This is a genomic window from Pseudonocardia sp. ICBG601 (genome assembly GCF_020496245.1).
Window position 1 is genome coordinate 742,948 of record NZ_JAHLJA010000002.1, and the last position, 111,543, is coordinate 854,490.

Genomic DNA, 111,543 nt, shown 5'->3' on the forward strand with positions numbered 1-111,543 from the left:
CGCGGGGCGTCGGTGCCGCTGTTGTAGACGAACACGTCGACCGGCTCGACCGTCCCCAGCCGCTCGGCGACGGCGTCGAGCCGCGTGCGCAGGGCGTCGACGCTCTGCCCGGCCCGCTCCGGCACCCCGAAGATCGCCCCGATGCGGGTCATCTCCCCGAACAGGTCCTCGAACCCGGAGCGTCCCTCGCGGCAGGACTCGGGGTTGAGGTGGGTGTCGATCCCCAGCTCCGCGAGCCGGGCGCGGGTGTGTCCGTTCGACTCGGAGAAGCCGTCCGGGTAGCCGGAGTAGACGAAGTCGGGCTCGGCCGCGAGCAGCTGCTCCAGCGCCGGCTGACCCGGCGCGAGCACCGGGACGGAGGCGTACGCCTGCGCGTAGCGCTCGCCGATCGGCCGGTTCTTCAGGTACGCGGTGCCGACCATCGACCGCTCCACGCCCAGCTCGAGCAGCAGCTCGGTGGCGTTCGAGGTCAGGGTGACCGCGCGGGTGGGCGGCGCCTGGTAGGTCGTGGTGACGCCGCAGTTGTCGTCGACGACCGGGAACCCGGCGGCCGGGGCGCCCGCGGTGGGGGCGTCGGTGACCGCGGCGCCGCAGCCGGTCAGCAGGAGGGCGGTGAGCGCGGCGGTCGCGGCGCGAAGTCGGGGGCGGGACACCGGACCAATGTATGAAAACCTGCTCAGATGTCCACAGTGTCTGGTGTGAGATGGGGCGTACTCACCCACGGCGCGGGCCCCCGCGACGCCGCGTCCGAGCTGGACGACACCGTCCGGCTCGCGGTGCTCGCCGAGGAGCTCGGGTTCTCCTCGTTCTGGGTCGCCCAGCACCATCTCGGCGCCCAGCAGGGCCACGTGTCCTCGCCGCTGGTCGTCCTCGCCGCGGTCGCGGCCCGTACCGCGCGCATCCGGCTGGGCACGGCCGTCGTCGTCGCGCCGCTGGAGCACCCGCTACGGCTCGCCGAGGACGCGGCCACGGTGGACGTGCTCAGCGGTGGCCGGCTGGAGCTCGGGCTGGGTGCCGGGTCGGACCCGGGGGTGTCGGAGGCGTTCGGGGCCGACCCGGCGCAGCGGCACGCCCGGCTCGACGAGGCCCTCGACGCGCTGACCGGTGCCGTCACGCCGGCGGCCCCGGGGCTGCGGGACCGGGTGTGGCTGGCGACGTCGTCGGCGGGTGGGGTCGACACGGCGGTCCGGCACGGCCTGGGGCTGCTGTCCGGTCGCCGTTCCGGGCCCGCGGGCCCCGACGACCACCGCTCGGCCCGGCTGCTCGGGCGGTTCCGCGCGGCCGGGGGAGCCCGGGTGGGACTGTCGCGGCCGGTGCTGCCCGGCGCGTCCCGTGCGGCCGTCCACGCCCTGCTCGCCCCGCACGTCGCCCGGCGCGGGCACGACCCGTCGGCCTGGTTCGCCGCCGGGAACGTCCACGCCGGGACCGGCCCCGAGGTCCTCGCCGCGCTCGCCGCCGACCCGTGCCTGCCCCACGCCACCGAGCTGCTCTGCCACGTCCAGCCCGCCCGCCTGACCCTCGACGAGCTGCGCCCCGTCCTGCGGGGGCTGGCGGCGGTGGCGGCCCGGGCCGCTCAGCCGCCGGTCGACACCGGATAGGGCACGAAGGTGCTGCGGTCCTCCAGGATCTGGGTCGCGTGGTCGAGGCGCGGGAAGGCCCGCTGCGGGCAGCGGGTCCGGCTGCAGACCCGGCACCCCGCGCCGATCGGGGTGGCCGCCGCCGGGTTGTCGAGGTCGAGCCCGTCGGAGTAGACGAGCCGGTGGGCATGGCGCAGCTCGCAGCCCAGCGCGATCGCGAACGTCTTGCCCGGCCGCCCCCACCGGCGCTGCGAGCCGGTGACGGTGCGCGCGACCCAGAGGTAGCGGGCGTCGTCGGGCATGGCTGCGACCTGCACGTCGATCTCGCCGGGGGAGGCGAAGGCGCGGTAGACGTTCCACAGCGGACACGTCCCGCCGCCGCGGGAGAAGTGGAAGCCGGTCGCGGACTGGCGCTTGGACATGTTCCCCGCCCGGTCCACCCGCACGAACGAGAACGGGACCCCGGGCTCCGACGGGCGCTGCAGCGTCGACAGCCGGTGCGCGATCGTCTCGAAGCCTTGTCCGAAGTGGTCGGACAGGCGCTCGATGTCGTAGCGGAAGGTCTCCGCCGTCGTGCGGAACTCGCCGTAGGGCAGGGTCAGGGCGGCGGCGAAGTACCGGGCCAGGCCGATCCGGGTCAGCGTGTGGGTGTCGGCGTCGACGGGCTCCTGCGCGGCGAGGGCCTCGATGGTGTCGTCGTGCTCCAGCAGGGCGAGCTGGGTCGCCATCCGGAACGCCTGCTGCCCGGCACGCAGCGTGGGCGAGAGCCGCAGCACCCGGTCGACGGGGTCGTAGCGGTGCAGCTCGCCGGCGCCGCCGCGGTCGTCCTCCAGCCCGGCGATGCCGACGCCGTGCACGCTGCGCAGCCGCTCCGCCAGCGCGCGCCGCACCTCGCCGCGCCGGACCCCGATCCCGGTGGCCAGGGACTCGGCGGCGTCGTCGAGCTCGGCGACGTGGTTGCGGCGCCGGTAGAAGTAGTCGCGCACCTGCTCGTGCGGGGACGCCGACCGGATCCGGTCGCTGCCGTCGCGCGGGCCGTCGGCCGCCGCGGCCAGGTGCTCGTCGGCGCGTCGCCAGCGCCGGTACAGCTCCAGGACCGCGTCGGCGGCCGAGGGCAGCTCCGCGGCGAGCCGTTCGATCTGGCCCACCGGGACCGACCCGGCGGCCGAGGTGGTCTCGGCGAACACCTCGTGCAGCTCGGCGACGAGTCGCTCGGGCCGCCGGGCCGCGAAGAACGCCGCGTCGACGCCGAACACCTCGGTGATCCGTAGCAGGACCGGCACGGTCAGCGGGCGCGAGCCGTGCTCGATCTGGTTGAGGTAGCTGGGCGAGATCTCCAGGGTGCGGGCCAGCTGGGCCTGGCTCATCGAGCGGGTCTCGCGCAGCGCGCGCAACCGGGTCCCCGGGATGCCTGAGGTCGCCATGCTGCGGACTGTAGCCGAGGACACCCTTCGCAACCTTCGCAGAATCCGGCCGGAAGATGCGCAGGAGTTGGCAGGTCGCCACCGTCGCCGGACCCCGGTCCCGGCTCCGATGCTGGTCGCACCCCGTTCGAGAGATCGCCACACCCGCCGGTCACCACCGGCCGGGCCGTGAGCGCGGACACGGACGAGACCTTCGCAGAGGAGCACGACATGACCGGGACCCATCGCCAGGAGCGGATCGACGAGCTGGAGCGGCAGTGGGCGCAGGACCCGCGCTGGGCCGGGACCACCCGCGGGCACTCCGCACAGGACGTGGTGGCGCTGGCCGGCAGCGTCCGCGAGGAGCACACCCTGGCCCGTCTGGGCTCCGAGCGGCTGTGGCGGCTGCTGCACGAGCGCGACTACGTGCACGCACTCGGCGCGCTGACCGGCAACCAGGCGGTGCAGAGCGTGCGCGCCGGGTTGGAGGCGATCTACCTGTCCGGCTGGCAGGTGGCGGCCGACGCCAACCTGGCCGGGCAGACCTACCCCGACCAGAGCCTCTACCCGGCGAACTCGGTGCCGTCGGTGGTGCGCCGGATCAACAACGCGCTGCTGCGGGCCGACCAGATCAGCACCCTGGAGGGCCGTGCCGCCGCCGACGGCGGGGACGACCCGCACTGGCTGGTGCCGATCGTCGCCGACGCCGAGGCGGGCTTCGGCGGTCCGCTCAACGCCTTCGAGCTGATGCGGGCCATGATCGCCGCCGGGGCGGCGGGCGTGCACTGGGAGGACCAGCTCGCGTCGGAGAAGAAGTGCGGGCACCTGGGCGGGAAGGTGCTGGTCCCGACCTCGCAGCACGTCCGCACGCTGAACGCGGCGCGGCTCGCGGCCGACATCGCCGACGTGCCGTCGGTGATCGTCGCCCGGACCGACGCCCAGGCCGCCAACCTGATCACCTCCGACGTCGACGAGCGTGACCGGCCCTACCTCACCGGCGAGCGCACCGCGGAGGGCTTCCACCGGGTCACCGGCGGCATCGAGCCCTGCATCACCCGCGGTCTGGCCTACGCGCCGTACTCCGACCTGCTGTGGATGGAGACCTCGGTGCCGGATCTGGAGCTGGCGCGCAAGTACGCCGAGGCGATCAAGGGCCAGTTCCCGGACCAGCTGCTCGCCTACAACTGCTCGCCGTCGTTCAACTGGCGCAAGCACCTCGACGACGACACGATCGCCCGCTTCCAGCGCGAGCTGGGCGCGATGGGCTACGCGTTCCAGTTCATCACCCTCGCCGGCTTCCACGCGCTCAACCACTCGATGTTCGACCTGGCCAAGGGCTACGCCGCGAACGGCATGACCTCCTACGTGGCGCTGCAGGAGCGTGAGTTCGCCGCCGAGGCCGACGGCTACACCGCGATCAAGCACCAGCGCGAGGTCGGCACCGGCTGGTTCGACGCGGTCTCCACCGCGGTCAACCCGGAGTCGTCGACGACGGCGCTGGCCGGGTCCACCGAGTCCGAGCAGTTCCACGGCTGAACGGGTGCGCTGATGCTGCAGACCGACGTCCCCCCGGTCCGCAGGCGGACCGGGCTGCGCGCGGCGCTCGGCCGTGCCCGGCCGGGGGCGCGACCGCTGCGCTTCCAGACCGTCACCACCACCGCGGCCGCGCGTCAGGTCGCCGCACTCGGCCTCGACGGCGTCCACGTGACGGCGGCGACCGCGGGCATGGAGGAGCCGGTCGCGCTGACCGCGCGGATCGTGCGGGCCACCCCGCTGCCGGTCCTCGTGGACCTGGGCGGTGACGGCGACGCCGACGACGTCGCCCGGTTCGAGTCCGCCGGCGCGTCCGGTGTGCACCTCGACGACACCGATCCCGCCGACTACGCGGCCGACGACGTCGCGGCCCGGGTCCGCGCCGCCGTACGGGTCCGCCACGACCCGGACCTCCTGATCGGGGTCCGCACCACCGCCGGCGCCGCCGGCGGCCTGATCGAGACCATCGACCGTGCCCGCGCCTGTGTCGGCGCCGGTGCGGACGTGATCGTCGTCGAGGCGCCCGTGTCGCGGACCGCGTACACGGTCCTGCGCGAGGCCCTCGCCGTCCCGCTGCTCGTGACCGCGACCACGGTCACCGGCGGCGACCCGACCCCCGTCCTGCTGCCCACCGTCACGCAGCTCGCCGCCCTCGGCATGGACGTCGTGATCCACCCCGTCACCGGCCCGCGGGCCCCGGCCGCCACCGACCGTGGCCGCCGGGACCCGCGCGACGCAGGAACACCACGAGGTCCCGCCGGCGTGCTCCCGCCCGGAGCCCACGGCGGCGACCGCACCCGGGACCGCGCCGCGGCTCCCGCCGGAGGAGGACACCGATGACCGAGAACCCGAGGGACACCCACGTCCGGCGCGGCCTGGTGGGGGTCGTCGCCGACACGACGTCGATCTCCGACGTCGACCCCTGCCGCAACGTGCTGCTCTACCGCGGCTACCCGGCGCCCGGGCTGACCGAGCGCCACACCTTCCTCGACGTGGCGCACCTGCTGTGGACCGGCGAGCTGCCGGACGCGGCCGAGCTCGCCGCGCTGGAGCGGCGCGAACGGTCGCTGCGGGCGCTGGACCCCGCGTGCGAGGCGATGCTGCTGTCGCTGCCGACCGACTGCCACCCGATGGACGTGCTGCGCACCGCCGTGAGCCGGATCGGTGCCGCCGACCCCGCGACGGCGGACCGCTCCACCGACGCGAGTGCGGACAAGGCCGTGGAGCTGCTCGCGGTGCTGCCGACGGTCGTCGCGCTGGACCAGCGGCGTCGCCGCGGCCTGGACCCCATCCCACCGGACCCCGGCCTCGGCCACGCCGAGAACGTGTTCCACATGACCTTCGGGGAGGTCCCCGAACCGGAGGTCGTGCGGGCGTTCGAGATCGCCATGATCCTCTACGCCGACCACGGCTTCAGCGCCTCCACCTTCGCCGCCCGGACCGTCACCTCCACCCGGTCGGACCTCTACAGCGCGGTCGTCGCCGCGCTCGGAGCGCTCAAGGGCGAGCTGCACGGCGGGGCGAACGAGGCCGTGATGACCCAGTTCGCCGAGATCGGCGACCCCGACCACGTCGACGACTGGCTGGCCGCCCGGCTCGAGGCCGGCGAGCGGGTGATGGGCTTCGGGCACCGGGTCTACAAGCGCGGTGACTCGCGGGTGCCCGCGCTGCACGCGCAGATGCGTCGGGTCGCGGAGCTGCGCGGCGGCCGGGACCTGATGGCGCACTACGAGGTCCTCGCCGGCGCGATGCTCCGCGAGAAGGGGCTGCGCCCCAACCTCGACTACGCCGCGGGTCCGCTGTTCCACCTCATGGGGTTCGACACCCCGCTGTTCACCGCGCTGTTCGCGATGTCGCGGATCAGCGGCTGGACCGCGCACGTGATCGAACAGGCCGCACACAACGTCCTGATCCGTCCCGTCGCGCAGTACGACGGGAAGTCCCGGCGGGAGGTGGACGCCATTCGATGACACCCTGAATACGCGTCAGAGAACCGGACGGGTCCGATGCCCCGTCCGGTTCTCGGCATGCCCGGAATTCGACGAAGAATGGTGTTCCGGAACACATCCACGCAGGCAGTGGACATAGATGGACGTCCGACTTTATGGTCATAGGGCCAAGGCGGACGCTGTCGCGGACGCCGTTCCGGCTCCTTTTCCATCTCGTCGAACGGGGCACTCCCATGTCCGAGGTCATCGACCATTTCGTTTCCGGAAAACCGTGGACGGGTGCGTCCGCGCGATTCTCCGACGTCTTCGACCCCAACCACGGAACCGTCCGCAGCCGGGTCCGGCTCGCCGGTGCGGGCGACGTCGACGACGTCGTGCGCACCGCGGTGGCCGCGCAGCGGGAGTGGGCGGCGTGGAACCCCCAGCGCCGGGCGCGGGTCCTGCTCCGCTTCCTGGCGCTGGCGAACGCCCACGCCGACGAGCTGGCCGCGCTCCTGTCCTCCGAGCACGGCAAGACGCTCCCCGACGCCCGCGGCGACCTGCAGCGCGGGCTCGAGGTCGTCGAGTTCGCCGCCGGGGCCCCGCACCTACTCAAGGGGGAGTACTCCACCGACGCCGGACCGGGCATCGACGTCTACTCGATGCGCCAGCCGCTCGGCGTGGTCGCGGCGATCACGCCGTTCAACTTCCCCGCCATGATCCCGCTGTGGAAGGCGGCACCCGCGCTGGCCTGCGGCAACGCGGTGATCCTCAAGCCGTCCGAGCGCGACCCGTCGGTGCCGGTCCGGATCGCCGAGCTCTTCGCCGAGGCCGGGCTGCCCCCGGGCGTGCTCAACGTCGTGCACGGTGACCGCGAGGCCGTCGACGCCCTGCTGGTGCACCCCGACGTCGCCGCCGTCGGGTTCGTCGGATCCACCCCGATCGCCCGGCACGTGTACGCGACCGCCACCGCGCACGGCAAGCGCGCGCAGTGCTTCGGCGGGGCGAAGAACCACCTCGTCGTGCTGCCCGACGCCGACCTCGACCAGGCCGCCGACGCGCTGTCCGGCGCCGCGTTCGGCTCGGCCGGGCAGCGCTGCATGGCGATCTCGGTGGCGGTCCCGGTGGGGGAGGAGACCGCCGACCGGCTCGTCGCCAAGCTCGCCGAGCGTGCCCGTGGCCTGGTCCTGGGCCGCTCGGACTCCGAGACCGCGGACCTCGGGCCGCTGGTCGGGGCCGACGCGGTCGAGCGGGTCACCGGCGCGATCGACGCGGGCGTCGACGAGGGCGCGGAGCTCGTCGTCGACGGGCGCGGGGTGCCCGCACCGGAGGGCGCCGAGGGCGGCTGGTTCGTCGGCGGGACGCTGTTCGACCGGGTCACCACCGACATGGGCCTCTACCACGACGAGATCTTCGGCCCGGTGCTGTCGGTGGTCCGGGCCGCCGACTACGCCGAGGCGCTGCGGATCGCGAACTCCCACGAGTACGGCAACGGCGTCGCGATCTTCACCCGCGACGGCGACGCCGCCCGCGACTTCGCGGCGAAGGTGGAGACCGGCATGGTCGGCGTCAACGTGCCGATCCCGGTCCCGATCGCCTACCACACCTTCGGCGGTTGGAAGGCCTCCGGATTCGGCGACCTCAACCAGCACGGCCCGGACGCGTTCCGCTTCTACACCCGCACCAAGACCGTCACCTCGCGCTGGCCCTCCGGGATCAAGGACGGCGCCTCCTTCGTGATCCCGACGATGTCGTGACCGCCCGGTACGCCGAGACCGCCGAGCTGACCGACCTCCAGCGGGACCTCGTCGCCACGGCCGAGACCTTCGCCGCCGAGCGCCTCGCGCCGCACGCGGTGGCGTGGGACCGCGACAAGCACTTCCCGGTCGACGTGCTCCGCGAGGCCGCGAAGCTGGGCATGGCCGCGCTGTACGTCGCGGAGGACCACGGCGGGACGGGACTGTCCCGGCTGGACGCCGCGCTGGTGTTCGAGGCGCTGGCCACCGGCTGCCCGTCGCTGGCCGGGTACCTGTCGATCCACAACATGGTCACCGGCATGGTCGACCGGCACGGCACCGCCGCCCAGCGCGAGCGGTACCTGCCCGCGCTGTGCGCGATGGACGAGCTCGCCTCCTACTGCCTCACCGAACCCGACGCCGGCTCCGACGCCGCGGCCCTGCGCACCACCGCCGTCCGCGACGGCGACGACTGGGTCCTCGACGGCGTCAAGCAGTTCATCTCCGGTGCGGGCACCTCCGACCGCTACCTGGTGTTCGCCCGCACCGGCGGGCCCGGCGCCGCCGGCATCAGCGCGTTCCTCGTCGCCCGAGACCTGCTCGCGTTCGGCCCGGACGAGCCCAAGATGGGGTGGAACGCCCAGCCCACCCGGCAGGTCGTGCTGCGCGGGGTGCGGGTGTCCGACGACGACCGGCTCGGGGCCGAGGGCGAGGGCTTCCGGATCGCGATGGGCGGGCTCGACGGCGGCCGGCTCAACATCGGCGCCTGCTCGCTCGGCGGGGCTCGCGCCGCGCTGGACCGGGCCGTCGCCCACCTCACCGACCGCACCGCGTTCGGGGCGCCGCTCGCGCGGCGCCAGGGGCTGCGGTTCCGGGTCGCCGACGCCCACACCGAGCTCACCGCGGCCCGGCTGCTGCTGCACCGCGCGGCCCGGGCCCTCGACGCGGACGAACCCGGGGCGACCCGGCTCTGCGCCATGGCCAAGCGGCTGGCCACCGACACCGGCCACGACGTCGCCGACACCGCCCTGCAGCTGCACGGCGGCTACGGCTACCTCGCCGAGTACGGCATCGAGAAGATCGTGCGGGACCTGCGCGTGCACCGGATCCTCGAAGGCACCAACGAGGTGATGCGCGTGATCGTCTCCCGCGGACTGATGGGAGCGGACCAGTGACCACCACCTGCAGCGACGTGCGCCTCACACGCACCGGCCGGATCGGGCACATCGAGCTCGACCGCCCCCGGGCGATCAACGCCCTGACCCACGACATGGTCCGCGCGATCGCCGCGGCCCTCGACGACTGGGAGCACGACGACGGGATCGGCGCGGTGCTGCTGACCGGCGCGGGCGAGCGCGGCCTGTGCGCGGGCGGCGACATCCGCGCCATCCACGACGACGCGCGGGCCGGCGGCACCGCGACCCGGGACTTCTGGCGCGACGAGTACCGGCTGAACGCCCGGATCGCCCGCTACCCGCGGCCGTTCGTGGCGGTCATGGACGGGCTCGTCATGGGCGGCGGGGTCGGGGTCTCGGCCCACGCGAGCCACCGGATCGTCACCGAACGCACGCAGATCGCCATGCCCGAGACCGGGATCGGGTTCGTCCCGGACGTCGGGGGCACCTGGCTGCTCGGCCGTGCCTCCGGTGAGCTAGGCACGCACGCCGCGCTGACCGGGTGCCGGCTCGGCCCGGGCGACGCCCTGGCCATGGGCCTGGCCGACTGGTACCTGCCGACCGACACCGTCCCGGCGCTGCTCGCCGCGCTCGGCGACGTCCGGGTGACCGGCACCGCGTTCGACGAGCACCTCGGGCACCTGCTCCAGCACCTCGCCGCCCCCGAGCCCGAGGCCGGGCTCGGCGCGTCCCGCTGGTGGATCGACCGCTGCTACGCCGACGGCACCGCCGAGCAGATCGTCGCCCGGCTCTCGGCGTCCGGCGTGCCCGACGCCGAGGACACCGCCAAGACGATCGGGCAGCGCTCGCCGTCGTGCGTGAAGGTCGCGCTGGAGTCGGTCCGCCGGGCGCGCCGGCTCCCGTCGCTGGAGCACGCGCTCGACCAGGAGTTCCGGGTGTCGCTGCGCTGCCTCACCGAACCGGACATGGTCGAGGGGATCCGCGCGCAGGTCGTCGACAAGGACCGCAACCCGCGCTGGAACCCACCGGTGCTCGAACAGGTCGACGACACCCTGGTGGACGGCTTCTTCGCGCCGCTCACCGACACCGACGAGCTGGGACTGGGGGAGGACCGATGAGCCGGATCGCCGTCGTCGGACTGGGGAACATGGGCGGCCCGATGGCCGCCAACCTGGTCGCCGCCGGGCACGAGGTCACCGGGTACGACCCGGCCCCGGCGGCCCGCGACACCGCGGCCGCCGCCGGGGTGACGGTGCGCCCCACCGGCCCCGACGCCGTCCGCGACGCCGAGGTGGTGATCACCATGCTGCCCACCGGAGAGCACGTGCTGGCCGTCCACGACGAGCTGCTCCCGGCCGCACCGGACGGCGCGCTGTTCGCGGACTGCTCGACCATCGACGTCGCCTCCGCCCGGGCGGCCCACGCGCGGGCCGCCGCGACCGGGCACCCGTCGGTCGACGCCCCCGTCTCCGGCGGCGTCGTGGGTGCGGAGGCCGGGACGCTCACCTTCATGGTGGGCGGCGAGCAGGCCGCCGTCGACGCGGCGGGGCCGGTCCTCGCCGTGCTCGGGAAGCGCACCGTCCACTGCGGAGGGCCGAGCGCGGGCCAGGTCGCGAAGATGTGCAACAACATGGTGCTCGGCGCGTCGATGGTGGTGGTCGCCGAGGCGTTCGTGCTGGCCGAGCGCCTCGGGCTGGAACCGCAGGCCCTCTACGACGTCCTGTCCACCTCGTCCGGCCGGTGCTGGGCGGTCGACACCAACTGCCCAGTGCCCGGTCCGGTGCCCACCAGCCCGGCCAACCGGGACTTCACCGGCGGGTTCGCCGCCCAGCTCATGCTCAAGGACCTGCGGCTCGCCGACGCCGCGGCCGCCGAGGCCGGCGTCGACACCGCGGTCGGCAGGCGCGCCACCGAGCGCTACGCCGAGTTCACCGCGCGCGACCCGCGCACCCAGGACTTCTCGGCGATCATCACCGACATCCGGAGGGACCAGTCGTGACCGGGTACACCACCATCGTCGTCAGCACCCCGGCCGAGGGGGTCGGGCTGGTCCGGCTGGACCGGCCGAAGGCGCTCAACGCGCTGAACCAGGAGCTCATGCACGAGGTGATCACCGCCGTGCGGGCCTTCGACGCCGACCCGGCCGTCGGTGCGGTGGTGATCACCGGCTCGGACCGGGCGTTCGCCGCCGGGGCCGACATCGCCGAGATGGCCGGGCTGTCGCACGCCGAGGTCGTCGCGACCGACCTGTTCGCCGGCTGGGACGGCCTGACCGGGCTGCGCACCCCGCTCGTCGCGGCCGTCGCCGGGCACGCGCTCGGCGGTGGGTGCGAGCTCGCGATGCTGTGCGACGTGCTGGTCGCCGCCGACACCGCCCGGTTCGGGCAGCCCGAGATCCGGCTCGGGGTCATCCCCGGGATCGGCGGCTCGCAACGGCTCACCCGCGCGGTGGGCCGGGCGAAGGCGATGGACCTGTGCCTCACCGGGCGCACCATGGACGCCGCGGAGGCCGAGCGGTCCGGCCTGGTCAGCCGGGTGGTCCCGGCGGACACCCTGCTCGACGAGGCCCTCGCCGTCGCGTCCACGATCGCGGGGATGTCGCGGACGGCCACCGCCGCGGCGAAGGAGGCCGTGGCCGTCGCGCTGGAGACCTCGCTGGCCGAGGGGCTGCGGTTCGAGCGCCGGGCCTTCCACGCGCTGTTCGCCACGCCGGACCGGGCGGAGGGGATGGCGGCCTTCCTGGAGAAGCGGCCCGCGGTGTTCAGCCGTCCGGAGCGCCCGGGGGCAGCGCCGGATCGGCCTTGAGCGCGACCCCGGACAGCTTCAGCCGCCGGGCCTCGCTCATCAGCAGGGCGAGGGTGGTCGCGGCGGCGGCGTAGCCGGTGCCGTGCGGCGGGCGGACGTTGGAGATGCAGTTGCGCTCGGAGTCGCGGCGGCCCCGGTGGGCGTCGTAGGTGAAGTACAGCCCGAGCGAGTCGACCGAGCTCATCCCCGGCCGCTCCCCGACGAGCACGACGACGTGCCGCGCCCCGACCGCGGTCGCGATCTCGTCGCCGAGCGCGACCCGGGCCTGGGTGGCGACGACGACCGGCGCCACCCGCCACCCGTCGAGCCGGTCGAGGATCTCGGCCAGCATCCCGGGGGCGTGCTCGGCGACCGCGCGGGGCGAGAGCCCGTCGGCGACGACGAGCACCACGTCGTGCTCCCCGCGCGGCAGGTCGGTGCCGTCGGCGAGGCGGCGGCCCAGGTCGGGCCGGGTCAGGTACTCGGTGCGGTCGGCCGGGGCCCCGGCGGCGCGCAGCGTGTCCACCCCGAGCGCGGCGATCCGGTCGGCGAGCGCGTCGACGTCGAGCGGGATGTGCACGGCGTCGCGGGCCGCGGCGTGCGCCGCCCGCAGCTCCAGCAGCCGCGCGGTCGGCAGCGCGTCCCCGGCCCGGCCGAGCGCGACCCGCGCCCGGGTGGAGGCCCGCAGCAGCTCCAGCGGGTCGGACCCGCTCACCGCACACCTGCCGTGAGCGCCCGGACCGCGGACGGCGCGAGCTCCTTGAGTCGCCCGTCCGGCGCCAGCATGTCCATCGTGGACAGCCACGTCCCGAACTCGGGCGCCGGGCGCAGACCCAGCACCTGCCGGGCGTAGAGCGCGTCGTGGAAGGACAGCGACTGGTAGTGCAGCATCACGTCGTCGCCGCCGGGCACGCAGATGACGAACGAGCAGCCCGCCGCGCCGAGCAGCGTGAGCAGGGCGTCGGTGTCGTCGGCGTCGGCCTCGGCGTGGTTGGTGTAGCAGACGTCGACACCCATCGGGACACCCAGCAGCTTCCCGCACAGGTGGTCCTCCAGCCCGGCGCGGGTGATCTGCTTGCCGTCGTAGAGGTACTCCGGCCCGATGAACCCGACGACGGTGTTGACCAGCAGCGGGTCGAATGCGCGGGCCACGGCGTAGGCCCGCGCCTCCAGCGTCTGCTGGTCGACGCCGTGGTGGGCGTCGGCCGACAGCGCGGAGCCCTGCCCGGTCTCGAAGTACATGCAGTTCGTGCCGACGGTGCCCCGGCCCAGCGACAGCGCCGCGTCGTGCGCCTCGCGCAGCATCGCCAGGGTCACCCCGAACCCGGTGTTCGCCGCCTCGGTGCCGGCGACGGACTGGAACACCAGGTCCACCGGGGCGCCGCGCTCCATGATCTCGATGGAGGTCGTGACGTGGGCGAGCACGCAGGACTGGGTGGGGATGTCGTAGCGGGTGCGCACCTCGTCGATCAGGTGCAGCAGGTCGGTGGTGCGCTGCGGCGAGTCGGTCGCCGGGTTGATGCCGATGACGGCGTCGCCGCAGCCGAGCAGCAGCCCGTCGACGATGGACGCGGTCACCCCGGCCGGGTCGTCGGTGGGGTGGTTGGGCTGCAGCCGGGTCGCCATCGTGCCGGGCAGCCCGACCGTCGAGCGGAACGCGGTGACGACCGGGGTGCGCCGCGCGACGGCGATCAGGTCCTGCAGCCGCATCAGCTTGGCCGTCGCCGCGACCATCTCCGGGGTCAGGCCGGGCGCGAGCGCGGTGGTGTCGGTGGACGGGTCCAGCAGGTGCTCGCGGAACCCGCCGACGGTCATCGACGCGACCGGGGCGAACGCCGCGCGGTCGTGCGAGTCGACGATCAGCCGGGTCACCTCGTCGTCGTCGTAGGGGACGACCTGCTCCTCCAGGAACGTCGCGAGCGGCAGGTCGGCGAGCACCGTCTGGGCGGCCACGCGCTCGGACTCCGAGCGGGCGGCGACACCGGCCAGCACGTCCCCGGAGCGTTCCGGGGTGGCCGCGGCCAGCAGCGCCCGCAGGTCCGCGAACTCGTGGGTGTGCCCCCCGACGGAGGCCCTGCGGGTCGTCACGTGAGCTCGGCCTCCGCCTGTGCCAGCGCCGCGAACTCCTCGTCGGGGGCCGCGGCGACCAGGTGGTGTCGGGAGTAGAGCGCGAAGTACAGCATGAACAGGGCGAAGGCGCCGAGGGTCGCGCCCGCCGCGACCGGGTCGACGAGGAACGTCGCGATGACCGCGAGCACGGCGACGACCAGCGCGAACCCGGTCGTGACGACGCCGCCGGGGGTCCGGTAGGGCCGCGGCATCTCCGGCGCGGTCCGGCGCAGCACGATGTGGCTGACCATCATCAGCACGTAGGACAGGGCTGCGCCGAACACCGCCATGTTGAGCAGCACCGCGCCCTGCCCGGTGAGCGAGAGCAGGAAGCCGATCGCGCCGGGGACGATCAGGGCGAGCGTGGGGGCCTTGCGGCCGTTGGTCACCGACAGCACCCGCGGCAGGTACCCGGCGCGTGACAGCGCGAAGGTCTGGCGGGAGTAGGCGTAGATGATCGAGAAGAAGCTCGCGACGAGCCCGGCCAGCCCGACGTAGTTGACCACGACCCCCGCGGTCGACCCGCCGAGCGCCTCGACCAGCGGGTTGCCCGACTCCGACAGCGCCTGCGCGCCGAGCGCGCCGGTCGCGAGCACCAGCACCAGCGCCCCGGTGACGAGCAGGACCAGCATCGCGGCGACGATCCCGCGGGGCACGTTCCGCTCGGGGTCGCGTGCCTCCTCCGCAGCCAGCGGGACGCCCTCCAGCGCGAGGAAGAACCAGATCGCGAACGGCACCGCCGCCCAGATCCCCAGGTAGCCGAACGGCAGGAACGGCGACGCTCCGGCGGCCGCGGTCGGCGCGATGTCGACGAGGTTCGCGGTGTCGAACAGCGGCACCGCGGCGACGGCGAACACCACCAGTCCCAGCACGGCGACCGTGGTGATCACGAACATGACCTTGAGTGCCTCGCCGACACCGGCGATGTGGATGCCGATGAACAGCAGGTAGGCGGCGAGGTAGACCCACCACCCGTCGGTGATCCCGAACAGGCCCAGCGACTCGACGTAGGCGCCGATGAAGGTGGCGATCGCCGCGGGGGCGATGGCGTACTCGATGAGGATCGCGGTGCCGGTGGCGAACCCGCCCCACGGGCCCAGCGCGCGGCGGGCGAAGGTGTAGCCGCCGCCCGCGGCGGGCAGCGCCGAGGACAGCTCGGCCATGCCCAGCACCATCGCGAAGTACATGCCCGCGATGACGACGCCGGCGATCAGCAGCCCGCCGAACCCGCCCTGGGCGAGGCCGAAGTTCCAGCCCGAGTAGTCGCCGGAGATGACGTAGCTGACGCCGAGCCCGGCGAGCAGGACCCAGCCCGCCGCCCCGGTCCGCAGCCGGCGTCGCTCCAGGTAGTCCGACGGGTCCTGGGCCATGTCGTCCTCCTGGGCGCGTCCGCACCGGCGGGGACCGCCGGGTGTGGGGACAAGCTAGGGAGTACGGGCCGGACCGGGGTAGGGCCGCGCGGGGTAACCGTGTGAAGAGTGTGTGTCCGCCGCGGGGTGCGGGGCGGTGCGGCAGTGGCGCCCGCACCGCCCCGCACCGGGGTGCTCAGTCCGCGAGCTTGCTGATCGCCTGCGCCCAGAGGAAGAACTTGTTGGTGCCCAGGTCACGGACGGTCGTGATGTTGAACGCCTCCTTGAGGAGCTTCGCGTCGCCCTCGGAGACGCCCTTGAGCGCGTCCACGGGGGCGTCGGCCAGCTCGGCCACGCTCTTGTCCTCGTACGCCTTGTCGACCTTGCCGGCGATGTCGCCCACGGTGGTCCCTTCTCACTGCGGCCCCACGGCCGCGTCGGACGGTTGGCGGGATTCACCCTGGCAGCGATCGGTGCACGGTGGAACGATCGCCACCGGCGTCTCGGCGAACGGGTCGGGTGGTCCGACGAACGTGACGGCCGCTCAGTGCTCCAGCGCCGCGTCCACCATCCCGAGCAGGTCCGCCTCCAGCCGGGCCCGCGCCGGCGGGGCCAGGTCCGCCGCCCACAGTGGGCGGCCGCCGATCCCGTCGGCGGCGGCGAGGACCAGCGTGCGCGTCGCCTCCGGCACCCCGTCCGCGGCCAGCGCGGCCTGCCAGCGCTCGTCGTCGGCCCGGGCCAGGTGGAGGACCTCCGGCACCGCCAGCAGCTGCGCGATCAGCGTGAACCGCTCCAGTGCCTCGCCCTCGTCGACCGGGGCCAGGCTCGCCCGCACGTAGGCGCGCACGAGCCGGCCCGGTGTCCCCTCGGGTCGGTCGAGATGGGCGTGCACGGCGTCGCGGAAGGTGTCGAGCTCCGCCTGTGCCAGCGCGACGAGCAGCGCGGTCTTGCTGGGGAAGTGGTAGACGAGCCCGCCCTTGGAGACCCCCGCCTCGCGCGCGACGCGGTCGAGGGTCGTGCCGATTCCGCCGCGGCGGATGGCGGAGCCCGCGGCGTCGAGCACCAGCCTGCGGGTGTCCTCGGGGGACCGTCCGGACGTGCGACCCATCGGTCCATCCTCCCGTCCCGGGTCGGCGAGGCGGACACCACGTCGAAACTTCACCGACCAGTCGGTACAGTTTTCTGCATGTCCGATGTCGTCGCTCCCCGGGAGCTCCCGCCCCGCCGCCGCTGGGCGGCCCTCGCGGTGCTGTCGATCGCCGTCCTGGTCCTGGCGATCGACAACACCGTGCTCTATCTGGCGGTGCCCTCGCTGACCGCCGACCTGTCGCCGACGGCGAACGAGGTCCTCTGGATCGGCGACGTCTACTCCCTCGCCCTGGCCGGGTTGCTCGTCGTGATGGGCTCGCTGGCCGACCGCGTCGGGCGCAAGCGGCTGCTGCTCGTCGGCGCCGCGGCGTTCGGTGCGGCGTCGCTGTTCGCGGCGCTGTCCACCAGCCCCGCCATGCTGATCGCGGCCCGGCTGCTGCTCGGCGTCGCCGGGGCGACCCTGATGCCCTCGACGCTGTCGCTGATCCGCACCGTGTTCACCGACCCGGCCGAGCGGGCCCGGGCCATCGCGGGCTGGGCCGCCGCGGCGAGCGGCGGCGCCGCGGTCGGGCCGCTGGTCGGCGGCGCGCTGCTGGAGCACTTCTCGTGGGGCGCGGTGTTCCTGATCAACGTGCCGATCATGGTCGTGCTGATCGTGGCCGGGATGTGGCTGCTCCCCGAGTCGCGCGACCCCGAGCCCGGCCCGTTCGACCTGCTCTCGGCGCTGCTGTCGATGGCCGCGATCGTGCCGGTGGTGTGGGCGGTCAAGCACACCGTCGCCGCGGGTGTCGACGTCACCGGGGTCGCCGCACTGGCCGCCGGGCTCGCACTGGGGGCGCTGTTCGTCCGTCGTCAGCGACGCCTGCCGGTCCCGCTGATCGACGTGTCCCTGTTCGCCCGCCCCGCGTTCGCCGGGTCGGTGTTCGCCGGGTTCATGGCGGTGTTCGCCCTGATCGGGACACTGTTCTTCTTCTCCCAGTACCTGCAGCTCGTGCGCGGGTTCTCGCCGCTGCAGGCCGGGCTCGGGGAGCTGCCGACCACGCTGTCGGCGATCGCCGTCGTGGCCGTCGTGGGGAGGTTTTCGCGTGCGCTGGGGCTCGGCCGGGCGATCGCGGTCAGCCTCGCGCTGGTCACCGCGGGGCTGGTGGCCGTCGCGGTGACCGAGGGGTTCACCAGCTACCTGTGGCTGGCGCTGGCGCTGGTCCCACTGGGGCTCGGCGTCGGCCTGACCCAGACGCTCACCACCGACGCGGTCGTGTCCTCGGTCCCGCCGCGCAAGGCGGGCGCGGCCTCGGCCATCTCCGAGACGGCCCTGGAACTGGGGGTCGCGATGGGCGTCGCCGTGCTCGGGTCGGTGGTCTCGCTGGTCTACCGCGGGCACCTCACGCTGCCCGACGGGCTGGACCCGGCGGCGCGGGCCGCGGTGACCGACTCGCTCGCCGTGGGCACGAACGCCCTCGACCCGGCCTCGCCGGTCCTCGACGGCGCCCGCGCGGCGTTCACCACGGCGATGCAGACGACGTCGCTGATCGCCGCGGCCGTCACCCTGGCCGCCGCGGTCGTCGCCTGGCGGACCATCCCGGCGACGGCCGGGGACGGTCACGGTGCCGGGACCGTCCCCGGGGCGCGCACGGCCGCCGACCGCGCCCGGTGAAGCAGGATGCCGGTGCTCAGCGGCGGAACATCCGCCGGAGGTGGCCGCCCGCGTGCAGCGCGACCGCCCACATCAGCGGCTCGGCGGCGAGCCGCACGATCCGCTTGCGGTCGCTGTCGAGCCCCGCGCCGTCGTGGCCGTGCCGGAACTGGGAGATGTTGCCCGGGAAGATCCCGACCAGGAACGCGGTGAGCAGCGCCGACATCCGGCGGCGCTCCTTCGGCAGCGCGATCAGGCCCAGCCCGGCCGAGAGCTCCACCCCGCCGGAGACGAGGACGGTGGCGTCGGCGTCGAACGGGATCCAGTGCGGGACCTGCGCCCGGAAGCCCTCCCGGGCGAAGGTCAGGTGGCCGACGCCTGCGAGCAGCATGCCGGCGCCGGCGACGTACCGGGCGATCTCCTCGGTGCTGGTGGGCGGGGTGGGACGGCGCGTCGTGACAGTCATGATCACGGACTTCCCCGTCCGCGATCGGTCATGCACAACCGAATACCCCGTTCCGCGGTCGACGCCGGCACCCGCGGTCCGGTAGGAGATCAGGGGCCGATCCCGGTCGGCCGACGACACACACCGGACACCACGCAGGGAGACCCGACGATGGGTGCACTCGAGGGCAAGGTCGCGCTGATCACCGGAGGGGAGAGCGGCATCGGCCTGGCGGCCGCCCGGCTCTTCGTCGCCGAGGGGGCGCGGGTGCACCTGGTCGGGATCGACGAACCGCGGCTGAAGGCCGCCGCCGAGGAGCTCGGCGCCGACCACGCGATCGCCACCGTCGCCGACGTCGCCGACGAGGCGGCGGTCGCCGAGGCGGTCCGGGCCGGTGCGGCCCACTACGGCCGCTACGACGTGCTCTTCAGCAACGCGGGCAACTCCGGGGAGCTGGCGAGGATCACCGACTACCCGTCGGAGGTGTTCGCCCGCACCCTGGCCATCCACGTGCTCGGCGCGTTCCACATGCTCAAGCACACGACCCCGCACATGAACGACGGCGGCAGCGTCGTCATCACCTCCAGCGTCGTCGGGCTGGTCGGCTTCGGCGACCTGTCGGCCTACGTCGCGGCCAAGCACGGCCAGGTCGGGCTGATGAGGTCCGCGGCCAAGGAGCTGGCGCCGCGCCGGATCCGGGTCAACACCCTGCACCCGGGCCCGACCTCGACCCCGTTCCAGGACGACATCGAGATGCGCGCGACCGGCAAGGACCAGGCCGCCGCGGCGCTCGACTTCGACGCGATGATCCCGCTCGGGCGGCACACCACCACCGAGGAGATCGCGCGCGCGGCGCTCTACCTGGCCTCGGACGCGAGCGCGATGGTCACGTCCTCGACCTTCGCGATCGACGGCGGCATGAGCGGCTGACCCCGCACCGGCGGGTCAGTTCCCGCCCGCTCCACCGCCGCCGCCGGGACGTCCCGGCGTCGCCTCGACGGTGGCCTGCGGCAGCAGGACCTGCTGGCCGTCGTCGAGGCCGGACCGGACCTCGGTGAACTGGTCGCCGACCAGGCCGGGGACGAACTGCCGGGTCACCGCGGCGCCGTCGTCGCCGGGCACGTCGACGACCGAGCGGCCGCCCTCCTGCCGGACGGCGGTGTTCGGCACCCGCAGCACCCCGTTGCGGGCCTCGGTGCGCACGTCGGCCTGCGCGGTCTGGCCGTCGCGCAGCTGCGGGTCGGTGCGGTTCAGCACGACGGTCGCGTAGTAGCTCACGACGCCCGACAGCTGCGTCGCGGTCGGCGCGACGGCCACCACGGTCGCCGGCAGGCTCACCCCGGGCAGCGCGTCGACGGTGACGTCGACGGTCTGGTTCGGGGCGACCCGGGCGGCGTCGCTCTCCTCGAACGGGACGACCAGCTGGTAGGTCTGCAGGTCGTTGAGGGTGAGGAACGGTGCCCCGCCGGCCGCGGACGCGCCGCCCCCGGTGGCTCCCGCGCCGCCCGAGGCCGCCGAGGCCGACCCGACGGCCTGCGGGATCCGGGCGTCGGTGCCGGGGGCGAGCGCGGTCGCGGCGTTCGCGGCGGGCACGACGTCGCCCACCGCGCCGTTGATCGCGGACACGGTGCCGGCGACCGGGGCGCGCAGCAGGGTGTCGTCGAGGGCGCGCTGGGCGTCGGCGAGGGTGTTGCGGGCGTCGGCGACCACGGCGTCCTGCACCGCGACGTCGGCCGGTGCGTCGTTGTTCGCCCCGGTGAGCTGGGAGCGGGCGTCGGACACCGCGCTCTCGGCGTTCGCGATCGACACCCGGCCGGAGGCGGCACCGGTGTCGCGGCTGCCCTCGGCCTGCGACAGCGCCGTCTGCGAGGTGATGACCTGGCCCTTCGCCGTCGTCACGGCCTGCTCGTCGGCGGCGACGGCGGTGCAGGCCGGGTCGGTCGCGGCCGCGCCGAGGCCGGACCCGCCCGACGCGCCGGACCCGCCGGACAGGCCGCCGAGCAGCCCGCCGCCGGACGGGTCGGTGGTGGGCTCGGGGGTGGCGGTCGCGGTGCTGCCACCGGAGCGCTTGCAGGCCCGCCGGTCGGTCTCCAGCTGCTGCTGGGCCGCGGCGAGCTGCTTGCGGTCGAAGGCGAGCTGGACCTTCGCCCGCTCGACGGCGGTGTCGTTGGCCGCGTTCTGCGCGCCGACCTGGTCCCGGGTCGCGGCCAGCACCGACTCGGCCGAGGCCAGCGACGCCTGCGCGGCCTCGACGGTGTTCGCGCCGGTCAGCTTGCCCAGCGACGCCTGCTGCTGGTCCAGCCCGGCCTGCGCGGAGGCGACCTTCGACCGGGCCTCGGCGTCGTCGAGCCGGGCCAGCGGCTGCCCCGCCGCGACGGTCTCGCCGACCTCGACCAGCAGCTCGGTGATCCGGCCGCCGTCGGTGAACCCGAGGTTCTGCTGGGTGATCGACACCAGCGAGCCCGACGCCGACACCCCGGTGGAGACCACACCCCGGTCGACGACGGCCGTCGGCGGTGGCTGGTCCCCTCCGGTGCAGGCCGTGAGGCCGACGAGTCCGGCGAGCAGCAGGCTGCCCGCGAGCCGCAGTCGGGTCATGAAGTGCTCCTCAGCTGCTGTCACTGGTGCCGCAGGGCGTCGATGGGCCGCATCCGTGCGGCCCGGTTGGCGGGGAAACCGCCCGCGAGCAGCCCGATCAGCAGGCTCACCCCGAAGGCGAGCACCACCGATCCGGCCGACACCGTCGGGGCGGGGAAGTCGGGTACGAGGCGGGGCAGGACGATCCCGGCCAGCACGGACACGCCGACGCCGACCAGGATCCCGATGACCCCGCCGATGCCGGTCAGCACCATCGCCTCGATGAGGAACTGCTGCAGGATCGCGCGGCGGCGCGCGCCGATGGCCTTGCGGATGCCGATCTCGCGGGTCCGCTCGGTCACCGTGACCAGCATGATGTTGGCGACGCCGATGCTCCCGACCAGCAGCGAGATGCCCGCGACTGCCGCGACGAAGATCGTCACGAAGCTCAGGACCTGCGAGGACTGGTCGAGCAGGCTCTGCAGCGCGGTGACGGTGTAGTCGCGGTCCTGCGGGTCGTCGATGCGGTGCCGGTCGTCGAGGACCGTCGTGACCTGCTCGACCGCCTGCGGCACCGCGTCGGTGGACACCGCGCGCACGGTGATCTGGTCGACGACGTCGCCGCCACCGGTCAGGTAGGCGCGCGCGGCGCCCAGCGGCATGACGGCGATGTCGTCCTGCTGGCCGTTGGCGGCGAGCACGCCGATCACCCGGAACGAGGTACGGCCGATCCGCACCTCCGAGCCCAGCGCGTCGCCGGCGCGGCCGCCGAACAGCGTCGCCACCGGGTTGGGGCCGAGCACGACGACCTTCGCCCGGGTCGTGGCCTGCCGGTCGTCGAAGAACGACCCGACGACGAGCTCCCGGTTGGTGATGTCGAGGTAGTCGGCGTCGGCGCCGGTCACGCCGCTGCGGACGCTCCCGCCACCGGCCAGCTGCAGCTGCGCCGAGCCGGTCACCGTCGGGCTGACCGAGGCGACCGCGGGTGCGGAGGCCCGGTCGCGCAGGGCGCGCACGTCGGCGTCGGTGAGGTCGCGCGGGGTGCCGCTGCCGCTGATGCCACCGCGGTCCGGGGTGATCTGGATCTGGTTGGCGAGCGGGCCGAACGCGTCGGCGACGAAGCGCTGCAGACCGTTGCCGAACGCGACCAGCACGATCACCGCGGCGACCCCGATGATGATCCCGAGCATCGTCAGCAGCGACCGCAGCGGCCCGGCCCGCAGGCCCCGTACCGCGATCCGCGCGGACTCCCAGATCGTCATCGGCGCTCGTCACCCACGATCCGGCCGTCGCGCAGGGTCACGACCCGCTTGGCGAACTCCGCGACCTCGGGCTCGTGGGTGATCAGCACGACGGTGCGGCCGCTCTCGTTCAGCTCCACGAACAGGTTCATGACGTCGGTGGTCGAGGCGGTGTCGAGGTTCCCCGTCGGCTCGTCGGCCAGGATCATCGACGGGTCGGTGACCAGGGCACGGGCCACCGCGACGCGCTGCTGCTGGCCGCCGGAGAGCTCGTTGGGCCGGTGGTCGCCGCGGTCGCCGAGCCCGACCCGCTCCAGCGCGCGCCGCGCCCGGCCCCGGCGGTCGCGCCCACCGGCGTAGACCAGCGGCAGCTCCACGTTGGCCAGCGCCGAGGTGCGCGGCAGCAGGTTGAACGACTGGAAGACGAAACCGATCTTCTGCAGCCGGACGTCGGCGAGCCGGTTGTCCGACATCCGTCCGACGTCGATGCCGTCGAGCCGGTAGGCGCCGGAGCTCGGCACGTCGAGGCAGCCGAGGATGTTCATCATCGTGGACTTGCCCGAGCCGGAGGGACCCATGATCGCGACGAGGTCGCCGTCGTCGACGTGCAGGTCCACGGCGTCGAGTGCGCGCAGCTCGAGGGCTCCGGTCCGGTAGACCTTGGAGACCCCCTCCAGCTCGATCACGATTCCGGAGATTACGCACGGTGCGGTTCCGGGAAATCGTCGGGTCGTCGTCGGGAATGGTGCGCAGAAATGCGTCGTCACCCGATCGGGTGGATGGTCGCGCAGGGCCGTCACCTGCGGGTCGTCGATCAGTTAACGCGGAATCATCCCCATTTCGCGGTGGCGAGCGGGGAGTCGTCCCCGGGTCGGCGTCGCGAATTCGTGACCAGCTCGTGACCGGTCCCGTCGCGGATGCGGCCGGGCCCGTCCGGATACGGTGCCGTGGACCGACGCCGGGAGGCCGCATGGGCGAGCGACGACACCTGCTGGAGGGGCTCGCCGGCCCGACCGTCGCGCTGGAGGCGGTGAACCGGGCGACCCACGAGTTCACCGGCAGGCAGGCCCGGCGGGCGGGGCTGCACCCGACCGACCTGTGGGCGCTGCGGCTGCTCGACGTGCACGGCTCGCTCGGGCCGACCGAGCTGGCCCGGCGGCTGGACCTGCGGCCGGCCTCCACCACCGCGCTGATCGACCGGCTCGAGGCGGCCGGCCACCTCGAGCGGGTGCCCGACCCGCACGACCGCCGCCGGGTCACCGTGCGCTCGCGGGAGGAGTCCTTCCGCGCGCGGCTCGCGCAGTGGGAGCCGGTCGTGCGGGCCCTCGACGACGTCGCCCGCCGCCTCTCCGACGACGAGGGCGCGGTCGTCGAGCGCTACCTGCGCGCGGTCGTCGCCACGCTCGACGAGCTCGGCGCCGGATAGTCCGGGAGCCGGAACGCGTCGACCGCGCCGGTCGGCGTGGCCCCGAGCAGTCCGGTGACACGCTTCCCGACCGGGCTCGCGACGGCCCGGAACGCGGTGCGCAGCGTCCGGATCCCGGCCCGGGTCCGCGGGTTGGCCAGCGTCAGCGGCGGCAGCTTCTGCGCCTGCTCGGTCGCGGGCCGCAGCAGCTCCTCGTAGCGGCGCAGCGCACCCGCGGTGTCGCCGGGGCGCGAGGCCAGCTCCCCGGCCAGCACGTAGGCACCGATCAGGGCCAGGCTCGTGCCCCCGCCGCCCAGCGGCGACGGGCAGTACGCGGCGTCGCCGAGCAGCACCACCCGTCCCGAGCTCCAGTGCGGGGCCATGACCTGCCCGACGGCGTCGAAGTACATCGGGGCCCCGTCCGGCCCGTCGCCGAGCTCGCGCAGGATCCGCGGGGCGACCCAGCCCGCGTCGGCGAAGGTCTGCCGCAGGACGGTGCGGACGTCGGCGTCGCCGAGGGTCTCCAGGCCGCGCACCCCCGACAGGAAGGTCAGCATGGCGCGGGTGGTGCCCAGGTTGTCCGGGCGCAGGTGCACCCCGCGCGAGCCGGTCTCGTGGAACCAGTTCCACCAGGCGTCGTCGTCGGCGGTGCGGGGGATCGTCAGGTAGGCGCCGTACAGACCGGTCTCGCGGACGGTGACGTCGTCGAACACCAGGTCGCGGGTGCGCGACCGCAGTCCCTCGGCGACCACGACGAGGTCGGCGGTGACGGTCGTGCCGTCGTCGAGGGCGACCCGGGCCGGGCCGTCGCCGGTGCCCCGGTCCTCGACGCCGGCGATCCGGGTGCCGAACCGGAACGTCGTGGACCCCGGCGCGGCCTCGATCAGCACCCGGGCCAGCTCGCCGCGCAGGATCTCCAGCTCGGCGGTCGGACCGTCGGTCGACCCGGTCGGGTCCATCGGGATCTCGGCGACCGGGCGCCCGTCGTCGCCGATCACGCGGAAGCCGACCTCCCGGGTGCCGGCGGCCCGCACGGCGTCCTCCAGGCCCATCCGGCGCAGGACCTCGCGGGCGGTGCCGCGGACGTCGATGTTGTGCCCCTCGTCGCGCTGCCGCGGCGCGCGCTCCAGGACGGTCGTCCGCCAGCCGTACGCGGCCAGGCGCAGGGCGAGCGCGGAGCCGGCGATGCCGGCGCCGGAGATCAGGGCGTGCCGGGAGGAGGTCATGGTAGTTAGATGACCGAACTACCCGGTCGGCTAAACCTGCGCGACGATCTCGTCGGCCACCCAGCGGGCGGCGCCCTCCGGGAACGGCGCGGGCAGCCCGAGGACCACGTGCCCGAACCCCGCGGCGACGGCGGCGGAGACCCGCTCGCGGGCGTCCTGCGGATCGTCGTAGGAGACGCCCAGGTGGATCGACCGGGTGATCTCCGCCGGGTCCCGGCCGATGTCGGCGCACAGCCCGTCGAGCATCGCGCTGCGGGCGACGGCGTCGTCGAGGTCGCCGCCGGGGATGTTCCAGACGTCGGCGTGCCGTGCCGCGATCCGCAGCGTCGCCCTGGCCCGCCCGCCGATCACGATCGGCGGGTGGGCCTGCACCGGTTTCGGGCTGCCGAACGCGCCGGTGAGCCGCACCTGCTCGCCGTCGACGTCGAACGGCTCGGTCTCGGTCCACAGCCGCCGGATCACCGTGCAGGCCTCGTCGAGCGCGGTGACGGCGTCGGCGGTGGCGGCGAAGGGCAGGCCGTGCGCCTCGTACTCGCGGCGGGCGAGCGGGTGGTCCGGGCGGGACCCGACGCCGATGCCCAGGTCGAGCCGCCCGCCGGAGACGACGTCGACCGTCGTCGCGATCTTGGCCAGCACCGCGGGCGGGCGGAACCGGTTGCTGGTGACCAGCAGGCCCAGACGCAGCCGTCGGGTCCGCGCGGCCAGCGCGGACAGGGTGGTCCAGCCGTCGAGGGCCGGCCCCAGCGGGTCGCCGCCGATCGGCATGAGGTGGTCGAACAGCCAGGCGTGCTCGATGCCGGGCAGCTCGTCGGCCTCGAGCCAGACGCGCAGCAGGTCGTCGTAGGTGGTCTGCATCTGGGCGGTCATGATGCCGATGGACGCTCGGGACACGGGGGCTCCTGCGGGAGATGAAACGGAACAATGTTCCGGGTACGATACGGAACAGTGTTCCGGTCGGCAAGGGAGTGTGCGGTGGGTGTGCAGCGGGAACCGGTCCGGTCCGACGCCCGGCGCAGCCGTGCCGCCCTGCTCGAGGCCGCCGCGGCCGAGTTCGTGACCGCGGGCGTCGACGCGCCGGTCCGGGCGATCGCCGCCCGTGCCGGTGTCGGCGTGGGGACGGTCTACCGGCACTTCCCGACCCGGCCCGACCTGGTCGTCGCCGTCTACCGGCACCAGGTCGAGGGGTGCGCGGCGGCCGCACGGACCTGCCTCGACGCCGGTCCGACGCCGTTCGACGCCCTCACGGCCTGGGTCGGGGAGTTCGTCGACCTGCTCGTCACCAAGCACGGGCTGGTCGCGATGCTCGTCCACGACGACGGCCGCTCCGCCGCCCTGCACGAGCTGTTCCTGGAGCGGCTGCTGCCGGCGGGGGAGGAGATCGTCCGGGCGGCGCGGGAGGCCGGGCAGCTGCCGTCCGACGTCACCGCCTACGAGGTGCTGCGGGGGATCGGCAACCTGTGCTTCGGTGCCGAGGCCGACCCCGCCTACGACGCCCGCCGCGCCGTCGGCTTCTTCCTCGCGGGCCTCCGGGTTGCGTAACCGGAACATCGTTCCTATATTTTCCGGAGGAGGCTCCGTTTCAAGGTCTCCACTCCGTCTCCCGAAGGAGCGCACCATCGTGGACTCCACGATCTCCCTCACCGTCGACGGCCGTCGCCACGAGCTGACGGTCGACACCCGGACCACCGTCCTCGACGCGCTGCGTGACCGGCTCGGCGTGACCAGCGCCAAGAAGGGCTGCGACCACGGCCAGTGCGGTGCGTGCACCGTCCTGCTGGCCGCACCCGGTGAACAGGGGCCGGGCCGCCGCGTGCTGTCCTGCCTCTCGCTCGCCGTCGCCCACGACGACGCCGCGGTCACCACCGCCGACGGCCTCGGCACCGGCGCGGACCTGCACCCGCTCGCCGAGGCCTTCGTCGCCCACGACGCCTACCAGTGCGGCTACTGCACCCCCGGCCAGATCTGCTCGGCCGTCGGGATGCTGGACGAGGCCCGCGCCGGGCACCCCAGCGCGGTCACCGCCGACCTGTCCGGCGACGGACCGGCCGTGCTGGACCGCGCCGAGATCGCCGAGCGCCTGTCCGGGAACCTGTGCCGCTGCGCCGCCTACTCCGGCATCGTCGACGCCGTCGGTGCCGTGGGCACCGGGACGGGGGCGTCGCGGTGAAGCCGTTCGCCTACACCCGTCCCGGCGACGCAGAGGCCGCGGTCGCCGCCGTCTCCGCCGACCCGTCCGCCGCCTACCTGGCCGGCGGGACCAACCTCGTCGACCACCTCAAGCTGGGCCTGGTCGAGCCGGGCACGCTCGTCGACGTCACCGGCCTGCTGCCCACCGGGATCACCCCGACCGCCGACGGCGGCCTGTCCATCGGCGCGGGCGCCCGCAACACCGACGTCGCCGTGGACCCGCGGGTCCGACGCGACTACCCGGCGCTGTCCGCGGCGCTGCTCGCCGGGGCCTCGGGGCAGCTGCGCAACATGGCGACGACCGGCGGGAACCTGTTGCAGCGCACCCGCTGCTCCTACTTCGCCGACCTCACCGCGCCCTGCACCAAGCGCGACCCCGGGCAGGGCTGCTCCGCGCAGCACGGCTGGGCCCGCCACCACGCGATCCTCGGCGCACCCGAGGGCGGCTGCATCGCGACCCACCCGTCGGACATGGCGGTCGCGCTGGCCGCGTTCGACGCCCGCGTGCACGTCCTCGGCCCGGACGGGGAGCGCACCGTCGCCGCCACCGAGCTGCACCGGCTGCCCGGCGACGACCCGGGCCGCGACACCGTGCTGGAGCACGGGGAGCTGATCACCTCGGTCGAGCTGCCCGCGCTGCCGGTCGCCGCGCACTCCACCTACCGCAAGGTCCGCGACCGCGCCTCGTACGCGTTCGCGCTGGTGTCGGTCGCCGCGGCCCTCGACGTCGCCGACGACGGCACCGTCCGCGACGTGCGGATCGCCCTCGGCGGGGTCGCGCACCGGCCGTGGCGGGCGCACCGCGCCGAGCAGGCGCTGCTCGGCGGGCCCGCCACCGACGAGGCGTTCCGCGCCGCCGCGGCGGCCGAGACCGCCGACGCCCGCGCCGTCGACACCGCCGTCGGCGGCAACGCCTTCAAGATCCCGCTGGTGGCCGGCACGGTCACCGCCACCCTGCGCGGCCTCGCCGCGCACCGGACGGAGGCCGCATGACCAGCACCGTCACCCCCGGCACCACGACCGACGGCGCCGCAGGCACGTCGCACACCCGGATCGAGGGCCCCGCCAAGGTCACCGGCAACGCCGTCTACGCCTACGAGCAGGACGCCGCCGCACCGCTGCACCTGCGCGGCGTCGGGGCGACGATCGCCCGCGGCCGGGTCCGCTCGGTCGACACCACCGCCGCGGCCGCGGTCCCCGGGGTGGTCGCCGTCCTGACCCCGGACACCGCGCCCCGCCTCGACGACGGCGCGAACACCGAGCAGGCCGTCCTGCAGACCGGCGCCGTGCACCACCGCGGCCAGTACGTCGCCGCGGTGCTCGCCGAGACCGCCGAGGCGGCCCGGGAGGCGGCCGACCTCGTCGTCGTCGACTACGACGCGGAGCCCGCCACCACCGCGTTCGACCCGGAGTCGGCCGAGGCCTACACCCCCGAGGTCGTCGTCGCGTTCCCGCCGGACACACGCACCGGCGACCCGGAGACGGCGTTCGACGAGGCCCCCGTGCAGGTCGACGCCACCTACACGACGCCGATCGAGTACCACCACCCGATGGAGCCGCACTCCACCGTCGCGCGCTGGGACGGCGGGCACCTCACGCTGTTCGAGTCCTCGCAGGCCGTCTGGGACGCGCGACGCCAGGTCGCGGCCCTGTTCGGGATCGGCGACGACGCCGTCACCGTCGTCTCGCCGCACGTCGGCGGCGGGTTCGGCACCAAGGGGGCGCTGCACGCGGGGTCGGTCCTGGCGGTGCTCGCCGCGCGCGCGGTCCCCGGCCGGTCGGTGAAGCTGTCGCTGACCCGCCGCGAGATGACCGACACCACCGGGTACCGCCCGGCGACGGTGCAGCGCATCCGGCTCGGCGCCGGGACCGACGGGCGGCTGCACTCGCTCGGCCACGACGTCGTCGAGTCCGGGGCGCGGATGGCCGAGTTCGGCGAGCCGACCGCGGTGATCAGCAGGCACCTGTACGCGTCGCCGCACCGGCGGACCTCGCACCGGGTCGTGCCGCTGGACCTGTCCACGCCGACGTTCATGCGCGCACCCGGCGAGGCGCCCGGCAGCTTCGGCGCGGAGTCCGCGCTCGACGAGCTCGCCGTCGCCCTCGGGATCGACCCGGTCGAGCTGCGGATCCTCAACGAGCCCGACGTCGACCCCGACACCGGCAGGCCGTTCTCCAGCCGCAACCTCGTGGCCTGCCTGCGGCGCGGCGCCGAGCGGTTCGGCTGGGCCGACCGGGACCCGCGCCCGCGCACCCGGCTCGTCGACGGCTGGTGGCACGGCACCGGCGTGGCCGCCGCGTTCTTCCCGTCCTTCGCGATGCCCGGCTCCGCCGCCGCGATCCGGTTCGACGCCGGCGGTGCCGGTGCGCCCGGCCGCTACCGGGTGGACATCGCCGCGGCCGACATCGGGCAGGGCGCCCGCACGGTGCTCACCCAGATCTCCGCCGAGGCACTCGGGGTGCCACCCGCGCAGGTCGACCTGAACCTGGGCGACACCGGTCTGCCGCACGCGACCGTGGCCGGCGGCTCCGCGGGCACCGCGTCCTGGGCGACGGCGATCGTCGACGCCGCCGACCGGTTCCGCGACAAGTGGGGCACCGACCCCGAGGACGCGGCGGAGGCCGACGGCGTCGCCGGGCACAACCCGGCGATGGCCGAGTACGCGATGGGCGCGCACGGGGCGCACTTCGTCGAGGTCGCGGTGCACGCCGACACCGGGGAGATCCGGGTGCCGCGGATGCTGGGGGTGTTCGCCGCGGGCCGCATCCTCAACCCGCTGACCGCGCGCTCGCAGTTCCTCGGCGGGATGGTGTGGGGGCTGTCGATGGCGCTGCACGAGGAGGGCGTCGTCGACCCGGCCCGCGGGCACGTCGTCAACCACGACCTCGCCGGCTACCACGTGGCGGCTAACGCCGACGTCGGCGACATCGACGCCGAGTGGGTCGACGAGGACGACCCGCACGTCAACCCGGTGGGCGCCAAGGGGATCGGGGAGATCGGGATCGTCGGGGTGGCCGCGGCCGTCGCGAACGCCGCCCACCACGCCACCGGCGTGCGGGTCCGGTCGCTGCCGATCACCCTGGAGCACTTCCTGGGGGCCTGAGCGCGAGCGCCAGGACCCGCTCGGCCCGTTCGGCGAGCCGCTGCGGGTCCTGCGCCGCCGTCGCCGCCCGGAGCGCGTGGGCGTCGAGACCGTCCGGCACGCCGAGGGAGTACCAGCGCTCCAGCAGGTCCACGGTCATCTCGGGGTGGAACTGCACGCCCACGCTGCGACCGGCCACGAACGCCTCGTGCCCGGCCCCGCTGGTGGCGAGCAGCTCCGCCCCGGGCGGCGCGACGAGCTGCTCGGCGTTCCAGCAGAACCACGGCCCGGCCGGGAGGCGGCCGTCGACCGGGTCGACCGGGTGCCATCCGATCCGCGCGGCCGGCAGCGTCGTCCGGGAGCCGCCGAGGGCCTCGGCGAGGAGCTGGGCGCCGAAGCAGACCGCCAGCACCGGCACCCCGGCGTCGTGCGTCCGGCGCAGGAAGGCGACCTCACGGGCCGCCCACCCTGCGATCCGCTCCCTCGGCCACGGCGCGCCGAGCGTGACCACCAGGCCGGCCCCGGTGGGGTCGGGGAACCCGGCGTCGACGTCCGGGGTGTCGTACCGGTCCGCGGGCACCACCGTCGTCCACTCCGGACGGATCCCGCGTCGTTCCAGGGCACGGCCGAGCAGCCCGAGCCCGGCGACGTGGTCGTGGCCGATCACGATGGCGCGCACCGGCACACCCTGCCACCACCCGGGTTTGTCCCGCGCGGTCGCGGGTAGTGCGCGCCCTTCGCGGTCGAACAGCCGGCCCCGCTCCCGCACCACCTGCACGACCGACGGAGCCGTCGTTGATCCCGCACCACCCGAACTCCCCGGCCTCCCCGTTCACCGAGGGACTGCGCCACCGCATGCGGCTGGCCTGGCGCGCCGGCGCCGCGGCCGGCGCCGCCTGGTATCTCGCCACCCTCGTCCCCGGTGTCCTCGGCCAGTACCCCTACTACGCGCCGCTCGGTGCCCTGCTCGTCTGCTACCCGACCGTCTTCGACTCGCTGCGCCAGAGCCTGTACGCGGTGCTCGCGACCGGCCTCGGCGTCGGCCTCGGTGCCGCCGCCCTGCACCTGGGCGGCGCGCAGTGGTGGGCGGTGGCCGCGGCCGTCCTCGCCGGCATCGCGGTGGGTGCCGTCCCGATCCTCTCCGCGGCCCGCGACCTCGTCCCCACCGCGGCGCTGTTCACGATCCTCATCGGTGCGACGGACCCGTCCGGCTTCATGGCGGGCTACCTCGGCCAGACCCTGCTCGGCGTGCTCGTCGGGGTCGCGGTCACCCTGGCCCTGCCGCCTCCGCCGCAGAACGCCCGCGCGCACCGAGTGGTGGCGCGGCTGCGCGACGGCATCGCCGACCACCTGCAGGAGATGGCGGAGGTCCTGGCCGAGCGGTGGCCGCCGGAGCGCGAGGAGTGGACCCGCCACCGCCACGACTTCGAGCCGCTGATCGACGCGACCCGGGAGGCGGTCCGCTCCGCCGACGCCGGCCGGCGGGCCAACCTGCGGGCGCGTGCCTACCGGGCCCGCGGCCAGCAGCTCTACGAGGCCGCGCAGACCCTGGAACAGCTCGCGGTGCTCGTCCGCGACATCAGCACGGTCCTGGCCCAGACGGCGTGGGCCGAGCGCACCGTGCTCGTCCTGGACCCGGAGCTGCGCACCCCGGTCGCGGAGGCGATGCGTGACCTGGCCACCGCGATCCGGTCGGCGGAGCTGGCGCACCTCACCCGCGGCCCCGCACCCGCCGGGCTCGACGGGCACCGCCGCCACCTGGCCGCCGCCCGGGAGGCGCTGGACCGGGTCACCGACCGGCTCGACTCCCAGCGCGCGGGCTGGGAGTCGAGCCTCGCCGCGTCGGGGATCGTGCTGCACCTGCGGCGTTGCCTGGACCACCTGCACGCCGGACCGGCCGACCGCAGCCCGGATCTGCATCCGGCGGACCGGTGACGTGTGGGCGGCCGCCGACGGGGTACGTCAGGTCCATGTCGGCACTCGTACCCGGGGCGTACGCCGGCCCAGGTCCTGTCGGTTGAGATCCTGCAGCCGGCGGGGCCGCCCCGAACCTCACCTCGATCACCGCGAACGGACGAGGAGCGCCTGATGCCGGGACGCCGGACCTCCTGGACCGAGGACCTGTCCGAGGGGGCGTCGTCGGAGTTCCGCGCCGACGACGACGCCGGGCGCGCGCCCGAGGAGCTGGCCCGGACGATGGCCGGACTGTCGCGTCACCTCTACGCGGCCCGTGACGCGGCCGACGCGTGCGACCGTGTGCTCGAGGCGTGCACCGCGCTCGTCGAGGGCTGCACCCACGCCACGCTCACGCTGACCTCCGGCGGAAAGGTCGCCACCCCGGCGTGCACCGGTCCGGGCGCCCGGACCGTCGACGATCTGCAGCGTGAGCTGGGCGAGGGCCCCTGCCTCCAGGCGATCGGCGCGGACCGCAACGTCGTGTCGGCCGACCTGGGGCACGACGGGCGCTGGCCCCGGTTCGGCCCGGCCGCGGCGCGCCGCGGCATCGGCTCGGTGGTGGCCTCCCGGCTGTTCACCGACGAGCGCACCACCGGCGCCCTGAACGTCTTCGGCGCCGCCGGCGCGTTCGACACCGCCGCCCAGGACCGGATCGCGGTGCTGGCCGCGCACGCCGCCGTCGCGATCGACGCGGTGCGTACGCGGGAGAACCTGCAGGAGGCGGTCCGCAGCAGGCAGGTGATCGGCGAGGCGATCGGCATCCTGCGGGAGCGCTACGGGATCTCCTCGGAGCAGGCGTTCGACCGGCTCACCCGTGCCTCGCAGCACCTCAACATCAAGCTCCGCGCGATCGCCGAGCACCTGAGCCGCGACCCGACGGCGGAGGGGGTCAGTCCGCCAGCGGGCGGAACCGGCGCAGCCGCAGGCTGTTGAGCACCACGCACACCGAGCTGAACGCCATCGCCGCTCCCGCGATCATCGGGTTGAGCAGCCCGAACGCGGCCAGCGGGATCGCGGCCGTGTTGTAGGCGAACGCCCAGAACAGGTTGCCCCGGATCGTGCCCAGGGTGCGCCGGGACAGCCGGACGGCGTCGGCCGCGGCCCGCAGGTCACCCCGGACCAGGGTGATGTCCGACGCCTCGATCGCCACGTCGGTGCCGGTGCCCATGGCCAGGCCCAGGTCGGCCCGGGCGAGCGCGGCCGCGTCGTTCACGCCGTCGCCGACCATCGCGACGACCCGGCCCTGCTCCTGCAGCCGCTCCACCACGGCGAGCTTGTCCGCGGGCAGCACGTCGGCGATGACGGTGTCCGGGCCGGGCTCGATGCCGACCTCACGGGCGACGGTCTCGGCGACGGCCCGGTTGTCCCCGGTGAGCAGCACCGGACGCAACCCGAGCCTGCGGAACTCCGCGATCGCCTCGGCCGAGGTCGGCTTGACGGTGTCGGCGACGACGAGCACGGCACGCGCGGCCCCGTCCCACGCGACGGCGACCGTCGTACGGCCCCGCGCGGCCTCGTCCGCGGCGACCGCGGCGAGGTCGTCGGACAGCGGGACCGACCACTGCTCGAGCAGCCGCGGACGGCCGACGAGCACGGCGTGGCCGTCGACGACGCCCTGCACGCCGAGGCCCTCGTGGTTGGTGAAGTCCGTGACGGCGGGCAGGTCACCGACCCGCTCGGCCGCCGCCCCGGCGATCGCGGCGGCGACCGGGTGCTCCGAGGCGCGCTCCAGCGCCCCGGCGAGGCGCAGCACGGTCGCCTCGTCGGTCCCGTCGCCGGTGTGCACGCCGGTCAGCGCCATGGTGCCGGTGGTGACGGTGCCGGTCTTGTCGAGCACGACGGTGTCGACCCGGCGCGTGGACTCCAGGATCTCCGGCCCCTTGATCAGGATGCCGGTCTGGGCGCCGCGCCCGGTGCCGACGAGCAGCGCGGTCGGCGTGGCCAGCCCGAGCGCGCACGGGCACGCGATGATCAGCACGGCGACGGCCGCGGTGAACGCGGTCGAGGCGACGGCGCCGGTGAGGATCCAGACCAGCAGCGTCGCGGCGGCGATCACGGCGACGACGGGCACGAACACCGCGGAGATCCGGTCGGCGAGGCGCTGCACCTCGGCCTTGCCGTTCTGCGCCTCCTCGACCAGCCGCGCCATCTGTGCGAGCGCGGTGTCCGAGCCGACCCGGGTGGCCCGCACGACGAGCCGCCCGCCGGAGTTCACGCACCCGCCGACGACGGTGTCCCCGGCCCGGACCTCGACCGGCACCGACTCGCCGGTCAGCATCGAGACGTCGACCGCCGAGCGGCCGTCGACGACCTCGCCGTCGGTGGCGACCTTCTCCCCGGGGCGCACGACGAACTCCTCGCCCACGGCGAGCTCGTCGACGGCGACGCGCACCTCGGCGCCGTCGCGGAGCACCGTCACGTCCTTCGCGCCCATCTGCAGCAGCGCGCGCAGCGCGGCACCGGCCCGGCGGCGGGAGCGGAGCTCGACGTAGCGCCCGGCCAGCACGAACGTGACGACCGCGGCGACGACCTCCAGGTAGATGTTCCCGCTGCCGTCGGTGCGCGAGATCGTCAGCTCGAAGGGGTGCACCATGCCGGGCATCCCGGCGGTGCCGAGGAACAGCGCGTAGAGCGACCAGGCGAGCGCGGCCGTCGTCCCCATCGAGACGAGGGTGTCCATCGTGGCGGCGCCGTGGCGCAGGTTGGTCCAGGCGGCGCGGTGGAACGGCGCGCCCGCCCAGCCCCAGACCGGCAGTGTCAGCAGCAGCGAGACCCACTGCCAGCCGACGAACTGCCATGCGGGCGTCATCGCGACGACGACGACCGGCACCGACAGCACGGCGGCTCCGATGAGCCGGTTCCGCAGGTCGCGCAGGTCGCGCTCGGGGTCCTCGTCGGCCTCCGCGCTCGGCGGGGTGGCGGTGTAGCCGGCCGCCTCGACGGTCCCGACGAGCGTGTCGATGCCGATCCCACCGGGCGCGCTGACCCGGGCCTTCTCGGTGGCGTAGTTGACGGTGGCGGTGACGCCGTCGAGCTTGTTGAGCTTGCGCTCGATGCGGTTGGCGCAGGACGCACAGGTCATGCCGCCGACGGCGAGCTCGATCTCGGTGACGGTGCTGCCCGCGCCGTTCTCGGCGACGGTCCCGGTCGCGGCTGCGCGGGGCAGGGCGGTGACGGGTCCGTGGGCCGGGGACGTGTCGCTCATGGTCGGTCCTCCGGGGGTGACCCGGCGCGGGTGGCGGTGGCGACCCGCGCCGGGTGGGTGGTCAGGGGTGCTCAGACGAGCTGGTAGCCCGCCTCGTGCACGGCGTCACGGACGGCGTCGGGGGAGATCTCGTCGTCGCTGGTGACGGTGACGGCGCCGGTCGGCAGGTCGACGGCCACGTCGGTGACGCCGGCGATCTCGCTGATCTCCTCGGTGACCGAGGCGACGCAGTGCTGGCAGGTCATGCCGGTGACGGTGTAGCTGGCGGTGCTCATCGTGCTCTCTCCCGTTCGGATGTCAGGATCGGACCAGCCGGGCGATCGCCGCGCTGGCCTCCCGGATCTTCTCCTCGGCGACGGGGCCACCCTCGGTGGCGGCGTCGGCGACGCAGTGCTTCAGGTGTTCGTCGAGCAGACCCAGCGCGACGGCCTCGAGGGCCTTGTTGACCGCGGCGACCTGGGTCAGTACGTCGATGCAGTACTTGTCGGACTCGATCATCCTGGTGATGCCGCGGACCTGGCCCTCGATCCGGCGCATCCGCTTGACGTGCGCGTCCTTGGTGTCGGCGTAGCCGGGCATCGCGTCCTCCTCGGGGTCCACCGTCACCATACCCCTAGGGGGTAACGGTATCCACCCGGGCTGTAGCGTCCGGGGTGTGACGGACCGGACCCGGCTGCTCGTGCTCGTGCTGCCGGTGCTGCTCGGGCTGCTGGGGATGCACGCGCTCGCGGCGCCACCCGCGCCCTCCGGTGTACACCACGCTCCCGCGGTCGCCGCACCCTCGGTCCCGCACGGGTGGAGGGGTCGTCGACTCCCGACCCGCACGGCATGCCCCACGACGGGGCGTCGCACCTGCTGCACCTGTGCCTGGCCGTGCTCGCGGCCGGGGTCGTCCTGGCCGCGGCGGTGCTGCTGTCCGGGTTCGCGCCGCTGCCGTCGTCGCGCCGGCCGGCCGGTCCGGGGCGCCCGCGGACCGCACCGACGGCCCGCCCGCCCCCGGTCCCACGGCGGCTCGCGCTGCTCTGCGTGTCGCGGACGTGACCGGCCTCCGGCGCGGGAGAGCGCCGGAGCCGCCGAGCACCCACGACACGGGAGTACCGACACATGACACGCACTAACGTGGCGCTCGCCGCCACGGCGCTGGCCGCTGCCCTCGTCCTGACCGGCTGTGCCGGCGGGGGAGCGTCCGCCCCGCCCGCGGCCTCGTCGAGCAGCGCCGACGTCGCCTTCGCCCAGGGCATGATCCCGCACCACGAGCAGGCGGTCGCGATGGCGCGGCTCGCCGACGGCCGCGCCGGAGCCCGGGTGCGCGACCTCGCCGCCCGGATCGAGGCGGCCCAGGGCCCGGAGATCGGCCGGCTCCAGGGGTTCTTGGCCGACTGGGGCGCCGCACCCGCCGCGGACCATCACGGCGGTCACGGCGACATGGCCGGGATGATGTCCGACGAGCAGATGGCCGGTCTGGGACGCGCGTCCGGCGCCGCGTTCGACCGGTCGTTCCTCGAGATGATGATCGCCCACCACGAGGGGGCGGTGACCATGGCCCGCGCGGAGCTCGATACCGGGGTGGACCCGCGGGCCCGGGAGCTGGCGCAGCGGATCGTCGACGCGCAGCAGGCGGAGATCGCGGAGATGCGGGCGCTGCTGGGCTGAGGTGGGCTCGGCCGCCGCACGGCTCGGGCCGTGGGCAGCGTCGGCGGGGCGCGGTCGGTTCGGTCGACCGCGCCCCGCCGTTGTCCCAGCTCAGCAATTCGCACTAGCGAACGGAAACTAGCGATCGAACACACGTTCGAGTATCGTTGATGGTGTGACCGCGACCCAGGAACCACCCGCCCACGCCACCGGCGTGCCCGGCGACGGGTTCTCCTCCGGTGACCTCACCCTGCTCCGGTTCCATGTCGAACAGGCACTCGCCACTGACACCGAAGGGCTGTCCGAGGCCGAGCTGGTCGACCAGATCCAGGAGATCGAGTCGCTCCAGGCCTCCCTCGCCGCCCTGCAGGCGAGCCGGATCCGTGCCTTCGCCCAGGCCCACGTCGAGAACCGGCGCGTCGACGACCGGAGCGACTTCGACAAGATCCACCGCAGCGTGGTCGCCCAGATCCAGCTGGCCTGCCGGGTCTCCACCGCCGAGGCCCGCACCCGGGCGGCGAACGCCCGCGACCTGCACTCCGGGCTCGACCGGATCCGCGGCCTGCACCGAGCCGGCGAGCTCAGCGCGGCGAAGGTGTCCGCGATCGCCGTCGAGTGCCGCGACCTGAACACCACCCAGCGGGCGCGGGTCGACTCCCGGCTCGCCGCCGTGCGTGACCTGACCCGGTACGGGATCGGGCGGCTGCGGGCGATGACCCGGCGTCTGGTCGCCGAGATCGCCCCCGACCGGTTCCGCGCCCGCGTCCACGCCGCCAAGGCCGAGCGCCGGGTCACCCTGCGGCCCGCGCCGGACGCGATGAGCTACCTGACCGCCTACGTCCCGGTCGAACAGGGCGCCGCCTGCCTCGCCGCGCTGCAGAGGGCGTTCGTCGAGGTCCAGGTCGACCCGCAGCCGCTGACCCGCACCCGCGGGCAGGTGATGGCCGACACCCTCGTGGAGCGGGTGACCGGTCAGGCCACCGCGACCGCGGTGAACCTCGAAGTGCAGGTCACCGTGCCCGTGCAGGCGTTGCTCGACCCGCAGTCCCCGATCCCCGCGGAGATCCCCGGCTTCGGACCGGTGCCGGCCGATCTGCTCGCCACATCCGAGGGGACGAAGTCCCTGCGCCGGCTGCTCACCGACCAGGGCATCGTGATCGGCGGGGACTCCCGACAGCGCACCTTCACCGGCCTGCTCGCCACCCTGGTCAAAGCCAGGGCGCAGAACCGGTGCACCGAGCCCTACTGCGACGCACCCGTCCGTCACGTCGACCACATCCAGCGGGATGCCGACGGTGGGCGGACGGAGCTGGAGAACGGGCGCGGAGTCTGCGAGTTCCACAACCACGTCCGCGAACAACCCGGATGGCACATCGCCCGGGCCCCCGACGGGGCCGTCGTCACCACCACGCCGACCGGGCACACCTACCGCGGACCGGACTGACACTTGCGGTTGACGCTACGTCAACTTCTACCGTCGCTCCCATGACGGACGAGCCCTGCTGGAGCACCGACGACGTGGTTCGCCTGGCCGGGGTCAGCTCACGCACCCTGCGCCACTACGACCACATCGGACTCGTGCCCCCGGCCGGGACCGGCCCGGGTGGACGGCGCCTCTACGGCCGGACGCAGCTGCGTCGGCTGCAGCACGTGCTGTTGCTACGGGAGCTCGGACTCGGCCTGCCGCAGATCACCGCGGTGCTCGACACCGGGTCGGACGCCGCGGAGGTGGACGCCTTGCGTGTCCACCACGGGCGGCTCCTCGACGAGATCGCGCGCCTGCGCCGGCTCGCCGACACCGTCGCACGATCCATCGGAGAACGAGAGGGGAGAGGCGAGATGACCGCCGAGGAGATGTTCGAGGCATTCCGGGACGACCCGCACGGGGCCGAGGCCCGGGACCGCTGGGGCGCCGACGCCGTCGCCGTCCAGGAACGCGTCGCCGACTGGACACGCGCCGACGCAACGGAGCTGACCGCGGACTGGGAGTCGGTCCTGCGCCGGCTCGCCACGGCACGCTCCGCCGGGGACCCGGTCGACGCGCCGTCGGTGCAGGAGATCGTCGCCGACCACCATCGCTGGGTGAGCCGGTTCTGGGTGCCGGCTCGCGAGGCCTACACCGGGCTCGGCGAGCTCTACGCCGACGACCCGCGCTTCGCCGGGCAGATCGACGCGCACGGCGCCGGGCTGAGCGGCTACCTGCGCGACGCGATCGCCGTGTACGCGGCGGAGCGCCTGGAGCAGCCGTGACTCAGGTGAACGAGATGTGCACGTGGTCCATGTGGTTCGCCGTCGCCCCGCCCCGGTCCTCCTGGGCCTTCCAGCCGCTGCCGGTGTCGATGCGCTGCTGCCAGATGATGTAGGAGATCCCGAGGTCGTCCCAGTTCTGCTTGGCGTAGGCGGCGAGCCGGTCGCCGGTCGCCTTGTCGACCATGAAGTCCAGAGCCTTGCCGCTGGGGTGGTCGGAGGCGTTGCCGCGGCTGCCGATGCCCAGCACGGAGTCGACGCCGAACAGGCAGCGCAGCTTCTCCCCGGCCGTCGCCACGTTCGCGGCGACGCCCTCCATGCCCGCGGTGCCCAGGGCGCACGTGGTGGACCCGGTCGGGCCGCCGCCCGAGGGGGCGCCGGAGCTCCCGGCCGAGGACCGCGCGGAGTCGGCGGCGCGCGCGGCCGCCTCCCGTGCCTCGCGGGCGGCGGCACGGGCGCGCTCGCGCGCCTCGTCGCGGGCCTTCACCGCGGAGCCGACCGCACCGTCCGCAGCGCCGACGATCGCGTCGACGTCGACCGGGGGCGGCGGCTCGGCCAGCGACCGGGCCGCGCCGGCGTGCGCCGACGGCGTGGCCGAGGCCGCCTCGGTGAGCGAGGCGTCCGCGGCCGGGGTGCTGAACGCCTGCAGGGCGAGGTCGTCGACCCGGGGGAGTCCACCGCCCGTCGCGGCGTGCGCGGCGACGAGGCCGCCACCGGCGAGCGCGGAGGTGAGTGCCTGCAGGGTGCGGGCCCGCCCCGCGCGGCGGTGCCTCCCGCCCCGCTCCGGGCCGACGTCACGGGTGACGACGGTCGTCGACGGCAGGGGTCGGCTCGGGTCGGTCCGGCTCGGGGAGCGCCGGGCCGCCACGGAGCCGGGGATGTTCCTCGGCACGCAGGGCGTCCTTCCTCGTCGGAGACGGCTGCGCCCGTGTGCCTGGGGAGCGGGGCGCGCGGGTCCTGCTGGGGATCAGGACCGTGACCGTTCCGTGATCGACCGTACGGATCGGGTTGTCCGCGTGGGGCCGGTCCGCGACCACCGGCCGTCGCGGTGCTGCGAGTGGCGGGCCGCTCGGCCGGAAGGATCAACCGTGATCCACCTGTTGCCGAGGTGGTCAGGCGTCCTGGACGTCCCAGGTGCCCGCGGCGTAGTCGAGGGTGACCCGCAGCGCGCCGCCGTCGCCGTGGCTGACGTAGACGAGCCGGTCGTCGGTGGCCTCGGCCACCTCGGTCCGCGCGTCGTACAGCCAGGGGTGGCGCCTGCGCAGCCCGATCAGCTCCTGGTGCACGGCCAGGACGTGCGGGTCGGCGCCGGAGGGGAGGGACCCGTCGGCGGGGAACTCGGGGCGGACCGCGTCGTCGCCGCCGGCCCGCTCCTCCTTGACCCCGGTGAGGCCGAGCTCGTCGCCGGCGTAGACCGAGGGGGTGCCGCCGACGGTGCAGAGCACGGCGACGGCCAGCTCGATGTGGCGGCGGTCGTGCAGCTGCGACGCGAGCCGGGTGACGTCGTGGTTGCCGACGAAGGTGTTCGGCACCGCGGCGGCGACGAACCGGTCGTGGCGCTGCAGCGCCCACGCCAGCTCGTGCGGGTTGCCGTCGTTGAGGCTCGACCAGATCGCCTTCCACAGCTCGTACTGGGTGAGCGCGTCGATCGTGGTGGCGGCGGTGATCGCGTCGTGCTCGCCGTGGATGACCTCGCCGAGGAACCAGGCATCCGGGTGGCGCTCGCGGACGCGGGGGAGCACGTCGGCCCAGAAGTCGTCGGGAACGGTGTAGGCGGCGTCGAGCCGCCACCCGTCGGCGCCGCGGTCGAGCCAGTGGCAGAGGATCTCGACGACGTGGTCGCGGACCGCGGGGTTGTCGTGGTCGAGGGTGTGCAGGCCGGGGTGGCCCTCGAAGACGGCGATCTCCCCGTCGTCGGTGTGCCGGAACCAGGCGTCGTCCGGCCCGCCGGGGTCGGCGCGGGCGGCGAGCAGCCGCGGGTGCTCGGGGCCGACGTGGTTGAACACGCCGTCGAGCAGGATCCGCAGGCCGCGTCCCTTCGCCTCGGCGACGAGCGCGTCGAAGTCGGCGTCCGAGCCCAGGCGCGGGTCGATCCGCAGGTGGTCGGTGGTGTCGTAGCCGTGGGTGGCCGAGGCGAACACCGGGCCGAGCAGGAGCCCGTTCGCCCCCAGCGCGACGGCGTGGTCGAGCCAGCCGATGATCCGCCGCAGCGAGTGGTCCGCGCCGTCGCCGCGGTCGGGGTGGGCCCCGGTGAACCCCAGCGGGTACACGTGCCACCAGATCGCGTGCCGTACCCAGTCCATCCGCGCGACCCTAGTCGTCGAACGGGTCCCCGGCCCGCGCCCCGCCGAGCGCGCGGAGCAGCGAGGCGAACCCGCCCGCCACGTGCTCCTCGGTCGCGGCAGCGGCCCGGTCGGCGTCGCCGTCGGTCACCGCGTCGAGGATCGCCCGGTGCTCGGCGGCCGAGGCTGCGGCGCGGTCGTCGTCGTGCAGGGTCAGGTCCCACGGGAACGCCTGCCACAGCGCGGCGATCCGCTCCGGCAGCGCGGGCACGCCGCACCGGTCGTAGAGCAGGAAGTGGAACTCGCGGTTCCGCTCGCGGGCGGCGGCCGGGTCGTCGGCGGGGTGGTCGAGGACGGCGCGGGCCCGGGCGAGGTCGTGCCGCGAGACCCGCGGCGTCGCGCGGCGGACCGCGTAGGCCTCGGTGAGCCGGCGCACCACGTAGGTCGCGGTCACCCGGTCCACGTCGACGCCGGCGACCCGCACCCCGCGGTGGTGCTCGGCGACGACCAGCCCCTCCGCGGACAGCAGGCTCAGCGCCTCGCGGACCGGGGTGATGGACGCGCCGAACCGGCGGGCCAGCTCGTCCTGACGCAGCGGCGTCCCGCGGGCGAGGCCGCCGCCGAGGATGTCGCGGCGTAGCTCGTCGACGATCCGGTCCCGCTTGGTGCTCACCGCTCGTCGAGCCAGGCGAGGACGGCCGCGGTGTGCTCGCCGACGGCCGGGACCGGGTCCATCCGCGCGGTCCGTCCGGCGACGGTGATCGGCGGCTGCAGTGCGCGCAGCGGCCCGACCGGGCTGCCGACCTCGGTCCACCGGTCGCGCGCGGCGAGCTGCGGGTGCTCCAGGACCTCCCCGACCTCGCGCTGCCGGGCGTGCGCGACCCGCGCCTGGACCAGCCGCGCGACGAGCTCGTCGCCGGTCAGGCCCGTGAGCACGGTGTCGATCTCGGCGTGCAGGTCGGGGCGGTTCTCCACCCGGGCCCGGCCGCTCGCGAACCGCGGGTCGGTCGCGACCTCCGGGCGGCGCAGCACGACCTCGCAGAACGTCGCCCACTCGCGTTCGTTCTGGATCGACAGGACGACGTCGGTGCCGTCGCCGGCGGAGAACGTGCCGTACGGGGCGATCGCGGCGTGGCTGGTGCCGGTCCGCTTCGGGGCGGTGCCGCCGTAGCCGGCGTAGTAGAGCGGGTAGCCCATCCACTCCACCAGCGAGTCGAACAGGCTGACCTCGAGGTCGGTGCCCTGCCCGGTGCGTTCCCGCTCGTAGAGCGCGGACAGGATGCCGGAGAAGGCGTACATGCCGGCACCGATGTCGGCGGCCGGGATGCCGCTCTTCGCCGGCGCGTCCTCGGTCCCGGTGATCGAGACGAGCCCGGCCTCGGACTGGATGAGCAGGTCGTAGGCCTTGGCGTCGCGGTACGGGCCGGACGAGCCGTAGCCGGAGATCGAGCAGGTCACCAGCCGCGGGTACCGCTCGCGCAGCGCCGCGGCACCGAGCCCGAGCCGCTCGGCGGCACCCGGGGCGAAGTTCTGCACGAACACGTCGGCCCGTTCCAGCAGCCGCAGCATCGTGGCGCGGCCGTCGTCGGACTTGAGGTCGAGGGTGACCGACTCCTTGGATCGGTTCAGCCACACGAAGTGGCTGGACATGCCGTGGACGGTCTCGTCGTAGTCGCGGGCGAAGTCGCCCGAGCCCTCGCGTTCGATCTTGATGACGCGGGCGCCGAGGTCGGCGAGGTGCCGGGTCGCCAGCGGTGCGGCGACGGCCTGCTCGCAGGACACGACGAGCAGTCCCTCCAGGGGGAGTGTCATCAGATGCTCCGCCCGCCGTCGACGGGCAGGACGACGCCGGTCAGGAACGCGGCGGCGTCGGAGGCGAGGAACACCGCGGCGTCGGCGACGTCGCCCGCCTCCGCGAGCCGGGCCAGCGGGATGCCCGCGACGAAGCGCTCGCGAGCCGCCTCGGGGTCGTCGGTGCCGAGGAACTTCGGCAGCATCGGGGTGTCGGTGGCGACCGGGGCCAGGCAGTTGACCCGGATGTCGGGCGCCAGCTCCAGGGCCAGGGTGCGGGCGAGGTGGTTGGCGGCTGCCTTCGACGAGGCGTAGGCGCCGAACCCGGGACGGGTCCGCTCGCCCATCACCGACCCGGTGATCGTGACCGCGCCGCCGCCGGTGCGCCGCATGGCGGGCACCGCGGCGCGCACACCGAGCCAGACGCCCTTCACGTTGACGTCGAAGATCGCCGAGAACTCCTCGGGGTCGGCGTCGAGCGCGGGGACGGGGAAGCCGGTGAGCCCGGCGTTGCAGGACAGCAGGTCCAGACGGCCGAACGCGGCCTCGGCCCGCTCGACGGCAGCGGCGTTCGCCGCGGCGTCGGTGACGTCGACCCGGAGTCCGACCGCCCGCTCACCGAGCTCGGCGGCGGCGCGCTCCGCCGCCTCCCCGTCCAGGTCGGCGACGACGACCGACGCCCCCTCCTCGACGAACCGCCCGGCCGTGGCCCGGCCGATGCCGGACGCCCCTCCGGTGACGATCGCGACCTTGCCCTGCAGTGCGCCCGCGGCCATGACGGCTCCTCGACGTCGAGACGATGCCTGATCCTCACGGATCATGCATCATCCGTGAGGATCGTGCATCACGCCCGGGCGGCGGCGACGAAGTCGCGGATGCGGGCGTGGTCCTTCACGCCGCGGGACGACTCGACGCCGCTGGAGACGTCGACGCCCCAGGGACGGACCCGGCGCACCGCGGTGGCGACGGTGTCCGGGTCCAGCCCGCCCGCGAGCAACCACGGCCCGTCCGGCTTCGGGTCGAGCGCCTCGGCGTCCCAGCGCTCGCCGGACCCGGCGACGGGGGAGTCGAGCAGCAGCACGTCCTCGCCGTACAGGCCCACGGTGAGGTCGGGGTCGTGGGCCAGCGAGGTCGCCCGCCACAGGGTGATCGGCGCGCGGGCGGCCGCGGTGAAGTCGTCGCGGGTGTAGCGGCCGTGCAGCTGCAGCACGTCGGCGCCGGCGTCGGCGGTCACCGCCGCGGCCCGGTCGGCGGGCAGGTCGGCGACGACGACCACCGACCGCACGCCGTCCGGCACCCGGGCGACGAGCGCGCCGAGGTCGGCCGGGTCGACGTGGCGGGGGCTCGGCGGGTACACGACGAACCCGACCGCGTCGGCGCCGGCGGCCACGGCCGCGTCGACGTCACCGGGGGTCCGCAGCCCGCACACCTTGACGAACACGCGCCCGACCCTACGGGGCGCCCGGGCTCAGAGCTCGAGCACCAGCCGCGGCGACCGGGACCGCGACACGCACAGCATCATCACCTCGTTCGACGCCTGCTCCTCCTCGGTGAGCAGCGAGTCGCGGTGGTCCGGCTCGCCGGCGAGGACCCCGGTCTCGCAGGTCCCGCAGGTCCCCTCCCGGCACGAGGACAGCGTCGCGATCCCGGCGCCCTCCAGGGCGTCGAGGATCGAACAGCCCGCCGGGACGGCGACGACCGTCCCCGACCCCGACAACTCCACCTCGAACGCCTCGTCCGGGCCGTCGAGCGCGCCGGGCCGGGCGGAGAACCGTTCCACGTGCACCGGCACGCCGAGACGCTCCCCCTCGGCTTCGACGGCGGCGAGCAGTCCCTCCGGGCCGCAGCAGTACACGGGTCGCCCGGCGGCCGCGGCCACGATCCCGGCGACGTCGAGCAGCCCGGCCTCGTCCTGCGGCACCAGGGCCACCCGGTCGGGGTGACGCCCGGCGAGCTCGCTGAACGCCATCGACGCCCGGCTGCGCCCGCCGTGGACCAGCCGCCAGTCCGCGCCCGCGGCGTGCGCCGCCGCGATCATCGGGACCAGCGGGGTGATGCCGATCCCGCCGGCGACGAACACGTAGCCCGGGGCGTCGACGAGTGCGAACCGGTTGCGCGGCCCGCGGACCAGCACCGTGTCGCCCTCGGCGACGACGTCGTGCACGTGCGCCGAGCCGCCCCGCCCGGCGGGTTCGCGCAGCACCGCGACCCGGTAGACCGAGCGCTCGCCCGGGTCCCCGCACAGCGAGTACTGCCGGACGAGGTCCGCGGTCAGGACGAGGTCGAGGTGCGCACCGGGCGTCCACTCCGGCAGCTCGGCGCCGGACGGGTCGCGCAGGGTCAGCAGCACGACGTCGTCGGCGAGGAGCTCCTTCTTCTCCACCACCAGGTGCAGCTCGGGTTCGGTCACGACGTACTCCAGGTCTCGTGGTCCTCGGGGCAGCCCAGCAGCCAGTCCCACAGCGGCACCGGGTCGTCGAAGACGCGTTCGGCGCCGCAGTGGCACACCGCGCGCAGCAGGTCGGTGCCCAGCACCCAGTGGATGCGCTGGACACGGTGCCCGTGCAGGACGGGCGGGGCCTCGGGGATCGCGCTCACCGGGCGGGCGCCGGGGACGGGACCGCCGGTGCCGAACCGGCCATCCGGGCGAGCATCCGGCGTGCGGCGAGCCCGCCGGTGTCGATGTTGACCGACAGCTCCTGGTAGCCCGCCGGCTCGGTCGCGATCACCTTCTCCAGCACGTCGAGCGCCTCGACGTCCTGCAGCACGACGGTGCGGTTCTGCTCGGCGAGGAACGCCGAGACCTCGACGTCGTCGAGGGCGAAGTCGCGCGCGACCATCCAGAAGTCGTGTGTGGAGTGCTCGGTCTCCGGGGTGATCGCGTAGACGACCTCCACGTGGAAGGCGTCGGGGTCGGAGCCGTCGGGGTGCGGGACCGAGCCGACCGGCGCGATCCGGGAGTGCAGCTTGTACAGGCACGGCGGGGTGTACTCGATGTCCTGCCAGCGCGAGATCCGCCCGGACAGGCCGGTGGAGCGCTCGTAGAACGGCGGGCACTCGGCGTCGGCCATGTGCCGGGAGACGTAGACGACGCCGGCGTCCTCGTCGACCTCGGTGGAGATCGGGGTGGCCGCGACCTCGGGGGTGCCGATGTAGCCGCCGTGCAGGTAGGTCTCGTGCGACAGGTCGAGCAGGTTGTCCACCAGCAGCGAGAACCGGGCGGCCAGCGGCTCCATCCCGCGCACCGTGGTCCACGCGGCGTCGTCGAGGTAGGTCGCGCGGGGGATGCGCAGCGGGTCGGCGAGCTCCGGGTCGCCAATCCAGACCCAGATCAGCGAGTCCTGCTCGACGACGGGGTAGGCCGCCAGCCGGGCCGTGCGTGGCACCCGGTTCTGCCCCGGCACCGCCACACACCTGCCGTCGGCGCCGTAGGTGAAGCCGTGGTAGCCGCAGACGACGGTGTCGCCGACGAGCCGGCTCGGGGCCTGGGACAGCGGGAACCGGCGGTGCACGCAGCGGTCGGCGTGCGCGGTGACCTGGCCGGCCTCGGTGCGCCAGAACAGGATCGGCTCGTCGCAGATCGTGCGGCCGAACAGCTCGCGGCCGATCTCGGCGGAGTAGGCGGCGACGTACCACTGGTCGCGGGGGATCGAGCTCATGCGGGGACTCCCTGGGTGGTGGGGGTGCCGGATCGGCGGAGCAGCAGGACGAGGGCGGCCGCGCCGACGAACACGGCCGCGAAGAGCAGGTAGAGCGACTGCGGGGTGGCGCCGCCGTCGAGCAGCGCCCCGGCCAGGGTCGGCGCGAGGATCGCCCCGGACCGGCCGACCGCGAGCGCGGTGCCGACGCCGGTGGTGCGCACGTCGGCGCCGTAGGAGGTCGGTGCCATCGCGTACAGCCCGGCGACGCAGCCGTTGACGAACAGCCCGACCAGCGCGGCGACGACGAACGCCACCGCGAGCGAGGAGGTGCTGGTGATGAACACGGCCAGCAGCACCGCGGTGGCCAGCAGGTACCCGGCGAGCACGTGCCGCAGCGCGAACCGGGCGGCGAGCAGGCCGAGCCCGGCGGCGCCGAAGATGCCGCCGACGTTGAGCAGGGTGCCGCCGGCGATGCCCGCGTCCGGGGAGAGCCCGGCCTCGACGAGCAGGGTCGGCGTCCAGCTGGTGACGAAGTAGAACCCGGCCATCACGCAGAAGAAGCTGACCCAGAGCAGCACCGTGGTGCGCCGCAGCGCCGGGCGCAGCAGCGCCCCGTACCCCGCGGCGACGCCGGTCCGCACCGGGGCGCCGTCGGGGAGGGCGGGCAGCGCCGCGTGCCCCATCCGCGCCAGCAGCGCGTTGACCCGCTCCAGCGCCCCGGCCGGGCGGCGCACGAGCAGGAAGTCCAGGGACTCCGGCAGCCGCCACCAGACCAGCGGGACCGCGGCCAGGGTGGCCAGACCCCCGGCGAGGAACACCGACCGCCAGCCGAACTGCCCGATCAGCGTGGCCGCGAGCACGCCGCCGAGGACGGCCCCGATCGCGTAGCCGGTGGAGTTCAGGCTGACCGCGAGCCCCCGCCAGCGGGCCGAGGCGTACTCGGCGGCGACGACGTTGCTGGTGGCGAGGATGCCGCCGACACCGAGCCCGGTGACCAGCCGCAGCGCGCCGAGCTGGCCGGGGGACTGCGCCGCCGCCGAGCCCAGCATCGCCAGCCCCGCGACGACGAGGCAGCCCAGCACGACCGGCCGTCGCCCGACCCGGTCCGCCCACGGTCCGATGAGGACCGACCCGGCGGCCATGCCGACCAGGCCCGCGGACAGGAGAAGGCCGAGCTGGCTGCCGGACAGCCCCCACTCGGTGGCGACCGAGCGGCCCGTGAAGGCCATGACCAGCACGTCGAAGCCATCGAGGACGTTGAGCAGGACGCACGCCGCGACCGCGCCCCACTGGTGGCGGGACATCGGTGCGTCGTCGAGCAGACGGCGGACGGTGTCCGCCGCGGGGGGTGGGCGCATGGTGGGACTCCGTCGTCGCCGCGCGGTCGTGGTGGTGCAGCGAGGATGCGGGGCGACGGGGGCCGCGCCGTACGTCCCTTCCGGAGAATGGAAGGGTTTCAGCGCGTGGTGGTGCTGAGCGCGCGGCTGATCCCGGCGGCGGTGGTGCGCACCAGCGGGGCGAGCGCGCGGGCGGACACGCTGCCGTGCCGCACGACGAGCGAGACGGCCGCGACGACCTGGCCGCGGGCGTCGGAGACGGGGGCGCCGACCGACAGCGCGTCGTCGGTGACCTGCCGGTCGCTGACCGAGTGGCCGTCGCGGCGGACGTCGGCGAGCATGCGGCGCATCCGCTGCGGGTCGGTCACCGTGAACGGGGTGTAGCGCTCGATCCGCGCGCCCAGCACCTCGTCCTGCAGCTCCGGCGGCGAGTGCGCGAGCAGCACCAGACCGACCCCGGTCGCGGTGAGCGCGAAACGCCCCCCGACCCGGGTCTGCACCGGGACCGCGCCGGACCCGGCGAGCCGCTCGACGAACACCACCTCGGCGCCCTCGCGCACCGCGAGCTGCACGTTCTCCCGGGTGACCCGGGACAGGTCCTCCAGGAACGGCAGCGCCGTCTCGCGCAGCGCCTGCCCGCGCGGGGCGAGCGCGCCGAGCTCCCAGACGCGCAGCCCGATCCGGTAGCGGCCCTCGTCGTCACGTTCCAGCGCGCCCCACGCCGCCAGGTCGGCGACGAGCCGGTGCGCGGTCGACAACGGGACGTCGGCGTGCCGGGCGAGGTCGCTGAGCGACAGCGCGGGCCGGTCGGGACCGAACGCGTCGAGCAGGCCGAGCGCGCGCACCACGACCGACCCGGTCGGTCCCACCGGGTGGCCGCGACGCGACGTGGTCATGCCCGCCAGTATCAGGCGTCGTAGTCGACCGTGGCGGTGTCGGTCACCGGGCGGGACTGGCAGGTGAGGACGAACCCGGCGGCGACCTCGTCGTCCTCCAGCGCGTAGTTGCGCCGCATGGTCACCTCGCCGTCGGTCACCTTCGCCCGGCACGTCCCGCACACCCCGCCCTTGCAGGCGAACGGCAGGTCGCCGCGGACCTTCTGGGCGGCGTCGAGGACGTACTCGCCCGCCGGGACGGCCAGCGTCGTCGACCGTCCGTTGAGGACGACCGTGACCTGCGCGCCGTCGCCGTCCGGCTCGGGCTCGTGGCGGTCGACCTCCGGCGGCGGCTCGTCGACGTAGAACAGCTCGCGGTGCACCCGGCGCCGCTCGACGCCCAGCTCACCGAGCACCGCGACCGCGGACTCGGTCATGCCGAGCGGGCCGCACAGCCACCAGTCGTCGACGTCGGCGGTGTCGACCAGCGCGGTGAACAGCAGCCGCAGCCGGTCGGCGTCCAGCCTGCCGTTGACGATCTCGGCCTCGGTGGGCTCGCGCGAGAGCACGTGCAGCAGGTGCAGCCGCGGGCCGTAGCGGTTCTTCAGGTCGGCGATCTCCTCGGTGAACATCACCGTGTCGGTCCGTCGGTTGCCGTAGACGAGGGTGACGCGGGTGTCGTCGTGCGCGGCCAGCAGGGACGCCGCGATCGACAGCACCGGGGTGATCCCGGACCCGGCGGCGACGAGACCGTGGTGCGTGCCCGCGGTCAGCTCCGGGGTGAACGACCCGGCGGGCGGGCCGACCTCGACGACGTCGCCCGGGGCCACCTCGTCGACCAGCCAGGCGGAGAACAGGCCGCCGTCGACCCGGCGCACCCCCACCCGCGGCGCGGTCCCGGCGGCGGAGCAGATCGAGTACGACCGGCGCTCCTCGCCGTCGGCGGTGTCCTTCCGCAGGGTCAGGTACTGGCCGGGCCGGAAGTCGTAGTGCCCGCGCAGGTCCTCGGGGACGTCGAAGGTGACGGCGACGGCGTCGTCGCACAGCCGGTCGACCTCGGTCACCACGAGCCGGTGGAAGCCGGCGGGCAGCGCGTCGTCCCCGGCCAGCAGGGCCTCGATCTCGTCGTCCAGGGCGAGCGTCGTCCGGCCGTACGCCTGGTTGGCCCGGGCCTGCCACGCCGCCGCGCGCCGCTCGCTCATCAGATCTCCTTCATGTGCTCGAACGGCTCACGGCAGGTGGTGCACCGCCGCAGCGCGGTGCACGCGGTCGGGCCGAAGCGCGACAGCTCCTCGGTCGCCCGGGACCCGCACTGCGGGCAGGGCACGACCGTCGACGGCGCGTCCAGCGTCAGCGGGATCGGTCCGCCCGTCCGCGGGGCGCTCCCGGGCGGCGCGACGCCGGCCTCGGCGAGCTTGCGCCGCCCGGCCTCGCTGATCCAGTCCGTGCTCCACGCGGGAGAGAACACAGTCCGCACCTCGACTCGCCCGTACCCGGCCGCGGTGAGCGCGCCGCGGATGTCCGCGCGCATCTCCTCGATCGCCGGGCACCCGGAGTAGGTCGGGGTGATCGTGACCGTCACGCGGTCGTCCTGTTCGGACACCGAGCGGATCACGCCGAGGTCGTCGAGGGTGAGCATCGGCATCTCGGGGTCGACGACCTGCGCGACGACCCCGCCCGCCCCGCTCACCAGGACGCCCCGGGGTGCCGGCGCGCGAGGCTCTGCAGCACGACGAGCGCGGGCTCCAGCTTCTCGGTGTGCACGCCCTGGCGGCCGCCGCGGCCCCCGATCGTGCCGGTCGGCGGGACCTGCGGCACGGTCAGCGTGGCGCGCCCGATCACCTGCGCGAGGACGGCGTCGACCTCCTCGCGGGTGTCCGCCGGGTCGACGGCGACACCGGCGGCGACCAGGCGTCGCTCGGTGTCGGTGGTGCGGAACAGCTCGCCGAGGTGCGGCCACACCCACTCCAGCGCGTCCTGCATGCGCCGGTGCGACTCCGGTGTGCCGTCGCCGAGGCGCAGCGTCCAGCGCGCGGCGTGGTCACGGTGGTAGGTGACCTCCTTGACCCCCTTCGCGGCGACGGCGGCGACCACCGGGTCGGCGGAGTCCGTGAGCCGGTGCAGCAGCGCGAGCCGCCAGGTGGAGAACACCAGCAGCCGGGCGATGGCGCGGGCGAAGTCCAGGTCGTCGGACGGCTCGACGAGCCCGACGCAGCGGAACTCCGACACCTCGCGCCAGTAGGCCAGCGCGTCCTCGTCGCGGCCGGTCAGGTGCCCGGCGCGCGACAGCAGCACCCGGGCCTGGCCGAGCAGGTCGAGCGCGGTGTTGGCGAGCGCGACCTCCTCCTCCAGCTCGGGGGCGTTCGAGACCCACTCGGTCAGCCGGTGGGACAGGACCAGCGCGTCGTCGCCGAGCATCAGGCAGTACTCCGCGAGGTCCGCCGGATCGGTGCCCGCGGGAACCGGCGCGACGATGTCCGCCTCGCTGTCCTCGAACCCCGACCCGAACGCCCAGCGCGGGTCGTCGCCCTCCTCGGTCAGGCCGTCGTAGACGGAGCCGCTCACAGGTGCGGCACCTCCTCCGGGATCGCGTAGAACGTCGGGTGCCGGTAGACCTTGTCCCCGCTCGGGGCGAAGAACGGGTCCTTCTCGTCCGGGCTGGACGCGGTGATCGCGTCGGCACGGACCACCCAGATGCTCACGCCCTCGTTGCGGCGGGTGTAGACGTCGCGCGCGTTGTGCAGGGCCATCTCGTCGTCCGCGGCGTGCAGCGACCCGACGTGGACGTGGTTGAGCCCGCGCTTGCCGCGGACGAACACCTCGTAGAGCGGCCAGGCGCGACGGCTCGGCTTCTCGCCCTGCCCGGTCTCGACACCCGTCGTCGGGACGGCGCCGTGGCCGCCCTCGGCGGTCATGTCCTGCTCGCTCATCCCCGTGCCTCCTGCTTCTCCGCGTAGGCCTGCGCCGCCTCGCGCACCCACGCCCCGTTCTCGTGCGCGCGACGGCGGTGGTCCAGCCGCTGCCGGTTCGCCGGCCCCGCCCCGGAGACCACGGCGGTGAACTCCGACCAGTCCGGCTCGCCGAAGTCGTGCGCCTGCCGCTCGTCGTTCCAGCGCAGGTCCGGGTCGGGCAGCGTGACGCCCAGCACCGCCGCCTGCGGGACGGTCATGTCGACGAAGCGCTGGCGCAGTTCGTCGTTGGTGTGGCGCTTGATGCCCCAGGCCATCGACTGGTGGGTGTTGGGGGAGTCGCCGTCGGCCGGGCCGAACATCATCAGCGACGGCCACCACCAGCGGTCCACCGACTCCTGGACCATGCGCTTCTGCGCCTCGGTCCCCGCGGTCAGGGCGAGCAGCGACTCGTAGCCCTGGCGCTGGTGGAACGACTCCTCCTTGCAGATGCGGATCATCGCCCGGGCGTAGGGCCCGTAGGAGCAGCGGCACAGCGGGACCTGGTTCGCGATCGCCGCGCCGTCGACCAGCCACCCGATGACGCCGATGTCCGCCCAGGACAGCGTCGGGTAGTTGAAGATCGAGCTGTACTTCTGCTTCGAGTCGATCAGCTTCTCGGTGAGCTCCTCGCGGTCGACGCCGAGGGTCTCGGCGGCCGCGTAGAGGTACATGCCGTGGCCGGCCTCGTCCTGCACCTTGGCCAGCAGGATCGCCCGGCGCCGCAACGACGGCGCACGCAGCAGCCAGTTGCCCTCCGGCTGCATCCCGATGATCTCCGAGTGCGCGTGCTGGGCGATCTGCCGGATCAGGCTCCTGCGGTAGGCCTCGGGCATCCAGTCCCGCGGCTCGATCCGCTGGTCCGCCGCGATCGTCGCGTCGAACCGCTCCTCCAGCTCCGCCGGGGATGGCGCGGTGCTCGTCACTGGACACCTCCGTACCGAATGTTCGTTCGGCTACGAGTGTGGCGGATGAGCGGGGGATCCCGCAACCCCGGCCCCCGCGCGGTGGTCGGTGCCGGGCCGGGACTCCGGAGGAACCGGGCGGTGGGTGGGGCGGTCCAAGGGGCATGGATCTCACGCGACCGTTCCTCGGCACTGCGGCGGTGCGCGCCGGGGTGGTCACCTCGAAGCAGCTGCGGGGGCCCCGGTTCCGTCCGGTCGTGCGCGGGGTGTTCGTCGCCGCGCACGTCCCGGACACCTTCCTACTGCGGTGCGAGGCCGGGGCGGTCGCGGTCGGGGCGATCGGAGCCGGGACCGGGCGGGCCGCGCTGGGCGGCTGGGCCGCGGCCGAGATGCTGGGGGCGGACTGCGCACCGCGCGGGGTACCGGTGGAGGTCGTGGTCGCGCTCGGGCTGGCCCACCCCGACCTCCTGGCCGTCGAGGTTCGCCGCCGCCTGACGTCCCGAGGCGGTCACGCGTGATCGATCAGCACGTTTCCGCCCCGTCACGGGCGAGAACGTGCTGATCGACTGCTCAGCGGTGCAGGCGCAGGAGGCCGGCGTCGGTAGGGGGGAGGGCGCAGGAGCGGTAGAAGGGGGTCAGGTGGGGGGCGAAGTCGGCGTGCAGCCAGGTGCAGCCCGCCGCGGTGGCCTGCTCCACGGCCCCGGCGACCAGCGCCCGGCCGATCCCGCGGCGGCGGTACCCGTCGGCGACGACGAGATCGAGCAGGAACGCGTGCCGGTCGCCGTCCCAGGCGAGGTTGACGAACCCGGCGAGCGCGTCGCCGTCGCGGGCGTCGAGCCAGCTCAGGCTGTGTGCGGCGAGCTGGGCGGACCAGCGTCGCAGGCGTGGGGTCTCGTCGAACCCGGCGGCGTGCAGCGCGGAGAGCGCGACGTCGTCGACCTCGGGGCGGACGCGGACCCGGACGTCGGTCACGGCGCCGGGACGATGCCGGCGAACGCGGCGCGGACGACGTCCTCGGGCAGGGTGGCGGTCCCGGGGCGGCCGGGGCGGTACCACTCGACGATCGAGTTGATCGTGCCGGACAGCAGCCGTGCGGCCAGGGCGGGGTCGACGTCGGAGCGGACCTCGCCGGCGTCGACGGCGTCGCGGACCAGGGCTCGCACGGCCGCGTCGAACGCACGGCGGCGTTCCAGCGCCCAGCGCTCGGTCTCGGTGTTGCCGCGGACCCGGAGCAGCAGGGTGACGTACGGGAGCTCGGCCATCAGCACCCTGACCTGCGCGGCGACGATCACCCGCAGCCGGTCGGCGGGGGAGCCGGTGCGGGCCTCGGGCAGGTCGAGCACGCCGAACAGTCCGTCGACAGCGCGTTCCAGCGCCGCGCGCAGCAGCGCCTCCTTGCCCGCGAAGTGGTGGTAGAACGACGACTTCGTGATCCCGGCGGCCCGCGAGAGGTCCTCCATCGACGTCGCGTCGTAGCCGCGGTCGATGAACTCCCCGACCGCGGTCTCGAGCAGCGCGTCGCGGCCGCCGCTGGGTCGCCGGGCCCGCTTGACCGGCGAGCTCATCGGCCCTCGAAGACGGGCTTCTTCTTCGCGAGGAAGTCGCTCACGGCCTGCTGGTGGTCGCGCGTGGTCGAGAGCCGGACCTGGGCGTCGGCCTCGTACTCCAGGACGGCGGGGAGCTCGTTGACCGCGCCGAAGCGCAGCGCGCCCTTCACCTCGGCGTAGGCGCGGGTGGGTCCGGCGGCCAGCCGGCGCGCGAGCTCCAGCGCGGTGCCGAGGACCTGGTCGGCCGGGACGACGTCGCGCACGAGGCCCCAGTTGCGGGCGTCCTCGGCGGTGAACTGCTCGTTCAGCAGCACCAGCTCGGTCGCCCGGGAGACGCCGACGGCGTGCGCGAGCGACGCCGCGAGGCCGCTGTCGGTGGACAGCCCGATCCCGGTGAACGCGGTCGCGAACTTCAGCCCCTCCGCGGCGATCCGCAGGTCGGTGGCCAGCGCGATGCCGAGCCCGGCGCCCACGCAGGGCCCGTTGATCGCGGCGACCACCGGCTTCGGTGCCTCGTTGAGCGCGCGGATCAGCGGGTTGTAGTGCCGGCGCACGGTGCCCAGGGCGTCGACCGGGTCGGCGTCGAGCGCCGCGGCGTGCTCGCCCAGGTCCTGCCCGACGCAGAACGCCTTCCCCGCGCCGGTCAGCACGATCGCGCGCACGGACTCGTCCCCGGCGACCTCGACGACCGCGGGGAGCAGCGCCTCCTTGAGCTCGACGGTGAGCGCGTTGTACTTCGCGGGCCGGTTCAGCGTGACCACCGCGACCGACGGGTCGGTCTCGTCGCGGGTCACGAGGACGGCGGGATCGGTGCCGGTGGCGGGGGAGGTCATCCGGTGAGCCTAGCGGCCGACCGAACGATCGGTCTCCCGTCCTGCCGGCGTCCGGACGGACCCTGGTGCGGTTCTGTGGACCGGTGCTAGGTTCGCCCGAACGAACGGTCGGTTCAATCGCTGACCCGCGACGACGAAGCGCGACGGAGGCTCGCCGATGACCCTGCTCCGCAGTCACCTCTCCGGTACCTGGCAGACCGGGAGCGGCGAGGGCCGCCCGCTGTACGACGCGGTGACCGGCGAGGAGGTCGCCCGCATCTGTTCCGACGGCCTCGACCTCGCCGGGGCGCTGGAGTACGGGCGGCGGACCGGCGGGCCCGCGCTGCGCGAGCTCACCTTCCACCAGCGTGCCGCCCTGTTGAAGGCGCTCGGGCAGCACCTGCGCGAGCACCGCGAGCAGCTCTACGACGTCTCCGCGCGGACCGGCGCCACCCTCGGCGACTCGAAGTTCGACGTCGACGGCGGCATCGGCGTCCTGCTCGCCTACGCCTCCAAGGCGAAGCGCGAGCTGCCCAACGACACGATCCACGTCGAGGGCGACGTCGAGCCGCTCGGCCGGGGCGGGACGTTCCTCGGCCAGCACGTGCTCACCCCGTTGCACGGGGTCGCGGTGCAGGTCAACGCGTTCAACTTCCCCGTCTGGGGCCCGCTGGAGAAGCTCGCCCCGGCCTTCCTCGCGGGCGTCCCGACGCTGATCAAGCCCGCGTCTCCGACGGCGTTCCTCACCGCGGAGCTCGCCGAGCTGATCATCGGCTCCGGCCTGCTGCCCGAGGGGTCGGTGCAGTTCGTCGCCGGCTCGATCGGCGACACCTTCGACCACCTCACCGGGCAGGACCTGGTGAGCTTCACCGGCTCGGCGTCGACCGCGCAGACCCTGCGCAGCCACCCCGGGATCGTCCGGAACTCCGTGCGGTTCTCCGCCGAGGCCGACTCGCTGAACCTGGCCGCGCTCGGCCCGGACGCGACGCCCGGCACCGAGGAGTTCGACCTGTTCGTGAAGGCCCTGACCACCGAGATGACGGTCAAGGCCGGGCAGAAGTGCACCGCGATCCGGCGCGCGTTCGTGCCGCGCGCACACGTCGACGCCGTCGTCGAGGCCGTCACCGCGCGGCTCGCGAGGGTCGTGGTCGGCGCCCCCGGCGCCGAGGGCGTCCGGATGGGGGCGCTTGCGAGCCTCGACCAGCGCGAGGAGGTCCGCCGCAGCGTGAAGGCCCTGCGCGACGCCGGCCGGATCGTGTTCGGCGACCCAGACCGCGTCGAGGTGACCGGCGCCGACGCCGACCGTGGCGCGTTCGTCTCCCCGCTGCTGCTGGTCGGTGACCCGGACCGCGCCGAGCCGCACGAGGTCGAGGCGTTCGGCCCGGTGTCGACCGTGCTGCCCTACGACACCACCGAGCAGCTGATCGACTACGCCGCCCGCGGCCAGGGCTCGCTCGCCGGGTCCGTCGTCTCCGCCGACCCCGGGTTCGTCCGCGAGGTCGTGCTCGGCGTCGCGCCGTTCCACGGCCGCGTGCACGTGCTCAACGCCCGCGACGCTGGCGAGTCCACCGGGCACGGGTCGCCGCTGCCGCAGCTCGTCCACGGCGGCCCGGGCCGCGCCGGCGGCGGCGAGGAGATGGGCGGCGTGCGCGGGGTGTTCCACCACATGCAGCGCACCGCGGTCCAGGCCGACCCCGACTCGCTCGCCGCGATCACCGGCCGCTGGGTCACCGGCGCGCAGCGCCACACCACCGACGTGCACCCGTTCCGCAAGCATCTCGAGGAGCTGCGCCCCGGCGACTGCCTGGTCGCCGGCCCGCGCCGGGTGACCCGGGAGGACGTGGAGCACTTCGCCGAGTTCACCGGCGACACGTTCTACGCGCACATGGACGAGGCCGCCGCCGCGGCGAACCCGCTGTTCGGGCAGCGCGTCGCGCACGGCTACCTGGTCGTCTCGCTGGCCGCGGGCCTGTTCGTCGACCCGGACCCGGGCCCGGTGCTCGCGAACTTCGGCGTCGACGGACTGCGGTTCCTCACCCCGGTCCGCTTCGACGACGAGCTCACCGTGACCCTGACCTGCAAGCAGCTCACCCCGCGCGAGTCCGCCGGTTACGGCGAGGTCCGCTGGGACGCCGACGTCACGCGGCAGGACGGCGAGTCCGTCGCCCGCTACGACGTGCTCACCCTCGTCGCGAAGAAGGACGCGTGATGACGACCGCCACGAAGCGCCCGGGCGACGCGCCCCCGGCCGAGCTGCTGGACCCCGCGGAGCGGATGTCGGTCGACGAGCTGCGCGCGCTGCAGCTGGAGCGTCTGCAGTGGTCGCTGCGGCACGCCTACGACAACGTGCCGCACTACCGCGCGAAGTTCGACGAGCACGGCGTGCACCCCGACGACTGCCGCGAGCTCGCCGACATCGCGAAGTTCCCGACCACGACCAAGGCCGACCTGCGGGAGACCTACCCGTTCGGCATGTTCGCGGTGCCGCGCGAGCGGATCGCGCGGATCCACGCGTCGTCGGGCACCACGGGCCGCCCGACCGTCGTCGGCTACACCGCGGGCGACCTCGACCGGTGGGCCGGGCTCGTCGCCCGGTCGATCCGGGCCGCGGGCGGGCGCCCCGGCCACCGCGTGCACGTCGCCTACGGGTACGGCCTGTTCACCGGCGGGCTCGGCGCGCACTACGGCGCGGAGAAGCTGGGCGCGACCGTCATCCCCGTCTCCGGCGGGATGACCCCGCGCCAGGTGCAGCTCATCGGCGACTTCGAGCCCGAGGTCATCATGCTGACCCCGAGCTACATGCTCACCCTGCTCGACGAGTTCGAGCGCCAGGGCGTCGACCCCCGGTCGACGAGCCTGCAGGTCGGGATCTTCGGCGCCGAGCCGTGGACCGAGCAGATGCGCGCCGAGATCGAGGAGCGGGCCGGCATCCACGCCGTCGACATCTACGGCCTGTCCGAGGTCATGGGACCCGGTGTCTCGCAGGAGTGCGTGGAGACCAAGGACGGCCTGCACATCTGGGAGGACCACTTCCTGCCCGAGGTCGTCGACCCGCCCGACGGCACCCCGCTGCCCGACGGCTCCGAGGGCGAGCTGCTGTTCACCAGCCTCACCAAGGAGGGGCTGCCGATCATCCGCTACCGCACCCGCGACCTCACGACGCTGCTCCCGGGCACCGCGCGGCCGCAGATGCGGCGGATGGCCAAGATCACCGGCCGGTCCGACGACATGATCATCCTGCGCGGTGTGAACGTCTTCCCGACCCAGATCGAGGAGATCGTGCTCCGCACGCCCGGGCTCGCGCCGCACTTCCAGCTGGAGCTGACGACCCAGGGCAGGCTCGACGCGATGACCGTGCGCGTGGAGGCCCGCGGCGACACGCCCGCCGACCGCCGCGACCCGGCCGCCGCGGAGCTCGTGCGCGCGGTGAAGGAGACCGTCGGCATCTCCGTGACCTGCGACGTCGTCGACCCCGACACCCTGGAGCGCTCGGTCGGGAAGCTGCAGCGGCTCAAGGACCGCCGCTGAGGGAATGCGGCGGGGCCCCGGCCGGTTGCGGCCGGTTGTGAAGCTCGAGATCTGGTCCGACGTCGTCTGCCCGTGGTGTGCGATCGGGCGTGCCCGGCTGCAGGTCGCGCTGGCCGGATTCGCCCACCGCGACGACGTGACGCTGCGGTGGCGCAGCTTCGAGCTGGAGCCGGAAGCACCCCGCGAGCGCAGCGGCGGCGCCGAGCACCTGGCGTCGAAGTACGGCATGAGCGTCGAGGAGGCCCGGCGGATGCAGGAGCGCGTCGCCGCCACCGCCGCGCAGGACGGCCTGGAGTTCCGCTTCGACCGGGCCCGGCACGGCAACACCGTCGACGCCCACCGGCTGCTGCACCACGCCTGGGAGACCGGCGGCGCCACGGTGCAGGACGAGCTGAAGGGCCGGCTGCTGCGGGCCTCGTTCACCGACGGCGAGCCGATCGGCGACCCCGGGGCGCTCGCCCGGATCGCGGTGGACGCCGGCCTCGACGACGACGGGGTGCGCGCCGTGCTCGGCTCCGACCGGTACCTCGACGACGTCCGCGCCGACGAGGACCTGGCCCGCCGCCTCGGCATCACCTCGGTGCCCTTCCTCGTCGTCGACGACCGCTACGGCGTCGCCGGCGCCCAGCCGGCGGACGCGCTGCGGCAGCTCCTCGACACCGCCTGGGCCGAGCGGGAGACGCCCGCCCGCAGCTAGCGGGACTCGTCCTCGAAGATCAGGATCGTCCGCGTCGACACGACCGTCGGCAGCGCCTGCAGGCGTTCGAGCACGACGCTGCGCAGTGCGTCGTTGCCGGTGGTGCGCACCAGCAGCAGCACGTCGAAGTCCCCGCCGACCAGTGCCATGTGCCGGACCTCGGGGATCGCGCGCAGCTGTTCGCGCAGCTCGCGCCAGCTGTTCTGGCGCACCGTCAACGTCACGTACGCCGAGGTGTGCAGCCCCACCTTGTCCGGGTCGACGAGCACGGTGAAACCGGTGACCACGCCGTCGTCGACGAGCCGGGCGAGGCGGGCGTAGGCGTTCGCCCGCGAGATCGTCAGGCGCTCGGCCAGCGCGCGCCCGGTCAGCCTGCCGTCGCGCTGCAGCTCCGCGACCATCCGCCGGTCGATGTCGTCGAGCACCGGCACCCTCCGTTCGTCTCACCGGGCCCCGCCGGGCACCGGTGACCCGGACCACTCGTCCGGGGCTGTGCCGTGCTGCGGGCCGATCGTCTCGTCATCTCCTCGGTCCGGGCCGATCGTACGGATCATGCGCCATTCTCGAGGCACAGTGTCCGCACGGAGGGGAGTCATCGTGGACGACCGGCGCGAGACCGTCCGCCTGCTGGAACCGGACGGCACCACCGTGCCCGGCGCGCAGCTCCCGCCGCCGGACCGGCTGCTCGCCGGCTACCGCGGCCTGGTGCACGCCCGGCGGCTCAACGAACAGGCCGGCGCGCTGGTCCGGCAGGGGCGCCTGGCCGTGTACCCGTCCTCGCGCGGCCAGGAGGCCTGCCAGGTGGCCGCGGCGATGGTGCTGGCCGACGGCGACTGGCTCTTCCCGACCTACCGCGACACCGCCGCGATCGTCGCCCGCGGCGTCGACCCGGTCGAGGTGCTCACGATGCTGCGCGGGGACCGGCACTGCGGCTACGACGTCGCCGCCCACCGCGTCGCCCCGCAGGCGACCCCGCTCGCGACGCAGCTGCTGCACGCGGTCGGCGTCGCCCACGCGGCGCGGCTCAAGGGCGAGCCCGACGCCGTCCTGGCGCTCTGCGGCGACGGCGCCACCAGCGAGGGCGACTTCCACGAGGCGCTGAACTTCGCCGCGGTCTTCCGCGCGCCGGTGGTGTTCCTCGTGCAGAACAACAAGTACGCGATCTCGGTGCCGCTGCACCGGCAGAGCGCCGCCGCCAGCCTCGCGGACAAGGCGGTCGGCTACGGCATGCCCGGCGTTCGGGTCGACGGCAACGACCTCCCCGCGCTGCTCACCGTGCTCGACGACGCCGTCGCCCTGGCCCGCTCCGGTGGCGGCCCGACGCTGGTGGAGGCCGACACCTACCGCATGGAGGCCCACACCAACGCCGACGACGCGGGCCGCTACCGCGACGAGAGCGAGGTCGCCTCCTGGGCCGTCCGAGACCCGCTGGTACGCCTGCGCGCCCGGCTGCGCGCCGACGACCTGCTCGACGACGACGCCGAGCGCGCTCTCACCGACGACGCCGAGCGGATGGCCGCCGACCTGCGCACCGGCATCGCGACCGAGTCCCCGGTGGACCCCGAGGACCTGTTCGCGCACGTCTACGCCCACCCCACCCCGCAGCTGCGCGAGCAGCGCGACCAGCTGCGCGCCGAGCTGGAGGTCATGCCGTGAACACCGGTCCCGTGAAGCTCACCATGGCGCAGTCGATCAACACGGCACTGCGCGAGGCGATGGCCGCCGACCCGACCGTCGTCGTGTTCGGGGAGGACGTCGGCCCGCTCGGCGGGGTGTTCCGGGTCACCGACGGGCTCACCGCCGAGTTCGGCGAGCACCGCTGCTTCGACACCCCGCTCGCCGAGTCCGGCATCGTCGGCACGGCGGTGGGGATGGCGATGAACGGGCTGCGGCCCGTCGTCGAGATGCAGTTCGACGCGTTCGCCTACCCGGCGTTCGAGCAGATCGCCAGCCACGTCGCGAAATTCGGCAACCGCACCTCGGGCCGGATGCGGCTGCCGATGGTCATCCGGGTGCCCTACGCCGGCGGGATCGGCGGCGTCGAGCACCACTGCGACTCCTCCGAGGCGTACTACGCCCACACCGCCGGGCTGACCGTGCTCGCCCCGGCCACGAACGCCGACGCCCACGGCCTGCTCCGCGCGGCGATCGAGTACCCGGACCCGGTGGTCTTCCTGGAGCCGAAGAAGCACTACTTCACCAAGGAGGAGGTGGACACGACCGTCCCGGTGCCGCCGATCGGACGTGCCGTCGTCCGCCGCCCCGGGGTCGACGCGACGCTCATCGCCTACGGCCCGACGGTCCCGGTCGCGCTCGCCGCCGCCGAGGAGGCCGCCCGCGAGGGCCGTGACCTGGGCGTGGTCGACCTGCGGTCGATCGTCCCGTTCGACGACGAGACCGTCTGCGCGCAGGTCCGCCGGACCGGGCGGGCGGTCGTCGTCGCGGAGGCCCCGGGGTTCGCCTCGGTCGCCTCGGAGATCGCCGCCCGGGTCTCCGAGCGGTGCTTCCACCACCTCGAGGCGCCGGTGCGCCGGGTGACCGGGTTCGACGTGCCCTACCCGCCGCCGAAGCTGGAGCAGCACCACCTGCCCGGGGTGGACCGGGTGCTCGACGCCGTCGACTCGCTCGGCTGGGAGGACGCGGCGTGAGCGCGCAGGTGTTCACCCTGCCCGACCTGGGGGAGGGGCTGACCGAGGCCGAGCTGGTCCGCTGGCTCGTGGCCGACGGGGACACCGTCGGCGTCGACCAGCCCGTGGCCGAGGTGGAGACGGCGAAGGCCGTGGTCGAGGTGCCGTCGCCGTACGCGGGCACGGTGCTGACCCGGCACGGCGCGGAGGGCGAGACGCTGCGGGTCGGGGAGCCGCTGGTGTCGGTCGGGGACGCCGAGGACGCCGGGTCGGGGAACGTCCTGATCGGGTACGGCACGTCCGGCGGGCACGAGGGGGCCCGCCGGCGTCGCCGGGCCGCGAAGCGTGCCCCCGCGCTCGCGCCCGAGCCCGCCGCCGCACCCGCCGCTTCGCCCGAGCCCGAGCCCGCTGCCGCGCCCGCGGTCCCGGCGGCGACGTCCGTCGCCGAGCGCGCGCCGGGGGAGCGCCGGCCGGTGCAGTCGCCGGTGGTGCGGCGGCTGGCCCGCGACCACGGCATCGACCTCGCGACGGTCGAGGGGACCGGGCTCGGCGGGATGGTGCTGCGCCACGACGTGGCACTCGCCGCCGCACGCGCCGCGGAGGCTGCCGCCGCCGAGCCTGCTGCCGCGCCGCCCGCCGCCGCGCCGCCCGCCGCAGCACCGCCCGCCGCTGCTGCACCGCCCGCCGCGACGACCGCCATCGCACCGGACCGCGACCCCCGCACCGGGCTCGCGGTGCGCGAGGTCGTGCCGCTCCGCGGGGTCCGCCGCGCCGTCGCCGAGACCCTGACCCGCAGCCGCGCCGAGATCCCCGAGGCCACGACCTGGGTCGACGTCGACGCCACCGACCTGCTCGCCCTGCGCCCGCAGCTCGCCGGCGCCGACGGTCGCCCGGTCGGGCTGCTCGCGATCCTGGCCCGGTTCGTCGTCGCCGGTCTCGCGCGGTTCCCCGAGCTCAACGCCCGGGTCGACACGCAGGCGGGGGAGATCGTGCACCTCGACGGGGTGCACCTCGGCATCGCCGCGCAGACCGACCGTGGCCTGGTCGTCCCCTCGGTGGCCGACGCCCACCGCCTCGGGATGCGCGGACTCGACACCGAGATCCGTCGGCTCACCGCGGCCGCCCGGGACGGCTCGGTCACCGCCGCGGAGCTGACCCGCGGCTCGTTCACCCTGAACAACTACGGGGTGCTCGGCGTCGACGGCAGCGCCGCGATCATCAACCATCCCGAGGTCGCGATGCTGGGCGTCGGACGGGTGCTGCCGCGGCCGTGGGTCGTCGACGGCGTGGTCGTCCCGCGGTCGATCACCCAGCTGTCACTGGTGTTCGACCACCGCGTCTGCGACGGCGGCACCGCGGGCGGGTTCCTGCGGTTCGTCGCCGACGCCGTCGAGTCCCCGCTGTCCGCGCTGGCCGACCTGTGACCCTCAGCGCCGCCGCGTGATCACCACCGGCTCGACGCGCTGCGGGACCTGCCCGAACGCACTCCCAGCGGCTTCCGTGATCGCGGTGTCGCGGGTCGCCGCAGCTCAGCGCGCCGGGACGACCGTCCAGGCCGGGGCCTTCGCCGGGCGGCCGTCCCCGGAGGACCGGCCCCGCAGGCGTCGTCCGACCCAGGGCAGGACGTGGGCGCGGTAGTAGGCGAGCCCCGCGGCCGGCCCGGTCGGCGGGGTCGTGGCGACGGTCGTCGCGGGCGTCGCGCCGCGCACCCCGAGTGCCTCCAGCACCAGCCCGGCGGCGCGCAGGTGCCCGGGCGTGCCCAGGTGCAGGCGGTCGTCCGACCAGTAGCCGGGCCTGCGGATCTCGGCGTCGCCGAACACGTCGACGAAGGTGAGCCCGCGGGCGGCGGCGAGCGTGCGCACCGTCGCCGACAGCTCGGCGCCGCGGCGGTGGACGACCCGTCCCAGCGGGAGGCGGTCCGACGGGTCGGCGCCGCTGAGCAGCACCAGCCGGACCCCCGCCGCCGCGCAGCGGTCGACGGCGCGGGCGGTCAGCGCGGCGAGCCCGTCGACGTCGGTGCGGGGGCGCAGCATGTCGTTCCCGCCACCGTTGAGCGTGATCAGCGTCGGTGCGGGGTCCAGCGCCAGCGCGGCGTCGAGCTGCGGCCCGACGACGTCGGCCAGCAGCCGGCCCCGCACGGCCAGGTTCGCGTAGTGCACCGGTTCGCCGGAGGCGCCGGCCAGCCCGGCGGCGACCCGGTCGGCCCAGCCGCGGGGGACGCCCGCCGCGTCCTCGTCGCCCACGCCCTCGGTGAAGCTGTCCCCGATCGCCACGTACCGCACGGGGTCAGCATCCGCGTCGCGATCGCCACGGCTCTGCCCGGGGGTGGTGACGGCTGTTACCCTCGATTCGTGCGCGGTCGGATCATTACCCGGCGCGCCGGCTGAAGCCAGGGAGCCGGCGCGTGGCACGTCGTGCCCGCCGGACCTGGCCGGATCCTGACGTTCGCCCTCGAACACCGGAGATCCGATGAACGCCCTCACCGCCGAGCGCACCAGCACCGACAGCGATCCCGCCGAGCACGGTCACGTCGTCTCGCTGCTGCTGACCGACGCCGACGACGGCCTGTACAAGGTCCTCACCATGCTGCGGTCGCGCCGCTGGAAGGTCCGCTCGCTGCGGGTCGACATGTCCGGCGAGATCGGCCGGGTCGACCTCGTCGTCACCCGCGACGGACGGGACGCCGACCTGCTGCTCGAGCAGCTGCGCCGGGTCGTCCCGGTGGTGCGCGCCGACCTGGGCTGAACCGCCGCACCACGTCCCTGGTCGGGGACCCCGAGGCTCAGTCGTCGACGGTGCAGGTCGGTGTGACGTCGATGCGATGTGGGTGACGTCTGCGAGCAGCATCGTCGTCAGTCCGGTCCGCGGTAGGTGTGCCCGGTCGGAGTGGTGGTGACGACGGCCCCGGTCGGGGGCGCGAGCCACGTGCCAGCCGGGTTGTTCGCGGACGTGGTTGTGGAACTCGCACACCCCGCGCCCGTTCTCCAGCTCCGTCCGCCCACCGTCGGCATTCCGCTGGATGTGGTCGAGGTGACGGACGGGAGCGTCACAGTAGGGCTCGGTGCACCGGTTCCCGGCGCGGGCTTTCACGAGGGTGGCGAGGAGCCCGGTGAAGGTGCGCCTGCGGGAGTCGCCGCCGATGACCAGACCGTGGTCGGTGAGCAGTCTGCGCAGCGACTTGGTGCCCTCGGGGTTCGCGAGCAGGTCGACCGGCACCGGTCCGAGCCCGGGGATCTCGGCGGGCAGCGGGGAATGCGGGTCGAGCAGGGACTGCACGGGCACGGTGACCTGTACTTCGAGGTTCACCGCCGTCGCGGTGGCCTGTCCGGTGACGCGTTCGACGAGGGTGTCGGCGAGGACCTGTCCGCGGGTGCGGGTCAGGGGCTCGGGGTCGACCTGGACCTCGACGAAGGCCTTCTGCAGCGCGGCCAGACATGCGGCGCCCTGCTCGACCGGCACGTAGGCGGTCAGATAGCTCATCGCGTCCGGTGCCGGGCGCAGTGTCACTCGGCGTTCGGCCTTGGCGGCGTGGACGCGGGCGCGGAAGCGGTCGGGGGCGATCTCGGCGACCAGACGCCGGGTCATCGCCCGCAGCCGCCCGATGCCGTACCGGGTGAGGTCGCGGACGGCGGCGAGCCGGGAGTCGACCCGCGCCCGCTGGGTGGTGTTCAGGTCGCGGCACTCGACGGCGATCGCGGACACCTTCGCGGCGCTGAGCTCGCCGGCTCGGTGCAGGCCGCGGATCCGGTCGAGCCCGGAGTGCAGGTCGCGGGCGTTCGCCGCCCGGGTTCGGGCCTCGGCGGTGGAGACCCGGCAGGCCAGCTGGATCTGGGCGACCACGCTGCGGTGGAGCTTCTCGGGATCCAGGTCGGCCGGGCCGTTCTCCACGTGGGAGCGGGCGAAGGCCCGGATCCGGGTGGACTGGAGCGCGGCGAGCGAGGCCTGGAGGGCTTCGATCTCCTGGATCTGGTCGACCAACTCCGACTCGGACCACGCGCAGGTGTCGGCGCTGAGGGCTTGTTCGACGAGGAACCGGAGCAGGGTGAGGTCACCGGAGGGGAACCCGCCGCCGGGCACGCCGGTGGCGTGGGCGGGTGGTTCCTGGGTGGCGGTCACACCATCGACGATACTCGAACTAGTGTTCGAGAACCAAGTTTCCGTTCACTATTGCGAATCCTTGACCTGCGGAGACGTCTCCACGTTTCGCGATCCGCGAACCCCGCCCTACCCCCGAGGCGTCAACCGCGCGTTCGGCAGCTCCGGCGCCGGCAACGTCGACTCCCAGGCGTCCGGGAACACCCCGAAGCGCCCACCGTCCCGCCCTCCGGCGGCACGCTCGTCCTGCCACTGCTCCCGGTAGGCCGCGACCTCGTCGTGGGTGGAACCGACGAAGTTCCACCACATCACGATCTGCTCGCCCAGCGGCTCCCCGCCGAGCAGCACGAGGCGGGCGCCGTCGTCGCCGGCGTGCAGGTCCAGGGTCGTCCGGCCCGGCGGGAGGTACACGAGCTCGGCGGACGCGGCCGCCGTCCCGCACACCCGCGCCGAGCCGGCGTCGACCAGCACGCCGTGCTCGAACCCGGCGTCGACGTCGAGCGTCACCGCCGCCCCGGCGGGCAGTACGACCTCGGCGCCCAGCAGCGGGGTGAACGTCTCCACCGGCGACGTCGACCCGGCCAGCGACCCGAGGAACACCCGCAGCGCGGCGTCCCCGGCCCGCACCCGGGGCGGCGCGTAGTGCTCGAAGCGGGGCGCGGTGTCCCGGTGCGCGGCGGGCAGCGCCAGCCACAGCTGCACCCCGTGCAGCACCTCGGTACCTCGCGTGGAGAACTCCGAGTGCGCGATGCCGGACCCCGCGGTCATCAGGTTCAGCTCACCCGGGCGCACGATCGCGTGCGCGCCGGTGGTGTCGCGGTGCTCGACCTCCCCGTTGAACAGCCACGACACCGTCGCCAGCCCGGTGTGCGGATGCCCCGGCACGGCCATCCCGCCCGTGTCGGCGACCCGGTCCGGGCCGTAGTGGTCCAGGAAGCACCAGGCCCCGATCAGCGACCGGGTACGGCGCGGCAGCGTGCGGCGCACCGTCATCGCGCGCGGCCCGCCCAGCGGCACGTCGCGCGGGGTCACCAGCTCCGCGGCGGCGGCGTCGCCCCCGCAGACGACCTCCTCCGGCGCGGTCTCGACGTTGCTCACCGCGCCCTCCGCCGGACGGTGGCGACGGCGTCGGGCGTCACCAGGTCGAGGATGTCGGCGTAGCCCTGGTGGGTCGACACCCAGCGCCGCACGTACGGGCAGACCGGCACGATCCGCTGCCCGGCGGCGCGGGTGTCGTCCAGCGCGAAGCGGACCAGGGTGCTCGCGAGCCCGCGCCCGGACAGCTCCGGGTCGACCTCGGTGTGGTGGAAGATCCGCTGCTCGTGGTCGTCGACGTACTCGGCCCGGCCGACCACGGTGCCGTCGATCAGGATCTCGTATCGGTGGTGGCCCGTGTCGTGGGTGACCACGGTGTCGTCGGTGTCGCCGGACATGTGCTCAGCCTCTCAGGACGCCCGGCGCCGCACCACGCGGCCGTCGGCGTCGCGCTCGGGGACGGGGTGCGCCGACAGGATCGAGACCCGGTTGAACGCGTTGATGGTGATCGCCGCCCAGACCAGCACCGACACCTCGTCGTCGGTGAGGTCACCGCGGACGGCGGCGTAGGCGTCGTCGTCGAGGTGGGTCCCGGCGGTCCGGGTGACGGCCTCGGCGAGACCGAGTGCGGCGCGCTCGCGGTCGTCGTAGAGGGCGCTGTCGCGCCAGGCCGGGAGCAGCGTCATCCGCTGCGGGGTCAGCCCGGCCGCGAGCCCCGCCCGCCAGTGCGTGTCCAGGCAGGTCTCGCAGCCGTTGATCTGTGAGACCCGCAGGTTCACCAGCTCCAGCAGGTCCCGGTCCACCCCGGCCGCGGCGGCGCGCTCGCGCACGACCGCGACGACGTCGGTCATCGCCCGGAACACCTCGGGGGTCTGCTTGTCGATCCACACCCGGCCCATGTCACCTCCGAACCCGTCACGCGGCGACGGTGTTCCGGGCGGGTGCTGTCTCGACGGTCACGACCACCGCCACCATCACCACCGCGGCGACGACCGGGGTGAACGGCGCGAACGCCGACAGCCCCAGCAGCACCGCCAGCAGGACGACGGCGGCGCTGCGCCCGGCGGTGAGCGTGGGGCGCAGCGCGAGCGCCCACACCCCGAGGACGAACAGGGCGACCGGCACGGTCAGCGTCGCCCCGGCCGCGGCGGCGGACAGCCCGGTCGCGGTGGTGTCGACGTCGACGGCCACCTCGATGCCCGCCGAGAACGCCCCGGCCGCGGCGAAGACGAGGTAGTGGCCGTAGCCGTGCACCAGCGCCCGCGGCATGGCCCGCAGGTGCTCGTGCTGGTCGCGGGCGAAGTAGACCCACCACATGCCCGCGGCCAGCACGAGCCCGCACGCCGAGAGCAGCAGCAGCGGGCCGAGGTGCTCGGCGGAGGACAGCGCGTCGACCACGGCCGTCGTCGACGCCAGGACCGACTCGCCCAGCAGGATCAGGGTGAACAGGCTGTAGCGCTCGGCGATGTGGTGCGGGTGCCACGGCGTCGTCCGCGCCCGCTCGGCGACCACCGGGACCGCCAGCTCGGCCAGCGCCAGCACGACGAACCCCACCGGGTGCGGGTCCACGAGCACCCAGGCGATCCACAGCAGCTGGACGACGACGATGCCGCCCGCGTAGCGCAGCGCCGTGACCCGCAGCTCCGGGTGCGAGCGGGCCGCCCGCAGCCACTGCGTGACCATCGCCAGGCGCATCACCACGTAGCCCGCGACGAGCACGCCGTAGCCCTCACCGGCCATCGCCGACGGGGTCCCCGCGGCCAACACCAGCGCCCCGGCCATCTGCACCAGGGTGGTGATGCGGTAGAGCCAGTCGTCGACGTCGAAGGCCGAGGCGAACCAGGTGAAGTTCATCCAGGCCCACCAGATGCCGAAGAACACCAGCAGATACGACCCGACCCCGGCGCCGACGTGCCCGCCGGACTCGGAGTGGTGCAGCGCCGCCGACGACAGCGACACCGCCACCACGAAGACCAGGTCGAAGAACAGCTCCAGCGGACTCGCCGCCCGGTGGGGCTCGTCCGGGTCGCGGGGGCGCATCGCACGCAGGCCGAGGTTCACGTCGGCCATCGTTGCGCGCCGCACTACCCTTCGGCTGCGCCGACACGGGGAAGGACCCATCGATGACGACACCGGACACCCGGCCGCGGGTGCTGCGCCGGACGGGTGACTCCGAGGTCGCCCCGATCGAGCTGTTCTTCGACCTGGTCTACGTGTTCGCGATCGTCCAGGTCTCGCACACGCTGCTGTACCACCTGACCCCGCTCGGGGCGCTGGAGACGGCGGTGCTGTTCGCCGCGGTCTGGTGGCTGTGGAACTACTCGGCCTGGGCGATGAACTACCTGGACCCGGCGCGCCCGTCGGTCCGGATGCTCAACGCCGGGCTGATGCTGGCGGCGCTGGGGATGGCGCTCGCCCTGCCGGGCGCGTTCGGCGACTCCGGGCTGCTGTTCGCGCTGTGCTTCGCCGCCGCCCAGATCGGGCGCCCGCTGTTCCTCGTCGTGAGCGCGCGCGGGCACGTCATGGCGCGCAACTACCGCAACCTGCTGGTGTGGAGCGCCGTCGCGTCGGTGCTGATGGTCGTCGGCGCGTTCCTCCCGCCGGTGGCCCGGCTGGTCGTCTGGGCGCTGGCCGTCGCCGTCGACATGGCGGGGCCGCGGTTCGAGTTCCGGGTGCCGGGGCTCGGGTACACCCCGCTGGAGGACTGGCCGACCGACGTGGAGCACCTCGCCGAGCGCAACCGGCTGGTGTTCATCATCGCGCTCGGCGAGTCGATCCTGATCATGGGCTTCACGCTGTCGGAGATGGAGGTCGTGACCCCCTACGCGGTGGTGATCACCCTGCTCGGGTTCGCCGGCCTGGTCGCACTGTGGTGGTCCTACTTCGCGCTCGCCGGGCACGGCACCCGGGCGAGCTCCGGTGACGGGTCGACCCGCGCGGCGCGGGCCGCGTTCGCCTACGCGCACGGCCTGATGGTGGCCGGCGCCGTGCTGTTCGCGGTCGCGATCGACCTGCACCTCACGCACCCGGAGAACACCCCGGCCCTGGTGCTGACCTCGGTCGGCGGGCCGCTGCTCTACCTCGCGGGGAACAAGCTCTACCTGCAGGGCCGCACCGGGACGGTCGGGCGGTCGCGCTACGTCGCCGCCGCGGTGCTGGTCGTGGCCGCGGCGGTCGCGCTGGTCGCCGGGCACGCCCTGCCCGCGATCGTGATCGGGCTGGTCGTGCTCGCCGTGGTGGTCGGGCTGGCCGTGGTCACCGAGCTGGCCGAGCGGCGGGCCTAGTCCTCCTCGACGGCGTCGCGCAGCGCGTTCTCCAGCACCTCGGTCAGCGCGGGGTGGATCCAGTACTGGACGTCGGCGAGACGCTGCGCGGTCACGCCCAGCACCATCGCCTGCACCAGCTGCTGGACCATCGTCGACGCCTGCGGGCCGAGCAGGTGCGCCCCCAGCAGCGTGCCGTCGGGGGCGACGAGGACCTTGCAGAACCCGCGCTGCTCCTCCAGCGCCCAGCCGAAGGCGACGTCGGCGTACTCGTGGAACCCGACCCGGAACTCCAGGCCCTCCTCGCGGCACTGCTGCTCGGTGCGCCCCACGGTGCCGATCTGCGGGGTGGTGAACACCGCGGCCGGGACGAACCCGTGGTCCACCTCGCGCAGCTCGTCGGGGTGGGCGAGGTTGTGCCCGACGACCTCGGCCTCGTGGTTCGCGACGTGCTTGAGCGGGTGCGGGGTCGAGATGTCACCCAGCGCCCACACGCCGTCGGCGGTGGTGCGGCCGTGGGCGTCGACGACGACGCGGCCGGCGTCGTCGATGTCCACCCCGGCGTGGTCCAGGTCGAGCCGGTCGGAGTTCGGACGGCGCCCGGCCGCGACGAGCAGCCGGTCGGCCCGGACCTCGGTGCCGTCGTCGAGGTGCAGCCGCACGTCGCCCTCGCCGCCGGTGACCTTCTCCACCGTCCGGCCGGTGTGGACGGTGAAGCGCTCGCGGGCGGCGTCGGTGAACCGCTCCACGACGGTCTCGTCCATCCCGCCGAGCAGGGTGTCGGAGCTCTCGACGATCGTGACCTCGCAGCCCAGCCCGCCGAACACGTGCGCGAACTCGGCCGCGATGTAGCCGCCTCCGATGATCGCCAGGTGCTCGGGCAGCTCGTCGATCCGCATGATCGTGTCCGAGGTGTGGAACGGGACGCCCGAGTCCGCGACCGGCGGCGGGACCACCGGCCGCCCCCCGACGGCGAGCACGATCCGGTCCGCGGTGAACTCCGCGGTGCCGCCGTCGGCCAGGTCCACCGTCATCGCGCGCGGCCCGGTGAAGCGGGCCGTGCCGTCGTAGACGGTGCCGTGGTCACGGCGGTAGTCGCGGCCCTGCTCGCCGATCGGGTCGAGCCGGGCGAAGACCCGGTCGCGGATGTCGCTCCAGCGGATCCGGTCGATCCGGGCGTCCACGCCGTAGGACGACGCCGTGCGCACCGTCTCGGCGACCTCGGCGGTGTAGGCGAGCATCTTGGTCGGGATGCAGCCGACGTTGAGGCAGGTCCCGCCGAACCGGGTCGCCTCGACGTGGGCGACGTCGAGACCGTCGAAGCGGTCGTCGACGATCATGTTCCCGGATCCGGTGCCGACGATTGCGAGATCGTGATGGGCCACCCGCCGAGCCTAGGAAGACCGGCGGCATCCCGCGCGTCGACGGGGCGACGACGCCGCCGCCATCGGGCGGTCGGCGTGCGGTACTGGCACTCTGGCCCCGGCGGTGGCGCGGCGCCCCGCGGGAGGCGGCCGGTGATGACCGATCCGACGGACGGCCCGGGAGGAGTGCCCGGCCTGTCCGCCGCGACCGCGGAGGGCGGCGGCCTGGCCCTGGAGGCGGTGCCACACCCGTCCGGGCCGGTGGCGCTGCACGCCGTCGGCGACGTCGACGTCGCGACCGCGCCGTTCCTGGCCGAGCAGGTGGGCGCCTGGTTCGCCGCGGCCCCGCGGATCGTGCTGGACCTGTCCGCGGTCGGCTTCCTCGGCTCGGCCGGGATCGCGGCGCTGCTGGACTGCCACCGCGACGCCGCCGCGGCCGGGGTGGTGCTGGAGCTGTACTGCGGCACGGCGCGCCAGGTCCGCCGGGTCCTGCAGGTCACCGGCACCCTGGAACACCTGCGGGTGCTCGACCCGCACCCGCCGCCGGAGACCCCCGAGGGCCGCGCCCCGCTGTTCCCGGTGCCCGACTGACCCCGGCCCTCAGCCGAGCAGCTCCCGGCCGGTCCGGTGCCGGTGCAGCACCTGGACGTCGGTCGTGCCCTCCCGCAGCGACGCCGAGGTGTCGGACATGTGCTCCAGCAGCGTGTCCGCGAAGGCGATGACGGCCGGGGTGGGGGCGATGTCGGCCCGCCGCGCCAGCGCCACCGTGCGGTGGATCGCCGGGTTGAGCACCGTGCGCCGCAGCCGCGGCCGCCCGATGAACGTCAGGTCCGGCACCACCGCCACCCCGGTGCCGGCCTCGACCATGCGCAGCACCGCGTCCATCTGGCCGCCCTCGACGGCGATCCGCGGCGTGACCCCGGCGACGGCGTAGGCCCGCAGGGTCACCTCCCGCAGGTCGTAGCCCTGGCGCACCATCACCAGGTCGTGCCGGGCGAGCTCGGACACCGTCATCGACCCGCGCGGGGTCAGCGGCCTGCGCGCCCGCGGCGAGGCGACCGAGAGCCGTTCGCGCAGCAGGGGAGCGGTGTGCAGGGTCGGGTCCACCCCGTCGGGGGGCACGATCACCAGCGCGACGTCCAGCTCCCCCTGCACCAGCGCCGCCTCCAGCGGCTGCGAGCCGTCCTCGGCGAGCTCGACGGCGATCTCGGGGTGCCGGGCGTGGAAGACCCGCAGCACGTCGGACAGCACGCCGATGCACAGCGACGGCGTCGCCCCGACCCGCACCCGGCCGCTGCGCAGGCCGACCATCTCGGCCACCGTCGTGCGGACCATGTCGGAATCGGCGAGCATCCTGCGTGCCAGTGGCAGCACCGCCTCACCGGCCGGGGTCAGCGTGACGGCCGACCCGCGGTTGATCAGTGGGGAGCCCAGCTCGTCCTCCAGCGCCCGCAGCGCGCGGCTCAGGGTCGGCTGGGCGACCCCCACCTGGTCGGCCGCCCGAGTGAAGCTGCGCACGTTCGCCACGGCGACGAAGTACATGAGCTGCTGAAGTGTCACGTGCATAGCTTACGGCTATGAGCGGAGACCGTTTCATGCATTGGACTGCCTTACCCGTTGGTATGTCCACTGGAGGACGTGGTCACGATGTCCGAGAAGTCCCGGGCCGGCGGCGGAGCCAAGCCCGCCGCACCCCGGCGCCCGCGCACGCCCAGTGCGCTGCTGAAGTTCGTGATGGCGGTGAGCGGCGTCGTGCTGCTCGGCTACGTCACGCTGCACATGATCGGGAACCTGAAGATCTTCTTCGGCCCCGAGGCGATCGATCACTACGCGGCCTGGCTGCGCACCATCCTGGAGCCGGCGCTGCCCTACTCGGGCATGCTCTGGATCGTCCGCGTGGTGCTGGTCGTCGCGGTGGTCGCCCACATCTGGTCGGCGACGATGCTCGCCCTGCGTGCGCGCAGGGCCCGCCCGATCAAGTACGCGGGTGGCTCCTACCAGGTCAAGGGCAGCTACGCGGCCCGCACCATGCGCTGGGGCGGCGTGATCATCGCGCTGTTCGTGATCTACCACCTGCTCGACCTCACCGCGGGCACGCTGAACCCGAACGGCGTGCACCTCGCGGTGGCCGACAACCTCGCGGCCGACTTCACCCTCGCCCGCTGGTACGTCACCCTGTTCTACGTCCTCGCGGTGGTCGCGCTGGGCTTCCACGTCCAGCACGGCATCTTCTCGGGCATCCAGACGCTCGGGTGGTCGTCGAACAGCCGTGAGCGCACCATCAAGGTGGTGTCGACGGTCTTCGCCGCCGTGCTGACCCTCGGCTTCATCTCGGTGCCCCTCGCCGTCACGTTCGGAGTGGTCTGACCCATGACTGACGCCTCGTCCCACCACATCTCCTACGCCGACTACGCGACCGGCGAGCCGGTCGTCGACAAGGCGGTCCCCTCGGGCGCCATCGAGACCCGCTGGGAGCGTCGTCGTTTCGGCGTCAAGCTGGTCAACCCGGCGAACAAGCGCTCGAAGAAGATCATCGTCGTGGGCTCCGGCCTGGCCGGCGGCTCCGCGAGCGCGACGCTCGGCGAGGCCGGCTACCACGTCAAGACGTTCTGCTACCAGGACAGCCCGCGGCGCGCGCACTCGATCGCCGCGCAGGGCGGCATCAACGCGGCGAAGAACTACCGCAACGACGGCGACAGCGTCTACCGGCTGTTCTACGACACCGTGAAGGGCGGCGACTTCCGCGCGCGGGAGTCCAACGTCCACCGGCTCGCCGAGATCTCCCGCCAGATCATCGACCAGTGCGTCGCGCAGGGCGTCCCGTTCGCCCGCGACTACGCCGGTCTGCTCGACAACCGCTCGTTCGGCGGCGTGCAGGTCTCCCGCACCTTCTACGCCCGCGGTCAGACCGGCCAGCAGCTGCTGATCGGCGCCTACCAGGCGCTGGAGCGCCAGGTGAAGGCCGGCACCGTCGAGATGTACGCCCGGCACGAGATGCTCGAGCTGATCATGGTCGAGGGTCGTGCCCGCGGCATCGTCGCGCGCGACATGGTCTCCGGCGAGATCGAGGTGCACACCGCCGACGCGGTCGTGCTCGCCTCCGGCGGCTACGGCAACGTCTTCTACCTGTCGACGAACGCCAAGGGCTGCAACGTGACCGCCGGCTGGCGGGCGCACCGCAAGGGCGCGCTGTTCGCGAACCCCTGCTTCACCCAGATCCACCCGACCTGCATCCCGGTCTCCGGCGACCACCAGTCGAAGCTGACCCTGATGTCGGAGTCGCTGCGCAACGACGGCCGCGTCTGGGTCCCGAAGAAGCTCGGCGACGACCGCGGGCCGAACGAGATCCCGCACGAGGAGCGCGACTACTTCCTCGAGCGCAAGTACCCGGCGTTCGGCAACCTGGTGCCCCGCGACATCGCGTCCCGGGCCGCCAAGGAGGTCTGCGACGAGAAGCGCGGCGTCGGACCGTCGGGCCTGGGCGTGTACCTGGACTTCGACGACGCCATCCAGCGCCTCGGCCGCAAGGCCGTCGAGAACAAGTACGGCAACCTGTTCGAGATGTACGAGCGGATCACGGGTGAGAACCCGTACGAGGTCCCGATGCGGATCTTCCCCGCCGTGCACTACACGATGGGTGGCCTCTGGGTCGACTACGACCTGCAGTCGACCATTCCGGGTCTCTACGTGGCCGGCGAGGCGAACTTCTCCGACCACGGTGCGAACCGGCTCGGTGCGTCCGCGCTGATGCAGGGTCTGGCCGACGGCTACTTCGTCCTCCCGGTCACGATCGGCGACTACCTGGCCAAGAACGAGCTCGACGCCGTCCCCGACGACGCGCCCGAGGTCGTCGAGGCCGTGCAGTCGGTCACCGACCGGATCGACCAGTTCCTGTCGATCAACGGCACCCGCACGGTGGACTCGTTCCACCGCGAGCTGGGCCAGATCATGTGGGACTACTGCGGCATGGAGCGCACCGAGGAGGGTCTGCGCAAGGCGCTGGACCGCATCCCTGAGCTCCGTCGCGAGTTCTGGAACAACGTCAAGGTGCCGGGTACCGGCGCGGAGCTCAACCAGAGCCTGGAGAAGGCCGGCCGGGTGGCCGACTTCCTCGAGCTCGGCGAGCTCATGTGTCTCGACGCGCTCGTGCGTCGCGAGTCCTGCGGCGGTCACTTCCGCGGGGAGAGCCAGACCGAGGACGGCGAGGCGCAGCGCGACGACGAGAACTTCTCCTTCACCTCGGCCTGGGAGTACACCGGCCGCGGGCAGGCTCCGGTCCTGCACAAGGAGGAGCTCACGTTCGAGTACGTGCACCCGACCCAGCGCAGCTACAAGTAAGAGGACCGACGGACATGAAGCTCAACCTGAAGGTCTGGCGCCAGCGCGACGCGGTCGACAAGGGGCGCCTGGTCACCTACACCGTCGACGCCGACGAGGACATGTCGTTCCTCGAGATGCTCGACGTGCTCAACGAGAAGCTGATCCTCTCCGGCGACGAGCCGGTCGCGTTCGACCACGACTGCCGCGAGGGCATCTGCGGCTCGTGCAGCATGGTCATCGACGGCCGGCCGCACGGCCCGCAGCGGGCGACCACCACCTGCCAGCTGCACATGCGGCACTACTCCGACGGCGACACGATCGTCATCGAGCCGTTCCGCTCGGGCTCGTTCCCGGTCATCAAGGACCTCGTCGTCGACCGCGCCGCGTTCGACAAGATGATCCAGGCCGGCGGCTACGTCTCGGTGAACACCGGGTCGGCGCCGGAGGCCAACTCCAACGCCGTGCCGAAGGTCGCCGCGGACCGCTCGTTCGCCGCGGCGAACTGCATCGGCTGCGGTGCCTGCGTCGCGGCCTGCCCGAACGGGTCGGCGTCGCTGTTCCTGGGCGCGAAGCTGACCCACCTGGGTGAGCTGCCGCAGGGCCAGCCGGAGCGCTACGAGCGCGTCGTCAGCATGGTGGAGGAGCACGAGGCCGCCGGGTTCGGCGGCTGCACCAACACCGGCGCCTGCGCCACCGCCTGCCCGAAGGAGATCCCGCTCGACGTGATCTCCCAGCTGAACCGCGACTACCTCGCGGCCACGGTGGGCGGCCGGAAGAAGTAGGACACACCGTCGCGACGGCCCGGGCCACCTCCTCCGCGGGGTGCCCGGGCCGTCGTGCGTCGTGGGGGAGGGGTCGTGGACGGACTGTTCGGACGGGAGCGGCGTGCGCTCGGGCCCGGCGCGGTGCACGTCCCGGACTGGCTCGACCTCCCCGGGCAGCGCAGGCTGGCCGACGCCTGCCGGGGGTGGGTCCGCGACGGTCCCGGTCTGCGCACGGTGACGCTCCCCGGCGGTGGCGTGATGTCGGTCCGCAGCGTCTGCCTGGGGTGGCACTGGCTGCCCTACCGCTACTCGCGCACCCGCGACGACCAGGACGGCGGTGCCGTCCCGCCGGTCCCGTCGTGGCTGGCCGACCTCGGCCGGGCCGCGCTGGCCGCGACCGGCCACCCGGACGCGCAGGCGTACCGGCCGGACGTCGCGGTGGTCAACTTCTACGACGGCGACGCCCGCATGGGCCTGCACCAGGACCGCGAGGAACGCTCGCCCGCCCCGGTGGTGTCGCTGTCGGTCGGGCGGGCGTGTGTGTTCCGGCTCGGCACCGCCGGGCACCGCGGGCGGCCGTGGACCGACGTCGAGCTGTACTCCGGTGACCTCGTGGTGTTCGGCGGGGCGAGCCGGCTGGCGTTCCACGGGGTGCCCCGGCTGCTCGACGACCCCGGACCGCCCGGCACCGGCCTGCGGTCCGGGCGGCTGAACGTCACGCTGCGCGAATCGGGTCTCGACGGCCCGTGACGTGTGAGCCACGTCTCGATAGGACGGCCAATCGCCGTCCCGACGTAGATCACATGTGATCTGGGTCGTACTCTCTGGCGACCACCGCACCGTGTGTGCGGCGGGTGTTCACGAGGACACGACGTCGTGTCAGGTCTCTTCGGCGTCGTCGAGACGACAGGAGCTCCCGTACGTGTCATCCACCACTGACGCGTCCACCGGCCGGGCCACCATCGCCGCGCGCACGCTGCGCACGGACCGATGGTGGCTTCCCCCGCTGGCCACCTTCGTGGCGTTCGTCGCCTGGGTCGCCTACGCGACCGTGCGGGCGTTCATGCAGAACTACTACTTCGTCCCCGAGTACGGCTATCTGACGCCGTTCTACTCGCCGTGCGTCTCGACGGGCTGCGTCGAGGAGGCGTCGCACTTCGGCCGGTTCCTGCCCGACGTCTGGTGGCTGCCCTACGCGGCGGTCTCCCTGCCGTTCCTGCTGCTGTTCCGGCTGACCTGCTACTACTACCGCAAGGCCTACTACCGGGCGTTCTGGCTCTCCCCGCCGGCCTGCGCGGTCGCCGAGCCGCACCGGCGCTACAGCGGTGAGACGCGCTTCCCGCTGATCCTGCAGAACGCGCACCGCTACTTCTTCTACATCGCCGGGATCATCACGCTGATCAACGCCTACGACGCGGTGCTGGCCTTCGCCAAGCCCGGCGGCGGGTTCGGCCTGGGGCTGGGCAACATCATCCTGGTCGTGAACGTGGTGCTGCTGTTCGGCTACACGCTCTCGTGCCACTCGTGCCGCAGCGCCGTCGGCGGGCGGCTCAACCACTTCTCGAAGCACCCGGTCCGCTACAAGCTCTGGACCCAGGTCTCGAAGCTGAACACGCGGCACAACCAGTTCGCGTGGGCGACGCTGGTGAGCCTCGCCGTCACCGACTTCTACGTCATGGCCGTCTCCGCCGGCTGGATCAGCGACCTGCGGATCGTGGGGTGAGCACCGAGATGGACGAACAGATCGAGCGGCACGACTACGACGTCGTCGTCATCGGGGCCGGCGGTGCCGGCCTGCGGGCGGCGATCGAGGCGCGGCTGCAGGGCAAGCGGACGGCGATCATCTCCAAGTCGCTGTTCGGCAAGGCGCACACCGTGATGGCCGAGGGCGGCTGCGCGGCGTCGATGGGCAACGCCAACCCGAACGACAACTGGCAGGTCCACTACCGCGACACCATGCGCGGCGGGAAGTTCCTCAACAACTGGCGGATGGCCGAGCTGCACGCCAAGGAGGCCCCGGACCGGGTCTGGGAGCTGGAGACCTACGGTGCGCTGTTCGACCGCACCAAGGACGGCAAGATCAGCCAGCGCAACTTCGGCGGGCACACCTACCCGCGGCTGGCGCACGTCGGCGACCGGACGGGTCTGGAGCTGATCCGGACCCTGCAGCAGAAGGTCGTCTCGCTGCAGCAGGAGGACCTCGCCGAGACCGGCGACGCCGAGTCCCGGATCCGGGTCTTCCACGAGTGCACGATCACCGAGCTGTTCACCACCGACGGTGCGATCTCGGGCTGCTTCGGCTACTTCCGCGGCGACGGCCGGTTCGTGCGCTTCGACGCCCCGGCGATCGTGCTCGCCACCGGCGGGGTCGGGAAGAGCTACTCGGTCACGTCGAACTCCTGGGAGTACACCGGCGACGGCCACGCACTGGCCCTGCGCGCCGGCGCGACGCTGATCAACATGGAGTTCCTGCAGTTCCACCCGACGGGCATGGTGTGGCCGCCCTCGGTGCGGGGCCTGCTGGTCACCGAGTCGGTCCGCGGTGACGGCGGCGTGCTGCGCAACACCGACGGCAAGCGGTTCATGTTCGAGTACGTGCCGGACGTGTTCAAGGAGCAGTACGCCACCTCCGAGGAGGAGGGCGACCGCTGGTACACCGACCCGGACAACAACCGGCGCCCGCCGGAGCTGCTGCCCCGCGACGAGGTGGCCCGGGCGATCAACTCCGAGGTCAAGGCCGGGCGCGGGACCGAGCACGGCGGGGTGTTCCTCGACGTGTCCACCCGGCTCAAGCCCGAGGAGATCCTCAAGCGGCTGCCGTCGATGCACCACCAGTTCAAGGAGCTGGCCGACGTCGACATCACCAAGGAGCCGATGGAGGTCGGCCCGACCTGCCACTACGTGATGGGCGGGGTGGAGGTCGAGCCGGACACCGCGATGTCGAAGGTCCCCGGCCTGTTCGCCGCGGGCGAGGTCGCGGGCGGCATGCACGGCTCCAACCGGCTCGGCGGCAACTCGCTGTCGGACCTGCTGGTGTTCGGCCGTCGCGCCGGGCTGCACGCCGCGCAGCACGCCGACGCCGGCCGGCCCGCCGTGGCCGAGTCCGACGTCGCCGCGGCGCTGGAGCGGGCGATGCTGCCGTTCTCCAGCGCGACCGCGGGCGGGGAGAACCCGTTCGTCGTGCAGCAGGAGCTGCAGAAGACGATGCACGAGCTCGTCGGGATCATCCGCAAGGGCGAGGAGATGGAGCTCGCGCTGAAGAAGCTCGAGGACATCGCCACCCGCACCCGGACGGTCTCGGTGGAGGGGCACCGCCGGTTCAACCCGGGCTGGCACCTGGCCCTGGACCTGCGCAACATGCTGCTCGTCGCGCTGTGCACCGGGAAGGCGGCGCTGGAGCGCCAGGAGTCCCGGGGCGGGCACACCCGCGACGACTTCCCGGTCATGGACTCGGACTGGCGGCACCTGCTGCTGGTGTGCCGGGCCATCGGCGAGGACGACGTCGAGCTGACCCGCCAGGAGCAGCTCCCGATGCGGTCGGACCTGTTCGACCTGTTCGAGATGGACGAGCTGAAGAAGTACTACACCGGAGACGAGCTGGGCGGTCACCGTGCCGACTCCGCGGAGGGGAACCAGTGAGCAGTCACCTGCACCACTTCCGCGTCTGGCGCGGCGACGACACCAAGGGCGAGCTGGTCGACTACCCGGTGGAGGTGAACGAGGGCGAGGTCGTCCTCGACGTCATCCACCGGCTGCAGGCCACCGAGGCCGGCGACCTGGCCGTGCGGTGGAACTGCAAGGCGGGCAAGTGCGGCTCGTGCTCGGCGGAGATCAACGGCCGGCCGCGGCTGATGTGCATGACGCGGATGAACACCTTCGACGACGAGGAGGTCGTCACCGTCACGCCGCTGCGCAGCTTCCCGGTGATCCGCGACCTCGTGACCGACGTGTCGTTCAACTACACCAAGGCCCGCGAGATCCCCAGCTTCACCCCGCCCGAGGGCGTCGCGCCGGGCGAGTACCGGATGGCGCAGGTCGACGTCGAGCGGAGCCAGGAGTTCCGCAAGTGCATCGAGTGCTACCTGTGCCAGAACACCTGCCACGTGGTCCGTGACCACGAGGAGAACAAGGAGGCGTTCGCCGGGCCGCGCTACCTGATGCGGATGGCGGAGCTGGACATGCACCCGCTCGACGCGCACGGCAACCGCGCCGTCGAGGCCCAGGAGGAGCACGGGCTGGGGTTCTGCAACATCACCAAGTGCTGCACCGAGGTGTGCCCCGAGCACATCAAGATCACCGACAACGCGCTCATCCCGCTCAAGGAGCGCGCGGTGGACCGCAAGTACGACCCGCTGGTGTGGCTGGGGGACAAGATCTTCCGGCGCTCCGGGAGCTGAGCGTGCCCCCGCACCCCGGCGGCGGCCGTCGCACCCGCCGCACGGGGTGCGGGGACCGCGCCGGGGGTGCGACGGGTCGCTCAGCGCTCCATCGACCGGCGGATCTCGGCGAGCCGGTCGGCGGCCTTGCGCTCGCGCTCGGCGAACGCGTCCTCCGCCTCCGCGGCGCGCGCGTCGCCGCCCGCGAGCTCCTCGGCGGCCGCCGCGGTCGCGGCGCGGCCCTCGATGCGGTCGCGCACGTAGGAGAACGTGGGGACGCCGTCGTCGGTGTAGTCGGTGACGGGCTCGACCGGGTCGGGCACGGCAGGGTCGGGGACGGCGGGCAGGTGGGTCGGGTCGGTCATCGGGCCTCCTCGGTTCCGCCCCCGACGGTAGGCGATGAGAACGCCCCCGGTGGGCGGTCGTCACCGTCATGACGACCTTCGCGCTCGTCCCCGGGGCGGGGACCGACACCTGGTACTGGGGCCCGCTGGAACGGGAGCTGACCCGGCGCGGCCACCGCGCGGTGCCGGTCGAGCTGCCCTGCGACGACGACACCGCCGGGCTGGAGATCTACGCCGACGCCGTCGTGGCCGCGGTCGGCGGTGCCGAGGACCTCGTGGTCGTCGCGCACTCCTTCGGCGGGTTCAGCGCACCGCTGGTGTGCGACCGGGTCGCGGTGCGCGAGCTCGTCCTGGTGACGGCGATGGTGCCGCTGCCGGGCGAGTCCGCGGCGCAGTGGGGCGACGCGACCGGCGCCGGGGCGGCGCTCGCGGAGCAGGACGCCCGCGACGGGCGCGACCCCGACGACGTCGTCGGGCTCTTCTACCACGACGTCGACGAGTCGGTCGCGAACGAGGCACTGCGTCACGAGCGCGACCAGTCCGCGACGCCGTGGACCCAGCCGTGGCCGCGTGCGGCCTGGCCGGACGTGCCGACCCGGTACCTGCTGTGCCGCGAGGACAAGCTGTTCCCGGCCGCGTTCGTCCGGACGATGCTCGCCCGGCGGCTGCGCGGCGTCGTGCCCGAGATGGTCCCCGGCGGGCACCACCCCATGCTGTCGCACCCGGGCGCGCTGGCCGCGGCGGTGCTCGGCCGCTGAGGGCAGGCGATGATGGCGCCGTGGCGCGCACGCGGATCCGGGAGCTGGTGGTGGTGCACGACGCGGCCTGCGCGCCGTGCTCGCGGATCGCCCAGGAGCTGCCGGGCTGCGTGACCGTCCGGGTCCGGGCGCGGTCCTGCCACGAGCCGCGGCTGGCCGAGATCTACCCGAACCTGCCGGCCGCCGTCGCCGGGTGCCGAGCGCCGGCGGTCGGTGTGCTCCGCACCGACGGGCAGGTCCGCTGGTGGACCGGGATGCGCGGGATCGTCGGGCTGGCGCCGGTGCTGCGGCCCGGCGCGCTGCCGGTCGCGGTCCGGCTGCTGCGGGAGGCGGCCGCGGTGCGGCGCTGAGGCCGGGCCCCGGTGAGCCGATCATCGCCGCACCGGAGATCCTGGTCGGACCAGACTCGCCGTCCGACCGGAGGGACCCACCCGTGGACACCACTGCCCGACCCCTCGACCACGGGCCGGCCCTGCTGTTCTGCCCCGGCAACCGGCCCGACCGGTTCGCCAAGGCGCTCGCCGCGGCCGACGCCGTCATCCTCGACCTGGAGGACGCCGTCGGCCCGGACGACAAGGACGGCGCCCGGGACACCGTCGTCGCCGCGCTGGCGGAGCTGGACCGCACCCGGGTGGTCGTGCGGGTCAACGCGCCCGGCACCCCCGCCCACGACGGCGACGTCGCCGCGCTGGCCGCCTACCCCGACCTCACGCTGATGCTGCCGATGGCGACGAGCGCCGCCGCGGTGGAGGCGCTGGCCCCGCACCCGGTGATCGCGCTGTGCGAGACCGCGCACGGGGTGCTGGAGGCGCCGTCGATCGCCCGGGCGTCGAACTGCTCGGGCCTGATGTGGGGCAGCGAGGACCTGCTCGCCGACCTGGGCGGGCGCACCGGGCGCGCGGCAGGCGGCGGCTACGGCCCGGCCCTGACCGAGGCCCGCACCCGGATCCTCTACGCCGCCCGCGCCGCGGGCCCGGCCCCGGTCGACACCGTGCTCACCGACATCGCCGACACCGACACCCTGCTCGCCGACACCGTCGACGCGGCGAACGCGGGGTTCGCGGCGAAGGTGTGCATCCACCCGTCGCAGGTGGAGGTCGTGCGCCGCGGGTTCCGGCCCGGCGACGCCGAGATCGAGCACGCCCGCGCCCTGCTCGCCGAGGCGGAGCGGCACCCCGGGGTGTTCCGGTTCGGCGGGGAGATGGTCGACGCGCCGGTGCTCGCCCGGGCCCGGGCGACGCTGCGGCTGGCCGAGGCATAGACGACGTCTATCGCAGCGCTCGGAAGCATCGATCGCGCGACGGGACTGTGCGACGGCCCGGCGGCGCTGTACCGGGCATGGACATCACCACACTGGCCGGACAGGACCTGCTGATCGTCGGCGGCGGCTCGGGCATCGCCCGCGCGCTCGCCGCCGACGCCGTCGCCGAGGGGGCCACGGTCACCCTCGCCGGGCGCGACCCGCAGCGGCTCGCCCCGGTGGCCGCACAGGTCGGCGCCGCCACCGCCCGGATCGACCTGACCGACGAGGGGAGCATCGCCGCCTTCGCCGCGACCTCGGGGCCGCTGGACCACGTCGTGTCGCTGGCCGCCGCACCGGCGAACGGGCCCGTCGCGGAGCTGGACCGCGACGCCGTCCACACCGCGTTCGACGCGAAGGTCATCGGCCCGCTGCTGCTGGCCAAGCACCTCGCCCCGCTCGTGCGCGGCTCGTTCCTGCTGTTCTCCGGCGTCGCGGCCTGGCGCCCGGCCCCCGGACGGTCGGTGATGGCGACGACCAACGGCGCCGTCGCGTTCCTCGCGCAGGCCCTGGCCGTCGAGCTCTCCCCGGTGCGGGTCAACGCGCTCTCGCCCGGCATCGTCGACTCCGGCCAGTGGGACCGGCTCGGCGACGGCAAGGACGCCTTCCTCGCCGCCACCGCCGCGGCCAACCCGGCGCGGCGCATCGGCACCCCGGCCCAGCTCTCCGCCGCGGCCCGCTCGCTGCTCACCAACCCCTTCGTCACCGGCACGACCCTGCACGTCGACGGCGGCGGCCGGCTGGCCTGACCCGCGCCGCTCTAGGGGGCGAGCTGCGCGGCGACGGCGGCGGGCACGGGCACCCCGCGCCGTCGCAGCGCGGCGACGAACGCCGTCACCACCGGGTCCCGGCCCGGCCGGGTCAGCGCGACCACCTCCCGGTCCTGCGCCGGGTCCAGCGCCCGCACCACGCCCGGGGCGCCCGCGGGCAGTGCCGTCACCGGCACCACCGCGACGCCCAGCCCGGCGTCGGCGAGCCGGGCCGCGGTCGTCGCGCTGCGGGTGCGGGTCACCGCGTCGAGGGCGACGCCGTGCCCGGCGGCGAGGGTGTCGAGCCAGCCGGCCAGGCCGTTGCGGGGGTCGTAGTGCACCACGGGGCCGTCGCCGAGCGCGGCGACCGGGACCGGGCCCGGTGTGCCGGCGAGCGGGTGACGACGGGGGAGCACCGCGACCAGCGGCTCGCGGCCGAGCACCTCGGCGTCGACGCCGTCGCGGCCGGGGCGCGGGGACACCCCCACGTCGGCCGCGCCGTCGGCCACCCGGGCCGCGATCTCGTCGGCGCTGGTCAGCTCGGTGAGCTCCACCCGGGTCCGGGCGGCGGCACCGGAGGAGGCCCGCAGCACCGGGGCGAGCAGCCCCGCGGTCATCGTCTCCGCGCACGCCACCCGCAGCACCCCGGCGCCGCCGTGGGCGACCGCGCGCCCCGTCGTCAGCACCCGGTCCGCGGCCGCCAACGCGGCGACGGCGTCGGCGTGCACCGCCCGCCCCGCGACGGTCGGGCGCACCCCACGCGGCAGCCGCTCCAGCAGCGGGGTGCCGATCTCGCGTTCGAGCTGGGCCAGCTGGTGGGACAGCGCGGGCTGGGACAGGTGCAGGGCCGCGGCCGCCCCGGTCACCGACCCGTGGTCGAGGACGGCCACCAGGCATTCCAGCGCACGCAGTGTCGGCACGGCGACAACCTACGGGCACGGCGGCCCGGCGATGACTAGCGTGGGCGCCGTGACGATCTCCGGGTACGGGTCGTGGCCGACACCGGTCACGTCCGAAGTGGTGGTGACGGCCGCGGTGCGGCTCGGGGAGGTCCGCCCCGACGGTGCGCCCGGCACCGAGGACACCGGGGTGGTCTGGGCCGAGGGCCGCGCCGCGGAGGGCGGCCGGACCCAGCTGGTGCGCCGTACCGGCGGCGACGCCGCGGGCTCGCGCACCGACCTGCTGCCCGAGGGCGCGAACGCCCGCTCGGCGGTCCACGAGTACGGCGGCGGCGCGTGGTGGCTGCACGCCGGCAGCCCCGGCGTCGTCTGGTACGTCGAGTGGGCCGACCAGCGCCTGTACCGGCTCGACCGCGGCGCCGCCCCGGTCGCGCTCACCCCGGAGCCCGCGGTGCCCCGCGGCGACCGGCACGCCGACGGCGACGTCGCCCCCGACGGCACCTGGATGGTCGTGGTCCGCGAGCGCCACCACGCCGCGCACACCCCGGCCGCCGAGGTCGTCAACGAGATCGTGCGGCTCGACGCCCGCGCCCCGTCGACGCCGGAGGTGCTGGTCGGCGGCCCGGACTTCGTCGCCGCGCCGCGGATCTCCCCGGACGGCGGCACGCTGGCCTGGCTGTCCTGGAACCACCCGTCGATGCCGTGGGACGACGTCGAGCTCACCGTCCGCGACCTGGCGTCCGGGGTCGACACCGTCGTCGCGGGCGGGCCGGGGGAGTCGGTCACCGAGCCGCAGTGGCAGCCCGACGGGTCCCTGACCTTCCTCAGCGACCGCACCGGCTGGTGGAACCTCTACCGCTGGCTGCCCGGCCACGACATCGAGGCGCTCGTGCGCATCGACGCCGAGATCGGCGTGCCCGGCTGGGTGCTGGGCGGGTCGCGCTACGCCGTCCTGGAGGACGGCCGCGTCGTGTTCGCCCGCTCCTCGCGGGGCTTCGACGCGCTGGTGGTGCGGGAGGTCGACGGCCGGATCATCGAGCTCGACACCCCGTTCACCGCGATCGGCTCGGTGCGCGCCGACGGGCCCTACGCCGTCGTCTGCGTCGCCGGGACGCCCACCGCCGAGCCGGGCGTGCACCGCGTCGTGCCCGCCCCGGACGGCGCGGGGGAGCCCGGCGCGGCCGGGGTGCAGACCCTGCGCGCCCCGCGCGACCTCGGCCTGCACCCGGAGACCGTGTCGGTGCCCGAGCCGATCACGTTCCTGTCCTCGGACGCCGCGGGCAGCCCGCGCACCGGCTACGCGCTGTTCTACCCGCCGCTGGGCGGCCACGACGCCCCCGAGGGTGAGCTGCCGCCGCTGCTCGTCGTCATCCACGGCGGGCCGACCGGCTCCGCGACCCCGGTCCTCTCGGTCGCCGTGCAGTACTGGACCAGCCGCGGGTTCGGCGTCGTCGACGTCGACTACGGCGGCTCCACCGGCTACGGCCGCGCCTACCGCGAGCAGCTGAAGGGCGCCTGGGGGATCGTCGACGTCGCCGACTGCCTCGCCGCGGCCCGCACGCTCGCCGACACCGGCCGCGTCGACCCGGCCCGGATGGCGATCCGCGGTGGCTCCGCGGGCGGGTTCACCACCCTGGCCGCCCTCGCCCGCGACGACACCCCGTTCTCCGCCGGGGCCGACCACTTCGGCGTCGCCGACCTGGCCGCGCTCGCCCGGGACACCCACAAGTTCGAGTCCCGCTACCTCGACGGCCTGGTCGGGCCGTGGCCCGCGGCGGAGGCGGTGTACACCGAGCGCTCCCCGCTCACCCACGTCGGGCGCTTCCGCACCCCGCTGATCGTGCTCCAGGGCGACGAGGACGCCATCGTCCCGCCCAACCAGTCGGAGATGATCGTCGATGCGCTGCGCGGGCGCGGGGTGCCGGTCGCCTACCTGCTGTTCGCCGGGGAGCAGCACGGCTTCCGGCAGGCCGCGAACATCCGCCGGGCCCTCGACGCCGAGCTCGCGTTCTACTCCCGGGTGTTCGGGTTCGCGCTGCCCGCGGAGGAGGACATCGAGCCGGTGGAGATCGAGAACCTGTGAGTGCGGGGCACTTCATCGCCCGCATGTCCCTCGATCCCGCGGCCCCGTCGCGCGGCTACCCGTTCGAGCTCCCCGTGGTCCGGTGGCTGCGCGAGCACGGCGGGCTCGCGCTCTACCCGGGCGTGACGTTCCTGGTGGGGGAGAACGGGTCCGGGAAGTCGACGCTGGTGGAGGCCGTCGCCGTCGCGTTGGGGCTGAACCCCGAGGGCGGGTCGCGGTCGTTCCGGTTCGCGACCCGGGCGAGCGAGTCCGACCTCGGGTCCCACGTGCGGGTCGCCCGGCGGCCGGGCCGGGAGCGCACCAGCTTCTTCCTGCGTGCGGAGTCGTACTACAACGTGGCGTCCGAGGTGGAACGACTCGACCGGGAGCCGGGCGGCCCGCCGCTGCTGCCGGCCTACGGCGGCTCCGGGCACGAGCGCAGCCACGGCGAGTCGTTCCTGGCGCTGCTGCGCCACCGGTTCTTCCCGCGCGGCCTCTACCTGCTCGACGAGCCGGAGGCGGCGCTGTCGGTCACCGGGGCCCTGGCGGTGCTGGCCCGGATGGTGGACCTGACCGCGCAGGGCAGCCAGTTCGTCGTCGCCACCCACTCGCCGATCCTGCTCGCCCTGCCCGGGGCGACCGTCCTGCAGATCGGCGACGACGGCGCGGTCCGCCGCGTCGGGTACGACGAGGCGCTCCCGGTCGTCCTGACCCGGAGCTTCCTCGCCGACCCCGACGCGTTCCTGCGGCACCTGTAGGACGACGACGGGCCCGGGAGGACGCGATGTACTCCCGGGCCCGGGTGTCGGGGCTCAGACCGCCGCGCCGCCGCCGATGGGCACGGGCTCCGGGGCCGCCTGCGCGGTGGCCTTGCGCGGGCCCTGCGACAGCCGCTTCTCCACCAGCCGGGACAGCCCGGTCAGGATCAGGCACAGCCCGATGTAGATGACCGCGACGACCAGCGCGACCTGCAGGATCGGCGACCCGAGCTGCACCTGGCTGCCGAGCTGGCGGGCCACGAGCAGCAGCTCCTCGTAGAGGATCAGGAAGCCGAGCGCGGTGTCCTTCAGGACCACCACCAGCTGCGACAGGATCGTCGGCAGCATCGAGCGGACCGCCTGCGGGAGCAGCACCGAGGACATCACCTGGGTCTTGCGCAGCCCCAGGGCGTAGGCGGCCTCGCTCTGCCCGCGCGGGACCGCGTTGATCCCGGCGCGGAACACCTCGGCGAGCACCGAGCCGTTGTAGAGCATCAGGCCGAGCACGACGGCCCAGAACGCGGTGATCTCGATGCCCGCGCCCTGCGACATGCCGTAGTACATGATGAAGATCAGGACGAGCAGCGGGACGGCGCGGAAGAACTCCACGATCACGGTGCACGGGACCCGGATCCACGCGTGGTCCGACAGCCGCCCGGCGGCGAACACCGCCCCGAACAGCAGGGACAGGACCGCCGCGACGGCGAATGCGCGGATGGTGTTCCACAGCGCCTCGAGGATCCGGATCTGGATCGCCTCGTAGGTGATCCAGTCCCACATCCGGCCGCTGAACTGGCCGGTGGCCCAGAAGCGGTAGACGACGAACCCGAGGATCGCCACGATCACCGCGACGCCGACGACGCCGATCGTGCGGTTGCGGGCGCGGGCCGCCGGGCCCGGGATGTCGTAGAGGACCGAGCTCATCGGGCCACCCCCCAGCGGGCGTCGAGGCGGCGCTGCATCCAGGTCAGCGGGGCCACCAGGATCACGAAGATCAGCGCCACCCACAGCAGCCCGACGAGCACGTTGTAGCCGCGCTCGGAGAGGTTCTGGTAGATGCCGCCGGCCTGGAACACCGAGAAGCCGGACGCGATCGTGGTGTTCTTCAGCAGCGCGATCTGGATGTTCGTCATCGGCGGGACGGTGGCGCGCACCGCCTGCGGGAGCACCACCTGACCGAGGGTCTGGGTGAAGGTGAAGCCCAGCGCCCGCGAGGCCTCGGCCTGTCCGACCGGGACCGTGTTGATGCCCGACCGCACGACCTCGCACACGAACGCGGCGGTGTAGAGGATCAGGCCGACGCTCGCCAGCGCGAAGAAGCTGAGCTGGACGAGCTCGAGGCGGGGGTAGGCGAACGCGAAGAAGAACAGCACCAGCGTCAGCGGGGTGTTCCGCAGGATCGTCACGTAGCCGGTGCCGAAGGCACGCAGCGCGGGGACGGGGCTGACCCGCATGCCCGCCACCAGCGTGCCGAGCAGCAGCGACCCGATCGCGGCGACGACGAAGAGGCCGATCGTGCCGGCGAACCCGCCGACGTAGAGGTCGAGGTTGTCCAGCAGGACATCCACCGGGCGGCTCTCCTTTCTCTGGTCCCGACGTGTCTGGACCCGACGCGGCCCGGCGGGGTGGTGACGCGGTCACCGCCCCGCCGGGCCGCGGGCGGGATCAGTAGCGCTCGATGGCCGGCGGCTCGGTCTGGGTACCGGACTTGCCCAGGGTGCCGTCGTAGATGGTCTTCCAGGTGCCGTCGTCGATCGACGCCTGCAGCAGGTCGTTGATCTTGTTGCGGAGTGCGGTGTCGCCCTTCGGGACGCCGATGCCGTAGGGCTCGGAGGAGAACTTCTCGCCGACGACCTTCAGCTGCTGCGGGTTCTGCGCGGCGTAGCCGAGCAGGATCGCGTCGTCGGTGGTGACGGCGTCGACCTGGTTGTTGATCAGCTGGTCGACGCACTGGGTGTAGGTCTGGAACTCCACGACCTGGTCGGTCAGCTTCTGGTCCTTGACCCGCTGGATCGGGGTGGAGCCGGTGACCGAGCAGACCCGCTTGCCCTGCAGGGTCTGCGGGCCGGTGATCGTGTTGTCGTCGGCGCGGACGAGCAGGCTCTGCCCGGCGACGTAGTACGGACCGGCGAACCCGACGCGCTGCTTGCGCTTGTCGTTGATCGTGTAGGTGCCGACGTAGTAGTCGACGTCGCCGCGCTCGATGTTGTCCTCGCGCGCCGCCGACGGGATGACCTTGTAGTCGATCTGGTCGGGGGAGAAGCCGAGACCGCCCGCGACCATCCGGGCGATGTCGATGTCGAACCCGGAGAACTCGTTGGTGGTGGCGTCGCGGAAGCCCAGGTTCGGCTGGTCGTCCTTGACGCCGACGACGACGCGGCCGCGCTGCTTCATGGCGTCGAAGGTGGGAGAGCCCTCGACGGTCACGTTCTGCGCGACGGTCGGCTGGTAGCCCGAGCCCTCGGCGCCGGGGGCGCCCTCGCGGCCGCAGCCGGCCAGGGCGAGGGTGGCGGCCAGGGCGGCAGCCACCAGGATGCGGGTTCTCTTCACGGTTCGCTCCGCTCGTCGGGGGTGGTGGTGGAAGGCGTCCTCAGTGCGAGAGGATCTTGCCGAGGAAGTCCTTGGCGCGGTCGCTGCGCGGGGCGGTGAAGAACTCGTCCGGGGTCGCGTCCTCGACGATCTCGCCGTCGCTCATGAAGACGACGCGGTGCGCGGCCCGGCGGGCGAAGCCCATCTCGTGGGTCACGACGACCATCGTCATGCCCTCCTTGGCCAGCGAGGTCATGGTGTCGAGCACCTCGTTGACCATCTCCGGGTCGAGCGCCGAGGTCGGCTCGTCGAAGAGCATCACCTTCGGCTTCATCGCCAGCGCGCGGGCGATCGCCGCGCGCTGCTGCTGGCCGCCGGAGAGCTGCGCCGGGTACTTGTCGCGCTGGTTGGCGATGCCGACGCGCTCCAGCAGCGCCAGCCCGGTCTTCTCGGCCTCGGCCTTGGAGACGCCGCGGACCTTGAGCGGGGCCAGCGTGACGTTCTCCAGGATCGTCTTGTGCGCGAACAGGTTGAACGACTGGAAGACCATGCCGACGTCGGCGCGCAGGGCGGCCAGCGCCTTGCCCTCCGCCGCCAGCGCGGTGCCGTCGATCTCGATCGTTCCGGTGTCGATCGGCTCGAGCCGGTTGATCGTGCGGCAGAGTGTGGACTTGCCGGAACCGGAGGGGCCGAGGACGACGACGACCTCCCCACGGGCGACGTCCAGATCGATGTCGCGCAACACGTGGAGGTCGCCGAAGTGCTTCTGCACCCCGGCCATCCGCACCATGGGAGTGCTGGACGCGGGCGGGCTGGTCATGCTGCCTCCGGACATGGCGAGAGCCTGGACGGAACGGACAAGCGAGTCCATCACCTTGAGGAACCTTTAGGGTCTCGGCCACATAACGGAAAGGGCGGACAGCGGTGCACATCCTGCTGATCGAGGACGACGACCGGGTCGCCGCCGCGCTGCGCCCGGCGCTGCACCGGCACGGGATGACCACGACCCGCCTCGACCACGGCCGCGGCGCCGTCGACCACCTCGACGGCGTCGACGTCGTGCTGCTCGACCTGGGCCTCCCCGACGCCGACGGGCTCGACGTCTGCCGCGCGATCCGCGCCGTCTCCGAGGTCCCGGTGCTGATGGTGACCGCCCGCGGCGAGGTCACCGACCGCATCGCCGGGCTGCACACCGGCGCCGACGACTACCTGGTCAAGCCCTACGACATCGGCGAGCTCGTGGCCCGCGTGCACGCGGTGCAGCGCCGCCGCAAGGTCGGCGACGACGGCACGGTCGCCCCGGCCGGGTCGGCCCCGGTGACCGTCGGCGACGTCCGCGTCGACCCCGAACGGCACGAGGTCACCGTCGCCGGGGAGCAGGTCGTGCTCACCCGCAAGGAGTTCCAGGTGCTGTCGCTGCTCGCCCGCGCCGACGGCGCCGTCTGCACCCGCGCCCAGATCGTCGCCGAGGTGTGGGGGCGCGGCTGGGCGGGCGCGAACCGGACCCTCGACGTGCACGTGGCGACGCTGCGGACCAAGCTCGGCCGCCCCGAGCTGGTGCGCACCGTGCGTGGCGTCGGGTACCGCTTCGCCGCCACCGAGGACTGACCCGTGCGCAGCCGGCTGCTGCTGGTCGTGCTCGTGCTCGTCGGGCTGCTCGCCGCCGGGCTGGGCGTCCCGCTGGCCTGGACCGCCGCCCAGCGCGCCCAGGAGGAGGTCTTCACCGACCGGCTCACCGACACGATCTCCTTCGCCTCCACCGCGCAGCGCCCGCTCATCGAGGCCCCCGCGGGCAGCTCCGCGCTCACCACCTTCACCGACGAGATCACCCGCTACGACGACGTCTACGGCGTCGCGGTGCTGGTGTTCGACCGGACCGGCCGGACCCTGACCGCGTCCCGCCCGGCCGACCGGCTGCCCGAGCTGGGGGACTACGCCACCGAGCGGACCGCGGTCGCGCTGGCCGGGCGCCGCTCGTCGACCTACCCGCTGCTGATGCCGTGGGACGCCCGGCCGCTCGTGCTGGCCGAGCCGGTGCTCGTCGACGGCGAGGTCGTCGGCGCGGTGGCGACGGTGTCACCGACCGACGCGTTGCGGGCCGAGGCGGTGCGCACCTGGTCGCTGATCGCCGGGGCCGCGGTGTTCGCGCTGCTCGCCGGCACCCTGGTCGCGCTGCCGCTGACCGCCTGGGTGCTGCGCCCGGTCCGCCGGCTCGACGAGGCGATGGGCCGGGTCGGGACGGCCGTCGTCGCCGGGGGGCCGCCCGGTCCGCCGTCGCGGCGCAGCGGCCCGCCGGAGCTGCGCTCGCTGGCCGGGTCCTTCGACCGGATGACCGAGACGGTGCGCGAGGCGCTGGCCGCCCAGCGCGCGTTCGTCGCCGACGCCTCCCACCAGCTGCGCAACCCGCTCACGGCGCTGCGCCTGCGGCTGTCGAACCTCGACGGGCACGTCGACCCGGCCGCCGCCGACGACCACCTCGCGGCGATGGAGGAGGCCGAGCGGCTGTCCCGGGTGCTCGACGGGCTGCTCGCGCTGGCCCGCGCCGAGCGCGCGGTGGAGGACCCGGGCGACGCCGAGGACACCGACCTCGACGTCGTCATCGCCGAGCGGGTGGACAACTGGCGGCCGCTGGCCGAGCACTCCGGGATCGAGCTGCGCCGCAGCGGCCCGCACGGCCTGCACGCCCGGATCGGCGAGCCCGCGCTGGAGTCGGTGCTCGACGCGCTGCTCGACAACGCGCTCAAGTACACCCCGGCCGGGCGACGGGTGCGGGTCGCGACGCTGCGCACCGCGGACCGGATCGGCGTCAGCGTCGTCGACGGCGGTCCCGGCCTGGCGCCGGAGGACCGGGCGCGCGCCACCGACCGGTTCTGGCGGGCGCCCGGGCAGACCAACGTCGAGGGCAGCGGGCTGGGCCTGGCCATCGCGGTGCGGACCGCCGCCGCGGCCGGCGGGAGCCTGCAGCTGGGCGACGCCCCGGGCGGCGGGCTGCGGGTCACGCTGTGGCTGCGCCCCGGGGCACCTCAGTAGCCCTTGGTGGCCCGGTAGAACGCGACGGCGCCCTCGTGCAGCGGGATCGGCTGGGTGCCGATCGCCGAGCGGGAGTCGACGGTCACCGCGGCCGGGCTGGCCTGGGCCAGCCGCGGCTGCTCGTCGAAGGCGGCGCGGATGAGCGCGCCGGCCAGGTCGGCGTCCATCCCCTCGGTGACCAGCAGCGCGTTGCGCACCGACAGGCAGGAGACCGGGCCGGGCAGGCCGTAGGTGTTCGCGGGGACCGTCGCCACCGAGTAGACGGGGTACCGGTCGCGCATGCGGTCGAGCACGCCGCCGAGCTCCAGCAGCCGGATCGGGACCTGCGCGGCCAGCTCCCGCACGCCGTCGGTGGGGACCCCGCCGGACCAGAAGAACGCGTCGAGGCCGTTCTCGCGCAGCGCCGCCGCCGCGTCCGGGAGGCCCAGCTCCGCGCGGGTGCCCAGGCCCGCGACGCCGATCCCGGCGACGTCGAGCAGCCGGGTCGCGATCGGCTGGTAGCCGCTGCCGCCCGGGCCGATCGACACCCGTCGTCCGCGCAGGTCGGCGATGGTGCGCAGGCCGGAGTCGGCGCGCACGACGATGTGGGTGACGTCGTCGTAGAGCCGGGCCAGTGCGCGCGGCTCGGCCGGACCGGTGGTGCGGGCGGCGACGTCGGCGGCCACGTCGACCTGGCTGATCGTGACCGCGGCCGCACCGGTGGTCAGCAGGTCCATGTTCTGCGCGCTGCCCGCGGTCTCCAGCACCTGCGGGGCCGCGGCGAGCCCGAGCCGTTCCCGCCAGATCTCCGACAGCGTGCGCGCGAGGTTGATGTACACCCCCGGCTGCACCCCGCCGGCGATCACCAGGGGGGCGGCGGGCCGGGGCCCGGTACAGGCGGCCAGCCCCGCCCCCAGACCCAGCGCCGCCCCCGCGCGCAGCACGGTGCGCCTCGTCAGCGGGGGCCCGGGCCGGTGCACCCGCCCATCATCCCCGACGGCCCCGTCCCGGCGTCGTCGCACCGGGCGCCTACCCTCGGGTGTGTGAGCCGCAGCTACACCGTGCGCACCTACGGGTGCCAGATGAACGTGCACGACTCGGAGCGGATGGCCGGTCTGCTGGAGGACGCCGGGTACGCCCGGGCCGAGGACCCCGACACCGCCGACGTCGTCGTGTTCAACACCTGCGCGGTGCGGGAGAACGCGGACAACAAGCTCTACGGCAACCTCGGGCACCTGCGCCCCCGCAAGGTCGCGAACCCGGACATGCAGATCGCCGTGGGCGGCTGCCTGGCCCAGAAGGACCGCGACACGATCACGCGGCGGGCCCCGTGGGTCGACGTCGTGTTCGGCACGCACAACGTGCACGCCCTGCCGACGCTGCTGGAGCGGGCCCGGCACAACGAACAGGCGCAGGTCGAGATCGCCGAGGCGCTCGAGGTGTTCCCCTCGACGCTGCCCGCGCGCCGCGACTCCGCCTACGCCAGCTGGGTGTCGATCTCGGTGGGCTGCAACAACACCTGCACGTTCTGCATCGTGCCGTCGCTGCGCGGCAAGGAGCGCGACCGGCGCCCCGGCGACGTGCTCGCCGAGGTGCAGACCCTCGCCGCCGACGGCGTGCTCGAGGTGACCCTGCTGGGGCAGAACGTGAACGCCTACGGCTCGGACATGGGTGACCGGCAGGCGTTCTCGAAGCTGCTGCGGGCCTGCGGCGAGGTCGAGGGGCTGGAGCGGGTGCGGTTCACCAGCCCGCACCCGCGCGACTTCACCTCCGACGTGATCGCCGCGATGGCGCAGACCCCGAACGTCTGCCCGCAGCTGCACATGCCGCTGCAGTCCGGCTCCGACGACGTCCTGCGCCGGATGCGCCGCAGCTACCGCTCGGAGCGGTTCCTGTCGATCCTGGCCGAGGTGCGGGAGTCGATCCCGCACGCGGCGATCACCACCGACATCATCGTCGGCTTCCCCGGCGAGACCGAGCAGGACTTCCAGGACACCCTCGACGTCGTCGAGCGGGCCCGGTTCGCCGCGGCGTTCACCTTCCAGTACTCGAAGCGCCCCGGGACGCCCGCCGCGGACCTGCCCGACCAGCTGCCCAAGGCCGTCGTGCAGGAGCGCTACGAGCGCCTCGTCGCGCTGCAGGAGCGGATCTCCTGGGAGGAGAACCGCAGGCAGGAGGGCACCGAGGTCGAGCTGCTGGTGTCCACCGGCGAGGGCCGCAAGGACGCGGCGACCGCCCGGCTCACCGGCCGCGCCCGCGACGGGCGGCTCGTGCACTTCGCGCCCGGGGACGCGACCGGCATCCGGCCGGGTGACATCGTCACCGTCCGGATCGACCGCGGTGCCCCGCACCACCTCGTCGCCGACGGCGGCGTGTTGACCCACCGCCGCACCCGCGCCGGCGACGCCGCCGAGGCCGGCGAGCGCCCGTCCGGGGCACCCACCACCCTGGGACTGCCCGCGTTCGGCGCCCCGGTGCCCGAGCCGGCACCCGCCGCGCCGTCCTGCGGCGTCCCCGCCACCACCGGAGGTACCCGATGAGCGACGTGTCCCCGGAGACCCGCGCCGAGATCGACCGGGCCGGGCGCGGTGTCGCCCGCCGGATCGACCCGGGCGCGCGCGCCATGCTGATCGCGGTGGCGATCGTCGCCGCCGTCGCCGCGCTGCTGCTGCCGTGGGTGGCGGGCACCCCGGGCTGGCAGGTGCTGGCCTCCGGCACCTCCGGGCCGCTGCCGACGCTGTTCTCGTTCACGATGACCGGGTTCGCCGTCGTGGTGTCCGCGGCCGCGCTGCTGACCCGGCTGTGGGCGCTCGCGTGGCTCGCGGCCTTCGGCTGCGGGATCTCCTCGGTGAACGGGCTGTGGGCGATCTGGTCGCAGCAGACCGGCGCCGAGGCCGGCCCCGGGTTCGGGATGGTCCTCGGCGTGATCGCGGTCGTGCTGCTGACCTTCGTGTGGGCGGGCGCCGCGCTGCAGCGCGACTGACCCCTACCGCTCGTCGACCGCCTGCTCGGCGGCGGTCAGCCACTCCCGCCACTGCGCCGCCTGCGCACGGGCCTGCTCGGCGCGCCTGCCGTCGCCGGCCGCCTCGGCCTTCTCCGCCTGCGCCTCGAACTGCTCGACCCGCACCCGGAACTGCTCCACGCGGGCCTGGGCCTCGGGGTCGGTGCGGCGCCACTGCGCGTCCGCGGCGGCGGCGACCTTGTCCTCGATCCCGCGCAGCCGCCCCTCCAGGGTGCGGATCTCCTCGCGCGGGACCTTGCCGATGGCCTCCCAGCGCTCCTGGACCTCGCGCAGCCGGGCCCGTGCGCCGTCCGGGTCGGACAGGTCGATCGTCTCGGCCTCGGCGAGCAGGGCCCGCTTCGCCTCGGCGTTCTCGGCGAACTCGGTGTCGCGGGCGGAGAAGTGTTCGCCACGGCGGGCGAAGAAGCGGTCCTGCGCGCCGCGGAAGCGGGCCCACAGCGCGTCGTCGGCCTCGCGGTGGGCGCGGCCCGCGGCCTTCCACTCGGTCATCAGGTCGCGGTAGGCGGCCGCGGTCGCGTTCCACTCGTCGGAGTCGGCCAGGGCCTCGGCCTGGTCGACGAGCTCCTCCTTGCGGGCCTTCGCCGTGACCCGCTGACGGTCGAGGTCGGCGAAGTGCGAGCCGCGCCGCCGGTTGAACGCCTCACGGGCCTTCGAGAAGCGCTTCCACAGCTGCTCGTCGGTCTTCTTGTCGACGCCGCGGACGGTGCGCCACTCGTCGAGGATCGCCTTGAACCGGTCCCCGGCCTGCTTCCACTGCGTGGAGTCCGCGGCCATCTTCTCGGCCTCGACGGCGAGCGCCTCCTTGCGGGCGACGGCGTCGTGCCGGGCGCGCTCGCGCTCCTCCTTCGCCGCGCTGACGCCCTGCTCGGCCCGGCCGACCAGCTCGTCGAGCCGCTCGCGCAGGGCGGGGACGTCCCCGACCACGTGCGCCTCGCCGAGGCCCTCGCGCAGCGCGGTGAGCGCGGTCAGCGACGCCTTCGCGTCCCCGCCGCCGGCGATCCGCGCGGCGAGCACCTCGGTCTCGGTGACCAGTGCGTCGAACCGCTTCGCGTAGTGCTCCAGGCCCTCCGCGGGCGGTCCGGCCTGGTAGGAGCCGACGACCCGCTCGCCGTCGGCGGTGACCAGGGTGATGGTCCCGTCGTCGTCGGCGCGGCCCCAGCGGCCCGGGTCACCGGCCGCCGAGGGCACCGGCGACGGCAGCGCGGCGGGCGGCGCGGGCGGTGCGACCGCGGCCGGGGTGGGCGCGGGTCGCGCGGCGGGCGGCGGTCCGGGCCGCGGGCCGGGCCGGGGCGGCCCCGGCTTCGGCGGGGTGGGCCGGGTGGGCTCGGCACCCTGTCCTGCAGCGTCGGTCGCGTGGGTCTCGGACACCGGTAGGTCCTCCTCGTTCGGCCCGCCGCGGGGGCGGGCGCCCCGGTGCGGATGTCCGTCCGGGGCCGTGCGCGCACCGGGCCCCTCGCGCGGTGCGGAGGCCGGAACGGCGATTCAAGCAGGTCCACCGCCCTCGGGGGAACCGCGTGCCCCCCGGCCGGGTACGGGCGTCGCGGCGGGGGAGCGCTGATTACCCTCGGATCCCGTGCCCGCCGCGATCGCCGTCCTGCCCCAGCCCCCGCTCCTCGTCCCCGCCCTGAGCGGCGACGCGGCGGTCGAGACCGAGGGGCTGCGCGAGGCCGTCGCCACCGCCGTGGCGGGTCTGGCCGCGGCCGCGGACAGCTGGGTCGTCGTCGGCGCCGATCCCGGCGGGCGGCGCACCGTCGCCCCGGGTACCCGGGGCACCTTCGCCGGCTACGGCCGCGACGTCCCCGTCGCGCTGCCCGGCCCGGACGGCCCCGACGAGGGCGCGGAGCTGCCGCTCCCGCTGCTGGTCGCGGCCTGGGCGGCGGCGCCGGCCGGGGTCGGGTCGGCGCGCGGCGAGCTCGTCGCGCCGGACACCCCGGCCGCCGACTGCCTGGCGCTGGGCGCGGAGCTCGCCGGTGAGGGGGTCGGGCTGCTCGTCGTCGGTGACGGCGCGGCCAAGCACACCGCGAAGGCCCCCGGCGGGTTCGACGGCCGCGCCGAGGCGTTCGACGCCGTCGTCGCCGCTGCGTTCGACGCCGGTGACCCCGAGGCGCTCGCCCGGCTCGACCCGGACGGCGCCGCCGCGCTCTGGGCGTCCGGCCGCGCGCCGTGGCAGGTGCTGGCCGGTGCCGCGCGCGGGCGGGCCTGGACGGCGGCGCACCGGCACACCTCGATGCCCTACGGCGTCGCCTACCACGTGGCGCTGTGGGAACCGGCGTGAGCGCCCCTCCGTCGACGGCACCGCCGCTGGTGGTCGTGGTCGGGCCGACCGCGACCGGCAAGTCGGACCTGGGCCTGGAGCTGGCGCTGGCGCTGGACGGGGAGGTCGTCAACGCCGACGCGATGCAGCTCTACCGCGGCCTGGACGTCGGCACCGCGAAGCTCGCCCCGCACGAGCGGCGCGGCGTCGTCCACCACCAGCTCGACGTCCTCGACGTCACCGAGACCGCCTCGGTCGCGGCCTACCAGCGCGAGGCCCGCGGGGTCGTCGAGGAGCTGCGTGCCGCCGGGCGCACCCCGGTGCTCGTCGGCGGCTCGGGGCTCTACGTGCAGGCCGTGCTGGACGAGCTGGAGTTCCCGGGCACCGACCCGGAGCTGCGCGCCGCGCTGGAGGCCGAGCTGGAACGCGACGGGTCCGGCGCGCTGCACGCCCGCCTCGCCGCGGTCGACCCGGCCGCCGCGGAGCAGGTGCTGCCCTCCAACGGGCGGCGGATCGTCCGCGCGCTCGAGGTGATCGCGCTGACCGGCCGGCCGTTCCGGGCGACGCTGCCCGGCGCGGGCACCCCCCGCTACGACGCCGTGCTGTTCGGCGTGGACCGCGACGTCGCCGAGCTCGACGAGCGCGTCGCGCTGCGGGTGGACCGGATGCTCGACGACGGTCTGGTCGACGAGACCCGCGCCCTGCTCCGCCACGGGCTGGCGCAGGGCCGCACCGCGTCCCGCGCGCTGGGCTACCGGCAGGTGATCGAGGCCCTCGACCGCGACCCCGCCCACCCCGACCTCGCCGGCGTCCGGGAGGAGACGGTCCGGGCGACCCGGCGGTTCGTGCGCCGCCAGCGCTCCTGGTTCCGCCGCGACCGCCGCATCCACTGGCTCGACGGCGCCGACCCGGACCTGGTGGCCTCGGCGCGCGCGGTGCTCGCTCGTAGGCTGGTGGCATGACCGGCGGTATCGCGTTCAGCAAGGGGCACGGCACGCAGAACGACTTCGTGGTGCTGCCCGACCCGGACGCCGCGCTCGACCTCACCCCGGCCCGCGTCGCCGCGCTGTGCGACCGCCGCCGCGGCCTCGGTGCGGACGGGGTGCTGCGGGTCGTGCGCTGGGCGAAGCTCGCCGGGGAGCCCGGCGTCGGTGAGCCCGCCGACGGCGTCGAGTGGTTCATGGACTACCGCAACGCCGACGGCTCGCTCGCCGAGATGTGCGGCAACGGCCTGCGCGTGTTCGCCCGCTACCTGCACGAGCGCGGCTGGGCCACCGGCGGCCCGGTCGGCACCCGCAACGGGGTGCTCGACACCGCGGTCGGGCCGGACGGGGTCTCGGTCGGGCTCGGGACGGTCGGCGTCGGCCCGGCGTCGGTCGCCACCAGCGGCGACGCGCGTTTCGACGGCATCGCCCTCGACGTCGGCAACCCGCACCTGGCCTGCGTCACCGCGGCCGACCCGGACACCCTCGACCTGACCCGCGCGCCCTCGTTCGACCCGGCGCTGTTCCCGAACGGGGTGAACGTCGAATTCCTGACCCCGCTGGACGGTCCCGCCGACGGCGGCCGCATCCGGATGCGGGTGCACGAGCGCGGGGTGGGGGAGACCCGCTCCTGCGGCACCGGGACCGTCGCCGCCGCCGTCGCCGCGCTGCGGCACGCCGGGCACCCCGCCGGCGACGTGCAGGTCACCGTCCCGGGCGGGCTGCTGCGGGTGACGGTGGAGGCGGGTACCGACGAGCGGACCGGGCCCACGACGCTGCACGGCCCGGCCGTGCTGCTCGCGTCCGGGGAGCTGGACCGCGCGTGGTGGGACGCGCCCGCCTGAGCATCGCGAATCCGGGCGGACACGGGCCCCGCGACGTGGGAGGATGGCGTCAAGATGACTGATGCCCACACGCACCCCTCCGTGACCCCCTCCACGTCGAACCCGGTTCCGACGGGTGGCGAGCTCGACCTGGAGGAGCGCACGTCGCTGCGCCGGATCCACGGGCTGTCCACCGAGCTCACCGACATCACCGAGGTCGAGTACCGCAAGCTCCAGCTGGAGCGGGTCGTGCTCGTCGGCGTCTGGACCGAGGGCACGGCCGAGCAGGCCGAGAACTCGATGACCGAGCTGGCCCGCCTCGCCGAGACCGCCGGTTCCGAGGTGATGGACGGCCTCGTCCAGCGCCGCTCCAGCCCGGACCCGGCCACGTTCATCGGCTCCGGCAAGGTCGAGGAGCTGCTCGGGACCGTCCGCGCCACCGGCGCCGACACCGTGATCTGCGACGGCGAGCTCTCGCCCGGCCAGCTCCGTCAGCTGGAGGAGCGGCTCAAGGTCAAGGTCATCGACCGGACCGCGCTGATCCTCGACATCTTCGCCCAGCACGCCCGTTCCCGGGACGGCAAGGCCCAGGTCGAGCTCGCGCAGCTGTCCTACCTGCTGCCGCGGCTGCGCGGCTGGGGTGAGGCGCTGTCCCGGCAGGTCGGTGGCCGCGCCGCGGGCGGTGTCGGTATCGGTGGCCGTGGCCCCGGTGAGACGAAGATCGAGCTGGACCGGCGCCGGATCCGCGCGCGCATGTCGAAGCTGCGCCGCGAGATCGGTGCGATGCGCCAGGTCCGCGAGACCCAGCGCGGCAGCCGTCGCCGCAACGAGATCCCCTCGGTCGCGATCGTCGGCTACACCAACGCGGGCAAGTCGAGCCTGCTCAACCAGCTCACCGACGCCGGGGTGCTGGTGCAGGACGCGCTGTTCGCGACGCTGGACCCGACCACCCGCAAGGCGCAGACGCCCGACGGGCACGACTACACCCTCACCGACACCGTCGGGTTCGTGCGGCACCTGCCGCACCAGCTCGTCGAGGCGTTCCGCTCCACGCTGGAGGAGGCCGCCCGGGCCGACCTGCTGGTGCACGTCGTCGACGGGTCCGACCCGCTGCCCGACGACCAGATCGCCGCGGTCCGCCAGGTGCTCGTCGAGGTCGGGGAGGCCGCGGGCGACACGATGCCGCCCGAGCTGCTCGTGATCAACAAGACCGACGCGGCCGGTGACCTCGCGCTGGCCCGGCTGCGGCACGCCCAGCCGGACGCGGTGTTCGTCTCCGCGCACAGCGGCGCCGGGATCCCGCAGCTCCGGGAGCGCATCGCCGAGCGCCTGCCGCGCCCGGAGTACGAGGTCGACCTCCTGCTGCCCTACACCGAGGGTGCGCTGGTCGCGCGGCTGCACGACGACGGCGAGATCCTCGCCGAGGAGCACACCGCCGACGGCACCCGGATCCGGGCGCGGGTGAAGCCCGAGCTGGGCACCGCGGTGCTGCCGTTCGCGGTGGCGGGCTCGGCCCTGCCGACCGGGACCGGCACCGACCTGCCGGCGACGGCGGCGGGCCACTGAGCGTCCCACCGGCCGGGCGAGCGGGTCCCGGGGTCGTGGCCCGCCGCCTGACCGCGGTCCTCTGCCTGTCCGGTGCGCTCACGGGTGCGGCCGCGCCGCCGCCCGGGGCGACCCCGGTCTGCTCGATCGACGACCCGCGGCTGGAGGAGCTGTCCGGGCTGGTCGCCGAGGGCCCGCCCGGCGCGGCCCCGCAGCGCTACCACGCCATCGTCGACGGCGGCGGGACCGCGCGGGCGTTCACCCTGGACCCGGCCGGCTGCGCGGTCACCGGCACCCGGCAGGCCGACGTCGCGGTCACCGACGTCGAGGACCTCGGCCTCGGACCGGGCGGGGAGCTCTGGCTCGCCGACACCGGCGACAACGGGGCGCAGCGCGGGTCGGTCCGGCTCGTCGTGCTGCCCCCGGTCGGGCCGCCACGGGTGCACGACCTGATCTACCCCGACGGTCCGCGCGACGTCGAGGCCCTGCTGGTCGGCGACGACGGCGTGCCCCTGCTGGTCGACAAGACCACCGGGGCCGCCGGGGTCTACCGGCCCGCCGCTCCGCTGCGCGACGGCGGGGACCCCGTGGAGCTGCGCCGGGTGGCCCAGGTCGTGCTGCCCTGGTCCGGCACCGGCGGCGGGCCGCTCGGGGCCGCCGGGTCGCGCACGGTCACCGGCGGCGGGGTCTCGCCGGCCGGGGCCGAGGGCGGGCGCGCCGCCGTGCTGCGGACCTACACCGACGCCTGGGTGTTCCCGCTGCCCGCCGGCGGACCGGCGACGGCGGACGCGCTGGTCGAGGCCCTGGGCGGGGCACCGCTGCCGGTGCCGCTGCCGGGGGAGGCCCAGGGTGAGGCGGTCGCCCCGGACGGCCGGGGCGCGTTGCACTCCGGGAGCGAGGCGCGGGGCCTGACCGCGGCGGCGATCACGGTCGTCCCGGGCGCGGTGACCGCGGCGACCGTTCCGCGGGCACCGGTCGTGCCCCAGCCCGCCGAAGTGCCGGAGTACCGCACGTACCCGTCGTGGCTGCCCGCCGCGGGCGGGGCCGCGGCGCTCGGGACGCTGCTGGTCGCCGGCGCCGTCGCGATGTCCCTGCACGGACGGCGCCGCCGGTCCCGCTGACCGCGGGACGGGGCGCCGTCCGCGACGGTCAGAGGCGGCGCAGGACCGCCACGACGCGGCCGAGGATCGACGCGTCGTCACCCGGGATCGGGTCGTAGGCGTCGTTCGCGGGCATCAGCCAGATGTGCCCGTCCTTGCGGCGGAACGTCTTCACGGTCGCCTCGCCGTCGATCATCGCGGCCACGACCTCGCCCTGCTCGGCCACCGGCTGCTGGCGCACGACGACCCAGTCGCCGTCGGTGATCGCGGCGTCGACCATCGAGTCGCCCTTGACGTTGAGCAGGAACAGCGTGCCCTCGCCGACGATCTCGCGCGGCAGCGGGAACACGTCCTGCACGGCCTGCTCGGCCAGGATCGGGCCACCGGCGGCGATGTCGCCGATGAGCGGCACGAACGCCGGCGCCGGCCGCGCGGAACGCAGGTCGGCGGTGTCGGTGTCGGAGTCGGTCCCGTCGGTACCGGCGATCTGCTCCGGGCTGCGGACGTCGACCGCGCGGGTGCGGTTCGGGTCGCGCCGGAGGAAGCCCTTGCGCTCCAGGGTGCGGAGCTGGTGGTGCACCGACGAGGTGGACGTGAGGCCCACCGCGTCACCGATCTCGCGGACGCTGGGCGGGTAGCCGTACCGGTCCACCCAGTCCCGGATGACGGCCAGGACCTTCTTCTGCCGCGGGGTCAGGCCGCGGGTGTCGGCCGCGGGGTCGGGGAACTCCCGGACCTTCGCGGATCCCCGGTCCGCGGCGGTGCCGGTCACGCCGGGACCACCGTGTCCGGTGTCGTCCGCTGCCATCGCATTCGCCTCCTCGGGGTACTTACGGCGACGACCCTAGCCGCCGCGGGCCCGTTCGCCAAACATGCGTTCGAAGTCGCCCGGGGCGTGTCGTGGATTCCGTCGGGCCGCGGTGGTACAACATCGCACAGGCGTTCGATCGAACACTGGTTCGATCGAACGCGGTCCGCGTCGCCGCCCGGCCGCGCGGGGGAGACCGGCAGCGGGAACGGCAGCGGGGGTGGCGATCGTGGGTACGGCGGTCATCGGGGACGTGACGGTCATCGGGCGGGTCCCGGTGCGCACCACGACCGACGGGGTGCGTCCCGGCCCGGCGCCGGGCGTCGTGCGCCGTGCGGTGGCCGCGTCGGGTGTCCTGCTCGCCTCGGCGGCCGCGGTCGTCGCGCTCGGGGTGCTCGCCGACGTCGCGGTCGCCACCCAGGGCCCGGCCGGGCCGCCCGCGGTCGGCGCACCACGCTGAGAACGTCCCGGCACGGGCGACGACCTGCGGGAACGCAGTTGTTGTCGGTGCCGGGTGCTACACCGCTCGTACGCCCGTTCGACCGGGCTCGGGGAAGGGCCGGTCGGGAGCGGGGGAGACGAGACCGTCCGGGGGACGGGCGGTCCGACGGCAGGAGGAACCATGCGAGAGCTCGACGAGCGGATCCGCGACCACGGCGCGGTCGGCTGCCTGACCGGCGCCCCGGCGCCCGGCACCCCCACCTCGCGCGCCCGGCGCGCCGCCCGGGAGCGGGTGCGGGCCGCCGACGGCCTCGCTGGTGCGGCCGGTGCCGGCTCGTCGGCCGCCGCCCGCGCGGCCCACCGGTGGGCCGCCCACGGGGCGCGCGAGCGCGCACTGACCGAGTCGGTCGCCCGCCATCCCGCCGCCCGTTCCCGGCGCACCCCGGTGCCCGGTCCCTCGGGGGCCGGTCCCGCCGGCGGTCCGAACCTCGCCGTCCGGACGCCCCGCTGCACCACCGCGGACCCGGCCCCGGGGGCGACGGCGACCCTGACGCGGCCCGCACCGGCCGCGGCGCCGGCCCGTACGCGGTCGGTGGCCGTGCCGGCACCGCGCACCGTCCGTCCGCCGTCCCGGCGCTGCCTGGTCCCGGCGCGCCCGCGCCCGGCCCGCAGCCGCGCCCGCGGTCGCCTGGAGCGGTTCCTCACCGGGGTCGCGGCCCTGCTGTGCGCGACGACCGCGGTGGTGGCGCTCGGGCTGCTGGGCGACGCGGCGGCGGGCTGGAACGCCCCCGCGGCCGCCGTGCCGTCGGTCGGCGCCGTGCGCTGACCTCGGCCGGCGCCGCGCCCGGGGCGCGCACGGCTGTGCGCCGCGCGGCGGGGCGGTCCGAGGTGGTGACGGTGCGGAGCGGCGGACGCCGTGTCGGCGTGGCATCGGGTGACGGCGTGCGCGGGGATGGCGCACGGGTGTCGGGGCGCGGTCGCCGGGATGTCGTCGGAGGAGTCGGCGACGTGCCGCCGGGCGCGTCCGCAGGGCGTGTCCCCGCATCGGGTGGCCGCCGGTCGCGGTCCCTGCGGCGCGACGGACGGCGCCGCCCGCGACGTTCCTCGGCGCCACCAGCGCCGATGCCCCGCTCCATGATCGTCGGCGACGGACCGGTCGCGGAACGTGGTGTGCGAGGCTCGGATCCCGATCGGGCGAAGCTCGGCGTGGCGTGGGCCCCGGGATGGCGTACCCCTAGATGTAGGGGTTACATTGGTGTCGTTCCGCCACTGGTTGGGGGGACTGATCGCTGCGGAGAGTTTCCGGAACGTCACGGAAGAGGGGTGTGAGCGTCCATGCGCTGCCCGTTCTGCCGACACCCGGACTCCCGCGTGATCGACTCCCGGACCGCCGACGACGGGACATGCACCCGCCGGCGCCGGTCCTGCACCTCGTGCGGACGACGGTTCACCACGGTCGAGGAGGCCGTGCTCGCCGTCGTCAAGCGCAGCGGGGTGACCGAACCCTTCAGCCGGCAGAAGGTCGTCGGCGGGGTTCGGCGGGCGTGCCAGGGCCGGCCGGTCGACGAGGACGACCTGCAACAGCTCGCCCACCGGGTCGAGGAGACGGTGCGGGCGCGCGGGGCGGCGGAGCTTCCCAGCCACGAGGTCGGGCTGGCGATCCTCGGGCCGCTGCGTGAGCTCGACGAGGTCGCGTACCTGCGGTTCGCGAGTGTCTATCGGTCCTTCTCCTCCATCGAGGACTTCGAGAAGGAGATCGCCGACCTGCGTTCGGCGGCTGCCGGGGAAGCAGCCGACGACGAGGCCGGCCACCACCCGGACGGCTGAGCGGCGCGTCGTCGTCGCCGGTCGTACCGGGAAGAGAGCCGTCCGCGCACCCCAGCGTGCGGGCGGAGAAGCGTCGGATGTGCGGAGGCAGTTCATGACCGAGACCGTCGGGGGCCCGACGACAGACACCGGTGAGAGCGCGGCGGCCAAGCCGTCGCGTGGCCGCGGGAAGACCGGCGCCAAGCGCGCGCCCGGCCTGACCGTGCAGCGTGTCTTCACCACCGAAGGGGTCCACCCCTACGAGGAGGTGGAGTGGGAGCGCCGCGACGTCGTCATGACGAACTGGCGCGACGGCACCGTCAACTTCGAGCAGCGCGGCGTCGAGTTCCCGCGCAGCTGGTCGGTCAACGCCACCAACATCGTCACCAGCAAGTACTTCCGCGGCGCGGTGGGCTCGGACACCCGTGAGTCCAGCCTCAAGCAGCTCGTCGAGCGGGTCGTCGGCACCTACAAGCGGGCCGGTCTCGAGCACGGCTACTTCGCCACCGACGGCGACGCCGAGATCTTCGACCACGAGCTGACCTGGATGCTGATCCACCAGGTGTTCAGCTTCAACTCGCCGGTGTGGTTCAACGTCGGCACCGCCAGCCCGCAGCAGGTCAGCGCCTGCTTCATCCTCTCGGTCGACGACACCATGGAGTCGATCCTGAACTGGTACCGCGAGGAGGGCCTGATCTTCAAGGGCGGCTCCGGTGCCGGCCTGAACCTCTCGCGCATCCGCTCGTCGAAGGAGCTGCTGTCCTCCGGCGGCACCGCCTCGGGCCCGGTCTCGTTCATGCGCGGTGCCGACGCCTCCGCGGGCACCATCAAGTCCGGCGGCGCCACCCGGCGCGCGGCGAAGATGGTCGTCCTCGACGTCGACCACCCCGACATCGAGGAGTTCGTCGAGACCAAGGCCAAGGAAGAGGCCAAGGTCCGCGTCCTGCGCGACGCCGGCTTCGACATGGACCTGGGCGGCTCCGACATCACCTCGGTGCAGTACCAGAACGCCAACAACTCCGTCCGCGTCACCGACGAGTTCATGCGCGCCGTCGAGGGGGGCACCGACTTCGGTCTGCGTGCCCGCATGACCGGTGAGGTCATCGAGCGCGTCGACGCCCGCAAGCTGTTCCGCGGCATCGCCGAGGCGGCCTGGAACTGCGCCGACCCCGGCATCCAGTACGACGGCACGATCAACGACTGGCACACCACCCCGGAGTCGGGGCGGATCAGCGCGTCGAACCCGTGCTCGGAGTACATGCACCTGGACAACTCCAGCTGCAACCTGGCGTCGCTGAACCTGCTGAAGTTCCTCGACTCCGACGACCGGTTCGACGCCGAGACCTTCGCCAGGGCCGTCGAGCTGATCATCACCGCGATGGACATCTCGATCTGCTTCGCGGACTTCCCGACCGAGCCGATCGCCGACACCACGCGCCGGTTCCGCCAGCTGGGCATCGGCTACGCCAACCTCGGCGCGCTGCTCATGGCGACCGGCCACGCCTACGACTCCGAGGGCGGCCGCGCGCTCGCCGGGTCCATCACCTCGCTGATGACCGGTGCCGCGTACAAGCGCTCCGCCGAGCTCGCCGGCGTCGTCGGCCCGTACGAGGGCTACGCCCGCAACGCCGAGTCCCACCAGCGCGTCGTCCGCAAGCACGCCGCGGAGAACGACCGCATCCGCACCTTCGCCTCCAGCACCCCGGTGCAGAAGCTCGCCACCGAGGTCTGGAAGCAGTGCCAGGAGATCGGCCAGGTCAACGGCTGGCGCAACGCGCAGGCGTCGGTGCTGGCCCCGACCGGCACGATCGGCCTGATGATGGACTGCGACACGACCGGCATCGAGCCGGACCTGGCGCTGGTCAAGTTCAAGAAGCTGGTCGGCGGCGGCTCCATGCAGATCGTCAACCAGTCGGTGCGCCGCGCCCTGGACAACCTCGGCTACCAGGCCGAGCAGGCCGAGGCGATCGTCGAGTACGTCGCCGAGCACGGCCACGTGGTCGACGCCCCGGGCATGAAGCCCGAGCACTACGAGGTGTTCGACTGCGCCATGGGCGACCGGACGATCGCCCCGATGGGCCACGTCCGCATGATGGCCGCCGCGCAGCCGTTCCTGTCCGGCGCCATCTCCAAGACGGTCAACATGCCCGAGCGGGCGAGCGTCGAGGACGTCGAGCGGATCTACCTCGAGGGGTGGCGCCTCGGCCTCAAGGCCCTGGCGATCTACCGCGACAACTGCAAGGTCGGCCAGCCGCTGTCCGCGGGCAAGGGCGGCGACAAGAAGGCCGACGCCGAGCCGGAGAAGCACGTCGTCGTCGAGCAGCGGCCGGTCCGCAAGCGGCTGCCGAAGAAGCGGCCCAGCGAGACCGTGTCGTTCACCGTCGGTGGCGCCGAGGGCTACCTCACCGCCGGCAGCTACCCCGACGACGGCCTCGGCGAGATCTTCGTCAAGCTCGGCAAGCAGGGCTCGACCCTGGCCGGCGTGATGGACGCCTTCTCGATGTCGATCTCGGTGGGTCTGCAGTACGGCATCCCGCTGGAGTTCTACGTCTCGAAGTTCTCCAACCTGCGCTTCGAGCCGGCCGGGATGACCGACGACCCGGACGTCCGGATCGCGACCTCGGTGCTGGACTACCTGTTCCGCCGCCTGGCACTGGACCACCTGCCGTACGAGAAGCGCGCCCAGCTGGGCATCTTCTCCTCCGACGAGCGGTCCGCCCAGGTCGAGAACGACTACGGCACCGGCGAGAAGCTCGACATGGAGGAGTTCCGCTCCTCCGTGCCGACGACCGAGGAGCGCAAGGAGGCCGGTGTCGATCCGGCCCCGGTCGAGGTCGGCAGCTCCACCGAGCTGCTCGAGCTGCGTCTGGGCAAGGCCGCCGACGCACCGCTGTGCATGACCTGCGGGACGAAGATGCGCCCCGCCGGATCCTGCTACCTCTGCGAGGGCTGCGGCTCCACCAGCGGCTGCAGCTGAACGACACCGCACCACACCGGGGCGGCTCCGACACCGGAGCCGCCCCGGCGCGTGTGGTGCAGGCAGGGATCGGGGACCACGTGACCGAGGACCGCACCGCGGAGGTGGCCGGGCGCCTCGGCGTCGACCCGCGGGTGCTCGCCGTGCTCGTCGCCGCCCCGTGGCGCGCCGCGGACGGCCACGACACCGGGCCCGTCGCGGAGCCGGCGGGGGAGCGCGGCACCGTCTACGTCGGCGTCCCGTCCCCGGCGGAGCTGCGCGAGCTCGACCTGCCCGCCGACGGGCTGCGGCACTTCGGGCTCACCCCGGCCGACCTGCGTCGCGGCGGCTGGACCGACGCGGACCTGCGCTCGGCGGGGCTCCTCCCGCCCGGCGCGACGCCGGACCCGGTGGCCTGGTTCGTCGCGGGGGAGCCGCCGCAGCTGATGCTCGGGTTCGACCCGGCCGGTCCGGTGCTGCTGGCCCGCCCGGAACCACGCTGGGACGGCCACCTCCCGGTGCTGGACCCGGCGGACGCGGTGGAGGTACCCGTCCTGCCCGGCTGCGACGACCCCGACGGCGACGCCGGGCTCGCCGTCCGCCAGGTGCGTGACGGTCTGCTGCGCCGGGCCCGGCGCCGGCTCACCCACTGCGTGATCTGCCTGCGCCCGGTGCACCGGGCCGCGACGACGCACGGCGCCTGCCACGGCTGTGCCGGCACCTGGCTGGGGTTCGTGTTCTGACCCCGGGCCCGGGGTCAGGTCGCTGAGACCGGTCCCGGCCGCGCCCCGGCGACGCCGGCGGGCGGGGGAGCGGGGCAGCGCAGCAGCTGACGCCACTGCTCCGGGCTCCACCGCGCCGGGTCGGTGGACCCCAGGAACTCCTCCAGCACCCCGACGAACCGGGCCGGGTCGCTGTGGTGCGGGAAGTGCCCGGCGTCGTCGAAGACCTCCAGCCTGCTGCCCGGCATCGCGGCGTGCGCGGTGCGCGCGTGCGCCAGCGGTACGACGGCGTCCCGGGCGCCCCACACGAGCATCGTCGGCATCCCGCGGGTCAGGTAGCAGCGGTCGAGCATGGTCACCACCTGCCCGCGCCAGTCGACGACGGCGCGCAGCGTCCGGATGAACGCCGTCCGCGACGTCGCGTCGGGCAGCGCGTCGACCAGCCGGAGCAGGTCGGCGGCGTCGCGGCCGAGGTCGGCCCCGACCAGGCGCAGCGCGTCGACGGCCCACCCGAGCTGCCACCGCAGCAGTGGCAGCTGCGAGGCCGCCAGCACCGCGTGCGCGCCGGGCAGGCTCACCGCGCGCAGCAGCGGCGTCACGTCCGGACCCGCCCCGCCGGTCCCGACCAGCACGAGACGCTCGGTGCGTTCGGGGTACTGGTAGGCGAACTGCATGGCGACGCCGCCGCCGAGCGAGTGCCCCACCAGCGTCGCGCGGGGCACCCCGAGGACACCGAGCAGGTCGCGGACCCCGTTGGCGTAGGCGGCGACGGAGTAGTCCGCGCGCGGCTTGTCGGAGTGCCCGTGCCCGAGCAGGTCCGGCGCGATGACCAGGTGCCGCCGGGCCAGCGCGGGGAACACCGCCTCCCACGTCGCCGAGCTGTCCCCGATGCCGTGCACGAGCACGACCGCGGGCCCGGAGCCGGCCACCCGGAACGCCCGCCGGTAGCCGTGCACGGTGCGGAACCGCAGCTCCGAGTCCCGCGG

At 74.4% G+C, this 111,543-nt stretch carries 113 protein-coding genes and 1 pseudogene (2 of these 114 cut by a window edge); 59 read left to right on the plus strand and 55 right to left on the minus strand.

Translation table 11 applies throughout. From position 1 onward, the window contains the following. On the minus strand, positions 1-653 hold the 5' portion of the coding sequence (locus KPL57_RS03440) for an ABC transporter substrate-binding protein (RefSeq protein WP_226350422.1). 328 nt of this gene lie to the left of the window's left edge; 653 of the gene's 981 nt are visible here — the first part of the coding sequence; it begins with the start codon at positions 651-653; the stop codon falls past the left edge of the window. A 45-nt stretch (positions 654-698) separates the two neighbouring features. Here KPL57_RS03440 and KPL57_RS03445 point away from each other — a divergent pair, with 45 nt between their 5' ends. Further along, a complete protein-coding gene (locus KPL57_RS03445; protein WP_226350423.1) occupies positions 699-1,598 on the plus strand; it encodes an LLM class flavin-dependent oxidoreductase in 900 nt (299 codons plus the stop codon). On the opposite strand, the gene KPL57_RS03450 is transcribed toward KPL57_RS03445, so the two are convergent. Next, positions 1,574-3,001: a short-chain fatty acyl-CoA regulator family protein gene (locus KPL57_RS03450; RefSeq protein ID WP_226350424.1), complete on the minus strand. Its 1,428-nt coding sequence runs from the start codon at positions 2,999-3,001 to the stop codon at positions 1,574-1,576. The genes KPL57_RS03445 and KPL57_RS03450 overlap by 25 nt on opposite strands. 210 nt (positions 3,002-3,211) lie before the next feature. On the opposite strand from KPL57_RS03450, the gene aceA reads away from it, so the two are divergent. From aceA to KPL57_RS03490, 8 genes are all read left to right on the plus strand, one after another. Next, positions 3,212-4,516, plus strand: a complete 1,305-nt coding sequence (gene aceA / locus KPL57_RS03455) for an isocitrate lyase (protein WP_226350644.1) — start codon at positions 3,212-3,214, stop codon at positions 4,514-4,516. A 12-nt stretch (positions 4,517-4,528) separates the two neighbouring features. Next, positions 4,529-5,353 (plus strand): isocitrate lyase/phosphoenolpyruvate mutase family protein, encoded by an 825-nt coding sequence (locus KPL57_RS03460; protein ID WP_226350425.1) that lies wholly within the window; start codon positions 4,529-4,531, stop codon positions 5,351-5,353. Further along, positions 5,350-6,483, plus strand: a complete 1,134-nt coding sequence (locus tag KPL57_RS03465) for a bifunctional 2-methylcitrate synthase/citrate synthase (protein ID WP_226350426.1) — start codon at positions 5,350-5,352, stop codon at positions 6,481-6,483. The genes KPL57_RS03460 and KPL57_RS03465 overlap by 4 nt, the downstream gene beginning before the upstream one ends. 212 nt (positions 6,484-6,695) lie before the next feature. Beyond that, a complete protein-coding gene (locus KPL57_RS03470; RefSeq protein ID WP_226350427.1) occupies positions 6,696-8,198 on the plus strand; it encodes a CoA-acylating methylmalonate-semialdehyde dehydrogenase in 1,503 nt (500 codons plus the stop codon). Then, positions 8,195-9,352: an acyl-CoA dehydrogenase family protein gene (locus KPL57_RS03475; protein ID WP_226350428.1), complete on the plus strand. Its 1,158-nt coding sequence runs from the start codon at positions 8,195-8,197 to the stop codon at positions 9,350-9,352. Before KPL57_RS03470 ends, KPL57_RS03475 begins: the two co-directional genes overlap by 4 nt. Then, on the plus strand, positions 9,349-10,431 hold the full coding sequence (locus tag KPL57_RS03480) for an enoyl-CoA hydratase/isomerase family protein (RefSeq protein WP_226350429.1): 1,083 nt from the start codon (positions 9,349-9,351) through the stop codon (positions 10,429-10,431). The genes KPL57_RS03475 and KPL57_RS03480 overlap by 4 nt, the downstream gene beginning before the upstream one ends. After that, on the plus strand, positions 10,428-11,312 hold the full coding sequence (gene mmsB, locus KPL57_RS03485) for a 3-hydroxyisobutyrate dehydrogenase (RefSeq protein ID WP_226350430.1): 885 nt from the start codon (positions 10,428-10,430) through the stop codon (positions 11,310-11,312). Before KPL57_RS03480 ends, mmsB begins: the two co-directional genes overlap by 4 nt. After that, on the plus strand, positions 11,309-12,118 hold the full coding sequence (locus tag KPL57_RS03490) for an enoyl-CoA hydratase (protein ID WP_226350431.1): 810 nt from the start codon (positions 11,309-11,311) through the stop codon (positions 12,116-12,118). Before mmsB ends, KPL57_RS03490 begins: the two co-directional genes overlap by 4 nt. Here the strand turns inward: KPL57_RS03490 and eutC are convergent. The 5 genes from eutC to KPL57_RS03515 form a co-directional block, all read right to left on the minus strand. Further along, positions 12,075-12,812: an ethanolamine ammonia-lyase subunit EutC gene (eutC, locus tag KPL57_RS03495; protein WP_226350432.1), complete on the minus strand. Its 738-nt coding sequence runs from the start codon at positions 12,810-12,812 to the stop codon at positions 12,075-12,077. The genes KPL57_RS03490 and eutC overlap by 44 nt on opposite strands. Continuing rightward, complete coding sequence (locus KPL57_RS03500) at positions 12,809-14,185, minus strand: ethanolamine ammonia-lyase subunit EutB (RefSeq protein WP_226350433.1); 1,377 nt, start codon at positions 14,183-14,185, stop codon at positions 12,809-12,811. Before KPL57_RS03500 ends, eutC begins: the two co-directional genes overlap by 4 nt. After that, complete coding sequence (eat, locus tag KPL57_RS03505) at positions 14,182-15,576, minus strand: ethanolamine permease (RefSeq protein WP_226350434.1); 1,395 nt, start codon at positions 15,574-15,576, stop codon at positions 14,182-14,184. The genes KPL57_RS03500 and eat overlap by 4 nt, the downstream gene beginning before the upstream one ends. Positions 15,577-15,751: 175 nt before the next feature. After that, positions 15,752-15,958, minus strand: coding sequence for a hypothetical protein (locus tag KPL57_RS03510; RefSeq protein WP_226350435.1), 207 nt, complete (start codon positions 15,956-15,958; stop codon positions 15,752-15,754). Between the two features lie 141 nt (positions 15,959-16,099). Next, on the minus strand, positions 16,100-16,663 hold the full coding sequence (locus KPL57_RS03515) for a TetR/AcrR family transcriptional regulator (RefSeq protein WP_226350436.1): 564 nt from the start codon (positions 16,661-16,663) through the stop codon (positions 16,100-16,102). A gap of 78 nt (positions 16,664-16,741) precedes the next feature. On the opposite strand from KPL57_RS03515, the gene KPL57_RS03520 reads away from it, so the two are divergent. Further along, positions 16,742-18,298: an MFS transporter gene (locus tag KPL57_RS03520; RefSeq protein WP_226350437.1), complete on the plus strand. Its 1,557-nt coding sequence runs from the start codon at positions 16,742-16,744 to the stop codon at positions 18,296-18,298. A 16-nt stretch (positions 18,299-18,314) separates the two neighbouring features. Here the strand turns inward: KPL57_RS03520 and KPL57_RS03525 are convergent, their stop codons facing one another. Beyond that, positions 18,315-18,743 (minus strand): hypothetical protein, encoded by a 429-nt coding sequence (locus tag KPL57_RS03525; protein WP_178373026.1) that lies wholly within the window; start codon positions 18,741-18,743, stop codon positions 18,315-18,317. A gap of 150 nt (positions 18,744-18,893) precedes the next feature. Between KPL57_RS03525 and KPL57_RS03530 the strand changes: the two genes are divergently transcribed. Beyond that, positions 18,894-19,652: an SDR family NAD(P)-dependent oxidoreductase gene (locus KPL57_RS03530; RefSeq protein WP_226350438.1), complete on the plus strand. Its 759-nt coding sequence runs from the start codon at positions 18,894-18,896 to the stop codon at positions 19,650-19,652. 15 nt (positions 19,653-19,667) lie between these two features. On the opposite strand, the gene KPL57_RS03535 is transcribed toward KPL57_RS03530, so the two are convergent. From KPL57_RS03535 to KPL57_RS03545, 3 genes are read right to left on the minus strand one after another with little or no spacing between them, the layout of a single operon-like run. Beyond that, on the minus strand, positions 19,668-21,320 hold the full coding sequence (locus tag KPL57_RS03535; protein WP_226350439.1) for an HlyD family efflux transporter periplasmic adaptor subunit: 1,653 nt from the start codon (positions 21,318-21,320) through the stop codon (positions 19,668-19,670). Positions 21,321-21,340: 20 nt separating this feature from the next. Continuing rightward, positions 21,341-22,561, minus strand: a complete 1,221-nt coding sequence (locus KPL57_RS03540; protein ID WP_161151480.1) for an ABC transporter permease — start codon at positions 22,559-22,561, stop codon at positions 21,341-21,343. Then, a complete protein-coding gene (locus tag KPL57_RS03545) occupies positions 22,558-23,226 on the minus strand; it encodes an ABC transporter ATP-binding protein (protein ID WP_073577370.1) in 669 nt (222 codons plus the stop codon). The genes KPL57_RS03540 and KPL57_RS03545 overlap by 4 nt, the downstream gene beginning before the upstream one ends. A gap of 284 nt (positions 23,227-23,510) precedes the next feature. On the opposite strand from KPL57_RS03545, the gene KPL57_RS03550 reads away from it, so the two are divergent. Further along, positions 23,511-23,966 (plus strand): MarR family winged helix-turn-helix transcriptional regulator, encoded by a 456-nt coding sequence (locus KPL57_RS03550; protein ID WP_226350440.1) that lies wholly within the window; start codon positions 23,511-23,513, stop codon positions 23,964-23,966. On the opposite strand, the gene KPL57_RS03555 is transcribed toward KPL57_RS03550, so the two are convergent. Next, the gene (locus tag KPL57_RS03555; RefSeq protein WP_226350441.1) at positions 23,918-25,171 is read right to left on the minus strand and encodes an FAD-dependent monooxygenase; all 1,254 of its coding nucleotides are present in this window, start codon (positions 25,169-25,171) and stop codon (positions 23,918-23,920) included. The two genes, KPL57_RS03550 and KPL57_RS03555, sit on opposite strands and share 49 nt — an antisense overlap. 30 nt (positions 25,172-25,201) lie before the next feature. Then, the gene (locus KPL57_RS03560; RefSeq protein WP_374203658.1) at positions 25,202-26,026 is read right to left on the minus strand and encodes an LLM class flavin-dependent oxidoreductase; all 825 of its coding nucleotides are present in this window, start codon (positions 26,024-26,026) and stop codon (positions 25,202-25,204) included. A gap of 117 nt (positions 26,027-26,143) precedes the next feature. Between KPL57_RS03560 and KPL57_RS03565 the strand changes: the two genes are divergently transcribed. From KPL57_RS03565 to KPL57_RS03580, 4 genes are all read left to right on the plus strand, one after another. Further along, on the plus strand, positions 26,144-26,710 hold the full coding sequence (locus KPL57_RS03565; protein ID WP_226350442.1) for a TetR/AcrR family transcriptional regulator: 567 nt from the start codon (positions 26,144-26,146) through the stop codon (positions 26,708-26,710). Positions 26,711-26,789: 79 nt separating this feature from the next. Beyond that, positions 26,790-27,338: a 2Fe-2S iron-sulfur cluster-binding protein gene (locus KPL57_RS03570; RefSeq protein ID WP_062396781.1), complete on the plus strand. Its 549-nt coding sequence runs from the start codon at positions 26,790-26,792 to the stop codon at positions 27,336-27,338. Next, on the plus strand, positions 27,335-28,351 hold the full coding sequence (locus tag KPL57_RS03575) for a xanthine dehydrogenase family protein subunit M (RefSeq protein WP_226350443.1): 1,017 nt from the start codon (positions 27,335-27,337) through the stop codon (positions 28,349-28,351). The genes KPL57_RS03570 and KPL57_RS03575 overlap by 4 nt, the downstream gene beginning before the upstream one ends. Continuing rightward, complete coding sequence (locus KPL57_RS03580) at positions 28,348-30,462, plus strand: xanthine dehydrogenase family protein molybdopterin-binding subunit (RefSeq protein ID WP_226350444.1); 2,115 nt, start codon at positions 28,348-28,350, stop codon at positions 30,460-30,462. The genes KPL57_RS03575 and KPL57_RS03580 overlap by 4 nt, the downstream gene beginning before the upstream one ends. On the opposite strand, the gene KPL57_RS03585 is transcribed toward KPL57_RS03580, so the two are convergent. Further along, on the minus strand, positions 30,434-31,120 hold the full coding sequence (locus KPL57_RS03585) for a gamma-glutamyl-gamma-aminobutyrate hydrolase family protein (protein WP_226350445.1): 687 nt from the start codon (positions 31,118-31,120) through the stop codon (positions 30,434-30,436). The two genes, KPL57_RS03580 and KPL57_RS03585, sit on opposite strands and share 29 nt — an antisense overlap. A gap of 116 nt (positions 31,121-31,236) precedes the next feature. Between KPL57_RS03585 and KPL57_RS03590 the strand changes: the two genes are divergently transcribed. After that, on the plus strand, positions 31,237-32,376 hold the full coding sequence (locus KPL57_RS03590; protein ID WP_226350446.1) for an FUSC family protein: 1,140 nt from the start codon (positions 31,237-31,239) through the stop codon (positions 32,374-32,376). A 153-nt stretch (positions 32,377-32,529) separates the two neighbouring features. Then, on the plus strand, positions 32,530-33,330 hold the full coding sequence (locus KPL57_RS03595) for an ANTAR domain-containing protein (protein WP_226350447.1): 801 nt from the start codon (positions 32,530-32,532) through the stop codon (positions 33,328-33,330). Here the strand turns inward: KPL57_RS03595 and KPL57_RS03600 are convergent. From KPL57_RS03600 to KPL57_RS03610, 3 genes are all read right to left on the minus strand, one after another. Then, positions 33,287-35,479 carry a cation-translocating P-type ATPase gene (locus KPL57_RS03600; protein WP_226350646.1) on the minus strand — a complete coding sequence of 731 codons (2,193 nt, stop codon included), beginning with the start codon at positions 35,477-35,479 and terminating at the stop codon, positions 33,287-33,289. The two genes, KPL57_RS03595 and KPL57_RS03600, sit on opposite strands and share 44 nt — an antisense overlap. 194 nt (positions 35,480-35,673) lie before the next feature. Beyond that, a complete protein-coding gene (locus tag KPL57_RS03605) occupies positions 35,674-35,877 on the minus strand; it encodes a heavy-metal-associated domain-containing protein (protein WP_208821024.1) in 204 nt (67 codons plus the stop codon). Between the two features lie 22 nt (positions 35,878-35,899). Then, positions 35,900-36,181 (minus strand): metal-sensitive transcriptional regulator, encoded by a 282-nt coding sequence (locus KPL57_RS03610; RefSeq protein WP_226350647.1) that lies wholly within the window; start codon positions 36,179-36,181, stop codon positions 35,900-35,902. A gap of 249 nt (positions 36,182-36,430) precedes the next feature. Between KPL57_RS03610 and KPL57_RS03615 the strand changes: the two genes are divergently transcribed. The 4 genes from KPL57_RS03615 (at position 36,431) to KPL57_RS03630 (ending at position 39,484) form a co-directional block, all read left to right on the plus strand. Then, positions 36,431-36,643: a hypothetical protein gene (locus tag KPL57_RS03615; RefSeq protein WP_226350448.1), complete on the plus strand. Its 213-nt coding sequence runs from the start codon at positions 36,431-36,433 to the stop codon at positions 36,641-36,643. 63 nt (positions 36,644-36,706) lie between these two features. Then, positions 36,707-37,255 carry a DUF305 domain-containing protein gene (locus tag KPL57_RS03620; RefSeq protein WP_226350449.1) on the plus strand — a complete coding sequence of 183 codons (549 nt, stop codon included), beginning with the start codon at positions 36,707-36,709 and terminating at the stop codon, positions 37,253-37,255. Positions 37,256-37,409: 154 nt separating this feature from the next. Next, a complete protein-coding gene (locus KPL57_RS03625) occupies positions 37,410-38,678 on the plus strand; it encodes an HNH endonuclease signature motif containing protein (RefSeq protein WP_226350450.1) in 1,269 nt (422 codons plus the stop codon). A gap of 41 nt (positions 38,679-38,719) precedes the next feature. Further along, positions 38,720-39,484, plus strand: a complete 765-nt coding sequence (locus KPL57_RS03630; protein ID WP_226350451.1) for a MerR family transcriptional regulator — start codon at positions 38,720-38,722, stop codon at positions 39,482-39,484. A 1-nt stretch (position 39,485) separates the two neighbouring features. On the opposite strand, the gene KPL57_RS03635 is transcribed toward KPL57_RS03630, so the two are convergent. The 16 genes from KPL57_RS03635 to paaA form a co-directional block, all read right to left on the minus strand. Continuing rightward, entirely contained in the window at positions 39,486-40,373 is an 888-nt protein-coding gene (locus tag KPL57_RS03635; protein WP_226350452.1) for a hypothetical protein, read from the minus strand. 220 nt (positions 40,374-40,593) lie between these two features. After that, positions 40,594-41,784 (minus strand): alpha-amylase family glycosyl hydrolase, encoded by a 1,191-nt coding sequence (locus KPL57_RS03640; protein ID WP_226350453.1) that lies wholly within the window; start codon positions 41,782-41,784, stop codon positions 40,594-40,596. 10 nt (positions 41,785-41,794) lie between these two features. After that, positions 41,795-42,436: a GntR family transcriptional regulator gene (locus KPL57_RS03645; RefSeq protein WP_226350454.1), complete on the minus strand. Its 642-nt coding sequence runs from the start codon at positions 42,434-42,436 to the stop codon at positions 41,795-41,797. After that, entirely contained in the window at positions 42,433-43,575 is a 1,143-nt protein-coding gene (locus tag KPL57_RS03650; protein ID WP_226350455.1) for a CaiB/BaiF CoA-transferase family protein, read from the minus strand. The genes KPL57_RS03645 and KPL57_RS03650 overlap by 4 nt, the downstream gene beginning before the upstream one ends. Continuing rightward, a complete protein-coding gene (locus KPL57_RS03655) occupies positions 43,575-44,330 on the minus strand; it encodes an SDR family oxidoreductase (protein ID WP_226350456.1) in 756 nt (251 codons plus the stop codon). The genes KPL57_RS03650 and KPL57_RS03655 overlap by 1 nt, the downstream gene beginning before the upstream one ends. 68 nt (positions 44,331-44,398) lie before the next feature. Then, positions 44,399-44,995, minus strand: coding sequence for a phosphoribosylanthranilate isomerase (locus tag KPL57_RS03660; protein WP_226350457.1), 597 nt, complete (start codon positions 44,993-44,995; stop codon positions 44,399-44,401). Between the two features lie 27 nt (positions 44,996-45,022). Beyond that, a complete protein-coding gene (locus tag KPL57_RS03665; RefSeq protein WP_226350458.1) occupies positions 45,023-45,964 on the minus strand; it encodes a PDR/VanB family oxidoreductase in 942 nt (313 codons plus the stop codon). Beyond that, positions 45,961-46,152: a hypothetical protein gene (locus tag KPL57_RS03670; protein WP_226350459.1), complete on the minus strand. Its 192-nt coding sequence runs from the start codon at positions 46,150-46,152 to the stop codon at positions 45,961-45,963. Before KPL57_RS03670 ends, KPL57_RS03665 begins: the two co-directional genes overlap by 4 nt. Then, complete coding sequence (locus KPL57_RS03675; RefSeq protein ID WP_226350460.1) at positions 46,149-47,213, minus strand: aromatic ring-hydroxylating dioxygenase subunit alpha; 1,065 nt, start codon at positions 47,211-47,213, stop codon at positions 46,149-46,151. Before KPL57_RS03675 ends, KPL57_RS03670 begins: the two co-directional genes overlap by 4 nt. After that, positions 47,210-48,553: an MFS transporter gene (locus KPL57_RS03680; protein WP_226350461.1), complete on the minus strand. Its 1,344-nt coding sequence runs from the start codon at positions 48,551-48,553 to the stop codon at positions 47,210-47,212. Before KPL57_RS03680 ends, KPL57_RS03675 begins: the two co-directional genes overlap by 4 nt. A gap of 98 nt (positions 48,554-48,651) precedes the next feature. Next, positions 48,652-49,428 carry an IclR family transcriptional regulator gene (locus KPL57_RS03685; RefSeq protein WP_226350462.1) on the minus strand — a complete coding sequence of 259 codons (777 nt, stop codon included), beginning with the start codon at positions 49,426-49,428 and terminating at the stop codon, positions 48,652-48,654. Positions 49,429-49,439: 11 nt separating this feature from the next. Next, on the minus strand, positions 49,440-50,609 hold the full coding sequence (gene paaE, locus KPL57_RS03690) for a 1,2-phenylacetyl-CoA epoxidase subunit PaaE (RefSeq protein WP_374203654.1): 1,170 nt from the start codon (positions 50,607-50,609) through the stop codon (positions 49,440-49,442). Further along, positions 50,609-51,097, minus strand: a complete 489-nt coding sequence (paaD, locus tag KPL57_RS03695; protein WP_226350463.1) for a 1,2-phenylacetyl-CoA epoxidase subunit PaaD — start codon at positions 51,095-51,097, stop codon at positions 50,609-50,611. Before paaD ends, paaE begins: the two co-directional genes overlap by 1 nt. Next, complete coding sequence (paaC, locus tag KPL57_RS03700) at positions 51,094-51,972, minus strand: 1,2-phenylacetyl-CoA epoxidase subunit PaaC (protein ID WP_226350464.1); 879 nt, start codon at positions 51,970-51,972, stop codon at positions 51,094-51,096. The genes paaD and paaC overlap by 4 nt, the downstream gene beginning before the upstream one ends. Further along, the gene (paaB, locus tag KPL57_RS03705) at positions 51,969-52,337 is read right to left on the minus strand and encodes a 1,2-phenylacetyl-CoA epoxidase subunit PaaB (RefSeq protein WP_226350465.1); all 369 of its coding nucleotides are present in this window, start codon (positions 52,335-52,337) and stop codon (positions 51,969-51,971) included. The genes paaC and paaB overlap by 4 nt, the downstream gene beginning before the upstream one ends. Beyond that, positions 52,334-53,281 (minus strand): 1,2-phenylacetyl-CoA epoxidase subunit PaaA, encoded by a 948-nt coding sequence (gene paaA, locus KPL57_RS03710; RefSeq protein WP_226350466.1) that lies wholly within the window; start codon positions 53,279-53,281, stop codon positions 52,334-52,336. The genes paaB and paaA overlap by 4 nt, the downstream gene beginning before the upstream one ends. Positions 53,282-53,424: 143 nt before the next feature. On the opposite strand from paaA, the gene KPL57_RS03715 reads away from it, so the two are divergent. Beyond that, complete coding sequence (locus KPL57_RS03715; RefSeq protein WP_226350467.1) at positions 53,425-53,778, plus strand: hypothetical protein; 354 nt, start codon at positions 53,425-53,427, stop codon at positions 53,776-53,778. 52 nt (positions 53,779-53,830) lie between these two features. On the opposite strand, the gene KPL57_RS03720 is transcribed toward KPL57_RS03715, so the two are convergent. Genes KPL57_RS03720 through KPL57_RS03730 form a run of 3 tightly spaced genes read right to left on the minus strand, consistent with a single transcriptional unit; the run spans position 53,831 to position 55,640 of the window. Next, positions 53,831-54,232, minus strand: a complete 402-nt coding sequence (locus tag KPL57_RS03720) for a GNAT family N-acetyltransferase (RefSeq protein WP_226350468.1) — start codon at positions 54,230-54,232, stop codon at positions 53,831-53,833. After that, positions 54,229-54,825, minus strand: coding sequence for a TetR/AcrR family transcriptional regulator (locus tag KPL57_RS03725; RefSeq protein ID WP_226350469.1), 597 nt, complete (start codon positions 54,823-54,825; stop codon positions 54,229-54,231). Before KPL57_RS03725 ends, KPL57_RS03720 begins: the two co-directional genes overlap by 4 nt. Further along, entirely contained in the window at positions 54,822-55,640 is an 819-nt protein-coding gene (locus tag KPL57_RS03730; protein WP_226350470.1) for an enoyl-CoA hydratase/isomerase family protein, read from the minus strand. Before KPL57_RS03730 ends, KPL57_RS03725 begins: the two co-directional genes overlap by 4 nt. Before the next feature lie 157 nt (positions 55,641-55,797). Here KPL57_RS03730 and paaZ point away from each other — a divergent pair, with 157 nt between their 5' ends. The 3 genes from paaZ to KPL57_RS03745 are packed head-to-tail and all read left to right on the plus strand — an operon-like array spanning position 55,798 to position 59,844. Then, complete coding sequence (paaZ, locus tag KPL57_RS03735; RefSeq protein ID WP_226350471.1) at positions 55,798-57,828, plus strand: phenylacetic acid degradation bifunctional protein PaaZ; 2,031 nt, start codon at positions 55,798-55,800, stop codon at positions 57,826-57,828. Beyond that, a complete protein-coding gene (paaK, locus tag KPL57_RS03740; RefSeq protein WP_226350472.1) occupies positions 57,828-59,147 on the plus strand; it encodes a phenylacetate--CoA ligase PaaK in 1,320 nt (439 codons plus the stop codon). Before paaZ ends, paaK begins: the two co-directional genes overlap by 1 nt. Positions 59,148-59,184: 37 nt before the next feature. Then, the gene (locus KPL57_RS03745) at positions 59,185-59,844 is read left to right on the plus strand and encodes a DsbA family oxidoreductase (protein ID WP_226350473.1); all 660 of its coding nucleotides are present in this window, start codon (positions 59,185-59,187) and stop codon (positions 59,842-59,844) included. On the opposite strand, the gene KPL57_RS03750 is transcribed toward KPL57_RS03745, so the two are convergent. Next, positions 59,841-60,275: an Lrp/AsnC family transcriptional regulator gene (locus KPL57_RS03750; RefSeq protein WP_226350474.1), complete on the minus strand. Its 435-nt coding sequence runs from the start codon at positions 60,273-60,275 to the stop codon at positions 59,841-59,843. The genes KPL57_RS03745 and KPL57_RS03750 overlap by 4 nt on opposite strands. Positions 60,276-60,441: 166 nt before the next feature. On the opposite strand from KPL57_RS03750, the gene pdhA reads away from it, so the two are divergent. Genes pdhA through KPL57_RS03765 form a run of 3 tightly spaced genes read left to right on the plus strand, consistent with a single transcriptional unit; the run spans position 60,442 to position 63,895 of the window. After that, positions 60,442-61,500, plus strand: coding sequence for a pyruvate dehydrogenase (acetyl-transferring) E1 component subunit alpha (gene pdhA / locus KPL57_RS03755; protein WP_374203655.1), 1,059 nt, complete (start codon positions 60,442-60,444; stop codon positions 61,498-61,500). Between the two features lie 23 nt (positions 61,501-61,523). Continuing rightward, positions 61,524-62,492, plus strand: a complete 969-nt coding sequence (locus KPL57_RS03760; RefSeq protein ID WP_226350650.1) for an alpha-ketoacid dehydrogenase subunit beta — start codon at positions 61,524-61,526, stop codon at positions 62,490-62,492. Then, entirely contained in the window at positions 62,489-63,895 is a 1,407-nt protein-coding gene (locus KPL57_RS03765; RefSeq protein ID WP_226350475.1) for a dihydrolipoamide acetyltransferase family protein, read from the plus strand. The genes KPL57_RS03760 and KPL57_RS03765 overlap by 4 nt, the downstream gene beginning before the upstream one ends. A 105-nt stretch (positions 63,896-64,000) precedes the next feature. Here KPL57_RS03765 and KPL57_RS03770 read toward each other — a convergent pair whose 3' ends face one another. Beyond that, entirely contained in the window at positions 64,001-64,753 is a 753-nt protein-coding gene (locus tag KPL57_RS03770; RefSeq protein ID WP_226350476.1) for an SGNH/GDSL hydrolase family protein, read from the minus strand. A 301-nt stretch (positions 64,754-65,054) separates the two neighbouring features. Here KPL57_RS03770 and KPL57_RS71705 point away from each other — a divergent pair, with 301 nt between their 5' ends. Next, complete coding sequence (locus KPL57_RS71705; protein ID WP_374203659.1) at positions 65,055-65,216, plus strand: hypothetical protein; 162 nt, start codon at positions 65,055-65,057, stop codon at positions 65,214-65,216. A gap of 624 nt (positions 65,217-65,840) precedes the next feature. Here KPL57_RS71705 and KPL57_RS71710 read toward each other — a convergent pair. From KPL57_RS71710 to KPL57_RS03800, 5 genes and pseudogenes are all read right to left on the minus strand, one after another. Beyond that, positions 65,841-66,587 (minus strand): annotated as a pseudogene (locus KPL57_RS71710) (DUF222 domain-containing protein); the annotation flags it as partial. 108 nt (positions 66,588-66,695) lie between these two features. Beyond that, positions 66,696-67,664, minus strand: a complete 969-nt coding sequence (locus KPL57_RS03785) for a pirin family protein (RefSeq protein ID WP_226350477.1) — start codon at positions 67,662-67,664, stop codon at positions 66,696-66,698. After that, positions 67,661-67,999: a GNAT family N-acetyltransferase gene (locus KPL57_RS03790; protein WP_226350478.1), complete on the minus strand. Its 339-nt coding sequence runs from the start codon at positions 67,997-67,999 to the stop codon at positions 67,661-67,663. The genes KPL57_RS03785 and KPL57_RS03790 overlap by 4 nt, the downstream gene beginning before the upstream one ends. A 12-nt stretch (positions 68,000-68,011) precedes the next feature. After that, complete coding sequence (locus KPL57_RS03795) at positions 68,012-68,500, minus strand: carboxymuconolactone decarboxylase family protein (protein WP_226350479.1); 489 nt, start codon at positions 68,498-68,500, stop codon at positions 68,012-68,014. 16 nt (positions 68,501-68,516) lie between these two features. After that, the gene (locus KPL57_RS03800; protein WP_226350480.1) at positions 68,517-69,671 is read right to left on the minus strand and encodes a low temperature requirement protein A; all 1,155 of its coding nucleotides are present in this window, start codon (positions 69,669-69,671) and stop codon (positions 68,517-68,519) included. Positions 69,672-69,724: 53 nt separating this feature from the next. Here KPL57_RS03800 and KPL57_RS03805 point away from each other — a divergent pair, with 53 nt between their 5' ends. Next, on the plus strand, positions 69,725-70,885 hold the full coding sequence (locus KPL57_RS03805) for a low temperature requirement protein A (protein ID WP_226350481.1): 1,161 nt from the start codon (positions 69,725-69,727) through the stop codon (positions 70,883-70,885). Here KPL57_RS03805 and KPL57_RS03810 read toward each other — a convergent pair. After that, positions 70,882-72,249 carry a mycothione reductase gene (locus KPL57_RS03810; RefSeq protein ID WP_226350482.1) on the minus strand — a complete coding sequence of 456 codons (1,368 nt, stop codon included), beginning with the start codon at positions 72,247-72,249 and terminating at the stop codon, positions 70,882-70,884. The genes KPL57_RS03805 and KPL57_RS03810 overlap by 4 nt on opposite strands. A gap of 135 nt (positions 72,250-72,384) precedes the next feature. Here KPL57_RS03810 and KPL57_RS03815 point away from each other — a divergent pair, with 135 nt between their 5' ends. Continuing rightward, complete coding sequence (locus tag KPL57_RS03815) at positions 72,385-72,819, plus strand: STAS domain-containing protein (protein WP_226350483.1); 435 nt, start codon at positions 72,385-72,387, stop codon at positions 72,817-72,819. 9 nt (positions 72,820-72,828) lie between these two features. Here KPL57_RS03815 and KPL57_RS03820 read toward each other — a convergent pair whose 3' ends face one another. Continuing rightward, on the minus strand, positions 72,829-73,788 hold the full coding sequence (locus KPL57_RS03820; protein WP_224401790.1) for a LysR family transcriptional regulator: 960 nt from the start codon (positions 73,786-73,788) through the stop codon (positions 72,829-72,831). A gap of 87 nt (positions 73,789-73,875) precedes the next feature. Between KPL57_RS03820 and KPL57_RS03825 the strand changes: the two genes are divergently transcribed. The 7 genes from KPL57_RS03825 (at position 73,876) to KPL57_RS03855 (ending at position 81,709) form a co-directional block, all read left to right on the plus strand. Beyond that, on the plus strand, positions 73,876-74,595 hold the full coding sequence (locus tag KPL57_RS03825; RefSeq protein ID WP_178372991.1) for a succinate dehydrogenase cytochrome b subunit: 720 nt from the start codon (positions 73,876-73,878) through the stop codon (positions 74,593-74,595). 3 nt (positions 74,596-74,598) lie between these two features. Further along, positions 74,599-76,566, plus strand: a complete 1,968-nt coding sequence (locus KPL57_RS03830; RefSeq protein WP_226350484.1) for a fumarate reductase/succinate dehydrogenase flavoprotein subunit — start codon at positions 74,599-74,601, stop codon at positions 76,564-76,566. A 14-nt stretch (positions 76,567-76,580) separates the two neighbouring features. After that, the gene (locus KPL57_RS03835) at positions 76,581-77,330 is read left to right on the plus strand and encodes a succinate dehydrogenase/fumarate reductase iron-sulfur subunit (RefSeq protein ID WP_208820962.1); all 750 of its coding nucleotides are present in this window, start codon (positions 76,581-76,583) and stop codon (positions 77,328-77,330) included. 75 nt (positions 77,331-77,405) lie between these two features. After that, complete coding sequence (locus KPL57_RS03840) at positions 77,406-78,062, plus strand: alpha-ketoglutarate-dependent dioxygenase AlkB (protein ID WP_226350485.1); 657 nt, start codon at positions 77,406-77,408, stop codon at positions 78,060-78,062. A 172-nt stretch (positions 78,063-78,234) separates the two neighbouring features. Continuing rightward, positions 78,235-79,035, plus strand: coding sequence for a hypothetical protein (locus KPL57_RS03845; protein ID WP_226350486.1), 801 nt, complete (start codon positions 78,235-78,237; stop codon positions 79,033-79,035). Positions 79,036-79,043: 8 nt separating this feature from the next. Then, entirely contained in the window at positions 79,044-80,951 is a 1,908-nt protein-coding gene (locus KPL57_RS03850; RefSeq protein ID WP_226350652.1) for a fumarate reductase/succinate dehydrogenase flavoprotein subunit, read from the plus strand. Continuing rightward, entirely contained in the window at positions 80,948-81,709 is a 762-nt protein-coding gene (locus KPL57_RS03855; RefSeq protein WP_178372989.1) for a succinate dehydrogenase/fumarate reductase iron-sulfur subunit, read from the plus strand. Before KPL57_RS03850 ends, KPL57_RS03855 begins: the two co-directional genes overlap by 4 nt. Positions 81,710-81,789: 80 nt before the next feature. On the opposite strand, the gene KPL57_RS03860 is transcribed toward KPL57_RS03855, so the two are convergent. Continuing rightward, positions 81,790-82,053, minus strand: coding sequence for a hypothetical protein (locus tag KPL57_RS03860; RefSeq protein ID WP_226350487.1), 264 nt, complete (start codon positions 82,051-82,053; stop codon positions 81,790-81,792). 68 nt (positions 82,054-82,121) lie between these two features. On the opposite strand from KPL57_RS03860, the gene KPL57_RS03865 reads away from it, so the two are divergent. The 4 genes from KPL57_RS03865 (at position 82,122) to KPL57_RS03880 (ending at position 84,839) form a co-directional block, all read left to right on the plus strand. Continuing rightward, positions 82,122-82,790, plus strand: a complete 669-nt coding sequence (locus KPL57_RS03865) for an alpha/beta fold hydrolase (protein WP_226350488.1) — start codon at positions 82,122-82,124, stop codon at positions 82,788-82,790. A gap of 20 nt (positions 82,791-82,810) precedes the next feature. Further along, positions 82,811-83,140, plus strand: a complete 330-nt coding sequence (locus tag KPL57_RS03870; RefSeq protein ID WP_226350489.1) for a hypothetical protein — start codon at positions 82,811-82,813, stop codon at positions 83,138-83,140. An 83-nt stretch (positions 83,141-83,223) separates the two neighbouring features. Beyond that, positions 83,224-84,051 (plus strand): CoA ester lyase, encoded by an 828-nt coding sequence (locus KPL57_RS03875; protein WP_226350490.1) that lies wholly within the window; start codon positions 83,224-83,226, stop codon positions 84,049-84,051. A 77-nt stretch (positions 84,052-84,128) separates the two neighbouring features. After that, the gene (locus tag KPL57_RS03880; RefSeq protein WP_226350491.1) at positions 84,129-84,839 is read left to right on the plus strand and encodes an SDR family oxidoreductase; all 711 of its coding nucleotides are present in this window, start codon (positions 84,129-84,131) and stop codon (positions 84,837-84,839) included. Between the two features lie 11 nt (positions 84,840-84,850). On the opposite strand, the gene KPL57_RS03885 is transcribed toward KPL57_RS03880, so the two are convergent. Then, positions 84,851-85,759: a LysR family transcriptional regulator gene (locus tag KPL57_RS03885; protein ID WP_226350492.1), complete on the minus strand. Its 909-nt coding sequence runs from the start codon at positions 85,757-85,759 to the stop codon at positions 84,851-84,853. 49 nt (positions 85,760-85,808) lie between these two features. Here KPL57_RS03885 and KPL57_RS03890 point away from each other — a divergent pair, with 49 nt between their 5' ends. Together KPL57_RS03890 and KPL57_RS03895 are read left to right on the plus strand one after the other, a co-directional pair. Beyond that, positions 85,809-87,821, plus strand: coding sequence for a prolyl oligopeptidase family serine peptidase (locus KPL57_RS03890; RefSeq protein ID WP_226350493.1), 2,013 nt, complete (start codon positions 85,809-85,811; stop codon positions 87,819-87,821). Between the two features lie 23 nt (positions 87,822-87,844). After that, the gene (locus tag KPL57_RS03895; RefSeq protein ID WP_226350494.1) at positions 87,845-88,558 is read left to right on the plus strand and encodes an AAA family ATPase; all 714 of its coding nucleotides are present in this window, start codon (positions 87,845-87,847) and stop codon (positions 88,556-88,558) included. 54 nt (positions 88,559-88,612) lie between these two features. Here the strand turns inward: KPL57_RS03895 and KPL57_RS03900 are convergent, their stop codons facing one another. The 4 genes from KPL57_RS03900 to KPL57_RS03915 form a co-directional block, all read right to left on the minus strand. After that, positions 88,613-89,482 (minus strand): amino acid ABC transporter permease, encoded by an 870-nt coding sequence (locus tag KPL57_RS03900; protein WP_226350495.1) that lies wholly within the window; start codon positions 89,480-89,482, stop codon positions 88,613-88,615. Then, the gene (locus KPL57_RS03905) at positions 89,479-90,126 is read right to left on the minus strand and encodes an amino acid ABC transporter permease (protein WP_208820948.1); all 648 of its coding nucleotides are present in this window, start codon (positions 90,124-90,126) and stop codon (positions 89,479-89,481) included. Before KPL57_RS03905 ends, KPL57_RS03900 begins: the two co-directional genes overlap by 4 nt. 97 nt (positions 90,127-90,223) lie before the next feature. Next, positions 90,224-91,108, minus strand: a complete 885-nt coding sequence (locus KPL57_RS03910) for a glutamate ABC transporter substrate-binding protein (RefSeq protein WP_226350496.1) — start codon at positions 91,106-91,108, stop codon at positions 90,224-90,226. Positions 91,109-91,148: 40 nt separating this feature from the next. After that, positions 91,149-91,877 (minus strand): amino acid ABC transporter ATP-binding protein, encoded by a 729-nt coding sequence (locus tag KPL57_RS03915; RefSeq protein WP_020622568.1) that lies wholly within the window; start codon positions 91,875-91,877, stop codon positions 91,149-91,151. 134 nt (positions 91,878-92,011) lie between these two features. Here KPL57_RS03915 and KPL57_RS03920 point away from each other — a divergent pair, with 134 nt between their 5' ends. Both KPL57_RS03920 and KPL57_RS03925 read left to right on the plus strand, forming a co-directional pair. Further along, positions 92,012-92,695 carry a response regulator transcription factor gene (locus KPL57_RS03920; protein ID WP_062396678.1) on the plus strand — a complete coding sequence of 228 codons (684 nt, stop codon included), beginning with the start codon at positions 92,012-92,014 and terminating at the stop codon, positions 92,693-92,695. Between the two features lie 3 nt (positions 92,696-92,698). Further along, the gene (locus KPL57_RS03925) at positions 92,699-94,117 is read left to right on the plus strand and encodes a HAMP domain-containing sensor histidine kinase (RefSeq protein WP_226350497.1); all 1,419 of its coding nucleotides are present in this window, start codon (positions 92,699-92,701) and stop codon (positions 94,115-94,117) included. On the opposite strand, the gene KPL57_RS03930 is transcribed toward KPL57_RS03925, so the two are convergent. Next, on the minus strand, positions 94,111-95,076 hold the full coding sequence (locus KPL57_RS03930) for a TAXI family TRAP transporter solute-binding subunit (protein WP_226350498.1): 966 nt from the start codon (positions 95,074-95,076) through the stop codon (positions 94,111-94,113). The two genes, KPL57_RS03925 and KPL57_RS03930, sit on opposite strands and share 7 nt — an antisense overlap. A gap of 63 nt (positions 95,077-95,139) precedes the next feature. Here KPL57_RS03930 and miaB point away from each other — a divergent pair, with 63 nt between their 5' ends. Then, positions 95,140-96,636: a tRNA (N6-isopentenyl adenosine(37)-C2)-methylthiotransferase MiaB gene (gene miaB, locus KPL57_RS03935; RefSeq protein WP_226350499.1), complete on the plus strand. Its 1,497-nt coding sequence runs from the start codon at positions 95,140-95,142 to the stop codon at positions 96,634-96,636. Then, positions 96,633-97,079: a hypothetical protein gene (locus KPL57_RS03940; RefSeq protein ID WP_226350500.1), complete on the plus strand. Its 447-nt coding sequence runs from the start codon at positions 96,633-96,635 to the stop codon at positions 97,077-97,079. Before miaB ends, KPL57_RS03940 begins: the two co-directional genes overlap by 4 nt. A gap of 3 nt (positions 97,080-97,082) precedes the next feature. Here the strand turns inward: KPL57_RS03940 and KPL57_RS03945 are convergent, their stop codons facing one another. Further along, a complete protein-coding gene (locus KPL57_RS03945; protein WP_374203660.1) occupies positions 97,083-98,318 on the minus strand; it encodes a DUF349 domain-containing protein in 1,236 nt (411 codons plus the stop codon). Positions 98,319-98,691: 373 nt separating this feature from the next. Between KPL57_RS03945 and KPL57_RS03950 the strand changes: the two genes are divergently transcribed. The 5 genes from KPL57_RS03950 to KPL57_RS03970 are packed head-to-tail and all read left to right on the plus strand — an operon-like array spanning position 98,692 to position 103,845. Continuing rightward, positions 98,692-99,393, plus strand: a complete 702-nt coding sequence (locus tag KPL57_RS03950; RefSeq protein ID WP_226350502.1) for a hypothetical protein — start codon at positions 98,692-98,694, stop codon at positions 99,391-99,393. After that, entirely contained in the window at positions 99,390-100,334 is a 945-nt protein-coding gene (gene miaA, locus KPL57_RS03955; protein WP_226350503.1) for a tRNA (adenosine(37)-N6)-dimethylallyltransferase MiaA, read from the plus strand. Before KPL57_RS03950 ends, miaA begins: the two co-directional genes overlap by 4 nt. Next, on the plus strand, positions 100,331-101,200 hold the full coding sequence (dapF, locus tag KPL57_RS03960) for a diaminopimelate epimerase (protein ID WP_226350504.1): 870 nt from the start codon (positions 100,331-100,333) through the stop codon (positions 101,198-101,200). Before miaA ends, dapF begins: the two co-directional genes overlap by 4 nt. Before the next feature lie 54 nt (positions 101,201-101,254). Then, positions 101,255-102,745 carry a GTPase HflX gene (gene hflX, locus KPL57_RS03965; RefSeq protein ID WP_226350505.1) on the plus strand — a complete coding sequence of 497 codons (1,491 nt, stop codon included), beginning with the start codon at positions 101,255-101,257 and terminating at the stop codon, positions 102,743-102,745. A gap of 35 nt (positions 102,746-102,780) precedes the next feature. Beyond that, entirely contained in the window at positions 102,781-103,845 is a 1,065-nt protein-coding gene (locus KPL57_RS03970) for a hypothetical protein (RefSeq protein WP_226350506.1), read from the plus strand. Positions 103,846-103,873: 28 nt separating this feature from the next. Here the strand turns inward: KPL57_RS03970 and lexA are convergent, their stop codons facing one another. Then, complete coding sequence (gene lexA, locus KPL57_RS03975) at positions 103,874-104,632, minus strand: transcriptional repressor LexA (protein WP_062396661.1); 759 nt, start codon at positions 104,630-104,632, stop codon at positions 103,874-103,876. 229 nt (positions 104,633-104,861) lie between these two features. On the opposite strand from lexA, the gene KPL57_RS03980 reads away from it, so the two are divergent. The 5 genes from KPL57_RS03980 (at position 104,862) to KPL57_RS04000 (ending at position 110,578) form a co-directional block, all read left to right on the plus strand. Further along, entirely contained in the window at positions 104,862-105,092 is a 231-nt protein-coding gene (locus KPL57_RS03980) for a hypothetical protein (protein WP_226350507.1), read from the plus strand. Positions 105,093-105,254: 162 nt separating this feature from the next. Further along, positions 105,255-105,899, plus strand: a complete 645-nt coding sequence (locus tag KPL57_RS03985) for a hypothetical protein (protein ID WP_226350508.1) — start codon at positions 105,255-105,257, stop codon at positions 105,897-105,899. Positions 105,900-106,408: 509 nt separating this feature from the next. Continuing rightward, positions 106,409-106,900 carry a transcriptional regulator NrdR gene (gene nrdR, locus KPL57_RS03990; protein ID WP_062396654.1) on the plus strand — a complete coding sequence of 164 codons (492 nt, stop codon included), beginning with the start codon at positions 106,409-106,411 and terminating at the stop codon, positions 106,898-106,900. Between the two features lie 94 nt (positions 106,901-106,994). Continuing rightward, positions 106,995-109,856 (plus strand): vitamin B12-dependent ribonucleotide reductase, encoded by a 2,862-nt coding sequence (locus tag KPL57_RS03995; protein WP_226350509.1) that lies wholly within the window; start codon positions 106,995-106,997, stop codon positions 109,854-109,856. An 80-nt stretch (positions 109,857-109,936) separates the two neighbouring features. Next, complete coding sequence (locus tag KPL57_RS04000; RefSeq protein ID WP_226350510.1) at positions 109,937-110,578, plus strand: hypothetical protein; 642 nt, start codon at positions 109,937-109,939, stop codon at positions 110,576-110,578. A 14-nt stretch (positions 110,579-110,592) separates the two neighbouring features. Here KPL57_RS04000 and KPL57_RS04005 read toward each other — a convergent pair whose 3' ends face one another. Then, positions 110,593-111,543: the 3' portion of an alpha/beta fold hydrolase gene (locus KPL57_RS04005; protein ID WP_226350511.1), read on the minus strand. Its footprint extends 57 nt past the window's final position; the window shows 951 of its 1,008 coding nt (coding positions 58-1,008); its start codon lies beyond the right edge, outside the window; it ends in the stop codon at positions 110,593-110,595.

Coding starts and splice junctions, on each gene's coding strand:
- KPL57_RS03620 (WP_226350449.1), top strand. CDS start 36,707: ATGACACGCACTAACGTGGCGCTCGCCGCCACGGCGCTGGCCGCTGCC.
- KPL57_RS03515 (WP_226350436.1), bottom strand. CDS start 16,663: ATGGGTCGCACGTCCGGACGGTCCCCCGAGGACACCCGCAGGCTGGTG.
- KPL57_RS03615 (WP_226350448.1), top strand. CDS start 36,431: ATGCCCCACGACGGGGCGTCGCACCTGCTGCACCTGTGCCTGGCCGTG.
- KPL57_RS03610 (WP_226350647.1), bottom strand. CDS start 36,181: ATGCCCGGCTACGCCGACACCAAGGACGCGCACGTCAAGCGGATGCGC.
- paaB (WP_226350465.1), bottom strand. CDS start 52,337: ATGAGCGAGCAGGACATGACCGCCGAGGGCGGCCACGGCGCCGTCCCG.
- KPL57_RS03605 (WP_208821024.1), bottom strand. CDS start 35,877: ATGAGCACCGCCAGCTACACCGTCACCGGCATGACCTGCCAGCACTGC.
- KPL57_RS03540 (WP_161151480.1), bottom strand. CDS start 22,561: ATGACGATCTGGGAGTCCGCGCGGATCGCGGTACGGGGCCTGCGGGCC.
- KPL57_RS03760 (WP_226350650.1), top strand. CDS start 61,524: ATGGCGCAGTCGATCAACACGGCACTGCGCGAGGCGATGGCCGCCGAC.
- KPL57_RS03860 (WP_226350487.1), bottom strand. CDS start 82,053: ATGACCGACCCGACCCACCTGCCCGCCGTCCCCGACCCTGCCGTGCCC.
- KPL57_RS03685 (WP_226350462.1), bottom strand. CDS start 49,428: ATGACCACGTCGCGTCGCGGCCACCCGGTGGGACCGACCGGGTCGGTC.
- KPL57_RS03895 (WP_226350494.1), top strand. CDS start 87,845: ATGTCCCTCGATCCCGCGGCCCCGTCGCGCGGCTACCCGTTCGAGCTC.
- KPL57_RS03830 (WP_226350484.1), top strand. CDS start 74,599: ATGACTGACGCCTCGTCCCACCACATCTCCTACGCCGACTACGCGACC.
- KPL57_RS03650 (WP_226350455.1), bottom strand. CDS start 43,575: ATGACACTCCCCCTGGAGGGACTGCTCGTCGTGTCCTGCGAGCAGGCC.
- nrdR (WP_062396654.1), top strand. CDS start 106,409: ATGCGCTGCCCGTTCTGCCGACACCCGGACTCCCGCGTGATCGACTCC.
- KPL57_RS03465 (WP_226350426.1), top strand. CDS start 5,350: ATGACCGAGAACCCGAGGGACACCCACGTCCGGCGCGGCCTGGTGGGG.
- KPL57_RS03865 (WP_226350488.1), top strand. CDS start 82,122: ATGACGACCTTCGCGCTCGTCCCCGGGGCGGGGACCGACACCTGGTAC.
- paaK (WP_226350472.1), top strand. CDS start 57,828: ATGACGACCGCCACGAAGCGCCCGGGCGACGCGCCCCCGGCCGAGCTG.
- KPL57_RS03525 (WP_178373026.1), bottom strand. CDS start 18,743: ATGACTGTCACGACGCGCCGTCCCACCCCGCCCACCAGCACCGAGGAG.
- KPL57_RS03535 (WP_226350439.1), bottom strand. CDS start 21,320: ATGACCCGACTGCGGCTCGCGGGCAGCCTGCTGCTCGCCGGACTCGTC.
- lexA (WP_062396661.1), bottom strand. CDS start 104,632: ATGGCAGCGGACGACACCGGACACGGTGGTCCCGGCGTGACCGGCACC.
- KPL57_RS03940 (WP_226350500.1), top strand. CDS start 96,633: ATGAGCGACGTGTCCCCGGAGACCCGCGCCGAGATCGACCGGGCCGGG.
- mmsB (WP_226350430.1), top strand. CDS start 10,428: ATGAGCCGGATCGCCGTCGTCGGACTGGGGAACATGGGCGGCCCGATG.
- dapF (WP_226350504.1), top strand. CDS start 100,331: ATGACCGGCGGTATCGCGTTCAGCAAGGGGCACGGCACGCAGAACGAC.
- KPL57_RS03725 (WP_226350469.1), bottom strand. CDS start 54,825: ATGAGCTCGCCGGTCAAGCGGGCCCGGCGACCCAGCGGCGGCCGCGAC.
- KPL57_RS03560 (WP_374203658.1), bottom strand. CDS start 26,026: ATGCAGACCACCTACGACGACCTGCTGCGCGTCTGGCTCGAGGCCGAC.
- KPL57_RS03630 (WP_226350451.1), top strand. CDS start 38,720: ATGACGGACGAGCCCTGCTGGAGCACCGACGACGTGGTTCGCCTGGCC.
- hflX (WP_226350505.1), top strand. CDS start 101,255: ATGACTGATGCCCACACGCACCCCTCCGTGACCCCCTCCACGTCGAAC.
- KPL57_RS03800 (WP_226350480.1), bottom strand. CDS start 69,671: ATGGCCGACGTGAACCTCGGCCTGCGTGCGATGCGCCCCCGCGACCCG.
- KPL57_RS03915 (WP_020622568.1), bottom strand. CDS start 91,877: ATGGTGCGGATGGCCGGGGTGCAGAAGCACTTCGGCGACCTCCACGTG.
- KPL57_RS03715 (WP_226350467.1), top strand. CDS start 53,425: ATGGATCTCACGCGACCGTTCCTCGGCACTGCGGCGGTGCGCGCCGGG.
- KPL57_RS03835 (WP_208820962.1), top strand. CDS start 76,581: ATGAAGCTCAACCTGAAGGTCTGGCGCCAGCGCGACGCGGTCGACAAG.
- KPL57_RS03675 (WP_226350460.1), bottom strand. CDS start 47,213: ATGAGCTCGATCCCCCGCGACCAGTGGTACGTCGCCGCCTACTCCGCC.
- KPL57_RS03580 (WP_226350444.1), top strand. CDS start 28,348: ATGACCAGCACCGTCACCCCCGGCACCACGACCGACGGCGCCGCAGGC.
- KPL57_RS03900 (WP_226350495.1), bottom strand. CDS start 89,482: ATGAGCTCGGTCCTCTACGACATCCCGGGCCCGGCGGCCCGCGCCCGC.
- KPL57_RS03655 (WP_226350456.1), bottom strand. CDS start 44,330: ATGGCCGCGGGCGCACTGCAGGGCAAGGTCGCGATCGTCACCGGAGGG.
- KPL57_RS03815 (WP_226350483.1), top strand. CDS start 72,385: ATGACCGATCCGACGGACGGCCCGGGAGGAGTGCCCGGCCTGTCCGCC.
- KPL57_RS03790 (WP_226350478.1), bottom strand. CDS start 67,999: ATGTCCGGCGACACCGACGACACCGTGGTCACCCACGACACGGGCCAC.
- KPL57_RS03850 (WP_226350652.1), top strand. CDS start 79,044: ATGGACGAACAGATCGAGCGGCACGACTACGACGTCGTCGTCATCGGG.
- KPL57_RS03995 (WP_226350509.1), top strand. CDS start 106,995: ATGACCGAGACCGTCGGGGGCCCGACGACAGACACCGGTGAGAGCGCG.
- paaZ (WP_226350471.1), top strand. CDS start 55,798: ATGACCCTGCTCCGCAGTCACCTCTCCGGTACCTGGCAGACCGGGAGC.
- KPL57_RS03730 (WP_226350470.1), bottom strand. CDS start 55,640: ATGACCTCCCCCGCCACCGGCACCGATCCCGCCGTCCTCGTGACCCGC.
- KPL57_RS03600 (WP_226350646.1), bottom strand. CDS start 35,479: ATGACCTGTGCGTCCTGCGCCAACCGCATCGAGCGCAAGCTCAACAAG.
- KPL57_RS03450 (WP_226350424.1), bottom strand. CDS start 3,001: ATGGCGACCTCAGGCATCCCGGGGACCCGGTTGCGCGCGCTGCGCGAG.
- KPL57_RS03460 (WP_226350425.1), top strand. CDS start 4,529: ATGCTGCAGACCGACGTCCCCCCGGTCCGCAGGCGGACCGGGCTGCGC.
- KPL57_RS03825 (WP_178372991.1), top strand. CDS start 73,876: ATGTCCGAGAAGTCCCGGGCCGGCGGCGGAGCCAAGCCCGCCGCACCC.
- KPL57_RS03555 (WP_226350441.1), bottom strand. CDS start 25,171: ATGACCTCCTCCCGGCACGCCCTGATCTCCGGCGCCGGCATCGCCGGC.
- KPL57_RS03530 (WP_226350438.1), top strand. CDS start 18,894: ATGGGTGCACTCGAGGGCAAGGTCGCGCTGATCACCGGAGGGGAGAGC.
- KPL57_RS71705 (WP_374203659.1), top strand. CDS start 65,055: ATGCTGCGGTCGCGCCGCTGGAAGGTCCGCTCGCTGCGGGTCGACATG.
- KPL57_RS03795 (WP_226350479.1), bottom strand. CDS start 68,500: ATGGGCCGGGTGTGGATCGACAAGCAGACCCCCGAGGTGTTCCGGGCG.
- KPL57_RS03880 (WP_226350491.1), top strand. CDS start 84,129: ATGGACATCACCACACTGGCCGGACAGGACCTGCTGATCGTCGGCGGC.
- KPL57_RS03595 (WP_226350447.1), top strand. CDS start 32,530: ATGCCGGGACGCCGGACCTCCTGGACCGAGGACCTGTCCGAGGGGGCG.
- KPL57_RS03805 (WP_226350481.1), top strand. CDS start 69,725: ATGACGACACCGGACACCCGGCCGCGGGTGCTGCGCCGGACGGGTGAC.
- KPL57_RS03470 (WP_226350427.1), top strand. CDS start 6,696: ATGTCCGAGGTCATCGACCATTTCGTTTCCGGAAAACCGTGGACGGGT.
- KPL57_RS03680 (WP_226350461.1), bottom strand. CDS start 48,553: ATGCGCCCACCCCCCGCGGCGGACACCGTCCGCCGTCTGCTCGACGAC.
- KPL57_RS03985 (WP_226350508.1), top strand. CDS start 105,255: ATGCGAGAGCTCGACGAGCGGATCCGCGACCACGGCGCGGTCGGCTGC.
- paaE (WP_374203654.1), bottom strand. CDS start 50,609: ATGAGCGAGCGGCGCGCGGCGGCGTGGCAGGCCCGGGCCAACCAGGCG.
- eat (WP_226350434.1), bottom strand. CDS start 15,576: ATGGCCCAGGACCCGTCGGACTACCTGGAGCGACGCCGGCTGCGGACC.
- KPL57_RS03520 (WP_226350437.1), top strand. CDS start 16,742: ATGTCCGATGTCGTCGCTCCCCGGGAGCTCCCGCCCCGCCGCCGCTGG.
- KPL57_RS03640 (WP_226350453.1), bottom strand. CDS start 41,784: ATGGACTGGGTACGGCACGCGATCTGGTGGCACGTGTACCCGCTGGGG.
- aceA (WP_226350644.1), top strand. CDS start 3,212: ATGACCGGGACCCATCGCCAGGAGCGGATCGACGAGCTGGAGCGGCAG.
- KPL57_RS03550 (WP_226350440.1), top strand. CDS start 23,511: ATGGGCGAGCGACGACACCTGCTGGAGGGGCTCGCCGGCCCGACCGTC.